Annotated in this window: 96 protein-coding genes, 1 tRNA gene, 1 pseudogene and 1 riboswitch; of the genes and pseudogenes, 38 read left to right on the top strand and 60 right to left on the bottom strand. The window is 73.2% G+C overall.

What is annotated here, in order from left to right; genetic code table 11:
• Positions 1–192: 192 nt before the first annotated feature.
• Entirely contained in the window at positions 193–843 is a 651-nt protein-coding gene (locus OC439_RS26085) for a flavodoxin family protein (RefSeq protein ID WP_262015742.1), read from the bottom strand.
• 65 nt (positions 844–908) lie between these two features.
• Positions 909–1,679, bottom strand: a complete 771-nt coding sequence (locus OC439_RS26090) for a lysophospholipid acyltransferase family protein (protein ID WP_262015743.1) — start codon at positions 1,677–1,679, stop codon at positions 909–911.
• Between the two features lie 241 nt (positions 1,680–1,920).
• On the opposite strand from OC439_RS26090, the gene OC439_RS26095 reads away from it, so the two are divergent.
• The gene (locus tag OC439_RS26095; RefSeq protein WP_262015744.1) at positions 1,921–3,333 is read left to right on the top strand and encodes a cytochrome ubiquinol oxidase subunit I; all 1,413 of its coding nucleotides are present in this window, start codon (positions 1,921–1,923) and stop codon (positions 3,331–3,333) included.
• Positions 3,334–3,350: 17 nt separating this feature from the next.
• Entirely contained in the window at positions 3,351–4,349 is a 999-nt protein-coding gene (gene cydB, locus OC439_RS26100; protein ID WP_262015745.1) for a cytochrome d ubiquinol oxidase subunit II, read from the top strand.
• A 71-nt stretch (positions 4,350–4,420) separates the two neighbouring features.
• On the opposite strand, the gene OC439_RS26105 is transcribed toward cydB, so the two are convergent.
• Both OC439_RS26105 and OC439_RS26110 read right to left on the bottom strand, forming a co-directional pair.
• The gene (locus OC439_RS26105; RefSeq protein ID WP_262015746.1) at positions 4,421–5,107 is read right to left on the bottom strand and encodes a hypothetical protein; all 687 of its coding nucleotides are present in this window, start codon (positions 5,105–5,107) and stop codon (positions 4,421–4,423) included.
• A gap of 65 nt (positions 5,108–5,172) precedes the next feature.
• Positions 5,173–5,637 carry a peroxiredoxin gene (locus OC439_RS26110; protein WP_256487405.1) on the bottom strand — a complete coding sequence of 155 codons (465 nt, stop codon included), beginning with the start codon at positions 5,635–5,637 and terminating at the stop codon, positions 5,173–5,175.
• A gap of 90 nt (positions 5,638–5,727) precedes the next feature.
• On the opposite strand from OC439_RS26110, the gene OC439_RS26115 reads away from it, so the two are divergent.
• Together OC439_RS26115 and OC439_RS26120 are read left to right on the top strand one after the other, a co-directional pair.
• Positions 5,728–6,120 (top strand): YciI family protein, encoded by a 393-nt coding sequence (locus OC439_RS26115; protein ID WP_262015747.1) that lies wholly within the window; start codon positions 5,728–5,730, stop codon positions 6,118–6,120.
• A gap of 19 nt (positions 6,121–6,139) precedes the next feature.
• Positions 6,140–7,363: an RNA polymerase sigma factor gene (locus OC439_RS26120; RefSeq protein WP_262015748.1), complete on the top strand. Its 1,224-nt coding sequence runs from the start codon at positions 6,140–6,142 to the stop codon at positions 7,361–7,363.
• Positions 7,364–7,377: 14 nt separating this feature from the next.
• Here the strand turns inward: OC439_RS26120 and OC439_RS26125 are convergent, their stop codons facing one another.
• Positions 7,378–8,211: a patatin-like phospholipase family protein gene (locus OC439_RS26125; RefSeq protein ID WP_262015749.1), complete on the bottom strand. Its 834-nt coding sequence runs from the start codon at positions 8,209–8,211 to the stop codon at positions 7,378–7,380.
• A gap of 75 nt (positions 8,212–8,286) precedes the next feature.
• Here OC439_RS26125 and OC439_RS26130 point away from each other — a divergent pair, with 75 nt between their 5' ends.
• Complete coding sequence (locus OC439_RS26130) at positions 8,287–9,015, top strand: SDR family NAD(P)-dependent oxidoreductase (protein WP_262015750.1); 729 nt, start codon at positions 8,287–8,289, stop codon at positions 9,013–9,015.
• 50 nt (positions 9,016–9,065) lie between these two features.
• Here OC439_RS26130 and OC439_RS26135 read toward each other — a convergent pair whose 3' ends face one another.
• Together OC439_RS26135 and OC439_RS26140 are read right to left on the bottom strand one after the other, a co-directional pair.
• A complete protein-coding gene (locus OC439_RS26135) occupies positions 9,066–9,191 on the bottom strand; it encodes a hypothetical protein (protein ID WP_262015751.1) in 126 nt (41 codons plus the stop codon).
• Complete coding sequence (locus OC439_RS26140) at positions 9,188–10,597, bottom strand: OFA family MFS transporter (protein WP_262015752.1); 1,410 nt, start codon at positions 10,595–10,597, stop codon at positions 9,188–9,190. The genes OC439_RS26135 and OC439_RS26140 overlap by 4 nt, the downstream gene beginning before the upstream one ends.
• A gap of 179 nt (positions 10,598–10,776) precedes the next feature.
• Here OC439_RS26140 and pdxY point away from each other — a divergent pair, with 179 nt between their 5' ends.
• From pdxY to OC439_RS26175, 7 genes are all read left to right on the top strand, one after another.
• Complete coding sequence (gene pdxY / locus OC439_RS26145; RefSeq protein ID WP_262015753.1) at positions 10,777–11,628, top strand: pyridoxal kinase PdxY; 852 nt, start codon at positions 10,777–10,779, stop codon at positions 11,626–11,628.
• A 99-nt stretch (positions 11,629–11,727) separates the two neighbouring features.
• The gene (locus OC439_RS26150; protein ID WP_013286348.1) at positions 11,728–12,192 is read left to right on the top strand and encodes a helix-turn-helix transcriptional regulator; all 465 of its coding nucleotides are present in this window, start codon (positions 11,728–11,730) and stop codon (positions 12,190–12,192) included.
• A gap of 5 nt (positions 12,193–12,197) precedes the next feature.
• The gene (locus OC439_RS26155; RefSeq protein ID WP_262015754.1) at positions 12,198–12,611 is read left to right on the top strand and encodes a VOC family protein; all 414 of its coding nucleotides are present in this window, start codon (positions 12,198–12,200) and stop codon (positions 12,609–12,611) included.
• Positions 12,612–12,614: 3 nt separating this feature from the next.
• Complete coding sequence (locus tag OC439_RS26160) at positions 12,615–13,064, top strand: pyridoxamine 5'-phosphate oxidase family protein (protein WP_262015755.1); 450 nt, start codon at positions 12,615–12,617, stop codon at positions 13,062–13,064.
• Positions 13,065–13,091: 27 nt separating this feature from the next.
• Positions 13,092–15,467, top strand: coding sequence for an excinuclease ABC subunit UvrA (locus OC439_RS26165; RefSeq protein ID WP_262015756.1), 2,376 nt, complete (start codon positions 13,092–13,094; stop codon positions 15,465–15,467).
• A 72-nt stretch (positions 15,468–15,539) separates the two neighbouring features.
• Positions 15,540–16,163 carry a hypothetical protein gene (locus OC439_RS26170; protein WP_262015757.1) on the top strand — a complete coding sequence of 208 codons (624 nt, stop codon included), beginning with the start codon at positions 15,540–15,542 and terminating at the stop codon, positions 16,161–16,163.
• A gap of 548 nt (positions 16,164–16,711) precedes the next feature.
• On the top strand, positions 16,712–17,698 hold the full coding sequence (locus OC439_RS26175; RefSeq protein ID WP_262015758.1) for a tyrosine-type recombinase/integrase: 987 nt from the start codon (positions 16,712–16,714) through the stop codon (positions 17,696–17,698).
• Here the strand turns inward: OC439_RS26175 and OC439_RS26180 are convergent.
• Complete coding sequence (locus OC439_RS26180; RefSeq protein ID WP_262015759.1) at positions 17,688–18,716, bottom strand: beta family protein; 1,029 nt, start codon at positions 18,714–18,716, stop codon at positions 17,688–17,690. The two genes, OC439_RS26175 and OC439_RS26180, sit on opposite strands and share 11 nt — an antisense overlap.
• A gap of 128 nt (positions 18,717–18,844) precedes the next feature.
• On the opposite strand from OC439_RS26180, the gene OC439_RS26185 reads away from it, so the two are divergent.
• Together OC439_RS26185 and OC439_RS26190 are read left to right on the top strand one after the other, a co-directional pair.
• Positions 18,845–19,864, top strand: coding sequence for a hypothetical protein (locus tag OC439_RS26185; protein ID WP_262015760.1), 1,020 nt, complete (start codon positions 18,845–18,847; stop codon positions 19,862–19,864).
• A 93-nt stretch (positions 19,865–19,957) separates the two neighbouring features.
• A complete protein-coding gene (locus OC439_RS26190; protein WP_262015761.1) occupies positions 19,958–20,824 on the top strand; it encodes a bifunctional 5,10-methylenetetrahydrofolate dehydrogenase/5,10-methenyltetrahydrofolate cyclohydrolase in 867 nt (288 codons plus the stop codon).
• Positions 20,825–20,827: 3 nt separating this feature from the next.
• On the opposite strand, the gene OC439_RS26195 is transcribed toward OC439_RS26190, so the two are convergent.
• Entirely contained in the window at positions 20,828–21,607 is a 780-nt protein-coding gene (locus tag OC439_RS26195) for an endonuclease/exonuclease/phosphatase family protein (RefSeq protein ID WP_194803367.1), read from the bottom strand.
• Between the two features lie 174 nt (positions 21,608–21,781).
• Here OC439_RS26195 and OC439_RS26200 point away from each other — a divergent pair, with 174 nt between their 5' ends.
• Together OC439_RS26200 and OC439_RS26205 are read left to right on the top strand one after the other, a co-directional pair.
• On the top strand, positions 21,782–22,555 hold the full coding sequence (locus OC439_RS26200) for a sulfite exporter TauE/SafE family protein (protein WP_262015762.1): 774 nt from the start codon (positions 21,782–21,784) through the stop codon (positions 22,553–22,555).
• Entirely contained in the window at positions 22,540–23,349 is an 810-nt protein-coding gene (locus OC439_RS26205; RefSeq protein WP_262015763.1) for a GNAT family N-acetyltransferase, read from the top strand. Before OC439_RS26200 ends, OC439_RS26205 begins: the two co-directional genes overlap by 16 nt.
• Here OC439_RS26205 and def read toward each other — a convergent pair.
• A complete protein-coding gene (def, locus tag OC439_RS26210) occupies positions 23,323–23,838 on the bottom strand; it encodes a peptide deformylase (protein ID WP_262015764.1) in 516 nt (171 codons plus the stop codon). The genes OC439_RS26205 and def overlap by 27 nt on opposite strands.
• Before the next feature lie 21 nt (positions 23,839–23,859).
• Positions 23,860–24,357, bottom strand: a complete 498-nt coding sequence (locus tag OC439_RS26215; protein ID WP_262015765.1) for a MarR family winged helix-turn-helix transcriptional regulator — start codon at positions 24,355–24,357, stop codon at positions 23,860–23,862.
• 48 nt (positions 24,358–24,405) lie between these two features.
• On the opposite strand from OC439_RS26215, the gene pip reads away from it, so the two are divergent.
• Positions 24,406–25,353: a prolyl aminopeptidase gene (gene pip / locus OC439_RS26220; protein ID WP_262015766.1), complete on the top strand. Its 948-nt coding sequence runs from the start codon at positions 24,406–24,408 to the stop codon at positions 25,351–25,353.
• A 102-nt stretch (positions 25,354–25,455) separates the two neighbouring features.
• On the opposite strand, the gene OC439_RS26225 is transcribed toward pip, so the two are convergent.
• Positions 25,456–26,649: a chorismate-binding protein gene (locus OC439_RS26225; RefSeq protein ID WP_262015767.1), complete on the bottom strand. Its 1,194-nt coding sequence runs from the start codon at positions 26,647–26,649 to the stop codon at positions 25,456–25,458.
• A 123-nt stretch (positions 26,650–26,772) separates the two neighbouring features.
• On the opposite strand from OC439_RS26225, the gene OC439_RS26230 reads away from it, so the two are divergent.
• Entirely contained in the window at positions 26,773–26,973 is a 201-nt protein-coding gene (locus OC439_RS26230) for a DUF5999 family protein (RefSeq protein ID WP_013286363.1), read from the top strand.
• 94 nt (positions 26,974–27,067) lie between these two features.
• Here the strand turns inward: OC439_RS26230 and gcvP are convergent, their stop codons facing one another.
• Both gcvP and OC439_RS26240 read right to left on the bottom strand, forming a co-directional pair.
• Positions 27,068–29,890 carry an aminomethyl-transferring glycine dehydrogenase gene (gcvP, locus tag OC439_RS26235; RefSeq protein WP_262015768.1) on the bottom strand — a complete coding sequence of 941 codons (2,823 nt, stop codon included), beginning with the start codon at positions 29,888–29,890 and terminating at the stop codon, positions 27,068–27,070.
• Between the two features lie 73 nt (positions 29,891–29,963).
• Positions 29,964–30,054, bottom strand: a riboswitch (glycine riboswitch).
• A 57-nt stretch (positions 30,055–30,111) separates the two neighbouring features.
• Complete coding sequence (locus OC439_RS26240) at positions 30,112–30,954, bottom strand: NAD-dependent protein deacetylase (RefSeq protein ID WP_262015769.1); 843 nt, start codon at positions 30,952–30,954, stop codon at positions 30,112–30,114.
• A gap of 165 nt (positions 30,955–31,119) precedes the next feature.
• On the opposite strand from OC439_RS26240, the gene OC439_RS26245 reads away from it, so the two are divergent.
• Complete coding sequence (locus OC439_RS26245) at positions 31,120–31,776, top strand: SDR family oxidoreductase (protein WP_262015770.1); 657 nt, start codon at positions 31,120–31,122, stop codon at positions 31,774–31,776.
• Between the two features lie 51 nt (positions 31,777–31,827).
• On the opposite strand, the gene OC439_RS26250 is transcribed toward OC439_RS26245, so the two are convergent.
• From OC439_RS26250 to OC439_RS26325, 16 genes are all read right to left on the bottom strand, one after another.
• Entirely contained in the window at positions 31,828–32,508 is a 681-nt protein-coding gene (locus OC439_RS26250) for a DivIVA domain-containing protein (protein ID WP_262015771.1), read from the bottom strand.
• A gap of 55 nt (positions 32,509–32,563) precedes the next feature.
• Positions 32,564–33,739, bottom strand: coding sequence for a globin domain-containing protein (locus OC439_RS26255; RefSeq protein ID WP_262015772.1), 1,176 nt, complete (start codon positions 33,737–33,739; stop codon positions 32,564–32,566).
• 2 nt (positions 33,740–33,741) lie between these two features.
• Complete coding sequence (locus OC439_RS26260) at positions 33,742–34,131, bottom strand: group I truncated hemoglobin (RefSeq protein ID WP_262015773.1); 390 nt, start codon at positions 34,129–34,131, stop codon at positions 33,742–33,744.
• 435 nt (positions 34,132–34,566) lie between these two features.
• On the bottom strand, positions 34,567–35,160 hold the full coding sequence (locus OC439_RS26265) for a MerR family transcriptional regulator (protein ID WP_262015774.1): 594 nt from the start codon (positions 35,158–35,160) through the stop codon (positions 34,567–34,569).
• Positions 35,161–35,304: 144 nt separating this feature from the next.
• Entirely contained in the window at positions 35,305–35,769 is a 465-nt protein-coding gene (locus OC439_RS26270) for a bifunctional nuclease family protein (protein ID WP_036311069.1), read from the bottom strand.
• Between the two features lie 211 nt (positions 35,770–35,980).
• The gene (locus tag OC439_RS26275; protein ID WP_262015775.1) at positions 35,981–36,682 is read right to left on the bottom strand and encodes a MerR family transcriptional regulator; all 702 of its coding nucleotides are present in this window, start codon (positions 36,680–36,682) and stop codon (positions 35,981–35,983) included.
• A 50-nt stretch (positions 36,683–36,732) separates the two neighbouring features.
• On the bottom strand, positions 36,733–37,185 hold the full coding sequence (locus tag OC439_RS26280; protein WP_007071101.1) for an FHA domain-containing protein: 453 nt from the start codon (positions 37,183–37,185) through the stop codon (positions 36,733–36,735).
• 216 nt (positions 37,186–37,401) lie between these two features.
• Entirely contained in the window at positions 37,402–37,782 is a 381-nt protein-coding gene (gene gcvH, locus OC439_RS26285; RefSeq protein ID WP_135240202.1) for a glycine cleavage system protein GcvH, read from the bottom strand.
• A 54-nt stretch (positions 37,783–37,836) separates the two neighbouring features.
• A complete protein-coding gene (locus OC439_RS26290; RefSeq protein WP_262015776.1) occupies positions 37,837–38,760 on the bottom strand; it encodes a DUF881 domain-containing protein in 924 nt (307 codons plus the stop codon).
• A 10-nt stretch (positions 38,761–38,770) separates the two neighbouring features.
• On the bottom strand, positions 38,771–39,103 hold the full coding sequence (locus tag OC439_RS26295; protein WP_007071104.1) for a small basic family protein: 333 nt from the start codon (positions 39,101–39,103) through the stop codon (positions 38,771–38,773).
• Positions 39,100–40,080, bottom strand: coding sequence for a DUF881 domain-containing protein (locus OC439_RS26300; protein WP_262015777.1), 981 nt, complete (start codon positions 40,078–40,080; stop codon positions 39,100–39,102). The genes OC439_RS26295 and OC439_RS26300 overlap by 4 nt, the downstream gene beginning before the upstream one ends.
• Positions 40,077–40,715: a CDP-alcohol phosphatidyltransferase family protein gene (locus OC439_RS26305; protein WP_402806276.1), complete on the bottom strand. Its 639-nt coding sequence runs from the start codon at positions 40,713–40,715 to the stop codon at positions 40,077–40,079. The genes OC439_RS26300 and OC439_RS26305 overlap by 4 nt, the downstream gene beginning before the upstream one ends.
• Positions 40,716–41,022: 307 nt before the next feature.
• The gene (locus OC439_RS26310) at positions 41,023–41,493 is read right to left on the bottom strand and encodes a MarR family transcriptional regulator (RefSeq protein ID WP_194803349.1); all 471 of its coding nucleotides are present in this window, start codon (positions 41,491–41,493) and stop codon (positions 41,023–41,025) included.
• Positions 41,494–41,541: 48 nt separating this feature from the next.
• Positions 41,542–42,729, bottom strand: coding sequence for a PP2C family protein-serine/threonine phosphatase (locus OC439_RS26315; protein ID WP_262015779.1), 1,188 nt, complete (start codon positions 42,727–42,729; stop codon positions 41,542–41,544).
• A 99-nt stretch (positions 42,730–42,828) separates the two neighbouring features.
• Positions 42,829–43,077 (bottom strand): hypothetical protein, encoded by a 249-nt coding sequence (locus OC439_RS26320; protein ID WP_262015780.1) that lies wholly within the window; start codon positions 43,075–43,077, stop codon positions 42,829–42,831.
• Positions 43,074–43,226, bottom strand: coding sequence for an SAM-dependent methyltransferase (locus OC439_RS26325; RefSeq protein WP_262015781.1), 153 nt, complete (start codon positions 43,224–43,226; stop codon positions 43,074–43,076). The genes OC439_RS26320 and OC439_RS26325 overlap by 4 nt, the downstream gene beginning before the upstream one ends.
• Before the next feature lie 129 nt (positions 43,227–43,355).
• Here OC439_RS26325 and OC439_RS26330 point away from each other — a divergent pair, with 129 nt between their 5' ends.
• From OC439_RS26330 to OC439_RS26340, 3 genes are all read left to right on the top strand, one after another.
• Positions 43,356–44,192, top strand: coding sequence for a universal stress protein (locus OC439_RS26330; RefSeq protein WP_262015782.1), 837 nt, complete (start codon positions 43,356–43,358; stop codon positions 44,190–44,192).
• 105 nt (positions 44,193–44,297) lie between these two features.
• A complete protein-coding gene (locus OC439_RS26335) occupies positions 44,298–44,507 on the top strand; it encodes a hypothetical protein (RefSeq protein ID WP_013286381.1) in 210 nt (69 codons plus the stop codon).
• Complete coding sequence (locus OC439_RS26340) at positions 44,504–44,977, top strand: hypothetical protein (RefSeq protein WP_262015783.1); 474 nt, start codon at positions 44,504–44,506, stop codon at positions 44,975–44,977. The genes OC439_RS26335 and OC439_RS26340 overlap by 4 nt, the downstream gene beginning before the upstream one ends.
• On the opposite strand, the gene OC439_RS26345 is transcribed toward OC439_RS26340, so the two are convergent.
• Positions 44,974–45,174, bottom strand: coding sequence for a hypothetical protein (locus tag OC439_RS26345; protein ID WP_043323973.1), 201 nt, complete (start codon positions 45,172–45,174; stop codon positions 44,974–44,976). The two genes, OC439_RS26340 and OC439_RS26345, sit on opposite strands and share 4 nt — an antisense overlap.
• 127 nt (positions 45,175–45,301) lie before the next feature.
• Here OC439_RS26345 and OC439_RS26350 point away from each other — a divergent pair, with 127 nt between their 5' ends.
• Complete coding sequence (locus OC439_RS26350) at positions 45,302–45,958, top strand: hypothetical protein (protein ID WP_262015784.1); 657 nt, start codon at positions 45,302–45,304, stop codon at positions 45,956–45,958.
• Positions 45,959–45,961: 3 nt separating this feature from the next.
• On the opposite strand, the gene OC439_RS26355 is transcribed toward OC439_RS26350, so the two are convergent.
• The 10 genes from OC439_RS26355 to OC439_RS26400 form a co-directional block, all read right to left on the bottom strand.
• The gene (locus OC439_RS26355) at positions 45,962–46,144 is read right to left on the bottom strand and encodes a hypothetical protein (RefSeq protein ID WP_194803387.1); all 183 of its coding nucleotides are present in this window, start codon (positions 46,142–46,144) and stop codon (positions 45,962–45,964) included.
• A 66-nt stretch (positions 46,145–46,210) separates the two neighbouring features.
• The gene (locus OC439_RS26360) at positions 46,211–47,488 is read right to left on the bottom strand and encodes a hemolysin family protein (RefSeq protein ID WP_262015785.1); all 1,278 of its coding nucleotides are present in this window, start codon (positions 47,486–47,488) and stop codon (positions 46,211–46,213) included.
• Positions 47,488–47,685, bottom strand: a complete 198-nt coding sequence (locus tag OC439_RS26365) for a hypothetical protein (RefSeq protein WP_030503909.1) — start codon at positions 47,683–47,685, stop codon at positions 47,488–47,490. The genes OC439_RS26360 and OC439_RS26365 overlap by 1 nt, the downstream gene beginning before the upstream one ends.
• 45 nt (positions 47,686–47,730) lie before the next feature.
• Positions 47,731–49,494, bottom strand: coding sequence for a selenocysteine-specific translation elongation factor (gene selB, locus OC439_RS26370; RefSeq protein WP_262015786.1), 1,764 nt, complete (start codon positions 49,492–49,494; stop codon positions 47,731–47,733).
• A gap of 5 nt (positions 49,495–49,499) precedes the next feature.
• Positions 49,500–50,792: an L-seryl-tRNA(Sec) selenium transferase gene (gene selA / locus OC439_RS26375; protein WP_262015787.1), complete on the bottom strand. Its 1,293-nt coding sequence runs from the start codon at positions 50,790–50,792 to the stop codon at positions 49,500–49,502.
• A 24-nt stretch (positions 50,793–50,816) separates the two neighbouring features.
• Positions 50,817–50,912: transfer RNA gene (locus OC439_RS26380), tRNA-Sec, on the bottom strand.
• Between the two features lie 45 nt (positions 50,913–50,957).
• A complete protein-coding gene (nrfD, locus tag OC439_RS26385; RefSeq protein WP_262015788.1) occupies positions 50,958–52,139 on the bottom strand; it encodes an NrfD/PsrC family molybdoenzyme membrane anchor subunit in 1,182 nt (393 codons plus the stop codon).
• Positions 52,136–53,179 carry a 4Fe-4S dicluster domain-containing protein gene (locus tag OC439_RS26390; protein WP_262015789.1) on the bottom strand — a complete coding sequence of 348 codons (1,044 nt, stop codon included), beginning with the start codon at positions 53,177–53,179 and terminating at the stop codon, positions 52,136–52,138. The genes nrfD and OC439_RS26390 overlap by 4 nt, the downstream gene beginning before the upstream one ends.
• Positions 53,172–56,495, bottom strand: coding sequence for a formate dehydrogenase (gene fdh / locus OC439_RS26395; RefSeq protein WP_262015790.1), 3,324 nt, complete (start codon positions 56,493–56,495; stop codon positions 53,172–53,174). Before fdh ends, OC439_RS26390 begins: the two co-directional genes overlap by 8 nt.
• Positions 56,496–56,794: 299 nt before the next feature.
• Positions 56,795–57,382: a hypothetical protein gene (locus OC439_RS26400; protein WP_262015791.1), complete on the bottom strand. Its 588-nt coding sequence runs from the start codon at positions 57,380–57,382 to the stop codon at positions 56,795–56,797.
• A gap of 947 nt (positions 57,383–58,329) precedes the next feature.
• Between OC439_RS26400 and OC439_RS26405 the strand changes: the two genes are divergently transcribed.
• Both OC439_RS26405 and OC439_RS26410 read left to right on the top strand, forming a co-directional pair.
• The gene (locus tag OC439_RS26405; RefSeq protein ID WP_013476750.1) at positions 58,330–58,656 is read left to right on the top strand and encodes a hypothetical protein; all 327 of its coding nucleotides are present in this window, start codon (positions 58,330–58,332) and stop codon (positions 58,654–58,656) included.
• Entirely contained in the window at positions 58,653–59,303 is a 651-nt protein-coding gene (locus OC439_RS26410; protein ID WP_262015792.1) for a nucleotidyl transferase AbiEii/AbiGii toxin family protein, read from the top strand. The genes OC439_RS26405 and OC439_RS26410 overlap by 4 nt, the downstream gene beginning before the upstream one ends.
• A gap of 70 nt (positions 59,304–59,373) precedes the next feature.
• Here the strand turns inward: OC439_RS26410 and OC439_RS26415 are convergent, their stop codons facing one another.
• Entirely contained in the window at positions 59,374–60,276 is a 903-nt protein-coding gene (locus OC439_RS26415; RefSeq protein WP_262015793.1) for an SDR family oxidoreductase, read from the bottom strand.
• Between the two features lie 151 nt (positions 60,277–60,427).
• Between OC439_RS26415 and OC439_RS26420 the strand changes: the two genes are divergently transcribed.
• Positions 60,428–62,218 carry a bifunctional metallophosphatase/5'-nucleotidase gene (locus OC439_RS26420; protein WP_262015794.1) on the top strand — a complete coding sequence of 597 codons (1,791 nt, stop codon included), beginning with the start codon at positions 60,428–60,430 and terminating at the stop codon, positions 62,216–62,218.
• Between the two features lie 38 nt (positions 62,219–62,256).
• Here the strand turns inward: OC439_RS26420 and OC439_RS26425 are convergent, their stop codons facing one another.
• Positions 62,257–62,442: a hypothetical protein gene (locus OC439_RS26425; RefSeq protein ID WP_262015795.1), complete on the bottom strand. Its 186-nt coding sequence runs from the start codon at positions 62,440–62,442 to the stop codon at positions 62,257–62,259.
• Positions 62,443–62,537: 95 nt separating this feature from the next.
• Between OC439_RS26425 and OC439_RS26430 the strand changes: the two genes are divergently transcribed.
• A complete protein-coding gene (locus OC439_RS26430; RefSeq protein ID WP_262015796.1) occupies positions 62,538–63,572 on the top strand; it encodes an NAD(P)-dependent alcohol dehydrogenase in 1,035 nt (344 codons plus the stop codon).
• Here OC439_RS26430 and OC439_RS26435 read toward each other — a convergent pair.
• Positions 63,559–64,689, bottom strand: a complete 1,131-nt coding sequence (locus tag OC439_RS26435; protein ID WP_262015822.1) for a geranylgeranyl reductase family protein — start codon at positions 64,687–64,689, stop codon at positions 63,559–63,561. The genes OC439_RS26430 and OC439_RS26435 overlap by 14 nt on opposite strands.
• Before the next feature lie 143 nt (positions 64,690–64,832).
• On the opposite strand from OC439_RS26435, the gene OC439_RS26440 reads away from it, so the two are divergent.
• Positions 64,833–65,069 (top strand): hypothetical protein, encoded by a 237-nt coding sequence (locus tag OC439_RS26440; RefSeq protein ID WP_013286401.1) that lies wholly within the window; start codon positions 64,833–64,835, stop codon positions 65,067–65,069.
• A gap of 71 nt (positions 65,070–65,140) precedes the next feature.
• The gene (locus OC439_RS26445) at positions 65,141–66,595 is read left to right on the top strand and encodes an MFS transporter (RefSeq protein ID WP_262015797.1); all 1,455 of its coding nucleotides are present in this window, start codon (positions 65,141–65,143) and stop codon (positions 66,593–66,595) included.
• Here the strand turns inward: OC439_RS26445 and OC439_RS26450 are convergent.
• Positions 66,568–67,125, bottom strand: a complete 558-nt coding sequence (locus tag OC439_RS26450) for a helix-turn-helix domain-containing protein (RefSeq protein ID WP_262015798.1) — start codon at positions 67,123–67,125, stop codon at positions 66,568–66,570. The two genes, OC439_RS26445 and OC439_RS26450, sit on opposite strands and share 28 nt — an antisense overlap.
• Positions 67,126–67,196: 71 nt before the next feature.
• On the opposite strand from OC439_RS26450, the gene OC439_RS26455 reads away from it, so the two are divergent.
• Together OC439_RS26455 and OC439_RS26460 are read left to right on the top strand one after the other, a co-directional pair.
• Positions 67,197–67,538: a hypothetical protein gene (locus tag OC439_RS26455; RefSeq protein WP_262015799.1), complete on the top strand. Its 342-nt coding sequence runs from the start codon at positions 67,197–67,199 to the stop codon at positions 67,536–67,538.
• The gene (locus tag OC439_RS26460) at positions 67,535–68,452 is read left to right on the top strand and encodes an alpha/beta hydrolase family protein (RefSeq protein ID WP_262015800.1); all 918 of its coding nucleotides are present in this window, start codon (positions 67,535–67,537) and stop codon (positions 68,450–68,452) included. Before OC439_RS26455 ends, OC439_RS26460 begins: the two co-directional genes overlap by 4 nt.
• A gap of 51 nt (positions 68,453–68,503) precedes the next feature.
• On the opposite strand, the gene OC439_RS26465 is transcribed toward OC439_RS26460, so the two are convergent.
• From OC439_RS26465 to OC439_RS26485, 5 genes are all read right to left on the bottom strand, one after another.
• Entirely contained in the window at positions 68,504–69,055 is a 552-nt protein-coding gene (locus tag OC439_RS26465) for a hypothetical protein (RefSeq protein ID WP_262015801.1), read from the bottom strand.
• A 306-nt stretch (positions 69,056–69,361) separates the two neighbouring features.
• Positions 69,362–70,087: a hypothetical protein gene (locus OC439_RS26470; protein ID WP_262015802.1), complete on the bottom strand. Its 726-nt coding sequence runs from the start codon at positions 70,085–70,087 to the stop codon at positions 69,362–69,364.
• A 211-nt stretch (positions 70,088–70,298) separates the two neighbouring features.
• A complete protein-coding gene (locus tag OC439_RS26475) occupies positions 70,299–71,399 on the bottom strand; it encodes a DUF3626 domain-containing protein (RefSeq protein ID WP_262015803.1) in 1,101 nt (366 codons plus the stop codon).
• A 146-nt stretch (positions 71,400–71,545) separates the two neighbouring features.
• Entirely contained in the window at positions 71,546–72,175 is a 630-nt protein-coding gene (locus tag OC439_RS26480) for an MBL fold metallo-hydrolase (protein WP_262015804.1), read from the bottom strand.
• Positions 72,172–73,260 (bottom strand): S-(hydroxymethyl)mycothiol dehydrogenase, encoded by a 1,089-nt coding sequence (locus OC439_RS26485; protein WP_262015805.1) that lies wholly within the window; start codon positions 73,258–73,260, stop codon positions 72,172–72,174. Before OC439_RS26485 ends, OC439_RS26480 begins: the two co-directional genes overlap by 4 nt.
• Positions 73,261–73,399: 139 nt before the next feature.
• Here OC439_RS26485 and OC439_RS26490 point away from each other — a divergent pair, with 139 nt between their 5' ends.
• Entirely contained in the window at positions 73,400–73,813 is a 414-nt protein-coding gene (locus OC439_RS26490; RefSeq protein WP_262015806.1) for a hypothetical protein, read from the top strand.
• Between the two features lie 38 nt (positions 73,814–73,851).
• Here the strand turns inward: OC439_RS26490 and OC439_RS26495 are convergent, their stop codons facing one another.
• The 5 genes from OC439_RS26495 to OC439_RS26515 all read right to left on the bottom strand — a co-directional run bounded on the left by OC439_RS26495 (position 73,852) and on the right by OC439_RS26515 (position 79,079).
• Positions 73,852–75,135: an MFS transporter gene (locus OC439_RS26495; protein WP_262015807.1), complete on the bottom strand. Its 1,284-nt coding sequence runs from the start codon at positions 75,133–75,135 to the stop codon at positions 73,852–73,854.
• Complete coding sequence (locus tag OC439_RS26500; protein ID WP_262015808.1) at positions 75,132–75,782, bottom strand: GntR family transcriptional regulator; 651 nt, start codon at positions 75,780–75,782, stop codon at positions 75,132–75,134. The genes OC439_RS26495 and OC439_RS26500 overlap by 4 nt, the downstream gene beginning before the upstream one ends.
• Before the next feature lie 69 nt (positions 75,783–75,851).
• Positions 75,852–76,691, bottom strand: coding sequence for an alpha/beta fold hydrolase (locus OC439_RS26505; protein WP_262015809.1), 840 nt, complete (start codon positions 76,689–76,691; stop codon positions 75,852–75,854).
• Positions 76,688–77,590, bottom strand: a complete 903-nt coding sequence (locus tag OC439_RS26510; protein WP_262015810.1) for an SDR family NAD(P)-dependent oxidoreductase — start codon at positions 77,588–77,590, stop codon at positions 76,688–76,690. Before OC439_RS26510 ends, OC439_RS26505 begins: the two co-directional genes overlap by 4 nt.
• Positions 77,583–79,079, bottom strand: coding sequence for a flavin-containing monooxygenase (locus OC439_RS26515; RefSeq protein WP_262015811.1), 1,497 nt, complete (start codon positions 79,077–79,079; stop codon positions 77,583–77,585). The genes OC439_RS26510 and OC439_RS26515 overlap by 8 nt, the downstream gene beginning before the upstream one ends.
• Positions 79,080–79,195: 116 nt before the next feature.
• Between OC439_RS26515 and OC439_RS26520 the strand changes: the two genes are divergently transcribed.
• On the top strand, positions 79,196–79,876 hold the full coding sequence (locus OC439_RS26520) for a TetR/AcrR family transcriptional regulator (protein ID WP_262015812.1): 681 nt from the start codon (positions 79,196–79,198) through the stop codon (positions 79,874–79,876).
• On the opposite strand, the gene OC439_RS26525 is transcribed toward OC439_RS26520, so the two are convergent.
• Both OC439_RS26525 and OC439_RS26530 read right to left on the bottom strand, forming a co-directional pair.
• Complete coding sequence (locus OC439_RS26525; protein WP_262015813.1) at positions 79,851–80,306, bottom strand: hypothetical protein; 456 nt, start codon at positions 80,304–80,306, stop codon at positions 79,851–79,853. The two genes, OC439_RS26520 and OC439_RS26525, sit on opposite strands and share 26 nt — an antisense overlap.
• Entirely contained in the window at positions 80,306–80,782 is a 477-nt protein-coding gene (locus tag OC439_RS26530) for a hypothetical protein (protein WP_262015814.1), read from the bottom strand. The genes OC439_RS26525 and OC439_RS26530 overlap by 1 nt, the downstream gene beginning before the upstream one ends.
• Before the next feature lie 44 nt (positions 80,783–80,826).
• On the opposite strand from OC439_RS26530, the gene OC439_RS26535 reads away from it, so the two are divergent.
• Complete coding sequence (locus tag OC439_RS26535) at positions 80,827–81,822, top strand: helix-turn-helix transcriptional regulator (protein WP_262015815.1); 996 nt, start codon at positions 80,827–80,829, stop codon at positions 81,820–81,822.
• Positions 81,823–81,873: 51 nt separating this feature from the next.
• Here OC439_RS26535 and OC439_RS26540 read toward each other — a convergent pair whose 3' ends face one another.
• Positions 81,874–83,352, bottom strand: coding sequence for a PLP-dependent aminotransferase family protein (locus tag OC439_RS26540; protein WP_262015816.1), 1,479 nt, complete (start codon positions 83,350–83,352; stop codon positions 81,874–81,876).
• Positions 83,353–83,381: 29 nt separating this feature from the next.
• Between OC439_RS26540 and OC439_RS26545 the strand changes: the two genes are divergently transcribed.
• Both OC439_RS26545 and OC439_RS26550 read left to right on the top strand, forming a co-directional pair.
• The gene (locus OC439_RS26545; RefSeq protein WP_262015817.1) at positions 83,382–83,990 is read left to right on the top strand and encodes a LysE family translocator; all 609 of its coding nucleotides are present in this window, start codon (positions 83,382–83,384) and stop codon (positions 83,988–83,990) included.
• A gap of 36 nt (positions 83,991–84,026) precedes the next feature.
• Positions 84,027–84,734 (top strand): B3/4 domain-containing protein, encoded by a 708-nt coding sequence (locus OC439_RS26550; protein ID WP_262015818.1) that lies wholly within the window; start codon positions 84,027–84,029, stop codon positions 84,732–84,734.
• Between the two features lie 132 nt (positions 84,735–84,866).
• On the opposite strand, the gene OC439_RS26555 is transcribed toward OC439_RS26550, so the two are convergent.
• Positions 84,867–85,256, bottom strand: a complete 390-nt coding sequence (locus OC439_RS26555; RefSeq protein ID WP_262015819.1) for a hypothetical protein — start codon at positions 85,254–85,256, stop codon at positions 84,867–84,869.
• Between the two features lie 93 nt (positions 85,257–85,349).
• Between OC439_RS26555 and OC439_RS26560 the strand changes: the two genes are divergently transcribed.
• Entirely contained in the window at positions 85,350–86,156 is an 807-nt protein-coding gene (locus tag OC439_RS26560; protein ID WP_262015820.1) for an SDR family oxidoreductase, read from the top strand.
• A 60-nt stretch (positions 86,157–86,216) separates the two neighbouring features.
• Positions 86,217–86,786 carry a GNAT family N-acetyltransferase gene (locus tag OC439_RS26565; protein WP_262015821.1) on the top strand — a complete coding sequence of 190 codons (570 nt, stop codon included), beginning with the start codon at positions 86,217–86,219 and terminating at the stop codon, positions 86,784–86,786.
• Between the two features lie 18 nt (positions 86,787–86,804).
• Here the strand turns inward: OC439_RS26565 and OC439_RS26570 are convergent.
• A pseudogene (locus OC439_RS26570) lies at positions 86,805–86,965 on the bottom strand (dipeptide/oligopeptide/nickel ABC transporter ATP-binding protein); the annotation flags it as partial.

The following is an 86,965-nucleotide window of genomic DNA, read 5'->3' on the forward strand; positions in this document are numbered from 1 at the left end:
CCTCCTCGCTGACTTCACCACCCTCAACACCCCTTGACTTCTATAGGAGCATCCCACCCTGCCCGCCCCCGCCTCGCTGATCTTGCACTTGCGGCCCTCGTCGAGGGCGGTTGGCCGGATTTGCCGGGGCACCAACTGCAAGATCGACGGCGGCGGGGACGCGGCCAGCCGGAGTGGGTAGGGGGCGTCGGGTCAGCCGGGCTGGCTGCTGGGGCCGGTGGCCGCGTTGCGGGTTCCGGGGGGCGGGTAGGGGCTCTCGGCGAGCAGCCGGGCCAGGTGGGCGCTGTTGAGCGCCAGCGCGGCGGTGGTACGGCCGGTCGTGTCGGGTTTGGGGCGGGCGTCGACGTAGTCGGTCTTGTGCAGCGCCTCGCCGACCCAGTAGGTGGCCCCGGCGGCCGGGCAGGTGAACCCCACCTCGTTGAGGGCCTGCTGCACCTCTGCGATGGTGTGGTGCGCGCCGTCCTCGTTGCCGACCACCGCCACCCCGCCGACCTTGCCGTAGGTGCGCAGGCGGCCCTGGTCGTCGGTCTCGGACAGCTCGGCGTCCAGCCGTTCGAGGACCATCTTGGTCACCGACGAGGGCTGACCGAGCCAGATCGGCGTGGCGATGATCAGGATCTGGGCGGCGAGCAGCTTGGCGCGGATCGCGGGCCAGCCGTCGCCGTCACCCTCGTCGACGGAGACCCCGAACCGCACGTCGTGGTCGACCACCCGGACGATCTCGCCGTCGACGCCCTGCTCGGCCAGCGCGTCGAGCACCTCCTGACCGAGTACCTGCGCACTGGACGTCGCCGGGGAGCGCTTCAGCGTGCAGTTGAGAACGAGTGCTCGGACAGCGGTCATGACGAGGTCCTCTCCGCCTGAAGGGGGCGCGGGGACGTGATACCCGCCAGCGGGGCCGGGATGCGTCAGCCGGCGTGGCGGCGGTGGTGGGCGCGGGCGGTGTCGACCGGCCGGCCCGGGTCGACGTGGCGCGGCAGGTCCGGCTCGTCGGGGCGCAGCGGCACCAGGTCGTCGGTGATCGCGTCGATGATCCGGTCGGTGGCCTGCCGGGCCGCGCCGGGGGAGCCCGGCCGCAGGTCGTCCAGCGGCACCGGCGCGCCGAAGTGCACCCGGATGGCGGGCCGGCGCACGATCGCCCGGGCCGTCGCGCGCAGCATCCCCTTGGGCGCCCGGTAGGGCAGCACCTCGTGCGAGCCCCACTGGGCCACCGGTACGACGGCGGCGCCGCTGGCGAACGCGAGCCGGGCGGTGCCGGTCTTGCCCCGCTCGGGCCACATGCCGGGGTCGAGCCCGATGCGTCCCTCCGGGTAGACCAGTACCACCGAGCCGCCGGCCACCGCGTGGGCGGCGGCCTCCAGGGAGCGGTGCACCGCGGCGGTGCCCCGGTCGACGCGGATGTGCCCGGCGTGACGCATCAGCGAGCCGATCAGCGGGGCGCGGAACAGCCCGCCGGTGGCCATGATCCGGGGCGCGACGCGCCGGACCCGGCAGGCGGCGGCGAGCACCACCGGGTCGAACGGGCTGATGTGGTTGGCGGCCAGGACCAGCGGGCCGTGGCGCAGCGCGTCGGGCACGTCGCCGGTGACCTCCAGCCGGCCGACCAGCCCGACGACCGCGCGGGCGAGCGTCTGCGCGCCCCGCCACAGCAGCGGCGCGCGCCAGGGGGTGCTGTTCATCAGTGCTGGATGGTCGCACGTGCGGGCACGGCGGGGGGAGCCGGTGGGGGTCCTCCGGCAAGGGTGATCCCGGGACCGCAGGTCCTCCGGCAAGGGTGATCCCGGGGCCGCAGGTCCTCCGGCAAGGGTGATCAGGGTCATTGGTCCCGGGCCGGGTGGGGCCCTGCGGCCCTGCTGCTTTCGCTACGACGCCGAGTAGTATCTACTACGTCTCGTAGTATGCACAGCTGGGGGTTTTCTGGTGGACGCGTTGGACGTCGCCCGCTGGCAGTTCGGTGTCACCACCGTCTACCACTTCTTGTTCGTGCCGTTGACCATCGGCCTGTCCGTGCTGGTGGCGATCCTCCAGACCATGTGGCACCGCACCGGCAACGAGCGGTACCTCAAACTCACCAAGTTCTACGGCAAGCTCTTCCTGATCAACTTCGCGATGGGTGTGGTCACCGGCATCGTGCAGGAGTTCCAGTTCGGCATGAACTGGAGCGACTACTCCCGCTTCGTCGGCGACATCTTCGGCGCGCCGCTGGCCATCGAGGCCCTTGTCGCGTTCTTCCTGGAGTCCACGTTCATCGGCCTGTGGATCTTCGGCTGGGACCGGCTGCCCAAGCGCCTGCACCTGGCCTCGATCTGGGCCGCCGCGATCGGCACCAACCTGTCGGCGTACTTCATCCTCGCCGCGAACTCGTTCATGCAGAACCCGGTCGGCTTCCGGATCAACCCGGAGAGCGGCCGCGCCGAGCTGACCGACTTCGTCGCCGTGCTCACCAACAAGGTCGCCCTGGTGACCTTCCCGCACACCCTGGCCGGCGCGTTCCTGGTCGCCGGGTCACTGATGGTCACCGTCGGCCTGTGGCACGTGATGCGCAACCGCGACAGCGCCGACACCGGCGCGTACCGCTTCGCCACCAAGCTCGGCTCCTGGACGGTCCTGGTCTCCTCGGCGCTGGTCATCCTCACCGGCGACATCCAGGGCAAGATCATGACCGAGGTGCAGCCGATGAAGATGGCCGCCGCCGAGGGCCTCTACACCACCGAGAGCCCCGCCTCGTTCTCCGTGCTCACCGTCGGCAGCCTCGACGGCAGCCGCGAGTTGTTCGCCGTCAAGATCCCGTACCTGCTGTCGTTCCTCGGCACCGGCGACCCCAACGGCACCGTCCAGGGCATCAACGACCTGCAGGCCCAGTACGCCAGCCAGTACGGCCCCGGCAACTACGCCCCGATCATCCCGGTCACCTACTGGAGCTTCCGCTTCATGATCGCCTTCGGGCTGGCCGCCGCCGCGATCGCCCTGCTGGTGCTGTGGAGCCAGCGCAAGGGCCGCACCCCCACCAGCAAGTGGCTGCTGCGCGCCGGCCTGGTCATGCCCGTGCTGCCGCTGCTGGCCAACTCGTTCGGCTGGATCTTCACCGAGATGGGCCGCCAGCCGTGGATCGTCTTCGGCGAGATGCTCACCCGTGACGGCGTGTCCCGCAGTGTCTCCCTGACCGAGGTGCTCACCTCGTTCACCGCGTTCACGCTCATCTACGCCGTCCTCGCGGTGGTCGAGTTCAAACTGCTGGTCCGCTACGCCCGCGCCGGCGTCCCGGACGTCACCCCCGACGACGACACCGACGACACCGACGACGCCGAGCGCCCGCTGGCGTTCGCCTACTGACACCCCGGAGCCCAACCGTGGAACTGACGACCGTCTGGTTTCTCCTCGTAGCAGTGCTCTTCACCGGCTACTTCATCCTCGAAGGCTTCGACTTCGGCGTCGGGATGCTGCTGCCGGTGCTCGGCCGCGACGACAGGCAGCGCCGCGTCCTGATCAACACTATCGGCCCGGTCTGGGACGGCAACGAGGTGTGGCTGATCACTGCCGGCGGCGCCATGTTCGCCGCCTTCCCCGAGTGGTACGCCACCCTGTTCTCCGGCTTCTACCTGCCGCTGCTGCTGATCCTGCTGGCACTGATCGCCCGCGGTGTCGCCTTCGAGTACCGCCACAAGCGGCCCGAGGCGTCCTGGAAGCGCCGCTGGGACCAGGCCATCTTCTGGGGCTCGGCGATCCCGGCCGTGCTGTGGGGCGTGGCGTTCGCGAACATCTTCCGCGGCGTGCCGCTGGACGCCGACCACGAGTACGTCGGCGGCCTGCTCGACCTGCTCAGCCCGTACGCGCTGCTCGGCGGCCTGACCACGCTGGGGCTGTTCCTCACCCACGGCGCGGTGTTCCTGGCGCTCAAGACCACCGGTGACATCCGGGAACGCGCCGGCGCCCTCGCCGTCAAGCTCGGCGTCGGCACCGCCGTGGCCGCCGTGGCGTTCCTGAGCTGGTCGCTGAGCATCCGCTCCAGCGCCGCCGCCGTCGTGCTCGCCGTCGGCGCCGCCCTCGCCCTGCTCGGCGGTCTGGCCGCGGCCAAGGTACGCCGGGAGGGCTGGGCGTTCACGGGCACCGCCGTGGCGATCGCGCTGGCCGTGGCGACGCTGTTCGCCGCGCTGTTCCCGAACGTGATGCCGTCCACCCTCGACGCGGCCGGCACGCTCACCGCCACCAACGCCGCGTCCACCCCGTACACCCTGAAGATCATGACCTGGGTGGCGGTGATCTTCACGCCGATCGTGCTGGCGTACCAGGGTTGGACGTACTGGGTGTTCCGCCGCCGGATCGGGGTACAGAACATCCCGCAACACTGATCGACCTGTGGGCGCAGGGGACGCGGGGCCGGTGCGAGGGGGTCGCACCGGCCCCGCGGGGCGTTCCGGAGTCAGCGCGCCTCGCGCAGCTCCGCCAGCCGCGCCTCGATCTCGGCCAGCTCGGCGCGCAGCTTTTCCGCCTGCTGCTCGGCCTCGGCCCGCTCGGCGGCCAGGATCTGCTCCACCGCCTCCTGCACGCCGGGCACGTCGACAAGCGCCACCATCCGCAGCGCCTCGGCCGGCTTCACCACGTACGGCCTGGCCAGCGCCTTCGTGCCCTGCTGCGCGGCCACCGTCCACTCGCCCTCGGCGTACGCGAGCGTCACGGTCAGCCCCGGCGGGGTCTTCGGCTTCGCGGCCTTCACCGCCCGCTTCGCCGGCTTCGGCTCCGCCGGCGGCTGCTCGGTCTTCGTCTCCTCCCGCCGCGGCGCCGGCACCCGCGGCGTGTCCAGCACGAACGCAGGCTCCGGCGCGGCCGGCGGCTGCTCCGGTTCCGGCTTCGCCTCCGCGGCCGGACGCCGCCCGGCGCCCTTGGGGGCGATCGCCACGTCGGCGGGGGAGAACGGCAGCTCGTCGCGGCCGAACCGCACCACCACGAACTCCTCCGACGCCGCCGGGTCGGTCAGCTCCACCACCTGCCCGAGCTGCCCGGCCATCTGCCCGGCCGCCTCGGTGAACACCACCCGGGGCTTGCGGCCCGCCGCAAGGGCCTCCCGGATTCCCTGAACCTCGTCAGTGGACAAACCCTGACCCGCCATCACGCCCTCTTCCGTACACCTGTTTGACGCAGCCTTGATACCAGCCGGCTGCGACACCGCGATGATCAGCCCCCGAGGGCGCGCAGCGCCGCGTCGGCGTGCTCGTTCATGCTCAGCTCGCTGTGCACCACGGCGAGCACCCGCCGATCCGTGCCGATCACGAACGTCATCCGCCGGGTGCTCAGCGCGCCCAGCGGCAGCCGCCGCCGCACCCCGAACGCCCGCGCCACCTCGCCGTCGGCGTCGGACAGCAGCGGATAGCCGAGCCCGTGCCGGCGGGAGAACTCCGCCTGCCGCTGCACCGGATCCCGGCTGATCCCCACCCGTTGCGCGCCCACCGCCGCGAACTCCGCCGCCAGGTCCCGGAAGTGGCAGCTCTCCGCCGTGCAGCCCCGCGTCATCGCCGCCGGGTAGAAGAACAGCACCACCGGACCCGCGGCCAGGAACTCCGACAGGCGCCGTGGCGTGCCCGTCTCGTCCGGCAGCGTGAAATCCTCGACCAGGTCACCGACACCCACCGCGTCACTCATGACGCGAGGATATGTAGACATCGGCGATCCCGCTCCGTCGTACCGGGCGAGCGGCGGGGAGACACCGCCGCACGACGCGAAGGACAGCCAGTGAAGTACGTGATCATGATCCACTCCAACCCGGAGCCGTGGGGCCACCCCACCTCCGAATACCTCGCCGCCCACCAGGAGCTGCCCGCCGAGGTACGCGAACAGCTCAACGCCGACTTCGAGCAGGTGATGACCGAGCTGCACGCCAACGGTGAGCTGGTCATGGGGGAGGCGCTCGCCGACCCCGGCACCGCCCGGCTCTACCGGTGGCGCGACGGCGCACCGCTGGCCACCGACGGCCCGTACTCCGAGGCCAAGGAACACCTCGCCGGTTTCTTCCTCGTCGACGTCGAGGACCAGGCCCGCGCGGAGGCCGTCGCCGCGAAGTTCGCCGGCCCGGGCGAGACGGTCGAGCTGCGGCCCCTGATGTGGCCGGGCGGCTCCGATCAGTGACGCCACGGCACTCGCGGACGTGTGGCGCCGGGAAGCGCCGCACGTCCGCGCCGCGCTGCTGCGCCGCTACGGGCACCCCGACGCCTGCGAGGACGCCCTGCAGGACGCGGCGGAGGCCGCCGCCGCTCGCTGGCCGCTCACCGGTGTGCCCGACGAACCGCGGGCCTGGCTCATCCAGGTCGCCTCGCGACGGCTGATCGACCGGATGCGCGCCGAGCAGGCCCGGACCCGCCGCGAGCGGCTCGACGCGGCCCGGCAACCCGGCGCCGGCGTGGTACCGCCCGTCGACGACGACACGCCCGTGACCGGCGCCGACGACACGCTGCGGCTGCTGTTCCTGTGCTGCCACCCGGCACTGAGCCGCCCCTCCCAGGTCGCGCTGACCCTGCGCGCGGTGGCGGGACTACGCGTGGAGCAGATCGCCGCGGCCTACCTGGTTCCGGCCCGGACCATGACGCAGCGGCTGAGCCGCGCCCGCGCGACCCTGCGCGAGGCCGGCGCCCGGTTCACCCTGCCGCCGCCGGACGCGCTGCCCGACCGGGTGGCTGCCGTGCTGGACGTGTGCCACCTGGTGTTCAGCGAGGGCTACACCCGCACCTCCGGCGACCAGCTCGTCGACGTGGAGCTCGCCGAGGAGGCGATCCGGCTCACCCGGCAGGTCCACGCGGCGCTGCCCGGACACCACGAGGTCGCCGGCGCGCTGGCGCTGATGCTGCTCACCCACGCCCGGTCGCCGGCCCGTACCGACGCCGCCGGTGACCTCGTGCCGCTGGCCGGCCAGGACCGCTCCCGCTGGCGCGGCGACCTCATCGACGAGGGCGTCACGCTGCTCGGCCGGGCCCTGCCCCACGGCCCGGTGGGCCGCTACCAGCTCCAGGCGGCCATCGCCGCCGTGCACGCCGAGGCACCGGCCTTCCCGGACACCGACTGGCTGCAGATCAGCGTCCTCTACGACATGCTGAGCCGGGTCGCCCCCAGCCCGTTCGTCACGCTCAACCAGGCCGTCGCGGTGGCCATGGCGCACGGCCCCGCCGTCGGGCTGGCCCTGCTCGACCCGCTGCTGGCCGACCCGGCGATGCGCGGCCACCACCGGCTGCACGCCGTCCGCGCGCACCTGCTGGAACTCCACGGCGACCCACACGCCGCCGCCGAGCACTACCGGCTGGCCGCCCGGCTCACCGGCAGCCTGCCCGAACAGCGTTACCTCAACCGGCGCCTCGCGCGCCTCACCGGCGGCACCTGAGCGGCGCCCAGGGCTCAGCGCCAGACCGCCGCGATCTCGTCGGCCACCGCGTCGGCCTGCGCGAACCCGGCCCGCGCCGACGCCGCCCGCCGCGCCGGGTCCAGCACGTTGCGGCCGATCGCCGTCCGCGCCGCCCGGTCCGGCGACACCACCGCCACCCGCGCCCCCGCCTCCCGCAACGCCGCCACCTGCGCCGACAGCCGCGGCATCGGCCCCACCGCCGCGCGCGTCGGCGCCAGCACCACCACCCGATCGCAGCCGGCCGCCAGATCCGCGTTCACCGGCGAGCGGACCCCGCCGTCGACGTAACGCCGGCCGCCGACAGTCACCGGCGGCCACACCCCCGGCACCGCGCAACTCGCGCCGACCGCGTCCACCAGCGACACCCCGCTGTCCGCGTCGAACACCACGAACTCACCGGAGGCCGCGTCCACGGCGGTGACCAGCAGCCGCGCCGCCGGCCACTGCGGCGACGGCAACCGCGCCGCGATCACCGCCCGCCGCGACCGCTCCGACGGGGTACGCGCCGACAACGCCATCGCGCCGATACGCGCCCGGGCCCGCGCCGCGTCCCGGCCCCGCCCACCGGCCCACGCCCAGCGCAACAGCACGCCCGTCCCGAGCCGCGCCGGCACCTCCTCGCGGGGCGGCCGCAGCTGCGCCTCGTACAACTCCGCCAGGGGCGTACCCGAACGCACCTGCGCCCCGACCACCGACCCGGCCGACGTGCCCACCACCAGATCCGCCTCGTCCAGCGGCAGGCCGTGCCCGGCGAGCCCGGCCAGCAGACCCAGCTCCCAGGCCACGCCGGTCACCCCGCCGCCACCCAGCACCAACGCGCCCCCCATGTGACAGTCCTCTCCGCCCCGGATGGTCCCGCCCACGGTAACGTCGCCCCCACCGCACGACAGGGGAGAAGGGCATTGACCTCCGTCACCATCGTCACCGGGGGAGGACGCGGCATCGGCGCGGCCACCGCCCGCCGGCTCGCCGCCGACGGCCACGACCTGGTCATCGGCTACCGCACCGACCACACCGCCGCCGAATCCGTGGCCGCCGACGTGCGCGCCACCGGCCGCCGCGCGGTCACCGTCGCCGCCGACACATGCGACCCCGACCAGGTACGCCGCATCTTCGACGCCGCCGACCGGCTCGGCCCGCTCACCGGCCTGGTCAACAACGCCGGCGTCACCAGCCCGATCGGCCCGTTCACCGAGCTGCGCGTCGAGGACCTGCGCGATGTCGTCGACGTCAACCTCATCGGGTACGTCCTCTGCGCCCAGCAGGCGGCCCGGCGGCTCACCCGCGGCGGCGCCATCGTCAACGTCTCCTCCGTCGCCGCCACGCTCGGCTCACCCGGCGAGTACATCCACTACGCCGCAGTCAAGGCCGCCACCGACACCCTCACCGTCGGGCTCGCCAAGGAACTCGCGCCGCACGGCATCCGCGTCAACGCCGTCGCCCCCGGCATCATCCGCACCACCATCCACGCCCGCTCCGGCGCGCCAGACCGCCCCGACACCGCCGCGAGCCGGATCCCGATGGGCCGCGCAGGCGAACCCGAAGAGGTCGCCGGCGCGATCGCGTACCTGCTCGGCCCGGACGCCTCGTACACCACGGGCGCGGTCCTGCGCGTCGGCGGCGGTCTCTGACCCGGCGGCGGCCCGGGGATCCCCACCCCCGGGCCGCCGCGTCGCGCCTCCTACTGGGTGAACAGCTTCGCCGCCGTGATCAGCGTCTGCACCACCCCGTAGCCCAGCAGCACCGACACCACCAGCCACGACACCACCAGGCGGACCTGCTGCCCGCCTCCGCCGCGCTCGTTCACGATCCGCTCCTCTCCGTGGTCCCCTGCACCGTCTCGTCCCGCCCCGACGCGGGCTCGTGGTAGCGCTGCGGCACCGGCCGCACCAGCAGGTTCGCCACCAGACCCACCGCCAGCACCCCGACCATCGTGAACAACGCCGGCCGGTACGCCGCCGCGGTCAACGTGCCCGGCTCGCCCTGCGCGTCGAGGAACGCGTTGACGATCAGCGGCCCGGCCACGCCCGCCGCCGACCACGCGGTCAGCAGCCGGCCGTGGATCGCGCCCACCTCGAACGTGCCGAACATGTCCCGCAGGTACGCCGGAATGGTCGCGAACCCGCCACCGTAGAACGACAGGATCACGGCTGCCAGCAGCACGAACAACGCCGTCGAGGTCTGCCCCACCAGCGCCAGCAGCAGGTACAGCACCATGCCCACACCCAGGTACACCACGTAGATCGGCTTGCGGCCGATCACATCCGACGTGGACGACCACACGAACCGGCCCGCCATGTTGAACAGCGACAGCACTCCCACGAACCCGCCGGCCGCCGCCACCGACACCGCCGAGGTCCCGTTGTCGCGGAAGAAGTCCTGGATCATCGGGCTGGCCTGCTCCAGAATGCCGATACCCGCCGTCACGTTGCAGAACAGCACCACCCACAGCAGCCAGAACGACCGCGTCCTCACCGCGTTGGCCGCCGACACGTTGGCGGTCGTCACCAGCGGCTTCTCCGCCACCTTCGCCGGGTCGAACCCGGCCGGCCGCCAGCCCGCCGCCGGGACCCGCACGTTGAACACCCCGAACATCATGATCACGAAGTAGCCGACGCCGAGCGTGACGAACAGCCACACCAGTGCCGAACCCGACGCCGTGGAACCGCTGTTCGACGGGTCGTAACCCGAGTCGAAGAACGACAGCAGCTGCCGGGACAGGGGAGAGGCCACCATCGCCCCACCGCCGAACCCCATGATCGCCAGCCCGGTCGCCAGACCCGGCCGGTCCGGGAACCACTTGATCAACGTGGAGACGGGGGAGATGTACCCGATCCCCAGACCGATCCCGCCCAGCACCCCGTACCCCAGATACAGCAGCCACAGCTGCCCGGTCGCGATGCCCAGCGCCCCGACCAGGAACCCCGCCGCCCAGAAACACGCCGAGACGAACATCGCCTTCCGCGGCCCGTTCGCCTCCACCCACGTACCGGCCACCGCGGCAGACAACCCCAGCATCACGATCGCGATGCTGAAGATCACCCCGATCGCCGTCTGACTCGTGTCGAAATGCGCGATCAGGGAGTTCTTGTACACGCTCGTCGCGTACACCTGCCCGATGCACAGATGGATCGCCAGCGCCGCCGGAGGAATCAGCCAACGGCTGTACCCCGGCGGCGCGACGGTGTGCCGACGATCGAGTGCGGAAAGCATCAACGCTTCCTCCGTCCAGAAGGCGAGAACACCGGAGTTCATGCCCCCACCGCACGCTGCGCCCAAACCCGCCCCGCGCCCGGCGGTCGAAACCCTGAGCCGAACGGTCACCGCCGTCCCGGCCCGTCATCACCCCACCACCAGCAGTCATCCCCGGCAGGGGATGCGACGATGACCAGGTGAAGATCCTGTCCATCCAGTCGTCGGTCGCCTACGGCCACGTCGGCAACTCCGCCGCCGTGTTCCCACTGCAACGCCTCCGACACGAGGTCTGGCCGGTCCTGACCGTGCACTTCTCCAACCACACCGGCTACGGCGCCTGGCGCGGCCCCCTGCTCGCCCCCACCGACGTCGCCGACGTCATCGCCGGCATCGCCGACCGCGGCGTACTGGGCACCGCCGACGCCGTCCTCTCCGGCTACCAGGGCGACCCCGCCGTCGGCGCCGTCATCCTCGACGCCGTCGCCCAGGTCAAGGCCGCCAACCCGGCCGCCCTCTACTGCTGCGACCCGGTCATGGGCGACGTCGGCCGCGGCATGTTCGTCCGCCCCGGCATCCCCGAATACCTCCGCGACACCGTCGTCCCCCGCGCCGACATCGTCACCCCCAACCAGTTCGAGCTGGAGTTCCTCGCCGGCCGCACCACCGACACCGTCGACGACCTGCTCGCCGCCGTCGACGCCGTCCGCGCCACCGGCCCCCGGCACGTCCTGGTCACCAGCGTCCTGCACGGCGACCTGCCCGCCGGCCACCTGGAAGTCGTCGCCGTCTCCGACGACGGCGCCTGGGCCGTCACCACCCCGCTGCTGCCGATCGCACCCAACGGCGGCGGCGACGTCACCGCCGCCCTCTACCTCGCCCACCTCGCCACCACCGGCTCACCACAGACCGCCCTGGAACGCACCACCAACTCGATCTACGCCGTACTCGAGGCCACCCTCGAAGCCGGCACCCGCGAACTGCAGATCGTCGCCACCCAGGACGCCATCGCCGACCCACCCACCCGCTTCACCGCCCGCCGGCTGCGCTGACCGACAGCGCGGGTGCACCTGCCGCCCGGGTGCACCCGGGCGGCGACTCGCCGCTCGAACAGGTGGACGACCCCACCGCCCACCAGGCAGGATGCGGACGTGCCACCGCACCCGGCAACCGACGACCCCGCGTTCGCCCAGCGCCTGCGCGACCTCACCCGGCTACGCCGCGTCCGCGACCGCATCGACCGCGAATACGCCAAACCCCTCGACGTCGAAGCCCTCGCCCGCGGCGAACACATGTCCGCCGGCCACCTCAGCCGCCAGTTCCGCCAGACCTACGGCGAATCGCCGTACGCATACCTCATGACCCGCCGCATCGAACGCGCCATGGCCCTGCTGCGCCGCGGCGACCTCAGCGTCACCGACGTCTGCTTCGCCGTCGGCTGCCAGTCCCTGGGCACCTTCAGCACCCGCTTCACCGAACTCGTCGGCGAACCACCCAGCGCCTACCGCGCCCGCCACGCCCCCGACACCGCCGAACCACCACCCTGCCTCACCAAACAAGCCACCCGACCGATCAGGAATCGAGAAGCCCGCACCGGCCGACCACCACTAGCGTGACCACCATGACGATCACCATTCACTACGCGTTCCTGCCCCACACCGACGCCGACGCCGCCATCGCCTTCTACCGCGACACCCTCGGCTTCGAACTCCGCAACGACGTCGGCCAGGGCGACACCATGCGCTGGCTCACCGTCGGCCCACCCGACCAGCCGGAGACCGGCATCGTCCTGCACCCACCGGCCGTCGACCCCGGCATCAGCGACGACGAACGCCGCACCATCCTCGAACTCATCGCCAAGGGCAGCTACGGCGCGCTCACCCTCGCCACCGACGACCTCGACGGCCTGTTCGACCGCCTCCAAGCAGGCGGCGCCGACGTCGTCCAGGAACCCACCGAACAGCCCTACGGCGTCCGCGACTGCGCCTTCCGCGACCCCACCGGCAACCTCATCCGCATCAACGAGCGGCGCTGACCCGTGACCGACGCACCCCGCACCCGCGCCCAGCGCCGCAAGGACACCACCCACCGCCTCGACCACGACGTCGACTGCTGGGTCGCCACCGCCGGCCCAGACGGCACCCCGTACCTCGTGCCCCTGTCCTTCGACTGGGACGGCCACACCCTGCTCGTCGCCACCCCGGCCGACAGCCCCACCGGCCGCAATCTCGCCGGCGGCCACGCCCGCGTCGGCCTCGGCCCCACCCGCGACGTCACCATGATCGACGGCCGCGTCGAAACCCTCACCATCGACGCCCTGCCCACCGACCGAGGCGACCGCTTCGCCACCCGAACCGGCTTCGACCCCCGTACCCTGACCACGCCCTACCGCTGGTACCGCATCACCCCACACCGCATCCAGGCCTGGCGCGAAGCCGACGAACTACCCGGCCGCACCCTGATGCGCGACGGCCGCTGGCTCGACTGACACCCGCACCACCGGACGGAGAGCACCATGAGCAAGGCCACGACCGGCCTGCACCACGCCGACAGCCACGACATCATCCGCGTCCACGGCGCCCGCGAGAACAACCTGCGCAACGTCGACGTCGAGATACCCAAACGCCGCCTCACCGTCTTCACCGGCGTCTCCGGCTCCGGCAAGAGCTCACTGGTCTTCGGCACCATCGCCGCCGAGTCCCAGCGCCTCATCAACGAGACCTACAGCGCCTTCGTCCAGGGCTTCATGCCCACCCTGTCCCGCCCCGAAGTCGACATCCTCGAAGGCCTCACCACCGCCATCATCGTCGACCAGGAACGCATGGGCGCCGACCCCCGCTCCACCGTCGGCACCGCCACCGACGTCAACGCCATGCTCCGCATCCTGTTCAGCCGCCTCGGCGACCCCCACATCGGCCCACCCAACGCCTACTCCTTCAACGTCCCCTCCGTCCGCGCCGCCGGCGCCATCACCGTCGACCGCGGCCCCGGCAAGACCCAGACCAAGAAGGGCACCTTCAACCGCCTCGGCGGCATGTGCCCCCGCTGCGAGGGCCGCGGCGCCGTCACCGACTTCGACCTCACCGTCCTCTACGACGAGAAGCTCTCCCTCAACGAGGGCGCCATCACCATCCCCGGCTACAGCATGGACGGCTGGTACGGCCGCATCTTCCGCTCCAGCGGCCTGTTCGACCCCGACAAGCCCATCCGCGACTACACCAGACGTGAACTGAGCGACCTGCTCCACAAGGAACCCACAAAGATCAAGGTTGACGGCATCAACGTCACCTACACCGGCCTCATCCCCGCCATCAGCAAGTCGATGCTCGCCAAGGACGTCGACGCCATGCAGCCGCACATCCGCGCCTTCGTCGAACGCGCCATCACGTTCACCACCTGCCCCGACTGCGACGGCACCCGCCTGGCCCCCGAAGCCCGCTCCTCGAAGATCAACGGCATCAACATCGCCGACGCCTGCGCCATGCAGATCAGCGACCTCGCCACCTGGGTACGCGACCTGCACGAACCCTCCGTCGGCCCGCTGCTCAAAGCACTGGGGGACACCCTCGACTCATTCGTCGAGATCGGCCTCGGCTACCTCAGCCTCGACCGCCCCGCCGGCACCCTCTCCGGCGGCGAGGCCCAGCGCACCAAGATGATCCGCCACCTCGGCTCGTCCCTCACCGACGTCACCTACGTCTTCGACGAACCCACCATCGGCCTGCACCCGCACGACATCGCCCGAATGAACAACCTCCTGCTCCAACTCCGCGACAAGGGCAACACCGTCCTCGTCGTCGAACACAAACCCGAAACCATCGCCATCGCCGACCACGTCGTCGACCTCGGCCCCGGCGCCGGCACCGCCGGCGGCACCATCTGCTACGAAGGCACAGTCGCCGGCCTGCGCGAAAGCGGCACCACCACCGGCCGCCACCTCGACGACCGCGCCACCCTCAAGGACAAGCTGCGTACGCCCACCGGCGCCCTGCCGATCCGCGGCGCCCGCACCCACAACCTGCGCGACATCGACGTCGACATCCCCCTCGGCGTCCTGGTCGTCGTCACCGGCGTCGCCGGCTCCGGCAAGAGCAGCCTCATCCACGGCTCACTGGCCAAACGCGAGGACGTCGTCAGCATCGACCAGACCGCCATCCGCGGCTCCCGCCGCAGCAACCCCGCCACCTACACCGGCCTGCTCGACCCCATCCGCAAAGCCTTCGCCAAAGCCAACGGCGTCAAACCCGCCCTGTTCAGCGCCAACTCCGAAGGCGCCTGCCCCACCTGCAACGGCGCCGGCGTCATCTACACCGACCTCGGCATGATGGCCGGCGTCGCCAGCACCTGCGAGGACTGCGAAGGCAAGCGCTTCCAGCCCGCAGTCCTCGACTACCACCTCGGCGGACGCGACATCAGCGAGGTCCTCGCCATGTCCGTCGACGAAGCCGAGACGTTCTTCAACGCCGGCGACGCCCGCACCCCGGCCGCCCACACCATCCTCGACCGGCTCGCCGACGTCGGCCTCGGCTACCTCACGCTCGGTCAACCCCTGACCACGCTGTCCGGCGGCGAACGGCAACGCCTCAAGCTCGCCACCCGGATGGGGGACAAGGGCGGCGTGTACGTCCTTGACGAACCCACCACCGGCCTGCACCTGGCCGACGTCGCCCAACTGCTCGGCCTGCTCGACCGGCTCGTCGACGCCGGGAAGTCCGTCATCGTGATCGAGCACCACCAGGCCGTCATGGCGCACGCCGACTGGATCATCGACCTCGGCCCGGGCGCCGGTCACGACGGCGGCCGGATCGTGTACGAGGGCACCCCGGCGGACCTCGTGGCGGCCCGGTCGACGCTCACCGGCGAACACCTGGCCGACTACGTCGACGCCTGACCGCCCGACGACAGCACAGGGGAGAGGGCGACGGTCAACACCACTGTCGGCCGGCGCCTCTACTGTCGGCCGGTGAGCTTCAGCGCCTTCGCCCGCCGGGTCCGCGACCCGGCGCTGCCGCACCAGCGCCGGGTCTCCGCACTACGCTCGTGCGTGCAGCTGTATCGCCCAGTCGGGTTCGAGGCGACACTCAGCTTCCTCGAAGAGGTGGCCGGACCGTTCCGGCGTGACGAGGCGGCGCTGCTTCGGGCGCTGGAGCATCTCGCGGCGAGCCGCCGCCTCTGGCACGAGGATCTAGAGCGCTACGCCGCCGAACGCCGCACCGCGAAGCAGCTCGGCCACCGGACACCGCGGCGGGCTGATCGAAACCCCAACCTGGGCCCGACGATCTGGTACGGAGCTGTCCAGCGAGCGGCACTGCACGCGCTGGACTACTGGCGGCGCAGCCGGCTGCCCGAGCTGCTCGCGGGCAACGACCCGGGCACGCGGGAGATCGGCAGCTCGGTGTCCGCCTGCCTCGCGAGCGGCGGACCCTTGACCGCCGAGCAGCATGAGCGACTCGATGACGCGGTACAGCAGGTGCGGCAGCGTGCCGGCGGACGGCTTTACGAGGAGGACGCGCGGGCGTACTTCCGTGCCCGAGACCTGCTGTGCGTCGCCGCGCTCGTCAGGGACGCGGCGACGCCGGACGCATGAAGCCTGGCTGAGCGCCGGATATCGCATGTTCGATAATGCACATTATGTCAAGTGAAGCTGAGGCGGGAGCTCCCCGAGCGCCCGCGCGAGGCAGGTGACCGCCTTTGCGGGCCTTCGGGGGCGCCGGAGTGCACGCAGTCACCCCCTGTCGTGCCGCCGGGCCGCGTGCTCAACCTGGCGCGCGTTGGCAGCGGCAGCGAGCTCGCCGCGAGCTGGCTCACGCCTCCAGACACGATGTCGCCGCCGTTGCGTCCAGGCACCGATCATCGGGCCGGCCCATCCACCGGCCGACCCGAGCGTCCCCCGCCGAATCCCACCTCACTCCACCCGCCGTCCGCCGATCATGAAGCTAGCGGCGACACATCAGACAGCACTTCCGGTCAACCTCATGATCGCTGGCGCGGCCGCCAGTTCGCCGATGTGGCTGCATCGGAGCACTGGGGTTACCGCCATCTCGGCGAGAGGGAGTTGATCATGGCGTTGGTCGCCCCCCGCTCCCCTGATATGGACTCCTGGCGGGAACGCGAGAATCATGCATAATATCCCTTATGCATGACAAACCGGACGAAACGGTAGGCACTCTGATTGAGGAGTTCCTGACCGCCCGGGCCACCCGTAAGCCCTCCCCCCACACTCTGGCCGCGTACCGGCGGGATCTGACCACGGTGGCCGAGCTCGTCGCCGCCGATGGTGACGCCTCTCCCCTGCACCTATCCGTCAGCGCCCTCTCCCCCAAGGTGATGCGCGCGGCGTTCGCGCGGTTCGCCGCTCCCCGCGCCGCCGCGTCGGTCCATCGTGCCTGGTCGACGTGGAACAGCTTCTTCACGTTCCTGGTCGCCGAGGGTGTCGTACCGGGCAATCCGATGCCGGCGGTGGGGCGGCCCCGTACGCCGCTCCCCCGGCCCAAGCCACTGCGGGGCGAGGACACCCCGGAGGAGCTGCTGGCGGCGGTGGCCCGGGCGGAGGGCCGGCAGCGTGATCCGTGGCCGGAGCGTGACCTGGCGGTGCTGGCGCTGGCGTTGTGCGCGGGGTTGCGGCTGTCGGAGCTGCTGGCGCTGCGGGTGTCGTCGGTGGCCGGGCGCGACGGTGAGCGGCGGGTGGACGTGGCGGGTAAGGGCGGGCGGCCGCGTACGGTGCCGATCGAGGACGGCGTGGACCGGGTGCTCGCGGGTTATCTGGACAGCCGGCGGCTCCGCTTCGGGTCGCGCAGTGTGCGGCCGGATTCGCCGTTCCTGGTGGATCGTCAGGGTGAGGCGTTGCGGCGGGGTGGGCTGCAGTACCTGGTGGAGTCGTGTTACCGGCGGGCGGGCATCGGTGACCGGGTGCCCCGGGGTGCCCGGTTGCATGCGTTGCGGCACACGTTCGCGACGCGGCTGGCGGAGGACGGGGCGAGCGCGGCGGAGATCATGCGGTTGCTGGGGCACGCGTCGTTGGCGTCGTCGCAGACGTACATCGAGGTGACGGCGGGTCAGCAGCGGGCGGCGGTGGCGGCGAACCGCACCAATCGGGCGTTGTCGGGGTTGGTCAAGCGATAGCTGTCAGGCCGAGCTGGTCGGCGACGTACGACAGGTGGTGTGACGTTGCCCAGGCAATCCATTGGGTGGCGGTGCCGGGGCCGGCGTGGCGGGCGGCGCGCAGGGCGATCTGTTCGTCGCCCCAGGAGAAGTGACGCCCGGTGGGCGGCCAGTGGTCGGCGGATACGAGGGCCCGGCAGATGTCGTAGATGCCGGTGTTGCCGCTGTCCATGCCGTCGCTGTGCGCACGGTAGGTCCACCAGGCGTCCTGGTGGGTATAGCGGATGTTGGGTGCTGGCCCTCGGCGTCCCGAGCCGGTGCCGGGGTGAGTGACGCCGTAGTCGGCGAACTGGATGTCATGGTCCTTGAGCCGCTGCCAGAGGTCGAAGTCCCGCCTGCGGAGCGGGATGGCGGTGCCGGCTGGTACGTGGGAGATCGTGGCGGGCATCGCTCCGGCGGCGACGACGACCGCCTTCCAGGGGTGGCGTCCGGCCCACACGAGGTGTTTGCGAACGAGGGGCTCGGCTGTCGTGAGGTGCCGGTCGGATGCCACCTCGGCGACGTCGATGACGAGGGTGCAGTTCTCAGGTCGCAGTTCGGTGGCGGATAGGACGTGGCGCAGTCGTGCGTCGGTTTCGGCGTCGTCCGGTTCGGTGTGGTGGGCGGCGAGCCGGAGAACGCCACCGTAGGGCGCGGCGGCGTAACGGACGTCGGCCAGTTGTGCGGGGGTGTCGTTCAGGTGGGCGACGGGCAGCGCGGGGATCCCCCACGGGTGCAGGTCGTCGGCGATGTCGCGGAGTGGCCGGCGGGTGCCGGTGGTGGGCTCGGGGAGGTGGCGCACGTCGACGGCGATGGCCATGTCACGCGGGATGCTGTCCTGTGCGCGTCGACTGAAGGTGCATGCGTCGGTGATCGGACCGCGCTTGGAGGGTGGCAGGTCGAAGATCGGGAGGATGTGTGGTGCGAGTTCGTCGGGGACGTGGCTGACGGCCTGGAGTTCGGCTTGGCGTCCTTTGAGGATCGGGTGGTAGCCCGTCATTCGCATCGCCCCACACGATTTCGACGACAGTCGCTAACGTCGATGTTCCACGTTCTGTGCCCAAACGACAACCGTACGTATCCAGAATGGGTCTGTCGGTGCGCTGCCGGGCTGGCAGGATCGGGCGGATGCGAATGGGTGCGGCGCGTGCGGTGGCGGTCGGGTGGGTGCGGGAGCGGATGCGTGCGGATCCGTCGATCGAGGGGGCGTTGTTCAGCGGGTCGACTGTGGGGTTGCCGGACGACGCGGTGCTGCCGGTGTGGTCGGACGTGGACGTGTTGCTGGTGCGCCGGGAGCCCGGTGTGAAGGTGGGCAAGTTTCTGCACCGGGGGGTGTTGCTTGAGGTCAGCACTGTCACGTGGGCGGAGTTGGGCGGCCCGGAGGATGTGCTGGGGTCGTGGGTGTTCGCGCCGATGTTCCGTACCGATGGGGTGATCGCGGATCCGTCGGGGCGGCTGGCGGCGGTACGGGAGCGGGTGGCGGCGGGGTTCGCGGATCCGGTGTGGGTGCGGGCGCGGTGCGCCGGGGTGCGGCGGCGCATCGAGGCCGGTTTGCGGGCGGTCGACGCCGCACCGTCGACCGCGGAGCAGGTGCTGGCGTGGGTGTTTCCGACGTCGTTGCTGGCGGTGTGGCCGGCGGTGGCGGGGCTGGCGGATCCGACGGTGCGGCGGCGGTATGTGCGGGCGGAGCGGGTGTTGTCGCGGTTCGGGTTCGCGGATCGGTACGCGGGCCTGCTGGACACGCTCGACGGCGGCGGTGTGGGTGTGGACGCGGCGCGGGTGCGGGAGCATCTGGCCGGGTTGGCGGTGGTGTTCGACGAGGCGTCGCGGTTGCCGCGGGAGGGGTTCGCGTTCGGGGCGGATCTGGGTGCGGCGGGGCGTCCGGTGGTGTTCGACGGTGCGGCTGAGCTGATCGAGGCGGGGCGGCATCGGGAGGCGATGTTCTGGGTGCTGGTGACGTACGCGCGGTGTCATGTGGTTCTGGGTGCGGTGGCGCCGGAGCGGGAGCGGGCGTTCGGGGCGGTGCTGGCGGATCTGGGGGTGGCGTCGGCGGCGGATCGGCGGCGGCGGGCGGACGGTCTGCTGGCGGCGTTGCCGGGGTGGCAGGCGGTGGTGGATGCGGTGGCGGCGGAGGCTGTGGCAGGCTGAGGGGGAACGCGACTGGCGGCACGGGGATGGGTGAACCATCGGGGAGCTCGTCGTGGGGGTCGACCGCCTGGGCCTCCGCGGGCGAGGTGTCGTATGTCTTCTGCGCGGTTGCTGCCGGGTGCCCCGGTGGCGGAGCGGGTGTTGTCGGAGGTCGCCGCGTCGGTGGCGGAGCTGCGTGCGGCGGGGGTGACGCCGGCGCTGGCGACGGTGCTGGTGGGTGACGACGACGCGAGCGCGGGTTATATCCGGATCAAGCAACGCCAGGCGGCCGACCTGGGTTTCGTGTCGCCGCACGTGCATCTGCCGGCGTCGGCGTCGCAGGTGGATCTGCACGCGGTGCTGGCGGATTTCAACGCGGACGCCACGGTGCACGGGGTGCTGGTGCAGTATCCGATTCCGGGTCACCTGGACTACGACCGGGCGTTGGCGGAGCTGGATCCGGACAAGGACGTGGACGGGATGCATCCGGTGAACATGGGCCGGCTGGCGTTGGGGTTGCCGGGTCCGTTGCCGTGTACGCCGGCGGGGATCGAGGCGTTGCTGGCGTTCCACGGTGTGCCGGTGGCGGGCCGGGAGGTGGTGATCCTGGGCCGGGGTGCGACGTTGGGGCGGCCGCTTGCGATGTTGCTGGCGCAGAAGCGGCCGACGGCGAACGCGGCGGTGACTGTGGTGCACACGGGTGTGGCGGACTGGCCGCGGTACACGCGGCGGGCGGAGATCCTGATCGCGGCGGCGGGGGTGCCGGGGATCGTGCAGCCGGAGCATGTGCGGCCGGGCGCGGTGGTGGTCGGTGGTGGGGTGCGGTACGAGGGACGGCGGTTGCTGCCGGACGTGGACGAGTCGTGTGCCGAGGTGGCGGGTGCGATCACGCCGCGTGTGGGCGGGGTGGGTCCGACGACGGTGGCGATGTTGTTCCGTAACGCGGTGGACGCGGCGCGGCGGCAGAGTGGGCTGGGTTGAGCGTCAGCCGAGGTCGACGACGAGGGGCCGGTGGTCGGAGATGGTGGCCAGCGGTGTGTGGACGGCGGTGACGGGCGGGAGCCGGTCGAGGCCGTGGCGGTCGGCGAGGATGTGGTCGAGTTGGACGCGGGGTTGCCCGGCCGGGTAGGTGGGGCGCCTCGCGAGGGGCCGCCAGCGGGTGAGTGCGGCGGCGGGTCCGGCGGGCAGGTTGAGGTCGCCGAGCAGGACCCGGGGTGCGGGCAGGGTGCGCAGGACGCGGACGACGCGGCGTAGTTGCCAGACGTTCCAGCCGGGGACGAAGGACAGGTGGGTGGCGGCGACGGTGAGGGGGCCGTGGGGGGTGTCGAGGACGGCGGCGAGCACGACGCGGGGTTCGTCGCGGAGCAGGACGAGTCCGCCGCCGGGGCCGGGTGCGTAGATGGGTGAGCGCACGGGTGCGGCGCGCAGGCGGGTGACCTGCCAGGAGCGGACGGGGTGGCGGCTGATCAGGCCGATGCCGTAGAGGGGTTCGCCGTGGCCGTCGTCGTCGTGGGTGAGGGGGCGGAACTGTTCTCCGGGGGTGCCGACGACGGCGGCGGCGAAGCGGTGGTGGTCGGCGTGCAGGGCGCGGGCGGCGACGGCGGTGAGGTCGAGTTTGCCGCTGCGGGTCTGGTCGCGGTCGACTTCCTGGAGGGCGAGGACGTCGGCGTCGAGGTCGGTGACGGCTGCGGTGAGCCGGTCGGGGTCGACGAGCCCATCGGTGAGGGATCGGCCGTGCAGCAGGTTGAAGGTGGCCAGGCGCACCTGGACACCCTACGTCGTCGTGGGAGTCTTGCCGGGTGCTGAAGCTGTTGTGCTGTTCGATGCTGGTGTTCGTGGCGGTGGGGTCGGTCGGGGTGTGGTTGCGGCGTCGCCGGGGGCGGTGAGGCTGGCCACAGGTGGCGTTGTCGCTGGTGGTGGCGTGGGCAGAATGCGGCGGTGGATGCCCTGTCGTTGACGACGTTGCTGACTGCTGCCCTTCTGGCCGGGTGGGTGGACGCGGTGGTGGGTGGCGGCGGTCTGTTGTTGTTGCCGGCGTTGCTGGTGGCGGCGCCGGGTGTGCCGGTGGCGACGGCGTTGGGCACGAACAAGCTGGCGGCGATCTTCGGTACGTCGACGGCGGCGGTGACGTATGCGCGGCGGACGAAGCTGGACTGGGCGGTGGCGGGTCCGGCGGCCGGGTTGGCGGTGCTGACGGCGGGGTTGGGTGCGGCGTTGGCGGGTGCGGTGCCGGGCAGCGCGTACCGGCCGGTGGTGCTCGTGGTGCTGGTGGCGGTGGCGGTGTTCGTGCTGGCGCGGCCGTCGCTGGGTGTGGTGGCGTCGCCGCGGCGGCGGACCCCTCGGCGGGTGGTGGTGGCGGTGGCGGTGGCCGGTCTGGGCATCGCCCTGTACGACGGGTTGATCGGGCCGGGTACGGGGACGTTCCTGGTGTTGGCGTTCACGGCGATTCTGGGTTCGGATTTCGTGCACGCGTCGGCGATGGCGAAGGTGGTCAACGCGGGTACGAATCTGGGTGCGCTCGTGGTGTTCGGGTTGACCGGGCACGTGTGGTGGGCGTTGGGTGCGGCGATGGCGGTGTGCAACGTGGTGGGGGCGGCGGTGGGCGCGCGGATGGCGTTGCGGCGGGGTGCCGGGTTCGTGCGGGTGGTGCTGCTGGTGGTGGTGCTGGCGCTGGTGGCCCGGCTGGGTTACGACCAGTGGATGGCGGGCTGATCGCGGTGGCGGTGCGGGCGGAGCACGACCGGGCGGTGCTGGCGGGTCTGCTGGGCCGGGATCCGGTGTTGCACGCGTACCAGTTGGGTGATCTGGACGATTTCTTCTGGCCGTACACGTCGTGGTTCCGGCGTGGCGACCAGGTGGTGTTGCTGTATCACGGGGTGGAGTTGCCGACGTTGCTGGCGTTCGCGGCGCCGGATCGGGTGCCGGACCTGGCGGGGTTGCTGGCGGAGGCGGCGCCGGTGTTGCCGGCGCGGATGTGGGCGCACCTGTCCCCCGGTCTGGAGGCGGCGGTGGGCCGCTGGTTCGTGGTGTCGGAGGCGGCGGCGCATCACCGGATGGCGTTGACGGATCCGGGGCGGCTGGCGGCGGTGCGGGCGGTGGGTGCGCCGTTGGGGCCGGCGGACGCGGCGGAGCTGGCCGGGTTGTACGCGGTGGCGTATCCGGGGAACTGGTTCGATCCGCGGATGCTGGACACGGGCCAGTACGTGGGGGTGCGGGAGCGTGGCCGGCTGGTGGCGGTGGCGGGGGTGCACGTGTTCTCGCCGCGCTGGCGGGTCGCGGCGCTGGGGAATGTGACGACGCATCCGGACGTGCGGGGTCGTGGTCTGGGTGCGGGTGTGGTGGCGGCGTTGTGCGCCCGGCTGCGTGCGTCGGTGGATCACGTGACGTTGAACGTGCGGGCGGACAACGCGGCGGCGGTGCGGCTGTACGAGCGGCTGGGGTTCTCCCGGGTGGCCGGGTTCACCGAGTGCGCGTTGACGTCAGCGGCTGCGGCTGCGGCTGGGTGAGTCGAACCGGCCGGCGCGGATCTCGCGCAGGGCGCGGCGGCGGGTGTCGCCGCGCAGGGTGTCGACGTAGAGGCGTCCGCGCAGGTGGTCGGTCTCGTGTTGCAGGGCGCGGGCGAGGAAGCCGCTGCCGGTGACGGTGAGCGGTTCGCCGTGCTGGTCGTAGCCGTGGGCGGTGGCGTGCAGCGCGCGGGGGGTCGGGAAGTACAGGCCGGGGATGGACAGGCAGCCCTCTTCGTCGTCCTGGAGTTCGTCGGACAGCTCCAGCGTGGGGTTGATCATGTGGCCGCGGTGGCCGTCGGCGTCGTAGACGAACACCTGGGCGTTGACGCCGATCTGGGGTGCGGCGACGCCGGCGCGGCCGGGTGCGCCGAGCAGCGTGTCCATCAGGTCGGTGACGAGGGCGCGCAGTTCGGCGTCGAAGCTGGTGACGGGTTCGCTGGGGGTGCGCAGCACGGGGTCGCCGATGATCCGGATCGGGCGCATAGTCATGCCCGGAAGGCTATCCGTTGCTTACCGGTCCCGGGTGTCCGGCGGGGTGTCGAGGAGCCCGGTGTCGGCGATGCGGTCGCGCAGGGGGCGGCGGCGCAGGGCGTCGAGGACGGCGTACAGCTCGTCGGTCAGGGGCACCGGCAGTTCGGTGTCGAGGTGGCGCACGGCGGCGGTGGTGGCGGCCCATTCGGCTTCGACGGCGGGCAGCAGCGCGCGGGCGCGGTCGGTGAGGGTGACGATGCGGTGGCGGGCGTCGGCGCCGGGGCGCAGGTCGACGAGGCCGGCGCGGCGCATCTGGGCGACGGTCTGGCTGGCGGCGGAGTGGGTGACGCCGACGCGGGTGGCGAGGTCGCGGATGGGCAGCGGGCCGTCGGCGACGAGCGCGCGCACGACTGGTGAGTAGCGGGGCCGGTAGTCGGTGAGGCCGAGCCGCTGGTGGACGGCGGCGACGTCGCCGTCGAGGACGTCCAGGACGTGGCGCAGCAGGGTGCCGAGGGCGTCGCGGTCGGGGGCGGTCACGTCCACTAATGTAACAGCGCTGTTGTATCTGCTCCGGGGAGGCCACTGATGTATCCACCGATCGAGCCTTACGCCCACGGCATGCTGGATGCCGGGGACGGGCAGCGCGTGTACTGGGAGACGTGCGGCAATCCGGACGGCCGGCCGGCGCTGGTGGTGCACGGCGGGCCGGGTTCGGGCGCGGGCGCGTCCTGGCGGCGGCTGTTCGACCCGGCCGCGTACCGGATCGTGCTGTTCGACCAGCGTGGCTGCGGGCGCAGCACTCCCCCGGCGTCGGATCCGGCCACCGACCTGTCGGTGAACACCACGGCGCATCTGCTGGCCGACATGGAGGTGCTGCGCGCGCACCTGGGGATCGACAGGTGGCTGCTGTGCGGCGCGTCGTGGGGGTCGTCCCTCGCCCTGGCGTACGCGCAGCGGCACCCGGGTCGGGTGAGCGCGCTGGTGCTGTTCAGCGTGGTCGCCAACACGAACCGGGAGATCGAGTGGGTGACGCGGGACATGGGGCGGGTGTTCCCGCAGGAGTGGGCGCGGTTCCGTGACGGGGTGCCGGAGGCCGACCGTGACGGTGACCTGTCGGCGGCGTACGCGCGGCTGGTCGACGACCCGGACCCGGCGGTGCGGGACAAGGCGGCGCGGGACTGGTGCGACTGGGAGGACGTGCACGTGTCCCTCGCCGGCGGCTACGCGCCGAGCCCCCGGTACGCCGATCCGGTGTTCCGGTACGGGTTCACCCGGCTGGTGACCCACTACTTCGCCAACCGGGGTTTCCTGCCCGACGGGCATCTGCTGCGCGACGCGGGCCGGCTGGCCGGCATCCCGGGGGTGCTGGTTCAGGGCCGGCTGGACGTCAGCGGCCCGCCGGACATCGCCTGGCAGCTGACCCGGGACTGGCCTGATGCGCGGCTGGAGATCGTGGAGTCCGGCGGTCACGGCGGCGGGCACGGCATCAGCGAGCGGGTCGTCGCCGCCCTCGACGAGTTCGCCGCCGGCTGAGCCGCCGCCCGCGTAGCCCGAGCCGCCCCGCACGGCCGCTACCGGCCTGCGGAGCCGCCGCGACAAGCCAGGCCGCCGCGAGAAGGCCGGGCCGCCGGCCCGTCAGCCGGCGAGCAGGGCGCGGATCGGGGCGGCCTTGGCGGCGGCCTCGGCGACCTCGGCGGCGGGGTCGCTGTCCCAGGTGATGCCTCCCCCGGCCCACAGGTGCAGCAGGTCCCCGTCGGCGGCGGCGGTGCGGATGGTCAGGCCCAGGTCGAGGCGGTCGGGGCCGACCCAGCCGAGCGCGCCCATGCTCGCGCCGCGCCCGACCGGCTCCAGCGCGCCGACCTGCGCCAGGGCGGCGTGTTTGGGCGCGCCGGTGACCGACCCGCCGGGGCACACGGCGCGCAGCAGGTCGGCCAGGCCGAGGCCGTCGGCGGGCGCCGCCGACACCGTCGACTCCGCCTGCCACAGGTCACACCAGCGGCGTACGGCGAACAGCTCGTCGACGCGCACCGAGCCGGTGCGGGCGACCCGGGCCAGGTCGTTGCGTTCCAGGTCGACGATCATGACGTGTTCGGCGCGTTCCTTGGCCGAGGCGAGCAGGTCGCGGCGGCCGGCTGCGGTGGCCGGGCGGGTGCCCTTGATCGGGCGGGTGACCAGCCGGCCGTGTTCGACGGCGATGAGGGTCTCCGGGGAGGCGCAGCCGAGCGCCCAGCCGGGGCCGTGCAGGGTGCCGCCGTAGCGGGCGCCGGGTAGCGCGGCGAGGCGGGCCAGCGCGGGGCGCGGGTCGCCGGTGTAGCCGGCGGCGGCGTGGCCGACGATGTTGACCTGGTAGACGTCGCCGCGGGCGATGGCCTCGCGGACCGCGCCGACGGCGGCGGCGTGCGCAGCAGGGGTCCAGCTGTCCCGCCAGTCGCCGAGCCGCCACGGCTCCGGCGCCGGTGGCCGGGGTGCGGCCGGGCGGTCGGTGTGGTGGTAGACGACCACGACCAGGTCGGGCAGCGCCGGCGCGGGGCTGGGCGCGCCGGGCGACACGCCGATGGCGTACGCGCCGGCGGCGGCGGACAGGTACACCGCGGCGCCGCACACTCCGGCGCCGGGGTCGTGCCGGCCGGGCCGGGTGAGGTCGCCGCGGTCGACGCCGTGTGCGGCGAGGAAGCGTTGTGCCAGGTCGGCGGGGTCGCCGCCGTCGCCGATCGACCAGTGCAGCCGGGCGGTCTCGACGAGCCGGCGGCGGCATCCGGACGGGACGCCGGGAGCATCGACCTCCACCTGTGGGAGCGCTTCCACGACGTCCGGGCCGTTACGGGTCATCCGTTCAGCCCATTCTGGGTGAACATGACGCATCCTTGCTCGTTGCCGCTCAGTTTTCCTTGGTACTGTGCGTCACTGGTCATGTGAACCATGACACAGTGCCCCCACAGTCCGGAGAACCCGATGTGTCAGCACCAGCCCACCTGCCCCTCCGCCGACGCGACCGACCGAGAGGCCGCCCGCGTCCTCGCCTGCTTCCCTGAGCAGGGCTGGAGCCTGCTCTGCAACGGTGTCATCGTCTTCGAGGACACCGGTGAGCTGCTCCCCGACGGGCGCACCATCGCCCCGCACCGGGGTCCGGCCCGCCACGCCCTCGTCGCCTGAGCGATCACGCAGCGTCAGTGAGCGTACGCGCCGGTCACGACCGTCCGGCGCACCGGCCGGGGCGGCGAGAGCCCACCGCCCCGGCGTCAGCCGCTCAGTCCTCGAACGCCTCCGGCGCGGGACACGAGCAGACCAGGTTCCGGTCGCCGTACGCGCCGTCGATGCGCCGCACCGGAGGCCAGTACCGGCCCGCCCGGTCCACACCCGCCGGGTAGGCGCCCACCGACCGCGGGTACGGGTGCGGCCACTCGTCGGCCGACACCATCGCCGCGGTGTGCGGCGCGTTTGACAGCGGGTTGTCCCCCGCCGGCCACTCCCCCGAGCCGACCTTGTCGATCTCCGCCCGGATCGCGATCATCGCGTCGCAGAAGCGGTCCAGCTCGGCCAGGTCCTCGCTCTCGGTCGGCTCCACCATCAGCGTCCCGGCCACCGGGAACGACATCGTCGGCGCGTGGAAGCCGTAGTCGATCAGCCGCTTCGCCACGTCGTCGACGCTCACGCCGGTGGCCTTGGTCAGCGGACGCAGGTCCAGGATGCACTCGTGCGCGACCAGGCCCTTGTTGCCGGCGTACAGCACCGGGAAGTGGTTGCGCAGCCGCGCCGCCACGTAGTTCGCCGCCAGGACCGCCACGCCGGTGGCGCGGGCCAGCCCGTCGGCGCCCATCATCCGCAGGTACGCCCACGGGATCGGCAGGATCCCCGCCGACCCGTGGTTGGCCGCCGAGATCGCCGGCCGCCCGTCGGCGCGCGCACCGAGCGGGTCACCGGGCAGGAACGGCGCCAGGTGCGAACGCACCGCCACCGGCCCGACGCCGGGTCCGCCGCCGCCGTGCGGGATGCAGAACGTCTTGTGCAGGTTCAGGTGCGACACGTCCGCCCCGAACCGGCCCGGTTTGGCGAATCCGACAAGCGCGTTGAGGTTCGCGCCGTCGACGTACACCTGACCGCCCGCGTCGTGGACCTTCGCGCACAGTTGGGCGATGCCGGTCTCGTACACGCCGTGCGTCGACGGGTACGTCACCATGATCGCGGCGAGCGCGTCCCGGTGCTTGTCGATCTTCGCGTCGAGGTCGACCAGGTCGACGTTGCCGTCGGCGTCGCAGCCGACCACCACCACGCGCATGCCGGCCATGACGGCGGACGCGGCGTTGGTGCCGTGCGCCGACGACGGGATCAGGCACACGTCGCGGTGGCCCTCGCCGCGCTCCCGGTGGTAGCCGCGGATCGCCAGCAGCCCGGCCAGCTCACCCTGCGATCCGGCGTTGGGCTGCACGCTGACCGCGTCGTAGCCGGTGACCTCGGCCAGCCAGCCCTCCAGCTGGGTGATCAGCTCCCGGTACCCGGCGGTCTGCGCGTCCGGCGCGAACGGGTGCAGGTGCGCGAACTCCGGCCAGGTGATCGGTTCCATCTCGGTGGTGGCGTTGAGCTTCATCGTGCACGACCCCAGCGGGATCATGCCGCGGTCCAGCGCGTAGTCGAAGTCGGCCAGGCGGCGCAGGTAGCGCAGCATCGCCGTCTCCGAGTGGTGGCTGTGGAACACCGGGTGGGTGAGGAACTCCGACGTGCGGGCCAGCCCGTCCGGCAGGGCCGCGTCGGTGTCGCCGTCGAACCCGTCGACCCCGAACGCCGCCCACACCGCCTGCAGGTGCGCGGGCGTGGTGGTCTCGTCGCAGGAGATGCCGACCCGGTCGGCGTCGACCAGCCGCAGGTTCACGTTGCGCTCGGCGGCGGCGGCGACCACCTCGGCGGCGCGGCCCGGCACGGTCGCGGTGACGGTGTCGAAGAACGCGACGTCCGTGACCCGCACGCCCCCGGCGCGCAGCCCGGCCGCGAGCCGCGCCGCCGCCTCGTGGGTACGCCGGGCGATGGCGCGCAGCCCGTCGGGGCCGTGGTAGACGGCGTACATGCCGGCCATCACCGCGAGGAGCACCTGGGCGGTGCAGATGTTGCTTGTCGCCTTCTCCCGGCGGATGTGCTGCTCGCGGGTCTGCAACGCCAGCCGGTACGCCGGGTTGCCGTCGGCGTCGCGCGACACCCCGACCAGCCGGCCCGGCAGCATCCGCTCCAGGCCGGAGCGCACCGCCAGGTAACCGGCGTGCGGACCGCCGAAGCCCATCGGTACGCCGAAGCGCTGGGTGGTGCCGGCGGCGATGTCGGCACCGATCTCGCCCGGCGGGCGCAGCAGCGTCAACGCCAGCAGGTCCGCCGCCACGGTCACCAGCGCGCCCACGCCGTGCGCCGCGTCGACCAGCGCACGGTGGTCGCGGACCGTCCCGGACGCGCCCGGGTACTGCAGGTGCAGGCCGAAGAACTCCGCCGGCAGGTCGTCGCGCTCGACGTCGACCACGCGCACCTCGATGCCGAGCGGCTCGGCGCGGCTGGCGATCACCGCGACGGTCTGCGGCAGCGCGTCGGCGTCGACCACGTACACCGGGCTCTTGCTCTTGGACGCGCGGCGGGCGAGCGTCATCGCCTCGGCCGCGGCGGTGCCCTCGTCGAGCATCGAGGCGTTCGAGACTGGTAGCGCAGTGAGGCCGGACACCATGCTTTGGAAGTTCAGCAGCGCCTCCAGCCGGCCCTGGCTGATCTCCGGCTGGTACGGCGTGTACGCGGTGTACCAGGCCGGGTTCTCCAGCACGTTGCGGCGGATCACCGCCGGGGTGTGCGTGCCGTGGTAGCCCAGGCCGATCATGGACACGGCGACGGTGTTGCGCGACGCGAGGGCACGCAGCTCGGCGATCGCCTCCCGCTCGCCGGCCGGGGCGGGCAGGTCGAGGGTGCCGTGCCAGCGGATCACCTCGGGGATCGCCGCGTCCATCAGCTCGTCGACGGAGCCGTAACCGACGGTCTCCAGCATCCGGCGCTCGTCGTCGCGGCCGGGGCCGATGTGCCGGTCGGCGAACTGCTCTGCGGTCATGCGCTGCGCTCCTTGGTGGGGCGAGGTCGACGGGTCGGCCTCCCCCTGAGTCGCGCTGACGCGCTCCACAGCGCCTGCCCACGTGGTCCTTTTGCCTGAGAGGTTCCGGGGAGAATCTGCCCCTTCGGCGCCGTCGGGTCGACGGTCTCTCCCACGTGGGTGGTACCGGCACCTCCCACGCTACCAGCGGGCGTGTTTCCGGCTCATGTCCCGGGGGTTGATCACACCGGCGCCGGAGCCGCCGCCACCCGGTCGGCCAGCGCGCACAGGGTCGCGCCCAGCGGCGCGTCCAGGCGCAGCGCCGCATACCCGTCGCCGCGGGTGACGCCCTGGTTGACGATCGCCACCGGGATGCCGTGGCGGGCCGCCCGCAGCACGAACCGCCGGCCCGACATCACCGTCAACGACGAGCCGAGCACCAGCAGCGCCCGGGCCCGCTCGACGAGCGCGAAACAGTCCGCGACACGTGGGGCGGGGACCGTCTCGCCGAAGAACACCACGTCCGGTTTCAGCATTCCGGTGCCGCACAGCGCGCAGTCGACGGTGCGGAACCCGGTCACCGCCTCGTCGGGCAGGTCCACGTCACCGTCGGGGTTGACGCGCGCCACCCGCGCGTCGAAGCCCGGGTTCGCCTCGGACAGGCGCCGGTGCAGCTCGTCGCGGCCGGTGGCGTTGCCGCAGTCCAGGCACGTCACCTCGTCGAGGCGGCCGTGCAGTTCGATCACGCCGGTGGCGCCGGCGGCGGTGTGCAGCCCGTCGACGTTCTGCGTGATGATCCCGCCGAGCAGCCCGGCCGCCTGCAGCCGGGCCACCGCCCGGTGCCCGTCGTTGGGTGCCGCCCGGGCGATGGTCTGCCAGCCCAGGTGGCTGCGCGCCCAGTACCGCCGCCGGGCCAGCGGGTCCCGGGTGAACTCCTGGTACGTCATCGGGGTGTGCCGGCGCGCCGCGCCGCTGGGCCCCCGGTAGTCCGGGATGCCCGACTCGGTGGACAGGCCCGCCCCGCTGAGCACCACCACGTCCCCGGCCGTCACCAGCCGCGCCAGTTCCTCGAACGCCTCACTCACCCGTCCATCGTCCCTCGCCGCGCCGCTCGCTGCCCCTCCCCGCCCACCCCACCGCGTCGATCATGACGTTGGCGGTGGTCGGGGCCGGCGTGTCGGGCCGCCAACCTCATGATCGACGAGGCCGGTCGTCCGGCGGGGCTGCCGGGTCCGGGCTAGGTTGAGCCCATGCGCGTCGTCATCGCCGGAGGGCACGGAAAGATCGCCAAACTGCTGGAGCGGGAACTGGCCGGCCGCGGAGACACCGCGCTCGGACTGATCCGCAACCCCGACCACGCCGCCGCGCTGCGCGCCGCCGGCGCCGAACCCGTCGTGTGCGACCTGGAACACACCGACGCCGGCACCCTCGCCGCTCACCTCGTCGGCGCCGACGCTGTCGTGTTCGCCGCCGGCGCCGGACCCGGCAGCGGCGCCGGCCGCAAGGACACCGTCGACCGGGGCGCCGCCGTGCTGCTCGCCGACGCCGCCACCCGCGCCGGCGTACGCCGCTACCTGCTGGTCTCCTCCATGGGCGTGGACGCCCCGCCGTCCGAGGGCACCGACGACGTGTGGGCGGCGTACCTGCGGGCCAAGAAGGCCGCCGAGGACGACGTCACCGCGCGGGACCTCGACGTGACGGTGCTGCGGCCCGGCCGCCTCACCGACGACGAACCCGGCGGCCGGATCACCCTGGCCCGGCACGTCGAACCCGGCGCGATCAGCCGCGCCGACGTGGCCCGGGTGCTGCTCGCCCTGCTGTACGCCCCGGCCACCGCCGGGCACACCCTGGAACTCGTCGGCGGAGACACCCCCATCGCCGACGCGATCGCCGCCGTCACCGCCTGACACCCGGCCGGCGCGTCCCGGCCCGCGATCACCCGCGGGCCGGGACACCGGTCAACGCTGGTGCCGCGACAACGCCGGCTGCGGCACGCCCCCGCCGCCCTGCGGCAACTCCCGGGCGATCCGCTCCATCGTGCGCGACAACTGCTCACTGCCGTCGTCGAGGTGCCGGGCCGCCGCCTGCATGTGCGAGATCATCATCTCGCCGAAGATCCGCAACGCCTCACGCGTCGCCACCGAGTCGTCGAAGCCGCTCCCGGCCGCGCTGCGGTACTCCGTCACCGCCCGCTCGGCCTCCCGCTTCGCCTCCTCCGCCGCCGCCCGCATGTAACTCTCGTACTGGGTACGGGCGTACTCGGCGACCCGGCGCGCGTAGTCGTGGGCCTGCGCGATGATCTGCTCGGCCTCCCGCTGCGCCGCCGACAACAGGTTGACCTCCTTCGCCGCCGGCGCCACCGCCGCCTCCGTGCTCGGGATCACCCCGTGCCGGTGCAGCTCCAGATGGTCGTTGAGCCGCTCGTTCTCCGCCCGCAGGTTCGCCACCTGCGCGGCCAGCAGATCCAGCTCGTCGGCCACCTGCAACCGGAACCGGTCCACATCGGTCTGGTCGTAGCCGCGGCGGGTGAACGCCGCCGACCCGAACTCCCACCGCCGCACCCGGTCCGAGGTCAACCGCACCTGCACCGGACCGGACACCTGCTGCGCGTCGTAACTGCTGATCGGACCCGCGCTCACCGGCACACCTCCGTTCGCGACTGCGGGGCTCGCAACACCGGCTCACTCCTCGCGCTCACCGGCTCACCTCCGTCGTTCCCGGCCCGTCCGCACCGGTCATCGTCCGCCACGCCGGGCCGTACCAGTGCTTGCCGTAACCCTCGTGATGCACCTGACCCGGCTGGAACCCGGCGCCGGTCAACGCCGCCACCGAATGACCCACCATCTCGTCCGAGCCGCACACGTACACGTGCCGCGACCGCCAGTCCCCGTCGGCCAGCACCCGGTCGGCGATACGCACCGACTCACCCGGCCGGGCCGGATCCGCACCGGCCACGTACGACACCCGCAACCACGGATGCGTCGCCGCCAGCTTGTCGATCGCCTCGCTGTCGTAGAACTCCATCCGCGACCGGGCACCCACATACAGATCCACCCGCCGCCCCGAACTCTCCGCCGCGACCTGCTCCACCAGCGCCTTCACCGGAGCCCAGCCGGTACCACCTGCGAGCAGCAGCAGATCCGACGCCCCGGCCTGCCACAACGTCAACCGGTCACCCACCGGCGACGCCAGGTGGATCTGGTCACCGGCCGCGCACCCGTACACCAGACGCGACGACACCACACCACCGGGCGCCGCCCGCACGTGCAACTCCACCGTGCCGTCCGGCCGCGGCGCGTTCGCCGGCGAGTAGTACCGCCACGACCGCACCGCCGGATGCGACACCCCGACCGACTGGCCGGGCGTGAACGGCAGCAGATACTGCGGACGTACGGTCAGCACCGCCACGTCGAACGTGCGCTGCTCGTGCGTCAGCACCTCCGCCACCCACCACGGCGGCGACTTCGACTCCGCGGCCTGCGCGCCCTCGGTCATCACCTGCGCCACCAGCCCGTACGCGGCGGTCCAGTCGGCGGCCAGCTCCTCGGTCCACGCGTCGCCGCAGAAGTGCCGCAACGTCGCCAGCAGCGCCTCACCGACCGCCGGGTAGTGCTCGGCCCGCACCGCGAACTTCCGGTGATCCGCGCCGAGCTCCCGCAGGAACCCGACCAGCCGGTCCACCTGGTCCACGTGGGACACCACATGCCCCAGCGCGGCCACCAGACGGTCCCGCTGCCCGGCCATGTTCGTGGGGAACATCTGCCGGGTCTCCGGATGCGCCAGGAACAGCGTCGAATAGAAGTAGAGCGGCACCTGGTCGCCGTGCGCGGCGACCAGGGACCAGCTCTGCTTGAGCCGTGCGACGTCCACGCTCAGGCGTCCCCCGCCGACACGACCTGCTCCCGCACCTGCCCGAGCACGACCTGCACGTCGGCGATCACGTCCGCCGGCACACCCAGCTCCACCAGCGTCGCGGTCAGGTGCTCACCGACCTTCGCGTAGTGCTCACCGGTGATGTTCAGCGGCTGGTGCGCCTCGTCCAGCCCACGGCCCGCGTACTCGTTGGGGCCGCCGAGCACCACCGCCAGCATGAGCGCCAGGTGCCGCCGCTGCTCCACCATGTCCACGTCGGTGAAGTAGCCGGCCAGATCCGGATCGGCCAGCACCTTGTCGTAGAACAGCTCCACCGCGGCCTTCACCGCGGCCGCGCCGCCGATGCGCTCGTAGTGGGAGATCGGGGTGGTCTCGCTCGTCACCGTCATGCTCGGTCCTTCCACCAGGGGTCCGCGGGCAGCGCCGCGGCAGGGGCTCGCCGTCCGGCGCGGCGTCACACAGCGTTCCACCGTGACGTCGACACGCCGACGACCGGAACGGACCATAGCGCGCCCGCCGGCACACTTCACGACCACCCTGTGCCGATCCCGAGAACTGTCAATCACGGACAGTGAACGACACGGCGCGAATCGGTGGACGCACCGCAGCCAGCCGGACACGAGCCGTCAACATGGACGACGTACCGTCCTTTTCGGACATCCCGTGCGCGCGTGCCGTGACCTGCGACGACTCACACCCGCCCCGGCCCGCGCCGTCCACCCGCCCCGGCCCGCCGGAAAGGACCACACCCCGTCACCAAAACACGAATCGCGCCACACCCTTTTCGGGCGCGGCGCGATCCCGTCACCGAGACGCGACGCAGGTCACCCGGCCCGGCGCCGCGCCCGCCGCGCCGCCAGCTCGTCACCCACCGACTCCGAGTCCGACTCCGCCTCCACCGCCGGCACGGCCGGCTCCTGCCCACCCACCGGCTCCGCCGGCAGATGCGACAACGAACCCTGGATCTCCTTGAACGCACCACCGATCGCGATGCCGAACACGCCCTGGCCGCCCTGCAACAGGTCGACCACCTCCTCCGGCGACCGGCACTCGTACACAGTCGTCCCGTCGGAGATCAACGTGATGCCCGCCAGATCGTCCACCCCACGCGACCGCAACGCCTCGATCGCCTTACGGATGTTCTGCAACGACACCCCGGCGTCCAGAAGCCGCTTCACGACCTTCAACACCACCAGGTCGCGGAACGAGTACAACCGCGACGTCCCCGAACCCGACGCGTCCCGCACACTCGGCACCACCAGGGCCGTGCGCGCCCAGTAGTCGAGCTGCCGGTAACTGATCCCCACCGCCGAACACGCGGTCACACCCCGGTAGCCGACCTCGCCGTCACCGGCCGGATCGGGCCCCACACCCGCCTGCTGTTCCACACCCGGACCAGGATCCCGCGGCTCGTGCATCGGACCAACCTCCCCGCGCCCGTGGCGGTGCCGCGTCGATTCCCCGTACGCGCACCACTCGACACGGCAACCCTAACGCCGCCTCCCGCACTTCACCCGCAGGAGACACCGCGACACGCCGCGCCACCACCCGGGCGGAACACCTCAACCCGCGAAGTCCTCCGGACGCACCTGCTCCAGGAACTCCCGGAACTTCTCGACCTCGTCCTCCTGCTCGTCCGGGATCACGATCCCCGCCTCGCTGAGGACCTGCTCCGCACAACGAATCGGAGCACCCACCCGCAACGCCAACGCGATGGAGTCACTCGGCCGCGCCGACACCCGCACACCGTCACCGAGGAGCAGATCCGCGTAGAACACGTTCTCCTTCAACTCGGTGATCTCCACCGCCCGCAACGGCGCCTGCAACGCCGTCAGCACATCCCGCAGAAGATCGTGCGTCAACGGCCGGGCCGGCTTGACCCCCTGCTGCTCGTAAGCGATCGCCGTCGCCTCGACCGCGCCGATCCAGATCGGCAGATAGCGGTCCCCCTCGACCTCCCGCAGCAGGACGATCGGCTGGTTGCTGGGCAACTCCACCCGAACTCCGACCACGCTCAGCTCGCGCACCGCCGCCTCCGTGTCGTCGTCACCTTGCACCGCGCCCTTCCCTGCACGGTACACGGACCAGGACACGGGAGTCCCACGCGCTACGTGCACCACGCCTCGCCGGACGGGCATACCCCGGCAAGCCTACGACACGCTCCGCGGACCAGATCTTTCCGCGCCCACACACGACGAAGGGCCGGGCGCACACCGCACCCGGCCCCTCGCACCGACCTCACCGGCCCAACGTCGACCGCAGCCCCACCCGCACCAACGCCGCGTGCAACCGCTGCGACAACGCCACCAACTCCCGCGCCGTCTCCGCCGCCCGAGCCCGCGCCGCCGGATCGCTCTGCCGCGCCAACGGCGCCACCAACTGCGCGAACAACCCGACCTCACGATCCGCCGCCGACCGGTACGCCCGCAGATGCCGAGGCTCCAGCCCGTACGCCGCCAGACCCGCCACCGCACTCGCGATGATCAACGCATCCGCGTCGTACCACCCCGGCGGATCCGACACCAGCACACCCAGCCGCTCCAACTCCGCGAGCGTCGACTCCTCCACACCACTACGAGCGATCAGACCCGCCCGGTCCAGCCGCACCTCCGACGACTCGACCGACTCCACCGGCTCCCGGCCCGGAACCTCACCACCCGGACCCACAGCCACCAGATTCGGCCGCCCCCGCCCCGGCGACGGACCAGACCCGTCCCACCGGGCCAACTGCTCCCGGATCACCCGCAACGGCAGGTACTGATCCCGCTGCGCGGTCAACACGAACCGCAACCGCGCCACATCGTCCCAGCCGTACTTCCGATAACCCGCCGGCGTCCGCTGCGGCTCCACCAGGCCCTCGGCCTCCAGGAACCGCAACTTCGAGATCGTGACGTCCGGAAACTCCGGCCGCAACTGCGCCAGCACCTCGCCGATACTCATCAGCGCAGGCGCCCGCGCCGCCCCGGACGGCGTCGAAGCCGCAGGCTCGTTCACCCCCGGCCGGCCTCCTCCTCCGGGCGCGGACCGGCGATGAACACCACCCGGAACTTGCCGATCTGCACCTCGTCACCGTTGCTCAACGTCGCCGCCTCGACCCGCTCACGATTCACGTACGTGCCGTTCAGGCTGCCCACATCCCGCACCGTGAACGTCCCACCGTCACGGTGGAACTCCGCGTGCCGCCGCGACACCGTCACGTCGTCCAGGAAGATGTCACTGTCCGGGTGCCGCCCACTCGTCGTCACATCGTGGTCCAACAGGAACCGGGCACCCGCATTCGGACCCCGGCGAACCACCAGCAACGCCATACCCGGCGGCAACGAACCGGACATCCGGCTCGGCACCACATCGGTGTCCGGGCCCTCCAGCACTTCGTCGAGCGAGCCGAGATTGAGCGTCGAAGTGACGTCGAGCGGGGGGAACTCGTCGTCTGGGCGCGTCATGGGACCACCTCACGGATCTGTTCGGTCGGCGTCAGGGAATGGCGGGTCTGGCCGCCGGGCAACACCACACCCGGCGGCTGGCTCCCCGTGCCAGGGAAGGCGCATTCCGCAACGCTCAAACTATTGGTTCTCGGTCGACTGGGCGAGCCTAGCCAGCGCCGAAATGCAGGGCAACCGGACGCGCGGAACCTCGCCGCCGCCCGGACAAGCACGAACTCAGCTCTCGGTGAGCTCGCGGTACGCATCGGCGGTCAGCAGACCCTCGACCGCCGCCGGATCGTCCGGAGTGATCTCCACCAACCACCCCGCACCGTACGGATCCGTGTTGATCACCTCAGGGGTGTCGGCCAGCGCCTCGTTGCGCGCCGTCACCGTGCCACTCAGCGGCGCGTAGATCTCCGACACGCTCTTCGTCGACTCGATCTCGCCCAGCGACTCACCAGCCGCCACCACCGCACCGGCGTCCGGCAGCTGCACGAACACGATGTCACCCAGGGCGTCCTGCGCGAAGTGCGTGATACCGACGCGGACGACACCACCGTCACCACCGACCACCCACTCGTGCTCGGCGGTGTACCGCAGATCCTCAGGAATCACCAACTGCGTCCTTCGTCATCGGTGCACCGGAGAAACCGGCGCGGCCGCGACCGGTCACGAGACCGGCCGGGCGTGGTCCAGCTTGATCGGCGCGTGCAGCTGCGAAACCTCCACAACCTCACGATCCTCGGAGGTCACGTTACCGCCGGCCTTCCCCACCGATGCGACCACCCCGCCGGGAATGTTCAACGCCGTACGCATCGTCGCCGGATCACCGATCACCATGATCGTGAACGGACCCGTCAACCGCCGCCCGTCCACCACCAGCGCACCGTCCGGCCCGTCCACGAAATACGTCGACGCGATGATCCGCGCCGCCGTACCGTCCGCGCCCTGGATCTGCATCGCCTCCGCGCCCGCACCCCGCAGTTCCTGCACCGCATCCAGGATCCCCGCCGACGACACCGCCTCGGCCGGCCCCGAGAACCGCACCTCAAGACCCGGACCCACCGCCGGCAACGTCCCCGCCAGAATGCCCAGCTCGTCCGCCCGCCGCGTCGCCTCCTCCAGCGCCGCCTGCCGGCCCTGCTCACCCGACCGCAGCTGCCGCTGGCTCTCCTCCAGCAACTCGATCTCCTGGCGCAGCCGCCGCTCCCGCGAATCCAGATCCGACGAGATCCGCACCAGGTCCTCCTCCCGCGCCGCCGCGAGCGTCGGATCCGTCGACGTCGTCTTGAACTGCACCACCAGCGTGAAACCCAGCAACGCCAGCAACACCGCGATCATCGCGCCCGCCGACGAGAACCGCCGCGCCACCGACGGCGCACCCGCCGCCGCACCCGGCTCCGGCTCGGACTCCGGCACCGCCTCCCGCTCCGCGGGCTCCACCGCCTCGTCCGGCACCGGCGCCAACGGGCTCAACTCGTCCGGATCGGGCGCGTCCGGGCGCGGATCCGGCTCACCCGCCGGACCCGACGGCCGCGCCGGCTCCCCCGGCCGCGGCCACCCGGTACCCGTCTCCCTGTGTTCCTCGCTCATCGCCACAAACCTACGCCCGGAACAGGTGCCGGCGGATCGCCGCCACGTTTCCGAAGATGCGCACCCCGAGCACGACCACCACACCCGTGGACAACTGACCGCCCACGCCCAACTGGTCACCCAGGTACACGATCAGACCCGCCACCAGCACATTCGAGATGAACGACACCACGAACTGCTTGTCGTCGAAGATCCGGTCCAGCTTCGCCCGTACCCCACCGAACACCGCGTCCAACGCGGCCACCACAGCGATCGGCAGATACGGCTGCAACGCCGCCGGCACCGTGGGGTCCAGATACACCCCGAGCACCACACCGGCGAGCAACGCCAGCACCGCGATCATCGGCCACCTCCCGAAGGGCTGGAAGAACCACCCGGGCCGGACGACCCGGGACTCGGCGAACCGGCGGCACCCGAACCCGACGGGCGCGCACCCGCACCCGCACTCGCGCTCGGACCCGGGGTCGCCGGAGGCTCGGCGTAGCGTAGCCGCGGCTGCGGCGCCGCCGGCAGGGTGAGGTCACCGACCCGCTTCACCCCGAACGACAGACCCGTCTTCCGCGCCACCTCACGCATCAACGCCGCCGCCCGGCTCTCGTCGAACCGGTCCCGCATCGACCGCGGCCCGATCGCCTGCACCTCGTACGGGCCCGTCACCGGCCGGTAGTCCACCAGGATCGCCTCACCCGCCGACCGGATCGTCGACGTCGCCGTCAACCGCTGGCCGTTCACCGCCACCGCCTCGGCGCCCGCCGCCCACAACGCGTTGGCGACCTTCTGCAGATCCGAATACAGCACCCGCGACGGACCCGCGTCCCCGTTCGTCACACCGTCCTGGTCCGCCGCCGCGTCGGCCAGCCGCACCACCACGCCGTCCCCGCGCACCCGGGCCAGGCCCGTACCCGCCTCCAGCGTGCGCAACCGGGACGCCTGCGAACCGCTCAACGTCGCGTCCCGCTGCCGGCTGACATCCTCGCGCAACTGCTCGGCGCGCTCGGTCAACCGGTCGGTCTCCGCCTCGCGCCCCTTGATCTCCGCGACCAGACCCGCCCGCGCCGTCGCGCGGCTCGGCTCCTCCGCCATCGTCTCCCGGTACGCCACCGCGAACAGGAACCCGATCAGCGCCAGCACCAGCAGGCTCACCGGCCGGCCGAGCACCTCCCGCACCCGCGACATCGAGCCCGTCGCCCGGCGCGCGGCCGCGTCCCCGTACCCCGGGTCCAGTGGATTGCGGAACAGTTCGGTCAGGAAGTCCGGCGCGTACACCCGGTTCGAGGGGTCGCGTTCGTTCTGCCCGTCCCGCGGCGGCGAGGTGGTCATGCCGGTGCCTCCGTACGCCGGGCCCGCATGGCCCGCACGAGACGGCTCGCCTGCACCACGTACATCGCGCCGGCGACCCAGTAGAGGACCAGGCCCCACCAGGCCAGCCCCCAGCCGATCGCGCCGGCCGCGGTGCCGGCGTCCGGCACCGCGTCTGCGAGCAGCAGGATCGGGAACGCCGCGAGCAGCAGGAACGTCGCGGTCTTGCCGACGTAGTGCACCGGCGGCGGGCCGTAGCCGTAGCGGCGCAGCACCCCGAGGGACACCAGCAGCAGGAGTTCCCGGGCCAGCAGCGCTCCGGTGAACTGCCAGGGCACCACCTCGCGGGCGGTGAAGGCGAGCAGCGTGGCGAGGATGTAGAGGCGGTCGGCGAGCGGGTCGAGCAGCTCACCGAGCCGGCTCACCTGGCCCAGGCGGCGGGCGATCCAGCCGTCCACCCAGTCGCTGGTGCCGCCCACGGCGAGCACCGCGATGGCGGCGACGTCGGCCCGGACCACGAGGAACAGGTAGAGGAAGATCGGCACGCCGACGAGCCGGACGAAGCTGATCAGGTTGGGCAGCGTGAGGACGCGGTCTCCCACGACCGTGGCGGTCCCGGAATCCGGTTGCTCCGCTGGAGCCGGCCGACGCGACACCGAACCCTCCCTTCGCAGCACGGTCCGGCAGCCGGATGAACGGCCGCTGGAGGGACGTGCGCGTTGCCGGCCGGTCAGACGCCGGCGCCCTCTGTGATCCCGGGCTGGGACCTCCCCGACGCGGCCCGTCCTCGTGGTGATCACGGGCCGCCCAGTTGCGCTGCCACTATATCGGGCTCGCCCTTCTCCGCCGGACGCCCGCTGCGCCGTTGCTCAGTGGTGTCACGGTGGCGACCGTCACAGCCGCTAGGGCGTCCTAGGATACTAGTTGAGCAGTGGAAGGAAGGTCGGGCGGCGGTGCGAGCGGTCAGGCGGTACGGGCGGTCGAGTCCGAGCCGGCCTGCGGGGCGGTGGCCGTCGCGGCCTGGCTGAACGCCACGAGCGCCAGCAGCAGCTCGTGCTGCACCCGGTTGGGCATCCGGTCGAGCACGGCCTGCACCGCCCGGTGCCGTCTCTCCTGCAGGTCGCGCAGCAGCGTGTCGGCGGCAGCGGTCGGGATCAGCCGCACCTCCCGCCGGTCGCGCGGGTCGGCCACCCGGCGCAGCAGGCCGACCGCCTCCAGGCGGTCGCAGAGCCGGCTCGCCGACGACGGGACCACGTCCAGCAGCTCGGCCAGCCGGTTCACGTTGGTGTCCGGATGCGACACGATCAGCGACAGCACCCGCAACTGGGTGGGCGAGACGCTGACGGTGTGCCGGGAGGTCGCGGAGTCGAGCACACCGATGAGCGCCTCCGCAGCCGACTCGATGGCCGCGGCAAGATTCGGAGGTCGCTCCACTCGCTGTCCCCTGCGATCGTCCCGCTCGTGTTCGCTCCGCCGGCCCGCTCACTGCCCCGTCACGTCGTCGGACCGGCTGGAGCCGCGCCAGTCCAGGCAGACGACGACCGCGTCGTCACGGAGATCCGCGTCGGCATGGTACGCATGCAGTTCGCGCATCACCGTACCAACTGCCTCGGTCGCCGGCTGCAGCCGAGTCGACCGCATCGCGCGCGCCATCGCCCGGACACCGTACGGCTCTTGCTCGTCGGGCTCCGCCGCGTACACGCCGTCGCTGACCACGAAGAGGCGATCGCCCGGCTCCAGAGTGAACTCCTGCACGTCGTAGCGGGTCTCGGCGAACATGCCCAGCGGCAGTTGCTGCTCCAGCGCGATCGGTGTGACACGTCCGCCGCGCAGCCGCAGCAGTTGCGGCGACCCGGCGTCCACAGCGCGCATCACGCCCCGGCGGCTGTCCAGCTCCAGCAGCAGTGTGGCCACGTGCCGGTTCCCCCGGTGCTGGTAGTAGATGGTGTCCGAGGCCAGCTCCGCCTGTTCCACCAGGCTGCCGCCGGAACGCCGTGCGTTGCGCATCGCGTTCACCGTCATCGCCGTGAGCATCGACGCGGCCAGCCCGCTGCCGGTGCCGTTGAGCACGGTCAGGGTGAGCCGGTCGCCGTCCACCGACCAGTCGAAGTGGTCACCGCCCACGGTGTACGCCGGTTCGAGCTGCCCGGCGAGCAGCGCGTCACCGAGTCGTACGCTGCGCCCCGGCAACAGGTCCCACTGCATCTCGGCGGCCATGCTCAGCCGCTCCCGCCGCCGGGCACGCCGGTAGCGGTCGGTCTCCCGGTCCGCCGCGCGGATCGCCACGGCCAGCTCACCGGCGGCGTCCCGGGCGGCCTCCACAGTGGCCGCATCCGGATCGCCGGGCAGCTCCACCATCAGCACGCCGAGCCGCTCCCCCCACACCGACAACGGCAGGTAGGCGCGGCAGCGGCCCTCCTCGACGATGTCCAGCACCGGCTCCTGACTGCTGAAGCAACGCTGCGCGACGCTGTGGGCCAGCAGCGGGCCGCCGTCGGGCACGTCCGGGTCGAGCACCGGCCAGAGTCCGCTGGCGCGGTAGTCGGCGACGAACACCTCCGCCCGCGCGGCCCCGAGCGTCTGGCGCAGCACCGCGTCCGCGGTCTCCGCCAGCTGGTCGGGTGGCGCCGTGCGCAGGGCACGCGACACCGATCCGGACGCCTCCGGCATGCTCATCCTCCGATGACGACTATTGCTACAGGGCAAACATCATACGAAGGCCGCCCGACGGCGAACGCCCCGCCTCGGCCGGGTGTGACGGGGACCAGCTCAGCCGGCCGGGCGCACCGCCAGCGCGCCGTGGAACGCGTCCGGCACCGGCTCGGGCTCACCGGCCGGCCGCCACCGCGCCACCGGCACGATGCCGTCGCCGGTCGGCTGCCAGCGGCCCAGCAGCGGCGCGAACCGCTCCGGCGCCCGCATCCGGAACGCCGGACCCATCATGGCCAGCGCCTCCGGGTACCCGGCCAGCTCCTCGGTGTCGAAGACCAGGAAGCCGTCGATCCCGTCGGCCGTCATCGCCCGCACGGTGCGGCCGAGGAATCCGCGCAGGGCCCGTACGCCGACTCGAACGCGGCGGCCGCGGCGACGTCCACCGGGCGGTGGTGCCGGCCGCCGAGCCAGTAGTCGATCATGCGGGCGGTGCTCCGTCCGTCCTGCTGATCCATCGACGGGGCTCCCTCCCCTGGGCGCTGCACGCCAGCGTACCCACCGGGGCGACCCCGGCGGTATCGCCCCGGGCCGGCCGTCCGGGCCGCGATACTGGCCGCGGGAGCGCCGGCCACGAGGAGGTACTGGTGAACTCGGCGAACGGGGCCGCGGTGGTGGTCGGGGTGGACGGCTCCGAACCGGCCATCCGGGCGGTCCGCCTGGCGGCCCGGGAGGCGCGGCTGCGCAACCGCCCGCTGCGGGTCGTGCACGGGTTCATCTGGCCGCTGCTGCGCGTACCGGTCTCCGCGCCGGCCGGCTCACCACCCGGCGCCGGGCTGCGCAACCAGGCCGAGCAACTGGTCACCGACGCGGTGGCGGTGGCCGAGGCCGAGTCGCCGGGGCTGCGCATCACCGGCGAGATCATCGACGGGGAGGCGGCAGCGGTGCTGCTCGGCGAGTCCCCCACCGCCGCCCTGGTCGTGCTCGGCGATCGGGGCCTGGGTGGCTTCGCCGCGCTCGTGATCGGGTCGGTGGCGGTGCAGGTCGCCTCGTACGCCGACTGCCCGGTGCTGATCGCGCGCGGCACCGCACACGACGGCGGCCCGGTCGTGGCCGGCGTGGACGGCTCGACGCTGTCGCGCGCCGCTGTCGAGTTCGCCGCCGAGACCGCGTCCGCGCGCGGCGCCGCGCTGCGCGTGGTGCACGCCCGTCCCCGCGGCCGGGACGACGCCGAGGAGGAGGAGCGGGTGCTCACCGAGGCGCTCGCCGGGATCGGCGAGCGCTGGCCGGACCTGCCGGTGCACGCCGAGGCGGTACGCGCCAAACCGGTCACGGCGCTGACGGCCGCGTCGGCCGAGGCCCAGCTGGTAGTGGTGGGCCGGCAGGGCCGGGGCGAGCTGGGCGGGCTGTTGCTCGGCTCGGTGAGCCAGGGGATCCTGCACCGCTCCGCCTGCCCGGTGGCTGTGGTCCGCGCCGCCGACTGAGCAGCGCCCAGCCGGCCCGGGCGGGGATCCGGCCGGCAACGGTTGGTCCCGGCCCGGGCGGGTAGACGCCTACGGTCAGCCGACAGCGATCCGCAGGAGGCAGAGATGCCAGGACCACGGCCGGGCAGCAACGCGTACGACAAGCAGCGGGCACGCCTTCGCGACCTCGTCGAGCAGTCCGGACGGGCGTCGGACAAGGAGGCGAACCAGGTCGCCAACCGGATCCTCCAGGACGACAGGGGGCAACGCGGTGTGGTCCGGGGCGAACGGACCTACGGCCCCAAGGGCAACCGGGAACCGGGTGACCCTAAGTGAGGACGGCAGCGGTTGTCGACGGCGCCATCGCGGGCGCCGTCGGCAGCGCCGTCCTCAACGCGGTCTCGTACCTGGACATGGCGCTGCGGGCCCGGCCGGCCAGCAGCACCCCCGAATCGGTCGCCGGACGGCTGGCCGACGTCACGCACGTCGACCTGGGCCCCGGCGACGAGGCGGAGAACCGCCGCTCCGGTCTCGGGCCGTTGCTCGGCTACGCCACCGGCATCGCCGCGGGGGCCGCGTTCGGCCTGCTCGCCGCGCGGCGGCGGATGCCGTTGCCGCTGGCCGCGGTGCTGCTCGGCGGTGGGGTGATGGCCACCTCGGACGGCTCGATGACGGTGCTCGGCGTGACCGACCCGCGCACCTGGCGGCGCAGCGACTGGGTCTCCGACCTGATCCCCCACCTGGCGTACGGGCTGTCGGCCGCGACCACCTGGCGGCGGCTGCGGCCGACGTCGGCTCGCGGTTAGCTCTCGTCGTCGGCGACCGGCTCACCGGCCGGGCCGTACGGCGACACCTGCCCCTTGGGGACGGGCCGCCCCGCGTCCGCGTTCGACGTGCCACGGCTCCGCGAACGGCCGCCCGCCTGGGTGGCCGTCTTGCGGCTGTCCTGGCTGGTGGCGCCGAGGTCGTTCCGGCGCAGTTCCTCCTGCTGCGGCTTGACCACGGGTCTCTCCTTCCCGGTGGGGCGCACGGCCGTCGACCGCGCACCGGACAGGCGTACCCGTCGCCGCCCGGCGCATTCCGGATCGGCCCGAGGGTCTGGCCGGGGCCGGGGCGGGTAACCCGGGTGGATGCCAGACGATCGCAACGTCGCACGTGCCCTGCTGGCCCGGCAGTCCCGCACGTACGCGGAGGAGGCCGGCATCGCCCTCGCGGACCGGCCGGGCCCGCTCTACCAGCTGCTCGTGCTGACCACGCTGCTGAGCACCCGGATCCGGGCCTCGGTGGCGGTGGCCGCCGCCCGGGAGCTGTTCGAGGCCGGCTACCGCACGCCGCAGGCGATGGAGGCGGCGACCTGGCAGGACCGGGTCGACGCGCTGGGCCGGGGCCACTACCGGCGCTACGACGAGCGGACCGCGACCATGCTCGGCACCGGCGCCCGGCTGTGTCTGGACCGATGGCACGGCGACCTGCGCCGGCTGCACAAGGAGGCCGGCGCCGACCGGGCCGTGCTGCGCCGGCTGCTCACCGAGTTCCCCGGCATCGGCCCCACCGGGGCGGACATCTTCCTGCGCGAGGCGCAGTCGGTGTGGCCGGACGTGCGCCCGTACGCCGACCGGCGCACGCTCGCCGGAGCGCGGCGGCTGGGCCTGCCCGCGAGTCCGGGTGACCTGGTCGGGCTGGTCGGCGAGGCCGACTTCGGCCGGCTGGCGTCGGCGCTGGTACGGGTGGCCCTGGGCGAGGAGTCGGCGGGCGAGGTGAGCCGCAGCGCCGCCACGTCCCACTGAGGGCTACTTGGCGGGGCCGGGCTTGGTCAGGTTCCAGGCCAGCAGCGAGGCGAGCAGCGCGAGCAGCACCACGCCGCCGGAGACGCCACCCTCACCGCCACTGTCGCGGCTTCCGGTGAAGCCGAAGTAGATCACGGCCAGTCCGGCCAGCACGGTGATGAACGTCCGCATTCCTCGGTCCTTCACGCCCGCACCGTACGACCGGCGGCCGGGCCCGGGACGGTGATCGGCCGGTTGTCCCCCGTCCGGGTGTCAGTCCGGGCTGCGGCCGACGGCGGGGCCGCGCAGCCGGACCCGGCGAATCGCCCGTCCCGCCACCTCGACCACCTCGACGGTGAGGCCGGGCAGTCGCACCCGCTCCCCCGGGCCCTCGGGCAGCCGGCCCAGCCCGGCCAGCACCAGGCCGGCCACCGTGGTGTACTCCCGGGACAGCGGGAACGTCACGCGGACGCCCACGTCGGGCAGGTCGTGCAGCGGGAAGTCGCCCGGCAGCAGCAGCGCGCCGTCCGGTTCCCGCACGGCGCGGCGCACGTCCCGGTCGGTTTCGTCGTACAGCTCGCCGACGACCTCCTCGAGCAGGTCCTCCATGGTGACCAGGCCGTCCACGCCGCCGTACTCGTCGACCACCAGCGCGAGCTGCTCGTGCCGCTGGCGCAGCTGCCGCATCGCGTCGGCCACCGGCAGCGTGCCCGGTAGCAGCACCGGCGGGCGGGCCCGGTCACCGACGCGCGCCCCGTCGGCGTCCACCAGGTCGCGGATGTGCACGGTGCCGCGGACGTCGTCGAGCCCGCCGGGTCCGATCACCGGCGCCCGGGACCGGCCGGTGGCCGCGAGCCGGCGCATCGCCTCGGCCGCCGGCAGGTCGGCGGGCAGCGTGGTCACGTCGCGGCGCGCGACGAGGATCTCCCGCAGCGTACGGCCGGCGATGTCGAACGCCCCGGCGAGGATCTCCCGCTGCTGGGCGGACAGGCCCCGCTGGCTGACCAGCATCTCCCGCAGCTCCTCCTCGGTCACCTCCTCCCGGCTGGCGCGCGGGTCGCCGCCGGCGAGCCGGACCAGCAGGTCGGTGGAGCGGCCGAGCAGCCACACCGCCGGCCGGGACAGCCGCGCCAGCAGGTCCAGCGGCGCGGCGCTGATCAGCGCCCACCGTTCCGCCGTCTGCATGGCCAGCCGCTTGGGCGCCAGCTCCCCCACCACGAGCGTGAGGAACGTCAGCAGCAGCGTCACCACGAACACCGCGACCGGGCGGGCGGCCCCGCCGAGGAATCCCAGCGGTCCGACCAGCGGCTCGGCGAGCGTCACCGCGGCGGCGGCCGAGGCGAGGAACCCGGCGAGCGTGATGCCGAGCTGGATGGTGGCCAGGTAGCGGTTGGGTTCGCGGGTGAGGCGGCTCAGCCGCGCCCCGGCCCGCCCGGAGCGCGCCAGCCGGCGCAGCTGCCCCTCCCGCAGGCTCACCAGCGCCATCTCGCTGCCCGACAGGGCGGCGTTCACGAGGATCAGCACCAGCACCAGCGCGACCTGGACACCCATCAGTCCGTCTCCAGGTCGTCCAGCGAGATCGCGTGGGTCATCAGCCAGCGGGCCAGCGCGGCCATCCCGAACAGCCACAACGGCGCCGACTCGGTGGGGCCGTTGGTGGCGTAGATGGCGAAGCGCAGGTCCGGTGCCCGGTACGCCTCGATCCGCCACTTGTGGTTCTTGTCCCGCCAGACCGCGGAAGGGTCCATGGCGCCACGGTAGGTGACCGGGGCGGGCGGGCGACGCCTGTTGGCTCAGCCCGGCCGGCGGACCACCTCGCGGGCGTCGTCGGGCAGCCGGCGGGTGGCACCGCGCCGGTCCAGCAGCTCCAGCAGCGGCACCGCCACCCGGCGGGTGGTGCCGAGCGCCTGCCGGGCGGCGCTGAGCGTGAACGGCTGCGGCAGCCCGGCGAGCACGCGTACCGCGTCGTCCGGGGCGCCGGGCAGCAGCACCACGTTCTCGGCGAGCTTCAGCAGCGCGCCGGCGCGTACCGCGGCGCCGATCTCCCGGGGGCCGAGCCCGAGGTCGGCCAGGTGGTGTGCCTCGGGGGCCTGGAACGGGCGGTCGCCGTACTCGGCCCGGACCCGGTCCACCGCCCGGGCCACCGGGTCCGGCAGCGTGCCCTGCGGCGCGGCGGTGACCAGGCCGTCGCGCAGTCGCAGCGGCGGGCGCAGCAGCGCCGTCACCAGGGCGCGGTCGGGCAGGTCGAGCCGGTGCCGCAGCACGTCGACGGGTACGCCCGCGGCGAGCGGATGCTCGGCGGCGTACCGGGTCACCTCCTCGGTGAGGCGGCGGCCCAGGTCCCGCCAGTGCTCCGGATCGGCCAGCCACTGCCCGGCCACCGGCGTCGCGGTCGGCGGGACACCCATCCGGGTCAGGTCACCGGCGCGGACGAGCCGCCGCCGGCGCAGCTCCCCGGCCAGGTCCGGCCGCCCGTCCAGCCCGGCCAGCACCGCCGCCCGAGCCGCCGCCGCGCCCCGGCGGCGCAGCGGCGGCGGGTCCACGTCCAGCACCGTCACGCCGCCCGCGACGTGGTGCCGGCCGGGGTCGCGCAGCAGCGCCCGGTCCCCGATCAGCAGCGGCAGCGGGCGGGCCAGGCGCAGCCGTACCGTGTCCGGGCCCAGCGGCCGGACCCGGGCGGGCACCGCCGCCGCGCCCACGTGCAGCGTGAGCGTGGCCGGGAGGTCGGCGGCCGGGTCGCCGGACAGCCGCACGTCGAGCAGGTCGGTACGCCCGAACCGGCCGGGGCTGAGCAGCGCGTCGCCGCGCCCGACCCGGTCCCGGGGCAGGCCGCGCAGGTTCACCGCGACCCGGGCCACCGCCTCGACCTCGGCATGCGCGACACCGAGCGAGTGCAGTCCGCGTACCCGCACCGTCTCCCCGGTGGCGGCCAGTTCCAGTTCGTCGCCGACGCGCAGCCGGCCACCGCCGAGCGTGCCGGTGACCACGGTGCCGCTGCCGCGCACGGTGAACGCGCGGTCCGCCCAGAGCCGCACCGGGGCGTCCCGGGCCGGGTCGGGCAGCCGGGCGGTCAGGCGATCAAGCGCGGCGCGCAGCTCGGGCAGCCCGGCCCCGGTGACCGCGGAGACCGGCACCGCCTCCACAGCGCCCAGCGACGTCGCGGCGATCTCCGTGCGGGCCCGCGCGGTCGCCGGTCCGGGATCGGCCAGGTCCGCGCGGGTCACCACGAGCAGCCCGTACGACACACCCAGCGCGTCCAGCGCGGCCAGGTGCTCGGCGGACTGCGGCATCCAGCCCTCGTCGGCGGCCACCACGATCAGCGCGGCGGGGACCGGGCCGACACCGGCGAGCATGTTCGGCACGAACCGCTCGTGCCCCGGTACGTCGACGAACGCGATCGTGCCGCCCGACGGCAGCGTGGTCCAGGCGAAACCCAGGTCGATGGTCATGCCGCGGCGGCGTTCCTCCGCCCACCGGTCCGGTTCCATCCCGGTCAGCGCCCGCACCAGCGTCGACTTGCCGTGGTCGACGTGCCCGGCGGTCGCCACCACGAACATGCCGGTCAGTCCTCCACGCTCAGCACGGCCGCCCGGACCCGGTCGTCGGCGTCCTCCGGCACGGCACGCAGGTCCAGCAGCAGCCGCCCGTGCAGCACCCGGCCGAGGATCGCCGGGTCGCCGGTGCGCAGCGGTTCGGCGTACCGCTCGGGCAGGCTCAGCGCCCACGAGTCCAGTTCCACGCCCGGTGCCCCGCCGCCGCCGACCACAGCCGCGCTGGGCACCACCTCGGCCTTGCAGCCGTCCTCACCGAGCCGGTCCCGCAGCCGCTCCAGCCGCTCCCGCAGCCGAACCGGGTCGGCGTGCAGCGCGTCCCGGGTGGGCGTGGACGGCGCGTACAGGGTGGCGGCGAGCGCGGCGAGGGTGAGCTTGTCGACCCGCAGCGCCCGGGCGAGGGGGTGCCGGCGCAGCCGCTGCACCAGGTCGGCGTCGCCGAGCAGCAGACCGGCCTGCGGGCCGCCGAGCAGCTTGTCGCCGCTGGCGGTGACCAGGTGCGCGCCCGCCCGCAGCGTGGTGGCCGCGTCCGGCTCGGCGGGCAGCAGCGGGTCCGGCGCGAGCAGCCCCGACCCGATGTCGGCCACCACCGGCACGCCGAGCGTGGCCAGCTCGGCCACCGGCACCGCCGAGGTGAAGCCGGTGACCACGAAGTTCGACGGATGCACCTTCAGCACGAACCCGGTGCGCTCACCGATCGCGGCTTCGTAGTCGGCGCGCGTGGTGCGGTTGGTGGTGCCCACCTCGCGCAGCCGCGCGCCGGTGCTGGCCAGCAGGTCGGGCAGGCGGAACCCGTCGCCGATCTCGACCAGCTCGCCGCGGCTCACCACGATCTCCCGGCCGGCGGCCAGCGCGGTCGCGGCCAGCACCAGCGCCGCGGCGCCGTTGTTCACCACGTGCACCGCCGCCGCGTCGGGCACCGCCGCGGCGAGCGCGTCGAGCGCCTCCCGGCCGCGCCGCGCCCGCCGGCCGGTCCGCAGGTCCAGCTCCACGTCGGTGTGCCCGGCTGCGGCGACCAGCGCGTCCACGGCGGACGGGGCGAGCGGGGCGCGCCCCAGGTTGGTGTGCAGCACGACGCCGGTGGCGTTGAGCACCGGGCGGGGCGTACGGCCGGGCAGGTCCGCCAGCGCCGCGTCGCGTACCTGATCGGGGGTCAGCTCGCCGCGCCGCGCGCGGGTCTGCGCGCTGACGATCGCGGCCTTGACCCGGTCGCGGCCGAGCGTCGCGGCGGCGGCGGCCAGCGCGGGATCGGCGAGCAGCGCGTCGGTGCGCGGCACCCGCCGTCGCGGGTCGACCTCACGCATCGGCGCACTCCCGGGAACGGTACTTGGCGGAGACGGACGGGAATCGAACCCGCCTGGCCCGGGTCCCGGACCACACCGGTTTTGAAGACCGGGAGGGGCACCAGCCGCCTGAACGCCTCCACGCAGCAGTCAACCACAGCGGACGGGAGGCCGCCCGGGGAGGTGTCAGACCTGGTCGGCGGCCCGCCGGTCGGCGCGTTCGCGCTGCGGCACCACCGTGTACCGCGGATCGCGTGCCGAGGCGACCCCGCCGTGGAAGATGCCGAACCGGGTGCACACCGACGCGGCGATCAGCGCGCCGCCGGACAGCACGGACAACACGCGGCTGCGGCGGCCGAGCAGCGCGCCGACCACACCGGCGGCGGTCAGCGCCCGGCCCGCGCGCAGCAGCTTTCCGGGTGTGCCCTGGGTGTAGGGCTCGCTGAGCAGGCCGAGCCGGTTCTCCACCCGGTGCGAACCCCACAGTTCCATCGCCGCGCCCGTGACCGCGAGGCGCCGCGCCGGGCCGGCCTGCGCGCCGGGCGCGGCCACCAGCCCGACACCGGCGCCGCTGGCCAGGGCGCTGCCCGCGAAGATGGCGGGCAGTTCCGGGTACGCCTCGTGCCACGACGGCACCGCCGTGTCCGCCAACAGCACCCCGGTGTACGTGGCGAGCGCCGGCGCGGTGACGGCGGCGACCACACCGGCGGCGTGCCCGGCCGGAGGCAGCAGCCGGCGGCCGAGCCCCAGCACGCCCCGCTCGGGCAGCAGCGGAGCCGCCTCGGCGATCGCCGCGACCCCGGCGGCCGGGCCGAACACGCTGAGGATCCAGGTGCCCACCGACATCGGCGAGGTCACCTTCGCCACCCGCAGCATGTGGTGGAAGCGCGACGGCCGGCCCAGGTCGTTGATCAGGAAGTAGGTGCTCGCGCCGACCCCAGCCAGCGCGGCGATCCGGCCGGCGCGCCGCAACGCCGGGCGGCCGGTGAGCTGCCCGCCCGCCGCCAGCAGCGACGACCCGGCGGCGAGACCGCCGGTGAACAGGTACGCGGCGATGTCCCACCGCCACACCGGCGGCTTGAGGATGGGCCGGCCGTAGTAGGAGGTGAACTCGGCCGGCGGGACGTTGAGCTGCTCCCCGCCGCCCTTGCCGCCCCTGCCGCGGCGCCGGCGTGGTGCCGCGTCGCGGGGCGGGTGCGGGGCCAGGCCGGCCTCGCGGGAGCCCGCGTCGGTGCGGCCCATCCCGGGACCGGCCGCGGTGGCCCGGCTGCCGTTCTCCCGCTCGGCGGCGCCGCCGTTCTCCTGTTCGGCGGATAGACGCTCGCGGAAGCGGCGGAACAGGTCACCGACCGGGCGGTCCGGGCTCACGACGATCCTCCGACGAACGCGGCGACGGCAGCCGCCGCCATGGCCAGGGCGGCGAACCCGGCCCGCTTCCACATCTTCGGCAGGTCCCGGGTGGTGACCACCGGGTCCGGCGGCAGCCCGTACACCTCGGGCTCGTCCAGCAGCAGGAAGAACGCGCCGTCGCCGCCGACGCCGTCGGTCGGGTCGTGGCCGTACAGGCGCGCCTCCGGCACGCCGCGCTCGTGCAGCGCGGTGACCCGCTTGGCGGCCCGTTCCCGCAGCTCGTCGAGCGGGCCGTACTGGATCGACTCGGTCGGGCACGCCTGCGCGCAGGCGGGTGTCATGCCCGCGCCGATCCGGTCGTAGCACAGCGTGCACTTCCACGCCCGGCCGTCGCCCTTGCGCTGGTCGATCACGCCGTACGGGCAGGCGGAGATGCAGTAGCCGCAGCCGTTGCAGATGTCCTCCTGCACCACCACCGTGCCGAACTCGGTACGGAACAGCGAACCGGTCGGGCACACGTCCAGGCAGGCCGCGTGCGTGCAGTGCTTGCACACGTCGGACATCATCAGCCAGCGGAAGTCGGTGCGGCTCTCCGGGCCGGTGGCCCGCCCGGGCGGCTGGGTGCCGGGCATGCCGAGGAACTCCGGACCGGCCGCCATCCGCGCCGCCGCCTCCGGCTGCCCCGGCGGCAGGCCGGGATTCGTACCCGTGTCGGGGGCCGTGACCGCCCCGACCGACGCCGACGCCGGGCTGATCGCCGGGCCGGTCGGGTCGCCGGCGAACGGCGGCGTGCGATGCCCGGCCGGGCGGGGCTGCTCGATGAACGCGACGTGCCGCCACGAGTTCGCGGTGAGCGCGCCGGTGTTGTCGTACGACATGCCGAGCAGGTCGAAACCCGAGTCGGGGACGCCGTTCCACTCCTTGCAGGCCACCTCGCACGCCTTGCAGCCGATGCAGACGCTGGTGTCGGTGAAGAAACCCATCCGGGGCGGCGCGTCGACCCAGCCCGCGTCCGGGGCCGGGTCGAGCGGGCCGTACAGGCTGTTGGCGTCAGGCATCCCGATCCCCGTCCTGGTGCGCGGCGGCCGACTGCTCGTCGGTGCTGCCGGCGGCGTCGTCCCCGCCTGCGGCGTCGGTGGTCACCACCGGCACCTTGCGGTCCGGCGTCATCCCGGCCCGCCGCTGGTAGTCGCCGACCAGGTCGAGCAGCGGAGGGCCGGTGGGCCGCCGCCCGGGCCGGATGTCGCAGGTGCCGACCTTGCTCTCCTGGATGAGGACGTTCGGGTCCAGCGTGATGCCGAACAGGTCGTTCGCCGAGTCGCCGGTGACCAGACCCTCGGTGCCGAAGTGGTACGGCAGCCAGACCTGGTGGATGATCCGGCCGTCCACCCGCAGCGGGGTGAGCCGGTCGGTGACCAGCACCCGCGCCTCGATCACCGCCCGGCCGCTGATCAGGTGCGCCCAGCCCAGGTGGGCCAGCCCGACCTCGCCGGCCAGCTCCGGGGACACCTCGACGAACATCTCCGGTTGCAGCTCCGCCAGGGGCGACACGGTACGGCTCATCCCACCGGCGGTGTGGTGCTCGGTGAGGCGGCTGACCGTGAACACGTACGGGAAGACCTGGCTGTGCGGCTCCGGCGGACTCGGGTTCATCCGGTTGATCGGGTGCTCGTAGATCTTGCGGGTCGGGTTGGCCTGCTGACCGTAGAGCGGGTTGCGCATCGGCGACTCGGCCGGCTCGTAGTGCGTCGGCAGCGGGCCGTCCAGGACGCCGCTCGGCGCGTACAGCCACGCCTTGCCGTCGCCCTGCATGACGAACGGGTCGTCGCCGGCGAGCGCGGCCGGGCCCGAGGCGCCCTCCGGCGGCCGGTACGACGGCGGCTTCGTCTTCTCGAAGTCCGGCACGTCGTAGCCGGTCCACTCGCCGGCGTCCGGATCCCACCAGACGTACTTCTTGCGCTCGCTCCACGGCCGGCCCTCGGGGTCGGCGGAGGCGCGGTTGTAGAGCGTGCGGCGGTTCGCCGGCCACGCCCAGCCCCACTCGGCGGCCACCCAGTCCTGCTCGTGGCGGGACCGGCGGCGGGCCGCCTGGTTCACCCCGTCGGCGTAGACGCCGGAGTAGATCCAGCAGCCGATCGCCGTGGAGCCGTCGTCGCGGGCCTCGCCGAACGCGTTGAGCAGGCGGCCGGTCGCCACCTCGTACCCGTTGATCTCCTTGAGCACCGCCTCGGCGCTCGGCTCCGCGTGCGGACCGTGCGTGGGGTAGTCCCAGGCCAGGTCGAGCAGCGCGCGGTCGCGGCGCGCGGTGGAGCCGGCCAGCTTCTCCCGCAGCACCCGGCCGAGGTGGTAGAAGAACCACAGCTCGGAGCGGGCGTCGCCCGGCGGGTCGACGGCCTTCTCCCGCCACTGCAGCAGCCGCTGCGTCTGGGTGAAGGTGCCCTCCTTCTCCACGTGCGAGGCCGCCGGCAGGAAGAACACCTCGGTCCGGCACTCCTCCGGCACGATCTCCCCGGTGGCGACCTCCGGGCTGTTCTTCCAGAACGTGGCGCTCTCGATCATGAACAGGTCGCGGACGACGAGCCAGTCCAGGTTGGCCATGCCCAGACGCTGGGCCCGGCCGTGCGCGGAGCCGACCGCCGGGTTCTGGCCGAGCAGGAAGTAGCCCTTCACCTTGCCGTCGATCATGTTCAGGACCTGCTGGTACGTGCCGTGGTCGCCGGTCATCCGGGGCATGTAGCCGTAGCAGAAGTCGTTCTCCGGCGTCGCCGCGTCACCCCAGTACGCCTTGAGCAGGCTCGCCGCGAACGCCCGCGAGTTGCCCCAGAAGCCCTTCTGGCCCGGGTGCCGGATGCTGTCCACCCACTTCTCGAACGTCGGGTGGTCGGCGTGGTGCGGCATCGGCAGGTAGCCGGGCAGCAGGTTGAACAGCGTCGGAATGTCTGTGGAGCCCTGGATGCTGGCGTGCCCGCGCAGCGCCAGGATGCCGCCGCCCGGGCGGCCCATGTTGCCCAGCAGCGTCTGGATGATCGAGCCGGTACGGATGTACTGCACGCCGACGCTGTGCTGCGTCCAGCCGACCGAGTAGACGAGCGCGCCGGTGCGCTCCCGGCCCGAGTTCTCCGTCCAGGCGCGCGCCAGCTCGAGGAACCTCTCCTCCGGGATCCCGCACACCCGGGCCACCATCTCCGGGGTGTAGCGGGCGAAGTGCCGCTTCAGGATCTGGTAGACGCAGCGCGGGTGCTGCAACGTCTCGTCCCGCGGGGCCTGCGCCGGCACCGGCTCGCCGTGCGACTCGTGCTCCAGCCCGGAGGCCGAGTCACGTTCCTTACCGGTGCCCCGGGCCTTGGCGTTGTCCTCCTGGCCCTCGTACTGCCAGCTCGCGTGGTCGTACGAGCCGGTGTCCGGGTTGTAACCGGAGAACAGGCCGTCCAGGTCCTCGGTGTCGGCGAACTGCTCGCTGACGATGTTCGCCGCGTTGGTGTACGCCAGCACGTACTCCCGGAAGTCCAGCTCGTTCTCCAGGATGTAGCGCACCACGCCGCCGAGCAGCGCGATGTCCGTGCCCGCGCGGATCGGCAGGTACGTGTCGGCGAGCGCGCTGGTACGTGTGAACCGCGGGTCGACATGGAAGACCTTCGCGCCGCGCTTCTTCGCCTCCATCACCCACTGGAAGCCCACCGGGTGGGCCTCGGCCATGTTCGAGCCCTGGATGATGATGACGTCAGCGTTGGCGAGATCCTGCTGGAAGTCCGTGGCGCCGCCGCGACCGAAGCTGGTCCCCAGACCGGGGACGGTGGCGGAGTGTCAAATACGGGCCTGGTTCTCGATCTGGAGCGCCCCCATCGCGGTGAACAGCTTCTTGATGAGGTAGTTCTCCTCGTTGTCCAGCGTCGCGCCGCCGAGGCTGGAGATGCCCAGCGTCCGGTTCAGCGGGCGGCCCTCGTCGTCGACGTCCTCCCAGGTCTCCGCGCGGGCGGCGAGCATCCGGTCGGCGATCATGTCGAGCGCGACGTCGAGGTCCAGGTCTTCCCACTCGGTCGCGTACGGCCGGCGGTAGCGGACCTTGGTCTGGCGCAGCGGGCTGGTCACCAGGCTCTTGCTGGCCGAGCCCTTCGGGCAGAGCCGGCCGCGCGAGATCGGGCTGTCCGGGTCGCCCTCGATCTGGGTGATCTTGCCGTCGGAGTGGAAGACGCGCTGCCCGCAGCCGACCGCGCAGTACGGGCAAACCGAGCGGGCCATGCCGTCGGCGGACTCGGTGCGAGGGCTCAGCTCGGCGGACCGCGCCGACTGGGCGGCGGCGCCGCGACCGAGCGGGTCGGTGCCGGTGAGTTGCCGGTAGACCGGCCACCCCTGGATGAACGTCTTGAACCCCATCCGCGCACCCCCTCTCCGTCGAGAACGGCTCACCTCTGCCTGTAACCCTAGGCCAGCGGCCAGGGGCGTGCGACTCGAGCCCACAGACAGAGCCGCCCCGGCCGGATGGCCGGGGCGGCTCTGGGCGTCGGTGTGCATGTCGCCTCTCGGCGAGTGGCGCGACGCGGCTCCAGCCGAACGGTATTCCGCGAAGGCAATTTAGGTGAGGCCCGGGGACACTGGACACACCGACGCTCTGCACAACGGTACCGGGGTCACGGTTCTTCCGCTCGCTCGTCGTGACCCCGGTCACCGCCGGGTCAGCTGTTCCAGTGCTGGGCGACGAGGTCGGCGGCCTGCTGTTCCCACTGGGCGTAGTGGTCGGGGTAGGCCGACACCTGGACGGTCTGGGCGGCCTCGGTCAGGGGCATGTCGCGCCAGCCGTCGACCTGCTTGAGGCCCTTCAGGAACGCGGTGGTGGAGTACTCGGGGTCGGTGATCTGCTCGACCGTGCCCCAACCACTGGAGGGGCGCTGCTGGAACAGGCCCTGCGAGTCGTGGTCGTTGCGGTCGCCGAGGTGGCCGAGGTTCTCCAGCTTCGACTCCTGCAGGGCGGTGGCGATCGACACGACGGCGGCGCGTTCGTCCATGCCGGCCTTCTTCGTCGCGGCGATGATGGCCTTGACGTTGGCGGTCTGCTCGTCGTCGAGGTCGATGTGGGTCTGGGTGCCCTGGACGCCGTGCGGGATGAGCGCGGCGCTGTCCAGCTTCGCGGCGGCCTGGGTGGTGGTCACGGCCGTGTCGCGCACCGGCGTGCCAGTGTCGTGGTTGAGAGGGCCGGCGGCGAGGCCACCGGCGACGGTCAGACCGGCGATACCGAGAATGCTCTTACGCAGGATCGTGTTCATGGTGGGCTCCGTTCGGGGGTCGACGCCCGCGCCGAGGGGGGTTCGGTGCGGGTGCGAGCACCGTCAGGCGCTCAAGAAGTCTTCGGGGGATCTCCGGCGGCCTGCTGACGCGGCCCGCTGACGCCCGGGGGTGGCGTACAGGGCTCACCGGCGGCGCCGGAGACATGCACAACGACCGCCGGCCCGGGGTCATTCCCGGGTGCCGCTGCCCGCCTGCCAGGGGGCGCCGGGAGTGCTGCTGCGGTCGTTCACCAGGTATAACGCCCCGCCACCATCCCCGATTCCGCCACCCGTGTGTCCCCGACCACCCCAAAACCGGACACCCGACGCAGCCGCGTCGATCATGAGGTTGACGGCACATGATGTCCGGTTTACCCCCGGCAACCTCATGATCGATTGGGACGTCGGGCCGCCGACGGCAGATCCGCCTGCAACGCGGGCCCCGAGCGGACGTCGCCGGTCGGTGGAGAGCCTTCGCGAGCGATCTTGGTACGGAACGGCCCCCGGAAGGGCGGGAACGTACCAAGATCTCCATCCGCCTGCCGAGGGCATCGCCGCGAGGCGGATGTCGGCGCGGAGCCCGCCCCGGCGAACCTCACCAGGCTCGGCGCACAGGCCACCACGGAGATCTTGGAAGGAAACGGCCCTCATGGGGGCCGAAATCGTCCAAGATCTCCAGCGGAGAGCCGCGCGAGGTGAACAAGACGAGCATCACGACAGGCGATCATGAAGTTGACGGCACGAGCTGACCGGTTTGTCCGGTCCAACTTCATGATCGACGGGGCGAGCCCGGGCGAGGCCGGGCGCGGCGGGGCGCGGCGGGGCGGAGTGAGGCGGGCGCCGAGCGGATGGCGGGCGGGCGGTCACGTGAGCGGGGCGAGTGCTGTGGGGGCGCTCCGCGGGGAAGGGACGCGGGGAAAGGGCCGGGTTGGGGTTACCCTGATGCCATGTCGGTCAGCGCGCACGCGTACCTCGCCCGTCCCGGGCGACCCGCCGTGGTGGCGCGCACCCTGGACGAGCTCACCGGTCCCACGACCGGCATCGTCGAGCTGCCGGTACGCCTGATGTGGAGCAGCGAACGCGCGTTCGACCTGGGCGACCCGGACGAGTTGCTCTGGATGTACGAGAACGTGCTGCGCGAGACGACCCGGGTGGAGGATCTGCGCGAGCTGATCCACGCGGGCACGTTGCGCCGGTTGTGGCCGCTGCTCAACCTGCCCCGGGGCGTACGCCTGGCCTGGGAGGGCCGGCACCGGAGCCTGCGCGCCGCGTGACCCATCCGCACGACTTCTACCGGCAGGTGGCCCGGGTGGCGCTGGCCGCGGCCGGCCCGCACCGTTTCGTGCTCGGCGGCGGCGTGGCGTGGGCCGTCCACGGCCTGGTCACCCGCCCCACCGAGGACGTCGACCTGTTCGCCGACGTGGAGGGCGCCGCCGCGGCGGCGGCCGACGGGGTACGCGCGGCGCTGGAGCGCGCCGGTTACCGGGTGGCCGAGGTGGACCCGGGCGGCCTGGGCGAGGTGTTCGACGGCTTCGACCGGGACCTGCGGGACTTCGTGGTGAGCCGGGACGGCCGGCAGATCCGCCTGAGCCTGGCCCGCCTGGACCGGCACCGCAGCCCGGTGGTGATGGACCTCGGCCCGGTCATGGACGTCCGCGACCTGATCGCCAACAAGACCGCCGCGCTGGTGAACCGGCGGGAGGTACGCGACTACATCGACGCCTCCGCCGCGCTGGACCGGTACACGGTGGCGGAACTGCTGGAGCTGGCCCGGCAGGTCGACCCGGCTCTGGACGACGAGGACGTGCGCGCGGCGGGCCGCTACCTGGACGGGCTGGCCGACCGGCGGTTCACCCGCTACGGCCTGGACGCGCCGCGCATCGCCGAGGTCCGCCGCCGGATGGCCGCCTGGCCCCGCTGAGCAGCGGAACCAGACGACCGGGAGCGGGACCAGGCGGCCGGCGCGGGCCGGAACGGGACCAGGCGGCGGCTCACTTCGTCGGGCGGCCGCCCGTGACGCCGAGGATCTCGCCGGTGACGTAGCTCGACTCCTGCGAGGCGAAGTAGACGTACGCGGGCGCCAGCTCGGCCGGCTGGCCGGGACGGCCCAGCGGCGTGTCGGTGCCGAACTGCCTCACCTTCTCCTCCGGCATGGTGGCCGGGATCAGCGGCGTCCAGATCGGGCCGGGCGCGACCGCGTTGACCCGGATGCCGCGCTCGGCCAGGTTCTGCGCGAGCGCCTTGGTGAAGTTGGCGATGGCGGCCTTTGTGGTGGCGTAGTCGAGCAGCTGCGGCGACGGGTCGAACGCCTGGATCGACGACGTGTTGATGATCGTCGAGCCTTCCTTCATGTGCGGCACCGCGAACTTGCAGAGCCAGAACATGGCGTACACGTTGGTCTTGAAGACGCGGTCGAACTGCTCGGTGGTGATGTCGAGCAGGCCGTTGTCCTGCGACATCTGGTACGCCGCGTTGTTGACCAGGATGTCGACGCCGCCGAGGTCGCGCAGCGCCTGGTCGACGAGGGCGCGGCAGTTGGCCTCCTCGCGCAGGTCGCACCGGACCGCGACGCCGGTGCGCCCGGCCTGCTCGATCAGGGCGACCGTCTCCCGGGCGTCCTTCTCCTCCTCGTCGGCGAGGTAGGTGACGAGCACGTCGGCGCCCTCGCGGGCGAAGGCGATCGCCACGGCCCGGCCGATGCCGGAGTCGCCGCCGGTGATGATCGCGCGCTTGCCGGTGAGCCGGTCGCTGCCCCGGTACGACTCCTCGCCGTGGTCGGGCTTCGGCCCCATCTCCTGCTCGTTGCCGGGCGGCGTCTGCTGCTGCGACGGCTGGCCCTCCTGCTGTCCGTACTGCTCGGCCGGATGCTGCTGGGTGAACTGGTCCTCGCTCATGGATGCGCCCCTACCCCGGTGACCGGCGGGAAAACAGCAGCCTGTGACCGGAAGGGAAACAATTCGGGCCGGTGTGGCGCAGGTGACATGTGGTGGTTATGGTGCGCAACGGCGCCCACGAGGCGCGTACCCCCATTCGGAAAGGCACCTCATGACCTCCTCCTCCGGCGCCTCCCGGCGCCAGGTGCTGGCCGTCGCGGCCGCCGCCGCGACCGCTCCCCTGCTGGCCGGCGCGCCCGCCGAGGCGAAGCCGAAGCAGCCGAAGACCTGGGACCTGACGATCCTCGGCACGTCGGACACCCACGGCAACGTCTACAACTGGGACTACTACAAGGACGCCGAGTTCGACGACAGCAAGCACAACGACGTCGGCGTCGCGAAGCTCGCCACCCTGGTCACCCAGATCCGGGCCGAGCGCAAGGGCAGGGCCACGCTGGTCCTGGACGCCGGTGACACGATCCAGGGCACGCCGCTGGCGACGTACTACGCCAAGCAGGAGCCGATCACCAGCACCGGTGAGACGCACCCGATGGCCCGCGCCATGAACATCCTCAAGTACGACGCGGTGACGCTCGGCAACCACGAGTTCAACTACGGCCTGCCGCTGCTGGCCACCTGGATCGAGCAGCTCGGCTTCCCGGCCCTGGCCGCGAACGCGCTCAACGCGAAGACCGGCAAGCCGGCGTTCCTCCCGTACGTGATCAAGGAGGTCAAGCTCGGCGGGCACGGCGCGCCGAAGCTGCGCGTCGGCATCCTCGGCCTGACCAACCCCGGCGTGGCCATCTGGGACAAGGGCAACGTCGAGGGCCGCCTGGTCTTCGCCGACATGGTCGCCACCGCCGCGAAGTGGGTGCCGGAGATGCGCCGCCGCGGCGCCGACCTGGTCGTCATCTCCGCGCACGGCGGCGACAGCGGCACCTCCAGCTACGGCCCGGAGCTGCCGAACGAGAACCCGACCGCGCTGATCGCCGAGCAGGTCCCCGGCATCGACGCGATCCTGTTCGGCCACGCGCACAACGAGGTGCCGGAGAAGTTCGTCACCAACCTCACCACCGGCGAGCGGGTCCTCACCTCGGAGCCGTCGAAGTGGGGCCAGCGGCTGACCCGGATGGACTTCACGCTGACCCGGGAGAAGGGCCGCTGGACGGTGACCGCCAAGTCGGCCACCACGCTGAACACCAACACCGTGGTCGAGGACCCGGCGGTGCTCGCGGCCGTGCGCGGCCAGCACACCAAGACCGTCGAGTACGTCAACCGGGTCGTCGCCCGGTCGAGCGTGGAGCTGTCGGCCGCCGAGTCGCGGTACAAGGACACCCCGATCCTGGACTTCATCAACCACGTCCAGACCGAGGTGGTCACCGAGGCCCTCGCGGCCGGCGAGTACGCGGGCCTGCCGGTGCTGTCGATCGCCGCGCCGTTCAGCCGTACCGCGGTGTTCCCGCAGGGCGACGTGCGGATCCGCGACGTCGCGGGCCTCTACGTGTACGACAACACGCTGGAGGCGGTCGTGCTGACCGGCGCCGAGGTGAAGGCGTACCTGGAGTACTCGGCGAAGTACTTCGTCACGCTGCCGGCCGGCGCGCCGGTGAACCCGGAGACGATCAGCGACCCGGCGGTGCCGGACTACAACTACGACGTGTTCTCCGGCGTCGACTACGACATCGACATCGCCAAGCCGGTCGGCCAGCGGATCACCCGCCTGGTGCTGGCCGGCACCGACACCCCGGTCGCGGCGGACGCCCGGTTCGTGGTGGCGGTGAACAACTACCGGCGCAGCGGCGGCGGCAACTTCCCGGGCATCGTGAAGACCCAGGTCTACAACGCCCAGCAGGAGATCCGCCAGCTGCTCATCGACTGGGCGCAGGCCAAGGGCGTCATCGACCCGGCCGACTTCTTCGTACCCAACTGGAAGCTGGTCCGCGACGGCGTGCCGGTCTTCTGACCGTGCGGCGACGGGGTCCGGGCGCGTGCCGGGCCCCGTCAGCCGCCCGCGCGCAGGTGCCACTCCGACTCCCCGCCGGCCGGGTCCGGCCGGTCCGGCGGGAACTCGGTCTCGGCGGACTCGATCCGCTCCTCCGGGCGCACCCGGGCCGGCAGTTCGCCGAAGCGGACGTGCCGCAGGAACGCGTACTCCTCGTCGGTGAACGACTCGGCCGGCTCGCTCATGACCGCATTGTGCGCTCGCCCGTTGCGTCTCCGCATCAACCGCTACGGCAGGGGTATGCCGCCGCGACGACCGTGGGCGACGAGGTGGAGGAGACATGCGCGCAGTACGGATGACCGCACCCGGTGTGCTGGAGCACACGGAGGTACCCACGCCGCAGGCCGGCCCGGGTGAGGTGCTGCTGCGCGTCGGCGCGGTCGGCGCCTGCCACTCCGACCTGCACATCCTCGACGCGCCGGCCGGGGTGTTCCCGATGCCGATGACGCTCGGGCACGAGATCGCCGGCACCGTAGACACGGTAGGCGCGGGAGTTCACGGCTGGTCGCCCGGCGACCGGGCCGCGGTCTACGGCATCATCGGCTGCGGCTACTGCCGGGCCTGCCTGCGGGGCGAGGAGAACCGCTGCCGGGTCATCCCGGTCGGCGGCATCGGGCTCAGCCGCGACGGCGGGCTGGCCGATTACGTGGTGGTGCCCGCGTCCCGGCTGCTGCCGGTCGGCGACATGGACCTGACCCAGGCGGCGCCGCTGACCGACGCCGGGCTGACCCCGTACCACGCGGTGGACCTGGCGCGGCCCCGGCTGCGGCCCGGCACGTCCTGCGTGGTGATCGGCATCGGCGGCCTGGGGCACATGGGGTTGCAGATCCTGCTCGCCACCACCGCGGTACGGATCATCGCGGTGGACACGAACACCGCCGCGCTGGACCTGGCCGGCCGCCTGGGCGCCCACCACACCGTGCAGGCCGGCCCGGACGCGGTGGAGAGGATCCGCGAACTGGTCGGGCCGGCGCCGGACGGCGCGGACGTGGTGCTCGACTTCGTCGGCGCGCAGCCCACGCTGGACACCGCCCGGCAGGTGGTCGCCACCGGCGGCCAGATCCTGCTGGTGGGCCTGGCCGGCGGCACGCTGCCGGTGCGGCCGGTCGCCGACGAGCCGCCGCCGGTGCCGCTGGAGACCGGTGTGGTGGTGCCGTTCTGGGGCACCCGGGCGGAACTGCACGAGGTGATCGCGCTGGCCCGCGACGGCCGGCTGCACGCCGACGTGCACACGTTCCCCCTCGCGGAGGCGCCGCAGGCGTACGAGGCGCTGCGCCGGGGCGAGGTGCGGGGGCGGGCGGTCATCGTCCCCTGACAGCGGCGGGCAGGCGGTCGAGCAGCGCCAGCCCGGCCCGCACCGGCCGCCGGTCGAGCACCTCGGCGAAGCTCGCCCGCCCCTGGCAGAACCGCACGAACATCCGCCAGCCGGGCGGGCTCGCCAGCATCGCGTGGAACACGTCGGGCCGCCGCTCGAACACCTCCAGCAGCCGGTGCCCGGCGCGCATCTCCGGCGTCAGCCGCCGGTCGACCTCCCGGGCGTACGCGTCGAGGTCACCGGCGGCCACCGCCTCGCCGGCCAGCCGGCCCGAGCGCAGCGCGTAGCTGATCCCCTCCCGGCTCCACGGCTCCAGCAGCCCGGCGGCGTCCCCGGCGACCAGCACCCGCCCGTGCCGCAGCGGTGAGTCCCCGGTGCGGCAGCGGGTCAGGTGACCGGAGTCGTGCTCCGGCCTCACCCCGGACAGGCCGAGCCGGTCGGTGAAGTCGCGCAGGTAGGCGCGGGTGCGGTCGCCGTCACCCCGGGCGGATATGACACCGACGGTGAGACGGTCGCCCTTGGGGAACACCCACGCGTACGAGCCGGGCAGCGGCCCCCAGTCGAGCAGCACCCGGCCGCGCCAGCGGTCCCGCTCGGCGGCGTCCACCGGCAGTTCCAGTTCCAGGCCGAGGTCGACCTGCCGGAAGCGCACCCCGACGTGGCGTGCCGTCACGCCGGACGAGCCGTCCGCGCCGATGACGGTACGGGCGCGTACCGTCTCACCGCCGGCCAGGCGCAGGCGTACCTCGTCGGGGTCCTGCTCGATCGCGCGGACCGCGACGCCCTCGCGGACCTGCGCCCCGGCGGCGACGGCGGCGGCGCGCAGCCGGTCGTCGAACTCCTCCCGGCGGATCATGGTGACCAGCGGCGCGGGGTGCCGGCGGGTGAACGCGCGTCGCCCGTCCCGGGTGAACGTGATCCGGTCGGCCCGGTCGTGGGCGGGCACCTCGACACGCCCGGCGACCTCGGTGAGCGAGGTGCCGATCAGGCCGCCGCCGCACGTCTTGTACCGGGGGTGGGTGGCCCGTTCCACCACGAGCGTGCGGACGCCGGCCCGGGCCGCGGCGTGCGCGGCGGAGAGTCCGGCGGGCCCGCCGCCGACCACGACGAGATCCATGATCACGGGTGCAGCCTAGGGCACCGCCGTGCCGCGCCGCCCGGTACGACAGTCGAACGGGTGAGCATCATCGCGGCCCGTCCGGGTAACCGCCGGTCGCCGGCCGTCCGCGGGTCGGGCGGTCCACGCCGAGGAGGGAAGCGATGCCTCAGGTCCAGCTGTCTGCGGTCGAGGAACGGGTCTACCAGGCGGTGTCCGCGCTGGAGGTGCAGGGACACGTCCCCTACCCGGACCTGATCGCCCAGGAGACCGGGATGACCGAGGAGGAGCTGCGCGAGCCGCTGCACTCGCTCACCGAGCGAGGGCTGCTGCACCGCGAGGACTCCCCGATGTCCGGCCTGGACTTCGGACCCCGGTGGTGCGCGCGCCAGATGGCGTGATCGAGTCGTTTGCCCCACCGGGCACCGGGTAGCGATCGGAGTCGGGTGATCGACGGTCAGCGGGGGGCACGATGAGCGAGGGCCGGTCGTCGACGCCGGTGCAGGACACCGGGTACGACGGCCGGCGTCGCTGGCGCGCGCTGAGCGTCGGCCTGATCGCGGCGTTCATGACGCTGCTGGACGTCAGCATCGTCAACGTCGCGGTGCCGTCGATCGATCGGGCGCTGCACGCCACGCCGAGCGACCTGCAATGGGTGCTGTCCGGGTACGCACTGACGTTCGGCCTGGTGCTGGTGCCGGCCGGGCGGTTCGGCGACGCGCGCGGGCGGCGTACCGCGTTCGTGGTCGGGGTCGGCCTGTTCACGCTGACCAGCGCGCTGGCCGGGCTGGCCCGTTCGCCGGAGTGGCTGGTCGTCGCCCGGCTCGTCCAGGGTGCCGCCGCCGGCGTGGTGAACCCTCAGGTCAGCGGCATGATCCAGGAGCTGTTCCGGGGCTCCGACCGGGGCCGGGCGTTCGGGCTGCTGGGCGCGACGATCGGTATCTCCACCGCCGTGGGTCCGCTGCTCGGCGGTCTGCTCATCCAGCTCGGCGGCGCCGAGCACGGCTGGCGGTGGGTGTTCTTCGTGAACATCCCGGTCGGGATCGTGGCGATGCTGCTCGGCTGGCGGCTGATGCCGTCCCGGCCGACGAATCCGGCCGGACGAGGCCGGCTCGATCCGCTCGGGGTGCTGCTGCTCGGCGCCGGGGTGACGGTGATCCTGCTGCCGCTGGTGCAGCGGGAGCAGTGGCGGGGCCCGGGCAAGTGGCTGCTGATTCCCGTCGGCCTGCTGCTGCTCGCCGGGTTCGCGCTCTGGGAGCACCGGTACGGCCGGCGCGCCCAGCCGCTGTTCGACCTGCGGCTGTTCACGGTGCGCTCGTACACGCTGGGCGCGCTGATCGGCCTGATCTACTTCGCCGGGTTCACCGCGATCTTCTTCGTCTTCACGCTCTACCTCCAGATGGGGCTCGGCTACAGCGCGCTCGTGGCCGGTCTGGCGATCACGCCGTTCGCGCTCGGCTCGGCGCTCGCCTCCGCGCTCGGCGGCCGGGTGGTCACCCGGTACGGCCGTCCGCTGGTGGCGATCGGGCTGGTGGCCGTGGTGGCCGGGCTGATCGCGACCGACCTGGTGCTGGCGGGCGGGCCGCACGAGAACGTGCCGCTGCGGACCGCGCTGCCGTTGCTCGTCGCCGGGCTGGGCAGCGGCCTGGTGATCGCGCCGAACCAGACGCTCACGCTGTCCGAGGTGCCGGTGCCGATGGCCGGCAGCGGCGCGGGCATGCTCCAGACCGGGCAGCGCATCGGGTCGGCGGCAGGCATCGCCGCGGTGGGCGCGCTGTTCTTCTCCACGCTCGCCGACGGCAACGGCGACTGGAGTACGGCGTTCCGCCGCTCGCTGCTGCTCGCCGCCGGGATCATCGTGCTGGCGCTCGGTGCCGCCGTGGCGGACATCGTGGCCGGTCACCGGCGCTCGACGGGCCGCTCCTGATCGGCGCCGGGCAGCAGGACTGTGGTGAGCAGCCGCCGGGTGCGGCCGGGCCCGGGGCCGAGCGCCGCGTACTCGGCGAACAGCTCGCGGAACCGGGTGACGAACTCGGCGGTCTCGGTGTCGGTGGCGTGGAACGCGTTCTGCCGGTAGCCGGCCACGTCGCGGGCCAGGTCGGGGTCGCCGCGGTCGAGGTAGCCGTCGAAGTCGGCGAGCAGGCCCGCGACGAAGGTGAGGAACGCCTGCCGGTGCCGTTGCGGGCTCATGGCCCGGGCCTCGTCCGGGTCCACCGACGCGGCGGCCTCGTGGAGCCGGTAGCTGCGCTCGGTCGCGCCGCGGGCCCGCCGCTCCCCCACCGTGTGCAGCACGCCGTGGTCGGCGAGCGTGGCGACCTGCCGGTAGAGCGTGGCCGGCGGCACGTCGCTCAGCTCGGTGCGCAGGTCGGTGGTGGTGAGCGTGCGGCCGCCCAGGAACGCCTGGACGATGCGCAGCCGGACCGGGTGCATCAGCAGCTCCACGGTGTCGAGTGCCACAGTGGCTCCCCTTTTTGTTCTCGCCTCCGGTAATGTTCTCACCGACGATAACAGAAGCGAGGAGTCCACCGATGGCCACCATCGACCTCACCCCCCACCGCATCGACGTCCGGCTCACCACCGCCGAGAAGATCTGGGCCCTGCGCGGCGACCTGTCGTTCCCCCGCTCCGCCGTCAGCGGCGCCGTCGTCGTACCGGACGGCGCCCGCGCCACCCGTGGCATCCGGGCGCCCGGCCTCGGCGTGCCCCGCACGCGCAACGTCGGCACCTGGCGCGGCAAGGCCGGCAAGGAGTTCGTCAGCGTCCGCGGCGGCCAGCCGGCCGTCCGCATCACCCTCACCGGCCAGGCGTACGACTCCCTGCTCATCGGCGCCGACGACGCCGACGCCCTGGCCGCGGCGGTGCTGCCGTGACGATCGACAGTCCGCTCGCCGTCGAGTCGGCCGGGCAGCGGCTGTCCGGCACACTCACGCTGCCCGAGGGCGCCGGACCGCACCCGGTGGCGCTGCTGCTGCCCGGCTCCGGGCCGATCAACCGCGACGGCGACCACCGCCGCCTGCCGCTCGGCATCCAGCGGCACCTGGCCGCCGCGCTGAGCGGGGCCGGGATCGCTGTCGCCCGGTACGACAGGCGGGGCGTCGGCGAGAGCAGCGGTGAGTTCCTGCGTACCGGCTTCCACGACAACGTCGACGACGCGGCCGCCGTGTTCGCGGCACTGCGCGACGACCCGGCCGTGGACGCCGGGCGGATGTTCCTGGTCGGCCACAGCGAGGGCGCACTCACCGCTGTCGCGCTCGCTGCGCGTGGCGTACCGGTGGCCGGTCTGGTCCTGCTCTCCGCGCCCGGGCGCACCGGCGCCGAGGTGCTGCGCTGGCAGGCCGGGCGGCTGCTGCCCACGCTGCCCGCGCCGGTACGCCTGGTGCTCCGGCTCACCCACACCGACCTGGCGGCGAAGGTGGCCCGCAACCACGAGAAGATCCTCGCCACCGACAAGGACGTGGCGTGGGTCGGCGGACAGCGGCTCAACGCCCGCTGGTTCCGGGAGTTCCTGCGCTACGACCCCCGGCCGGACCTGGCCCGCGTCGACGCGCCGATCCTCGCGCTCACCGGCGACAAGGACCTCCAGACCGACCCGGCCGACCTGCCGGTCATCGCCGCGCACGCGGGCGGGCCGGTGCAGACCGGGGTGCTGCCCGACGTCACCCACGTGCTGCGGCGCCAGCCGGGGCAGCCGTCGCTGCGGGCGTACCGGGACGAGGCGAAGCAGCCGCTTGACCCGTCGGTGGTCGAGCCGGTGCTGTCGTGGCTCGCCGCGCACGGCGGCTGAGGGCACGCGAAAGGCCGGCACCCGATCCGGGTACCGGCCTTTCGGTGGTTCTTACTTGATCCAGTGCTCGGCCACGATCTCGGCGGCCTGCTTCTCCCACTGCGCGTACGCGTCGGGGTAGGCGCTGACCTGCACGGTCTGCGCGGCCTCGGTCAGCGGCATGTCCTGCCAGCCGTCGACCTGTTTGAGGCCCTTGAGGAACGCCAGCGTCGAGTACTCGGGGTCGGTGATCTGCTCCGGCGTACCCCAGCCGCTGGACGGCCGCTGCTGGAACAGGCCCAGCGAGTCGTGGTCGTTGCGGTCACCCAGGTGACCCAGGTTCTCCAGCTTCGACTCCTGCAGCGCGGTGGCGATCGAGACGACCGCGGCCCGCTCAGGCAGGCCCGCCTTCTTGGTGGCCGCGATGATGGCCTTGGCGTTGGCGAGCTGCTCGTCGTTCAGGTCCACGTGGGACTGCTCGCCCTGCGGGCTCACGCCCTGAACCGCGACCGCGGTCGGCTTGGTGGTCTCCGCCGCGTGGGCGGCGACCGGACCGGCGAACACGCCACCGGTGAAGGCGAGACCGGCGACACCGAGGATGCTCTTGCGCAGGATCGTGTTCATGGTGGGCTCCGTTCGGGGGTCGACGCATCCGGGGGGATGCGTGGGCACCGTCAGGCGCTCAGGGTTCTCGGGGGATCCGGCAGCGCGGGGGCGTGCCGGGTGCATCTGCAACGACCGACGACCCGGGGTTGTTCCCCGCCCACCAAACCCGCCCTCCCCGCCCGCCCTCCCCGCCCCTGCCCGGCGATCTTGGAGTTGTGGCGCCCAGGATGTCCGTTATCCGAGGTCTGCGAGGTGCCACAAGTCCAAGATCGACGAGAACGGCCGACCCCACGAAAGGGCCGGCCGTTCTCTACGGGTGTCGGGTTACCAGACCTGCTGGACGATGTCCGCCGCCTGCTCCTCCCACTGCGCGTACGCGTAGGGGTAGGCGGACACCTGGACGGTCTGCGCGGCGGTGGTCAGCGGCAGCTCGTGCCAGCCGCCGACGTTCTTCAGCGCGTTGAAGAACGCCTTGCTGGAGTACTCCGGGTCGGTGATCTGCTCGGACGTGCCCCAACCGGACGACGGGCGCTGCTGGAACAGGCCCTCCGAGTCGTGGTCGTTGTACGCGCCGAGGTGACCCAGGTTGTACAGCTTCGACTCCTGCAGCGAGGTCGCGACGCCGATCACGGCGCCCCGCTCCCCCACGCCGGTCTCCTTGGCCGCCTCGACGATGGCCTTGGCGTTGTCGAGCTGTGCGTCGTCGAGCGGGATGCGCGACTGCGCGCCCTCGACGCCGTGCGGCACGAGCTTCTCCTTGGCCGGGCGGTCGGCCCGGGTCGGCACCTTGTCCAGGCCGGTGGTCTGGCCGGGCTTGACCGCCTCGGTGGAGGTCTTCTTGCCGGTCGCCAGGTCGATGGCGGCCTTGGCGCCGGCGTGCGGCCCGCTGGTCACCGGCGCGGCCACTGCGACGGGGCCGACGGCCAGCCCGCCCAGAACTGCCACACCCGCCACGCTCAGCGCGGCACGGCGGTTACGGGTGACGGCGGCGGTCTTCGCGATGGCGGTCTTCGCGATGGCGGGGAGCCATCGAGTGAAGTGCTGCTTCACGATGGTTGCCCTTTCGATCGTTACGACGCGCTCCGGGGTGAGCGCCCCTCGAGGGACTACCGCCGGGTAGGTGTTTGGGTTCCGGCGGTACGGGGGACACAACGAGCCCGCGGTGTCGGTCATTCCGGAAATGCCGGGCACGGCGAAGGCTGCGGTCCAGGTCACCCGCGGTTCCGGACAAGCACGCGGTTCAGCAGGCAGAGCGGGACGATCAGGCCGGACCGCCGAACCGGACCAGCACGTGCCAGAGCTGCTTGAGGTGCTGCAGCGTCACCGCGGCCGGTCCCCGATCGGCCCAGCGCTGCGGCTCGCGTACCACCGAGGCGGCGGCCCGGCCGACGAGCGCGGCGTGCAGCGGCTCCCCCGGGCGGGCGAACTCGGCGTGCACGCGCGCGGCGAGCGGCGGGATGTCCGGGCCGCGGAACTCGGCGTCCACGGCGTGGACCGGCAGCACGAAGCCGGGGTGGGACCGCAGCGCCAGGCCGTGCCGCGCGGCGATCCGCTCCAGACGCCGTCCCACGTCGGTGCCCCGGAACGACGGGTCGACCACGAGCGCCTCGACGTCGCGGGCCAGGCTGATCTCGCCGTGCACCTGCGCCTCGACGTAGTCGTCGAGCGCCCGGCCGACCCGCCCGGACTCCCGTTCCCGGCGGCGCAGCAGCGTCCGCAGCAGCGTGCCGGTGTCCATGCCGGCCACGCCCAGGGCGACGCCGGTTCCGGCGGTGGCGGTGAGCAGCGCCGCGAACACCGGCTCGAAGACGTCGACGGTGCCGAACTCGGTGGGTTCGAGGTGGCTGTCACCGAAACTGAACGTGGCCCGGGCCAGCACCTCCGGGCGCAGCCGCAGATGGCAGGACCCGAAGCGGGGGCAGGCGCCGTCGGCGTGGTCGAGCAGGTTCAGGCCGCCGTACTTCGGACGCTGTGCCGGGAGCACGCCGGGACGCTGGTACGCGCCGCCGAACATCGCCTGCTCCCACACGTCCCGGTCGCCACCCGGGTACGCGGTCAGGCCGCCGTTGGAGATGCCGGTCTCGAACTGGCTGCGGTAGACGCCCTCCTCGTCCAGCGCCTCGACCACTGTGCGGCCGTCGCGCAGCAACCGGTCGGGGTGGAAGTTCAGCGTCAGGCGCCCGTACCCGGTGATCGCGGCGACGACCTCCTCGTACCGGTAGGTGGTGCCGGAGGCGGCGAGGTGGCGGGCGATGACGGCGAGCGCGGCGGGGCGGTCGCGCAGCGCGACGTCGCGGACGTGGCCCAGCGCGGCGGACTGGGCGGCGGTGAGGGTGGCGACGGGCACGGACGCGAGTATCACCGGACGGAACGTCGTGCGGCCACACGGTTTTCCGGACCCGTCCGCGGCGGACGGACACCCGGCGGTGCCGGGCGCGGACGGGCCGGGAGACGCCGCGCGGGCCCGGACCGGACTGCTCCGGCCGGACCCGCGCGGGCGTGCGGTCCTCAGTGGCCCCGGGCGATCCACTCGTCCAGGTGCGGCGCCTCGGCCCCGATCGTGGTGTCGTCGCCGTGCCCGGTGTGCACCACCGTCTCCGGCGGCAGCGTGAGCAGCCGGGTACGGATCGACTCGACGATGGTGCCGAAGTCGCTGTACGACCGACCGGTGGCGCCCGGTCCCCCGGCGAACAGGGTGTCGCCGGTGAAGACCGCGCCCAGGTCGGGGGCGTGGAGGCTGCACGCGCCGGGGCTGTGGCCCGGGGTGTGCAGCACCCGCAGCGTGGTGCCGCCGACGGTGAACGTCTGCCCGTCGGTCAGCTCGCCGTCCGGTGCCGTGTCCGGGTGCACCATGTCCCACAGCACCCGGTCGGCCGGGTGCAGCAGCACCGGCGCGCCGGTGGCCCGGGCCAGTTCGGGCGCGACCCGGACGTGGTCGTCGTGGGCGTGGGTGGCGATGATCGCGACCACCCGCCGGTCACCGATCACCTCGCGGATGGCGGCCACGTCGTGCGGCGCGTCGAGGACGACGCACTCGGCGTCGTCGCCGATCACCCAGACGTTGTTGTCCACGTCGAACGTCTGGCCGTCGAGCGAGAACGTGCCGGAGGTGACGGCGTGGTCGACGCGTGCGGTCACGGGAAGACCACCACCGAGCGCAGCACGTCGCCGTGGTGCATCCGGTTGAACGCCTCCTCGACCTGGTCGAGGGCGATCTCCTCGGTGACGAAGGCGTCCAGGTCCAGCCGTCCCTGCCGGTACAGCTCGGTGAGCATCGGGAAGTCGCGGCTGGGCAGGCAGTCGCCGTACCAGCTGGACTTGAGCGCGCCGCCGCGGCCGAAGACGTCGGCCAGCGGCAGCTCCACTGTCATCTCCGGGGCGGGTACGCCGACCAGCACGACGGTGCCGGCCAGGTCGCGGGCGTAGAACGCCTGCTTCCACGTCTCCGGACGGCCGACCGCGTCGATCACCACGTCGGCGCCGAAGCCGCCGGTGGCCGCGCGGATGGCCTCCACCGCGTCGTCCTCGGAGGCGTTGACGGTGTGGGTGGCGCCGAACTTGCGCGCCCAGTCGAGCTTACGGGAGTCGGTGTCCACCGCGATGATCGTGGTCGCGCCGGCCAGGGCCGCGCCGGCCACCGCCGCGTCACCGACACCACCGCAGCCGATCACCGCGACCGAGTCGCCCCGGGTCACGTTGCCGGTGTTCATGGCCGCGCCGAGGCCGGCCATCACGCCGCAGCCGAGCAGGCCGACCGCCGCCGGCCGGGCCGACGGGTCGACCTTCGTGCACTGCCCGGCGTGGACGAGCGTCTTCTCGGCGAACGCGCCGATGCCGAGCGCGGGCGTCAGCTCGGTGCCGTCGGTGAGCGTCATCTTCTGGGTCGCGTTGTGGGTGGCGAAGCAGTACCACGGTCGGCCGCGCCGGCAGGCCCGGCACTGCCCGCAGACCGCGCGCCAGTTGAGCACCACGAAGTCGCCTGGGGCCACGTCGGTGACGCCGTCGCCCACCTGCTCCACGATGCCGGCGGCCTCGTGGCCGAGCAGGAACGGGTAGTCGTCGTTGATGCCGCCCTCGCGGTAGTGCAGGTCGGTGTGGCAGACGCCGCACGACTGGATGCGGACCACCGCCTCGCCCGGCCCCGGGTCCGGCACCACGATGGTGGTGACCTCCACGGGCGCGCCCTTGCGCCGCGACACGACTCCCCGGACTTCCTGGCTCACAGTGCCTCCCTTGTTGCGTGCTTCTGCACCCCGAACCTACCGCTGATCATGACCCGCGAACCAATGAAGCCCGCCGGATTGTCCTGGTCATGACCGGGTACCCGGTGTGCCGGTTCTACCAGGTGGGACGGGAGTGATCATGAGGCTGTCGCATGCTCCGCTGCGGGTCGCGATCGGCGCGTACATCCTGAACTCCGGGCTGGGCAAGCGGGGCCTGGAGGGTGAGGCCGCCGCGGGCATGCACGGCATGGCGGCCGGCGCGATGCCGCAGTTGCGGCAGATCCCGCCGGACCGGTTCGCCGTGCTGCTGTCGCGGGGCGAGGTCGCGCTCGGCGCGGCGCTGCTCGCCCCGTTCGTCCCCTCGTTGCTGGCCGGGGCCGCGCTCACCGCGTTCGGCGCGGGCCTGGTGCAGCTCTACCTGAAGACGCCGGGTATGCGCGAGGGCGGCAGCCTCCGGCCGAGTCAGGAGGGCATCGGCCTGGCCAAGGACGTGTGGCTGGTCGGCGCGGGGCTGACCCTGGTGCTCGACTCGCTGGTCCGCCACGGGCGCTGAGCCGCCCGAGCCGAAGCCGCGCCCGGCCGCCCGCGTACTCAGGCCGCCGCCGGCACCGCGGCGGCGGCCCGCTCGCCGGCGAGGCGGCGACGGGCGGCGTTGCGGTAGCGCAGCACCTGCACGGCGCCGAGCGCCCAGAGCAGGAACTGCACGGCGAACGCCCAGCGGAACGCGGACAGCGGCGGCGCGTCCCGCCCGGCCGGGGTGGCCAGGTCGAGCACCACGCCGACGGCCAGGATCAGCGCGATCGAGGCGACGAAGCCGCCGACGTTGACGATGCCGGTGGCACTGCCGATGCGGTGCACCGGATTGAACGACCGGGCGTAGTCGAACCCGATCATCGAGCCGGGGCCGTTGACCGCGAGCACCACCACGAGCGCCACCAGCAGCCAGTGCGGCGCGCGGCCGGGCCAGGCCAGGACCACCGCCCACACCCCGGCGGTGGCGGCGGTGATCGCGAAGACCACCACCGAGCGGTGGAACGGGTGGCGCGAGCACAGGTACGCGATCACCGGCCCGCACACGAGCGTCACCACTGTCATCAGGGTGAGCATCCCGGCCGCCGCGGTCGGCGAGAACCCCTGCCCCTGTACGAGGAACGGGTACCCCCACAGCAGCGCGAACACCGCGCCGGAGAACTGGGTGACGAAGTGAGTCCACAGGCCCAGCCGGGTGCCCGGCTGGGCCCACGCCTCGGCGAGCCGGCGGCGCACCGTGGCCAGGTCGGGCGCGAGCGCGGTGGCGTGTTCGGCGTGCGGGGTGTCGCGTACCGCGACGAGGACCAGCAGCACCACCGTCGCGCCGAGCGCCGCGGCGGTCAGGAACGCCGGGGTCCAGCCCGCGCGGTGCAGCAGCAGCACCAGGGGTACGGCGCCGAGCACCGCACCGAGCTGACCGACGGTGCCGGTGAGCTGCACCAGCAGCGGGTTGCGCCGCCCGGGGAACCAGAACGCGACGATGCGCAGCACGCTGATGAAGGTCATGGCGTCACCGAGACCGACGAGCACCCGGGCGGCGACCGCGAGCGGCACGTCCCCGGCCACGGCGAACAGGAGCTGCCCGGCCACCATGAGCGCGCCCCCGGCCAGCAGCAGCCGGCGTGAGCCGTAGCGGTCCAGCAGCACGCCGACAGGTACCTGCATGGCGGCGTAGACGGCGAGCTGGGCGACGGAGAAGGTGGCGAGCGCGGCGGCGTTGATGTGGAAGCGCTCCGCCGCGTCGACCCCCGTGACGCCGAGGGAGCTGCGGTGGAACACGGCCGTCAGATAGGCGGTGACGGCCACCGCGTACACCAGGGCGGCGGGGCGGCGACCCGCGTTCACCGCAGCGTCCCGAGCATCCGCGCGGCGGTGTCGATGTGCGCGGCGACCGCGTCGTGCCACGCCTGCGGGTCGTCGCCGTCGAGCGCGGCGAGCTGACCGGCGTGCTCGGCGAGGGCGACCTCGGCCCAGCCGGGCGAGAGCCGGAAGCTCGCCTCACCCATCCGCAGCTGCCTGTCGCGCAGCCGGTGGTACAGCTCGGCGAGGATCTCGTTGCCGGCCGCCTCGACCACCGCGGCGTGGAACGAGCGGTCGGCGGCCATCAGCGCGGTGAGGTCGCCGGCGGCGTGCGCGCGGCCCATCTCGTCCAGCCATCGGGCCAGGTCGGCGCGCAGCTCGGCGCGGCGCGGCCAGACCCGGTCGGCGGCGTGCAGCTCGACCAGGCGGCGGGCCTCGATGACGTCGGCGATCTCCCGGGCCGACACCGGCCGGATCAGCGCGCCGCGCTTCGGGTAGAGCTTGACCAGCCCCTCGGTCTCCAGCCGCAGCAGCGCCTCCCGGACCGGGGTGCGGGACACCCCCGTCGCCTCGGCGATCTCGCCCTCGCTGACGAGCTGACCGCCCGGGTAGACCTGTTCCAGGATGGCCTGCTTGAGGTGCCGGTACGCCCGCTCGGCGGCGGATGGCGCGGTCCGGCTGGGATGCGTCATGTATCTAAGCTTGCTCCCGGGTCCGGCCGGACGGCCTGGCGCGGGTCGGGGCAGTGGCGCAGGCCACGGTCAGGCCCACAGCTCCCGCAGCAGCGCCTCCACCTCGGTGGTCCGCTCGATCTGCGGCATGTGCCCGGTGTCGCGGAACAGGTGGGAGCGCGCGTGCGGCAGCCGGGTACGGGCGTACGCCAGGTGCGCGGCGGGCAGGACCAGGTCGCGCTCGCCCCAGACGAGAAGCGTGGGCAGGCCGAGCGCGGCCACCGCGTCGAGCAGGTCGGCGCGCCACTGCGGGCGTACGCCGCGCCAGGTGCCCAGGTCGCGGACCAGCTCCAGCATCACCCGGGCGGCGTGCGGCTGCCGGGCCACCGCGAGCGCGGTGGCGAGCCGCTCCTCGGTGACGTACGCCGGGTCGTAGAAGATCGCCCGTTCGGTGCGGCGGACGATCCCCGGGTGCGGGCGCAGCAGCAGCCGGGCCAGCGGGCGTACCGCCAGCAGCCGCAGCGCCACAGTCACCTCGCGGCCGAAGCCGGCGCTGTTGAGCAACGCCAGGCTGGCGACGCGCTGCGGTTCGTCGGCGGCCAGGCGCATGGCGACCGCCCCGCCGAGGGAGTTGCCCACCAGGTGGGCCGGGCCGGTCACCCCGGCCACGTCCAGGAAGCGGGCCACCGCGGCGGCCAGCGCCGGGAGCGTGTGCGGTCCGTCCAGCGGCGCGGAGCCGCCGTGGCCGGGCAGGTCCACCGCGAGCACCAGGTGGTCGCGGGCCAGCGCGGTGTGCAGGGCGGTGAAGTCGTCGAGGGTACGGCCGATGCCGTGCAGCAGCACCACGGGCGGCCCGTCGCCGCTGATCCGGCAGCGCACCCGCCGGCCGTCGACGGTGCGCGCGTCGGCCGGCGGGAGGGCCACCGTCACGGCGTGCGTCCGGGTTCCCGCGCGGCCTCCTCGGTCCGTGGGGCCGGCACCTCGGCGACGGTGGCCACCGGGCGGGACGGGCGCATGCCCAGGGCCAGCACCTTGCCGTACCCGGCGGGGGCGAGGCGGGCGAGCAGGTCGGGCAGTTTCGCCGACCAGCCGATCAGCACCCGGCCGCGGCGTCGTTGCGCGCCGCGCAGGATCACCTCGGCGGCGGTGGCCGGGTCGATGGTGAGCAGCTTCTCGAACTGCTTGCGTCCGGCCTCGTACTCGTCGAGGGCCACACCGCTGCCGACGCGGGCGCTGGCGGCGATCCGGGTGCGGATGCCGCCCGGGTGCACCGAGGTGACGCCGACGCCGTCGTCGACCAGCTCGTGCCGTAGCGCCTCGGTGAAGCCGCGTACGGCGAACTTGCTCGCCGCGTACGCGGCCTGCCCGGCGAGGGCGATCAGCCCGAACAGGCTGGACACGTTCACCAGGTGGGCGCCGGGTTCGGCCTTGAGCGCGGGCAGCAGCGCGTGGGTCAGGCGGACCACCGCCCGGAAGTTGATCTCGATGACCCAGAGGAACTCCTCCAGGGTGACCTGGTCGAAGCGCCCGCCCAGCGCCACGCCGGCGTTGTTGATCAGCAGCCGGATCCGGGGGTGCGCGCGGTGGATCTCGGCGGCGACCCGGTCGGTGGCCTCGGCGTCGGCCAGGTCGACCAGGTGGGTCTCCCCCCGCCGGTCCGGGTACGCGGCCCGGATCGCGGCGACGGTGGCGGCCAGGCCGTCGGCGTCGCGGTCGAGCAGCACCAGGTCGGCGCCGCGCCGGGCCAGGCCGTGGGCCAGCGCCGCGCCGATGCCGCTCGCCGCGCCGGTGAGCACCGCCGTGCCGCCGGGGAAGACGAGGTCACGCATCGGTTCCTCCCGAGGTGGTGGCCGCCGTGGCGGGTACGCCGGCGCGGTCGAACCGGACGCCGTCGGTGAGCGGGCCGTGCCGCATCAGGCGTACGTCGCGGGGATAGTTCTGGTGCAGCCGCCACGGCGCCTGCGGTCCCTGCTTGGGCAGCTGGTCGACGGCGCGGAGCACGTAGCCGGACTGCAGGTCGATGATCGGCACCAGGTCGTCGGTGTCCGGGGCGAGCGGCGTGACGATCTGCCGGCCGGTGTCGTCGAGGTGGCGCAGCAGCCGGCAGACGTACGTGGCGACGAGGTCGGCCTTCAGCGTCCAGGAGGCGTTCGTGTAGCCGATGGTCATGGCGAAGTTCGGCACGCCGGACAGCATCATGCCCTTGTAGGCGACGGTCGACGCGAGGTCGACCTCGGCGCCGTCGACCACCAGCGTCATGCCGCCGAGCGCGAGCAGGTTGAGGCCGGTGGCGGTGACCACCACGTCGGCGGGCAGCTCCTCGCCGGAGGCGAGCCGGATGCCCTGCTCGGTGAACGTGTCGATGGTGTCGGTGACCACCGACGCGCGGCCCGCGCTCAGCGCGGTGAACAGGTCCCCGTCCGGCACCACGCAGAGCCGCTGGTCCCACGGGTTGTAGCGGGGCGAGAAGTGCCTGTCGACGTCGTACCCGGACGGGAGCCGGCCCTTCGCGGCGCGGCGCAGGAACCGCTTCACCACGCCCGGGGCGCGGCGGCTGAGCTGGAAGTTCGCCACGCCGAGCGTGACGTTCTTCCACCGGGCCACCGCGTACGCGGCCTTCGGGGGCAGCCAGCGCCGCGCGGCGTCGGCGAACGGGTCGCGCGAGGGCAGCGCGATCACGTACGTGGGTGAGCGCTGGAGCATGGTGACGTGGGCGGCCCGCTCGGCCATGGCCGGGACCAGTGTGACGGCGGTGGCGCCGCTGCCGATCACCACGACCCGCTTGCCGGCGTAGTCCAGGTCCTCGGGCCAGTGTTGCGGGTGCACGAGCGTGCCGGCGTACTTCTCGACTCCGGGGAACCGCGGCGTGTAGCCGGAGTCGTAGCGGAAGTAGCCGGAGTTGGTGAACAGGAACCCGCAGGTGAGGGTGACGTCCTCGCCGGTGTCGTCGCGGTGTGCGTGGACGGTCCAGCGTGCGGTGGCGCTGTCCCACTCGGCGCGTACCGCCCGGTGGTGGAAGCGGATGTGCCGCTCGACGTCGTACTCCCGGGCGGTCTGCCGGACGTACGCCCGGATGGAGTCGCCGTCGGCGATGGCCTTCGGGTCGGTCCACGGCTTGAACGAGTAGCCGAGGGTGTACATGTCGGAGTCGGAGCGGATGCCCGGGTAGCGGAACAGGTCCCAGGTGCCGCCGATGGCGCCCCGGGCCTCCAGCACCGCGTAGGTCTTGCCGGGGCATTCGCGTCCGAGGTGGACGGCGGCGCCGATGCCGGACAGGCCGGCCCCGACGATGAGGACGTCGACGTGGTCTGCGGCCATCGGTTTCTCCCGTTCGCACCGGCGGTGGACCGGACACTATCCATCGCCGTCGACCGCAGTCAACACCGTGTCGAGTCGAATCGACAGGGTGTCGAGCGGGTGTAGCATCTGCCGACATGACGACCGCCCGTACGCCGACCGGCGCCGCGCCGACGCGCGGGCGGCGGGCCGGCCGGTCCACCGGCGACGAGCGGGAGACAGCGATCCTGGCCACGGCCGAGCGGTTGCTGACCCAGCGTCCCTTCGCCGACATCTCCATCGACGACCTGGCGCGCGGCGCGGGGATCTCCCGGCCCACGTTCTACTTCTACTTCCCGTCCAAGGACGCGGTGCTGCTCACGCTGCTCGACCGCGTCACCGAGGAGGCCGACGTCGCCGCCGGTGGCGTGTTCGAGCGGCTCGCCGAGGATCCGCGCGCCCACTGGCGGGAGCTGATCGCCCGGTTCCACGCCACGTTCGGCGGGCACCGGGACGTGGTGCTGGCCTGCGCCCAGGTGCGCGGCACCAACGCCGAGGTGCGGCGGCTCTGGGCCGAGGTGCTGGAACGCTGGGTCCGAGCGGTGCAGGCCGCGATCGAGGCCGAACGTGTCCGCGGCGCGGCCCCGGACGGGCTGCCCGCCCGGGACCTCGCCATCGCGCTGAACTCGATGAACGAGCGCGTCTGGTATGCCACGTTCGCCGGGGACGGCCCGGCGGTGGCCGAGCGGGACGTGGTCGACGTGCTGCTCGACGTGTGGCTGACCGCGATCTACCGGACCACCACGCCGCCGGTCACCGCGTCCGGCGGAACTCCATGACCCAGTTGGTCTCCCAGGTGCGCTCGCCGTCGGTGGAGAACGCCTGTTCCCAGCGGCAGGAGCCGGCGGTGATCGCCGACCAGAGGAACCGGCAGCGCACCGGCCGACCCTCGTCGGTGTCGTCGGCGTAGAACTCACCGACACCGTCGGTGAACCGGCCCACCACCGGCGGCTGCTCCAGCACGCCCCGCGCGCTGTGCATCCAGTAGATCGACCACAGCCCGGTCGCCGGGTTCAGGACGCGCACCGAGGAGCCGGAGAAACCCCGGCTCGGGCAGCGCATCTCGTCGAAGCTGCCGGCGCCGTCGAAGAACGAGCGCGCCTCGCTGACGCCGGCGAACTCTTCCCAGTCGTCGCTGCCGGCGTGGCGCTGCCGCAGGCGCCGGTTTGTCACGTCCCAGGTGCCGACGAGGAAGTCGAAGTCGCCCATCAGAACCCCACCGGCCCGTCGGCCCGGGCGTCGGCCAGGTAGCCGGCCAGGTCCGGCCGGTCCGGGGCGAGCACGTGCCGGATCCAGGCGGTGCGCTCGTGTTCCAGCACGCCCAGTTCCCAGACGCATCCGACGCCGGGGCGGGTCAGGTCGACGAAGTGCGCCGGGTCGTCGTCCGGGCAGTCCAGCGCGGGCTGCCCGGCGATCGCGATACGGCACTCGACCACGTTGTCGAAGAACCAGCTGTACGCCAGCAGGTACGCCCCGCTGTCCGCGCCGCGGTGCAGCACCACCCAGCTCGCCGGTGGGGTGGAGCCGTCCGGGGCGGGCAGCAGCTTCGGCAGGTACGCGTACGCGGCGTCGACCACCCGCGGTTCGAGGCGGCGGTCCGGCTGGTCCATGTGGTAGCGCTTGACGTGCCGGCCGGCCACCTCGACGGTCCCCGGCACGGTCAGCTCCTTGTCGTGAAAAGCCATGTGGGCACGCTAGGACCGCTCCCCTGACAGCTAGTGTCAGTGGAATGCGGGCCAGTCGACTCCTGTCCATCCTGCTGCTCCTCCAGGCCCACGGCCGGCTCACCGCCGCCGACCTGGCCGCCCGCCTCCAGGTGTCGGCGCGCACCGTCTACCGGGACGTCGAGGCGCTGCACGCCGCGGGCATCCCGCTGTACGGCGAGGCCGGACACGACGGCGGCTACCGGCTCGTGGAGGGCTGGCGGACCCGGCTGACCGGGCTGACCGCCGAGGAGGCCGACCGGCTGCTCTTCGCCGGGCTCCCCGGACCGGCGGCCGAGCTGGGCTATCAGTCGGTCGTCGCCGCCGTCCAGCTCAAGCTGCGGGCCGCGCTGCCCGCGCCGCTGGCCGACCGGGCGGCCCGGCTGGAGCAGCGGTTCCACCTGGACACACCGGGCTGGTACTCCGACGGCGACCCGTCGCCGTTCCTGGCCGAGGCCGCCGAGGCGGTGTGGCGGCAGCACCGGGTCCGGGTGCGGTACCGGGGCTGGCGGGGCGAGACGACCCGGGTCCTCGAACCGTACGGGCTGGTCCTCAAGGGCGGGCGCTGGTACCTGGTCGCCGCCCGGCCGGACCGCGCCGACCCGGCCACCTACCGGGTCAACCAGATCCTCGACCTGACCCCGCTGGACGAGCCGTTCGAGCGGCCGGAGTTGGACCTGCCGGCCTGGTGGCGCGCGCACGTGGTGGAGTTCCGGGCGGGCCTGCATCGCGACGAGGCGCGCATCCGGCTGTCGCCGCGCGGGTTCGCCCGGCTGCGCGAGGTCGGCAGCGACGTGGTGGTGGCCGCCGCCGAGGCGAGCGCCGGGCCACCCGACGCCACCGGCTGGGTGCACGCGGTCATCCCGATCGAGTCGCTCACCCACGCGCACGGTGACCTGCTCCGGCTCGGCGCCGACGTGGAGGTGCTCGCCCCGGAGGCGCTGCGCGCCCGCCTGTCCGAGACCGCCACCGCCCTGGCCGCTCTCTACCCCCCGCCCACCGCCCCGCCTCTCCCCGGTTGATCAAGGAGTTCGTGTCCTTCGAGGAGATCGACTCGGACACGAACTCCTCGATCACCGGGGCGGGGTTCGGAGGACCTCGGCCACCGTGGAGAGGGCTCGGTCGAGGTCGGAGGGCGGGGTGGCGGCGTAGCCGAGGACCAGGCCGGGTGGCTGCGGGCGCTGGCCGTGCCAGGACAGCGGGTGGACCTTCACCCCGCGGCGCAGCGCCGCCGCCGCCAGCGCCCGGTCGTCGACGTCGCCGGGCAGCGTCACCATCAGGTGCAGCCCGGCCGCCGCGCCGTGCACCACCGCCCCCGGCAGGTACGCGCGAACCGCCCGGATCATCGCGTCCCGGCGGCGTACGTGCCGGTGCCGCAGCAGCCGCAGGTGCCGTTCCAGCGCCCCGGACTCCATCAGCTCGGCCAGCACGAGCTGCGCCAGCGCCGCGTTACCCAGGTCGGCCGCCCGCTTCGCGGCCACCACGTCGGCGTGCAGCGCGGGCGGCACCAGCAGCCAGCCGATCCGCAGCGCCGGCGCGAGCAGCTTCGAGATGCTGCCGACGTAGCAGACCCGGTCCGGCGCCATGCCGCGCAGCGCCGGCACCGGCGGACGGTCGTAGCGGTGCTCGGCGTCGTAGTCGTCCTCCACCACCAGGCCGCCGTCGCGCGCCCACCGCAGCAGCCGCCGGCGCCGGTCGCCGTCGAGCACCACCCCGGTCGGGAACTGGTGCGCCGGGGTGAGCAGCACGGCGGGCGCGCCGGACCGCTCCAGCTCGTCGACGCGCAGACCCCTGTCGTCCACCGGGACCGGCGGTGTCGCCAGCCCGGAATAGGCCAGGTGCTGCCGTACGCCGAGCGAGCCCGGGTCCTCCACCGCGACGGTGTGCGTACCCCGGTCGCTCAGCACCCGCGCGAGCAGGCCGAGCGCCTGGGACACCCCGGCCACGATCACCACCTCGGCCGGGTCGGCGCGGACGCCCCGGCTGCGGGCCAGCCAGTTCGCCACCGCCGACCGCAGCGCGGGCGCGCCCGCCGGGTCGCCGTAGGCGAGCGCGGCGGGCGTCATCCGGTGCAGCACCGACCGCTCGGCCCGCAGCCAGGCCGCGCGGGGAAAGGCCGCCAGATCGGGTACGCCGGGAGTCAGGTCCACCTCCGCGGGTACGGCGCGCAACTCGTCGAAGACGTCGAGTCCGGGCCGGCCGGCGAACACCTCCGCCGCTCTCCTGGGCCGGGGTGGCCGGGTGACCACGGCGGCCGGTGAGGCGACCACCACCGTCCCGGCCCGGCCGCGCCCGGCCACCTGCCCGTCCTCGGCCAGCCGCTGGTACGCCTCGGTCACCACGCCCCGGGAGACACCCAGCTCGGCGGCGAGCACCCGGCTCGCCGGCAGGCGCGTGCCCACCGGCGCCCGGCCGTCGGCGATGGCCGATCGCAGCCGGGCGGCCAGCCAGTCCGCGCGACCGCCTGGGGGCGCCTCGCCGACGTCGAGCTGGAGGAAGTCCGCACCAGCCGCTTTGGACTTCTCGATGACGACAGCTTTGGCCCTGTCCATCGGACCATTATGGTCACAGGCTGGACCGCATGACAGTCGCCTTCCTGCTGACCTCCCTCGTCGTCGCGATCACTCCGGGCACCGGGGTGATGCACACGCTCGCCAACGCCGTGACCGGCGGACGCCGGGCCGGGCTGGCCGCTGCCGCCGGCGGCACGCTCAGCCTCGTCCCGCACGTGATCGCTGCGGTGACCGGCCTCGCCGCCCTGCTGCGCGCCGGCACGCCGGCGTTCCGCGTGGTGACCTGGCTGGGTGTGGCGTACCTGCTCTGGATGGCCTGGTCGGCGCTGCGCGACCGCGGCGCGTTCCCCCTCGACGGTGACCGGCCCCCGCGTCCGGCGGCTGCGGTGTTCCGGGACGGGGTGCTGCTGAACCTGCTCAACCCGAAGGTGACCGTGTTCTTCGTGGCGTTCCTGCCGCAGTTCGTACCGCCGGACGCGCCCGCCGCCACCGTCCGCATGCTCGCCTGCGGCCTGGTGTTCATGGCCGTCACGCTGCTGGTGTTCGCCGGGTACGCGCTCCTGGCCGGCGCGCTGCGCCGCAGGGTGCTGTCCCGGCCCCGGCTGACCGGGCTGCTACGGCACGCCTTCGCCGGCGGTTTCCTCGTCCTGGGCCTCGGCCTCGCCTTCACCGCCTGACCTGTCCCCGCTCACCGCCCGAAGAGGAGTCTCCCTGTGCGTTTCCGGCACTCCCCCGAGATCTGGTCGACCTTCCCGGAGCTGACCTGCGGCGTCCTGCACGCCACCGGCGTCACCCCGGACGTCGACGTGACGCCACTGTCCGCCGGGCATCTCGGCGCCGCCCGGGATCGGCTCGCCGCCGGGCCGGAGGGTGGCTTCCCGGAGATCCAGGCGTGGCGCCGCGCGTTCGCCCGGATGGGCTGCCCGCCGACCCGCTACCGCTGCGCAGCCGAGTCACTGCTGCGCCGGTTGCGGCGGGAGGGCGACCTGCCCCGGCTGCACCCGCTCGTGGACCTCGGCAACGCGCTCTCGGTCCGGTACGCCGTCCCGGTCGCCGTGCTCGACCTGGCCGGGATCGACGGCGACCTGACCGTCCGCGCGGCCGACGGCACCGAGTCCTACCTGGGCCTCGGCGGGGAGTCCGAGCAGCCCGCGCCCGGCGAGGTGATCTTCGCCGACCAGGGCGGGAACGCACACGCCCGGCGCTGGTGCCACCGGCAGAGCGGTACGTCGGCGGTACGGGCCGGCACCGCCGAGGTGCTGGTGGTGGTCGAGGCGATGCACGAGGGGGCGGCGCCGACCGTACGCCGGATGCTGGACGACCTGGCGGCGGCACTGGACGAGCGGTGGCGCGTGCCGTCACGGACGGCGCTGCTCACCGCTGACGCGCCCGAGTTGGCCGTGCCGGTCCGGACGGGCTGACCCGCCCGCGTGGGCGACGGCCGGTCGCGCGGCGTGCCGCCGGTGCGCAGGTTCCGGGCGTCCGGCGACGACGCCGGCAGCTGCCCCGCTCGTCGTCAGGCGTCGGTGCGGTCGTGCGCCATCAGCTCGTCGTCAGGCGTCGGGGTCGGTGCGGTCGTGCGCCATCAGCTCGTCGAACTCGGCCGGGGTGATCTCACCGGTGCGCAGCCGCCGAGCGTTGGCGGCGAATCGGGCCAGTGCCGCACCGCGCGGGTCCGGCTCGGTGCGCAGACCGGCGTCGGCGGTCAGGGCGCTCGCGGCACCGGCCACGTCGTGCGGATCGGCCAGGTCGACCGGCTCGCCGTGCAGCTCGCGCAGCGCGTCGGCGAGGCGCGCGTCGGCGGCGGCGCCAGTGCCCCACCAGCGCCGGGCGAGGTCGACGGTGCGGCCGAGCGAATCCTCGCCAACCCGTTCGGCGCCTATCTCGGCACGCATCATGCGCAGGAAGCGGACTGTCACGGCATCGGAGTCATCGGCGATCACGCCCGTACCCTAGCGAGCGGGTCCGACGAAACCGCCGGGCGAGCCGGGGTCGTCCGGCCGGTTGAGGCGGCCGCCCGCGGGTAGTGCGCGGACATGCCCGAACGATACGAGGACTACGACCACGTCGCGATCGTCACCGGCGCGGACTCCGGCATCGGCAAGGCGTGCGCGGTGGCGCTCGCCGAGACCGGTTACGACATCGGCATCACCTGGTACGGCGACGCCGCGGGCGCCGACCGCACCGCCACCGAGGTGCGTGCCACCGGCCGCCGCTGCGAGACCGTGGAGCTGGACCTGACCCGGCTCCCCGAAGCGGCGGCGGTCGTCGACGAACTGGCCGACCGGCTCGGCGGCCTGGGTGTGCTCGTCAACAACGCCGGCACCGGCCTGTCCGAACCGTTCGTGGACGTGAGCTGGGAGAAATGGCGGGAGGTGCTGGCTGTCGACCTGGACGGGCCGTTCCTGTGCTCGCAGCGGGCCGCCCGGCGGATGCGCGCGGCCGGACGGGGTGGCCGGATCATCAGCATCACCAGCGTGCACGAGCACGCGCCCCGGGTCGGCTCGTCGGCGTACTGCGCCGCCAAGGGCGGGCTCGGCCTGCTCACGAAGGTGATGGCGCAGGAACTGGCGGCCGACGGGATCACCGTCAACGCGGTCGCGCCGGGTGAGATCGCCACGCCGATGACCGGGCAGGAGGACGTCGACCCGTTCACGCAGGACCGTCCGGGTGTGCCGGTGGGACGGCCCGGTGACGCCCGGGAGGTGGCGGCGGTGGTGGCGATGCTCGCCTCACCTGCGGCGGCGTACGTGACGGGGGCGTCCTGGGCGGTGGACGGAGGGATGCTGCTGATGGGGCCGCAAGCGTCTGCGCTGCCTTCTGATTCGTGGCGTTCCGTCTAGGCGGTCAGCCGCCCGGCGCGGGGGCAGCGGGCGGCCCGGCCCGTCACTACGGTGCGGAGGATGCACAGTTCCCATCCGCTGGTGGCCGGCGTCGTCCACGAGGCGCCCGGCTCGACCGTACGACTGCGCCCGGTGGCCGAGGACGATCTGGCGATGCTACGCCGTTTCGCTGTCGAACCCGGACTGATCGGGCTCGACTGGGCCGGCTTCCGGGACGCCGCCGCGCCGGCCCGCCGCTTCGCCGAGGACGGCTATCTCGGCGAGCAGGTGGGCGGCCTGATCGTCCAGGTCGAGCCCCCCGACGTCGCGGCCGGCTTCCTCAGCTATCGCCAGGGCCAGTACGGCGGGCGGGCGCCGTACTGGGAGATCGGCATCGTGCTGCTGCCCGAGTGGCGCGGCCGGGGTCTCGGCTGGCGGGCCCAGGCGTTGCTCTGCGACTACCTGTTCAGCCACACCCCGGCGCAGCGCATCCAGGCCGGCACCCATGCCGAGAACGGTGCCGAGCAGCGATCGTTGGAGAGGGCCGGCTTCCAACTGGAGGGGGTGTTGCGGGCCTGTGAGTTCCGGGCCGGCGCCTGGCGTGACGGGTGGCTCTACAGCAGGCTGCGCGACGACCCGTCACCGCTGTGACCGCTCGGCGTCCCCTGGTCACGGTGCGGACTCGGCTCCGATGACCGCATCGAGTGGTGTGTGCTCCTCCGGGTAGTGGCAGGCGGTGAGCTGCCGGCCGTCGTCTCGCGTGGTCAGGGTGGGTTCTTCGGTGGCGCACCGGTCGGTGGCTTTCCAGCAGCGGGTGCGGAAGCGGCAGC

Origin of the sequence: Micromonospora sp. Mcm103, assembly GCF_024519755.1 — a bacterium.
GTDB lineage: Bacteria > Actinomycetota > Actinomycetes > Mycobacteriales > Micromonosporaceae > Micromonospora > Micromonospora aurantiaca.

Bases quoted from the DNA above. Each gene is read 5' to 3' on its own strand.
- OC439_RS26085 (WP_262015742.1), bottom strand. From the start codon at position 843: ATGACCGCTGTCCGAGCACTCGTTCTCAACTGCACGCTGAAGCGCTCC.
- OC439_RS26090 (WP_262015743.1), bottom strand. From the start codon at position 1,679: ATGAACAGCACCCCCTGGCGCGCGCCGCTGCTGTGGCGGGGCGCGCAG.
- OC439_RS26105 (WP_262015746.1), bottom strand. From the start codon at position 5,107: ATGGCGGGTCAGGGTTTGTCCACTGACGAGGTTCAGGGAATCCGGGAG.
- OC439_RS26110 (WP_256487405.1), bottom strand. From the start codon at position 5,637: ATGAGTGACGCGGTGGGTGTCGGTGACCTGGTCGAGGATTTCACGCTG.
- OC439_RS26125 (WP_262015749.1), bottom strand. From the start codon at position 8,211: ATGGGGGGCGCGTTGGTGCTGGGTGGCGGCGGGGTGACCGGCGTGGCC.
- OC439_RS26140 (WP_262015752.1), bottom strand. From the start codon at position 10,597: ATGCTTTCCGCACTCGATCGTCGGCACACCGTCGCGCCGCCGGGGTAC.
- OC439_RS26155 (WP_262015754.1), top strand. From the start codon at position 12,198: ATGACGATCACCATTCACTACGCGTTCCTGCCCCACACCGACGCCGAC.
- OC439_RS26165 (WP_262015756.1), top strand. From the start codon at position 13,092: ATGAGCAAGGCCACGACCGGCCTGCACCACGCCGACAGCCACGACATC.
- OC439_RS26175 (WP_262015758.1), top strand. From the start codon at position 16,712: ATGCATGACAAACCGGACGAAACGGTAGGCACTCTGATTGAGGAGTTC.
- OC439_RS26180 (WP_262015759.1), bottom strand. From the start codon at position 18,716: ATGACGGGCTACCACCCGATCCTCAAAGGACGCCAAGCCGAACTCCAG.
- OC439_RS26185 (WP_262015760.1), top strand. From the start codon at position 18,845: ATGCGAATGGGTGCGGCGCGTGCGGTGGCGGTCGGGTGGGTGCGGGAG.
- OC439_RS26190 (WP_262015761.1), top strand. From the start codon at position 19,958: ATGTCTTCTGCGCGGTTGCTGCCGGGTGCCCCGGTGGCGGAGCGGGTG.
- def (WP_262015764.1), bottom strand. From the start codon at position 23,838: ATGACTATGCGCCCGATCCGGATCATCGGCGACCCCGTGCTGCGCACC.
- pip (WP_262015766.1), top strand. From the start codon at position 24,406: ATGTATCCACCGATCGAGCCTTACGCCCACGGCATGCTGGATGCCGGG.
- OC439_RS26225 (WP_262015767.1), bottom strand. From the start codon at position 26,649: ATGACCCGTAACGGCCCGGACGTCGTGGAAGCGCTCCCACAGGTGGAG.
- OC439_RS26230 (WP_013286363.1), top strand. From the start codon at position 26,773: ATGTGTCAGCACCAGCCCACCTGCCCCTCCGCCGACGCGACCGACCGA.
- gcvP (WP_262015768.1), bottom strand. From the start codon at position 29,890: ATGACCGCAGAGCAGTTCGCCGACCGGCACATCGGCCCCGGCCGCGAC.
- OC439_RS26245 (WP_262015770.1), top strand. From the start codon at position 31,120: ATGCGCGTCGTCATCGCCGGAGGGCACGGAAAGATCGCCAAACTGCTG.
- OC439_RS26260 (WP_262015773.1), bottom strand. From the start codon at position 34,131: ATGACGGTGACGAGCGAGACCACCCCGATCTCCCACTACGAGCGCATC.
- OC439_RS26265 (WP_262015774.1), bottom strand. From the start codon at position 35,160: ATGCACGAGCCGCGGGATCCTGGTCCGGGTGTGGAACAGCAGGCGGGT.
- OC439_RS26275 (WP_262015775.1), bottom strand. From the start codon at position 36,682: ATGAGTATCGGCGAGGTGCTGGCGCAGTTGCGGCCGGAGTTTCCGGAC.
- OC439_RS26280 (WP_007071101.1), bottom strand. From the start codon at position 37,185: ATGACGCGCCCAGACGACGAGTTCCCCCCGCTCGACGTCACTTCGACG.
- OC439_RS26290 (WP_262015776.1), bottom strand. From the start codon at position 38,760: ATGAGCGAGGAACACAGGGAGACGGGTACCGGGTGGCCGCGGCCGGGG.
- OC439_RS26295 (WP_007071104.1), bottom strand. From the start codon at position 39,103: ATGATCGCGGTGCTGGCGTTGCTCGCCGGTGTGGTGCTCGGGGTGTAT.
- OC439_RS26300 (WP_262015777.1), bottom strand. From the start codon at position 40,080: ATGACCACCTCGCCGCCGCGGGACGGGCAGAACGAACGCGACCCCTCG.
- OC439_RS26315 (WP_262015779.1), bottom strand. From the start codon at position 42,729: ATGCCGGAGGCGTCCGGATCGGTGTCGCGTGCCCTGCGCACGGCGCCA.
- OC439_RS26320 (WP_262015780.1), bottom strand. From the start codon at position 43,077: ATGACGGCCGACGGGATCGACGGCTTCCTGGTCTTCGACACCGAGGAG.
- OC439_RS26325 (WP_262015781.1), bottom strand. From the start codon at position 43,226: ATGGATCAGCAGGACGGACGGAGCACCGCCCGCATGATCGACTACTGG.
- OC439_RS26335 (WP_013286381.1), top strand. From the start codon at position 44,298: ATGCCAGGACCACGGCCGGGCAGCAACGCGTACGACAAGCAGCGGGCA.
- OC439_RS26350 (WP_262015784.1), top strand. From the start codon at position 45,302: ATGCCAGACGATCGCAACGTCGCACGTGCCCTGCTGGCCCGGCAGTCC.
- OC439_RS26360 (WP_262015785.1), bottom strand. From the start codon at position 47,488: ATGGGTGTCCAGGTCGCGCTGGTGCTGGTGCTGATCCTCGTGAACGCC.
- OC439_RS26365 (WP_030503909.1), bottom strand. From the start codon at position 47,685: ATGGACCCTTCCGCGGTCTGGCGGGACAAGAACCACAAGTGGCGGATC.
- selB (WP_262015786.1), bottom strand. From the start codon at position 49,494: ATGTTCGTGGTGGCGACCGCCGGGCACGTCGACCACGGCAAGTCGACG.
- selA (WP_262015787.1), bottom strand. From the start codon at position 50,792: ATGCGTGAGGTCGACCCGCGACGGCGGGTGCCGCGCACCGACGCGCTG.
- OC439_RS26390 (WP_262015789.1), bottom strand. From the start codon at position 53,179: ATGCCTGACGCCAACAGCCTGTACGGCCCGCTCGACCCGGCCCCGGAC.
- OC439_RS26400 (WP_262015791.1), bottom strand. From the start codon at position 57,382: ATGAACACGATCCTGCGTAAGAGCATTCTCGGTATCGCCGGTCTGACC.
- OC439_RS26405 (WP_013476750.1), top strand. From the start codon at position 58,330: ATGTCGGTCAGCGCGCACGCGTACCTCGCCCGTCCCGGGCGACCCGCC.
- OC439_RS26415 (WP_262015793.1), bottom strand. From the start codon at position 60,276: ATGAGCGAGGACCAGTTCACCCAGCAGCATCCGGCCGAGCAGTACGGA.
- OC439_RS26420 (WP_262015794.1), top strand. From the start codon at position 60,428: ATGACCTCCTCCTCCGGCGCCTCCCGGCGCCAGGTGCTGGCCGTCGCG.
- OC439_RS26425 (WP_262015795.1), bottom strand. From the start codon at position 62,442: ATGAGCGAGCCGGCCGAGTCGTTCACCGACGAGGAGTACGCGTTCCTG.
- OC439_RS26430 (WP_262015796.1), top strand. From the start codon at position 62,538: ATGCGCGCAGTACGGATGACCGCACCCGGTGTGCTGGAGCACACGGAG.
- OC439_RS26435 (WP_262015822.1), bottom strand. From the start codon at position 64,689: ATGGATCTCGTCGTGGTCGGCGGCGGGCCCGCCGGACTCTCCGCCGCG.
- OC439_RS26440 (WP_013286401.1), top strand. From the start codon at position 64,833: ATGCCTCAGGTCCAGCTGTCTGCGGTCGAGGAACGGGTCTACCAGGCG.
- OC439_RS26445 (WP_262015797.1), top strand. From the start codon at position 65,141: ATGAGCGAGGGCCGGTCGTCGACGCCGGTGCAGGACACCGGGTACGAC.
- OC439_RS26455 (WP_262015799.1), top strand. From the start codon at position 67,197: ATGGCCACCATCGACCTCACCCCCCACCGCATCGACGTCCGGCTCACC.
- OC439_RS26465 (WP_262015801.1), bottom strand. From the start codon at position 69,055: ATGAACACGATCCTGCGCAAGAGCATCCTCGGTGTCGCCGGTCTCGCC.
- OC439_RS26490 (WP_262015806.1), top strand. From the start codon at position 73,400: ATGAGGCTGTCGCATGCTCCGCTGCGGGTCGCGATCGGCGCGTACATC.
- OC439_RS26500 (WP_262015808.1), bottom strand. From the start codon at position 75,782: ATGACGCATCCCAGCCGGACCGCGCCATCCGCCGCCGAGCGGGCGTAC.
- OC439_RS26510 (WP_262015810.1), bottom strand. From the start codon at position 77,590: ATGCGTGACCTCGTCTTCCCCGGCGGCACGGCGGTGCTCACCGGCGCG.
- OC439_RS26515 (WP_262015811.1), bottom strand. From the start codon at position 79,079: ATGGCCGCAGACCACGTCGACGTCCTCATCGTCGGGGCCGGCCTGTCC.
- OC439_RS26520 (WP_262015812.1), top strand. From the start codon at position 79,196: ATGACGACCGCCCGTACGCCGACCGGCGCCGCGCCGACGCGCGGGCGG.
- OC439_RS26525 (WP_262015813.1), bottom strand. From the start codon at position 80,306: ATGGGCGACTTCGACTTCCTCGTCGGCACCTGGGACGTGACAAACCGG.
- OC439_RS26530 (WP_262015814.1), bottom strand. From the start codon at position 80,782: ATGGCTTTTCACGACAAGGAGCTGACCGTGCCGGGGACCGTCGAGGTG.
- OC439_RS26535 (WP_262015815.1), top strand. From the start codon at position 80,827: ATGCGGGCCAGTCGACTCCTGTCCATCCTGCTGCTCCTCCAGGCCCAC.
- OC439_RS26540 (WP_262015816.1), bottom strand. From the start codon at position 83,352: ATGGACAGGGCCAAAGCTGTCGTCATCGAGAAGTCCAAAGCGGCTGGT.
- OC439_RS26545 (WP_262015817.1), top strand. From the start codon at position 83,382: ATGACAGTCGCCTTCCTGCTGACCTCCCTCGTCGTCGCGATCACTCCG.
- OC439_RS26560 (WP_262015820.1), top strand. From the start codon at position 85,350: ATGCCCGAACGATACGAGGACTACGACCACGTCGCGATCGTCACCGGC.
- OC439_RS26565 (WP_262015821.1), top strand. From the start codon at position 86,217: ATGCACAGTTCCCATCCGCTGGTGGCCGGCGTCGTCCACGAGGCGCCC.